At 62.0% G+C, this 95358-nt stretch carries 85 protein-coding genes and 14 pseudogenes (1 of these 99 cut by a window edge); 63 read left to right on the plus strand and 36 right to left on the minus strand.

Translation table 11 applies throughout. The features are described 5' to 3' along the window. The 20 genes from QTI04_RS16160 to QTI04_RS16250 form a co-directional block, all read left to right on the plus strand. A protein-coding gene (locus tag QTI04_RS16160) for an RraA family protein (protein ID WP_286616519.1) crosses the window boundary here: on the plus strand, positions 1-344 show its 3' portion. 322 nt of this gene lie to the left of the window's left edge; 344 of the gene's 666 nt are visible here — the last part of the coding sequence; the start codon falls outside the window, past its left edge; the stop codon is at positions 342-344. A 19-nt stretch (positions 345-363) separates the two neighbouring features. Beyond that, on the plus strand, positions 364-1023 hold the full coding sequence (locus QTI04_RS16165; protein WP_286616521.1) for an RraA family protein: 660 nt from the start codon (positions 364-366) through the stop codon (positions 1021-1023). Beyond that, complete coding sequence (locus QTI04_RS16170; RefSeq protein ID WP_286616522.1) at positions 1020-1688, plus strand: 4-carboxy-4-hydroxy-2-oxoadipate aldolase/oxaloacetate decarboxylase; 669 nt, start codon at positions 1020-1022, stop codon at positions 1686-1688. The genes QTI04_RS16165 and QTI04_RS16170 overlap by 4 nt, the downstream gene beginning before the upstream one ends. Positions 1689-1730: 42 nt before the next feature. Continuing rightward, positions 1731-2819, plus strand: a complete 1089-nt coding sequence (locus QTI04_RS16175) for an amidohydrolase family protein (protein ID WP_286616524.1) — start codon at positions 1731-1733, stop codon at positions 2817-2819. Positions 2820-3036: 217 nt separating this feature from the next. After that, a complete protein-coding gene (locus tag QTI04_RS16180) occupies positions 3037-3828 on the plus strand; it encodes a hypothetical protein (protein WP_286616525.1) in 792 nt (263 codons plus the stop codon). Positions 3829-4001: 173 nt separating this feature from the next. Further along, positions 4002-4994 carry an enoyl-CoA hydratase-related protein gene (locus QTI04_RS16185; RefSeq protein ID WP_286616526.1) on the plus strand — a complete coding sequence of 331 codons (993 nt, stop codon included), beginning with the start codon at positions 4002-4004 and terminating at the stop codon, positions 4992-4994. Continuing rightward, positions 4924-5910, plus strand: coding sequence for an NAD(P)-dependent oxidoreductase (locus tag QTI04_RS16190; protein WP_286616527.1), 987 nt, complete (start codon positions 4924-4926; stop codon positions 5908-5910). The genes QTI04_RS16185 and QTI04_RS16190 overlap by 71 nt, the downstream gene beginning before the upstream one ends. 33 nt (positions 5911-5943) lie before the next feature. Continuing rightward, entirely contained in the window at positions 5944-6795 is an 852-nt protein-coding gene (locus QTI04_RS16195; protein WP_286616528.1) for a 3-hydroxybutyryl-CoA dehydrogenase, read from the plus strand. A gap of 9 nt (positions 6796-6804) precedes the next feature. After that, on the plus strand, positions 6805-7584 hold the full coding sequence (locus QTI04_RS16200) for an enoyl-CoA hydratase (RefSeq protein ID WP_286616529.1): 780 nt from the start codon (positions 6805-6807) through the stop codon (positions 7582-7584). Positions 7585-7615: 31 nt separating this feature from the next. Continuing rightward, positions 7616-8803: an acetyl-CoA C-acyltransferase family protein gene (locus QTI04_RS16205; protein WP_286616530.1), complete on the plus strand. Its 1188-nt coding sequence runs from the start codon at positions 7616-7618 to the stop codon at positions 8801-8803. A 41-nt stretch (positions 8804-8844) separates the two neighbouring features. Next, on the plus strand, positions 8845-10005 hold the full coding sequence (locus tag QTI04_RS16210) for an acyl-CoA dehydrogenase family protein (RefSeq protein WP_286616531.1): 1161 nt from the start codon (positions 8845-8847) through the stop codon (positions 10003-10005). Continuing rightward, a complete protein-coding gene (locus QTI04_RS16215; RefSeq protein ID WP_286616532.1) occupies positions 10002-11159 on the plus strand; it encodes an enoyl-CoA hydratase/isomerase family protein in 1158 nt (385 codons plus the stop codon). The genes QTI04_RS16210 and QTI04_RS16215 overlap by 4 nt, the downstream gene beginning before the upstream one ends. Before the next feature lie 19 nt (positions 11160-11178). Next, positions 11179-12753, plus strand: coding sequence for an alpha/beta hydrolase (locus tag QTI04_RS16220; RefSeq protein WP_286616534.1), 1575 nt, complete (start codon positions 11179-11181; stop codon positions 12751-12753). 93 nt (positions 12754-12846) lie between these two features. Then, entirely contained in the window at positions 12847-13806 is a 960-nt protein-coding gene (locus QTI04_RS16225) for an alpha/beta fold hydrolase (protein WP_286616535.1), read from the plus strand. 83 nt (positions 13807-13889) lie between these two features. Next, a complete protein-coding gene (locus QTI04_RS16230) occupies positions 13890-14654 on the plus strand; it encodes a 2-keto-4-pentenoate hydratase (protein WP_286616536.1) in 765 nt (254 codons plus the stop codon). 60 nt (positions 14655-14714) lie between these two features. Continuing rightward, positions 14715-15731, plus strand: coding sequence for a phosphotransferase family protein (locus tag QTI04_RS16235; protein WP_286616537.1), 1017 nt, complete (start codon positions 14715-14717; stop codon positions 15729-15731). A gap of 35 nt (positions 15732-15766) precedes the next feature. Then, complete coding sequence (locus QTI04_RS34315; RefSeq protein ID WP_369292800.1) at positions 15767-16204, plus strand: GFA family protein; 438 nt, start codon at positions 15767-15769, stop codon at positions 16202-16204. 4 nt (positions 16205-16208) lie between these two features. Further along, positions 16209-17195, plus strand: a complete 987-nt coding sequence (locus QTI04_RS16240) for an NADPH:quinone reductase (RefSeq protein ID WP_286616538.1) — start codon at positions 16209-16211, stop codon at positions 17193-17195. A 299-nt stretch (positions 17196-17494) separates the two neighbouring features. Then, on the plus strand, positions 17495-18742 hold the full coding sequence (locus QTI04_RS16245; protein WP_286616539.1) for an acyl-CoA dehydrogenase family protein: 1248 nt from the start codon (positions 17495-17497) through the stop codon (positions 18740-18742). Positions 18743-18824: 82 nt separating this feature from the next. Continuing rightward, positions 18825-19220, plus strand: coding sequence for a hypothetical protein (locus tag QTI04_RS16250; RefSeq protein WP_286616540.1), 396 nt, complete (start codon positions 18825-18827; stop codon positions 19218-19220). Between the two features lie 69 nt (positions 19221-19289). Here QTI04_RS16250 and QTI04_RS16255 read toward each other — a convergent pair whose 3' ends face one another. Next, positions 19290-20186 (minus strand): LysR family transcriptional regulator, encoded by an 897-nt coding sequence (locus QTI04_RS16255; protein ID WP_286616541.1) that lies wholly within the window; start codon positions 20184-20186, stop codon positions 19290-19292. 123 nt (positions 20187-20309) lie between these two features. On the opposite strand from QTI04_RS16255, the gene QTI04_RS16260 reads away from it, so the two are divergent. The 9 genes and pseudogenes from QTI04_RS16260 (at position 20310) to QTI04_RS16300 (ending at position 31031) form a co-directional block, all read left to right on the plus strand. Next, positions 20310-21272 (plus strand): tripartite tricarboxylate transporter substrate binding protein, encoded by a 963-nt coding sequence (locus QTI04_RS16260; RefSeq protein WP_286616543.1) that lies wholly within the window; start codon positions 20310-20312, stop codon positions 21270-21272. Positions 21273-21275: 3 nt separating this feature from the next. Then, positions 21276-22472, plus strand: coding sequence for an FAD-dependent monooxygenase (locus tag QTI04_RS16265; protein WP_286616544.1), 1197 nt, complete (start codon positions 21276-21278; stop codon positions 22470-22472). A gap of 34 nt (positions 22473-22506) precedes the next feature. Beyond that, the gene (locus QTI04_RS16270) at positions 22507-22884 is read left to right on the plus strand and encodes a hypothetical protein (protein ID WP_286616545.1); all 378 of its coding nucleotides are present in this window, start codon (positions 22507-22509) and stop codon (positions 22882-22884) included. A 135-nt stretch (positions 22885-23019) separates the two neighbouring features. After that, positions 23020-24036, plus strand: coding sequence for an IS110 family transposase (locus QTI04_RS16275; protein WP_286616546.1), 1017 nt, complete (start codon positions 23020-23022; stop codon positions 24034-24036). Positions 24037-24695: 659 nt separating this feature from the next. Beyond that, a pseudogene (locus tag QTI04_RS16280) lies at positions 24696-25832 on the plus strand (IS3 family transposase). Positions 25833-26117: 285 nt separating this feature from the next. Continuing rightward, a complete protein-coding gene (locus QTI04_RS16285; RefSeq protein ID WP_286616547.1) occupies positions 26118-27236 on the plus strand; it encodes an alpha/beta fold hydrolase in 1119 nt (372 codons plus the stop codon). Between the two features lie 15 nt (positions 27237-27251). Next, a complete protein-coding gene (locus QTI04_RS16290) occupies positions 27252-28259 on the plus strand; it encodes an ABC transporter substrate-binding protein (RefSeq protein ID WP_286616548.1) in 1008 nt (335 codons plus the stop codon). 47 nt (positions 28260-28306) lie between these two features. Further along, complete coding sequence (locus tag QTI04_RS16295; RefSeq protein WP_286616549.1) at positions 28307-28927, plus strand: SCO family protein; 621 nt, start codon at positions 28307-28309, stop codon at positions 28925-28927. A 43-nt stretch (positions 28928-28970) separates the two neighbouring features. Continuing rightward, complete coding sequence (locus QTI04_RS16300) at positions 28971-31031, plus strand: ATP-binding protein (RefSeq protein WP_286616550.1); 2061 nt, start codon at positions 28971-28973, stop codon at positions 31029-31031. Positions 31032-31763: 732 nt separating this feature from the next. Here the strand turns inward: QTI04_RS16300 and QTI04_RS16305 are convergent. The 4 genes and pseudogenes from QTI04_RS16305 to QTI04_RS16320 form a co-directional block, all read right to left on the minus strand. Then, positions 31764-32628, minus strand: a pseudogene (locus QTI04_RS16305) (IS110 family transposase); the annotation flags it as partial. 1007 nt (positions 32629-33635) lie between these two features. Next, positions 33636-33908 (minus strand): hypothetical protein, encoded by a 273-nt coding sequence (locus QTI04_RS16310; protein WP_286616551.1) that lies wholly within the window; start codon positions 33906-33908, stop codon positions 33636-33638. Positions 33909-34404: 496 nt separating this feature from the next. Then, complete coding sequence (locus QTI04_RS16315) at positions 34405-34803, minus strand: helix-turn-helix transcriptional regulator (RefSeq protein WP_336621893.1); 399 nt, start codon at positions 34801-34803, stop codon at positions 34405-34407. Beyond that, positions 34783-35433, minus strand: a pseudogene (locus QTI04_RS16320) (cupin domain-containing protein); the annotation flags it as partial. The gene QTI04_RS16315 and the pseudogene QTI04_RS16320, both read right to left, overlap by 21 nt. 47 nt (positions 35434-35480) lie before the next feature. On the opposite strand from QTI04_RS16320, the gene QTI04_RS16325 reads away from it, so the two are divergent. Together QTI04_RS16325 and QTI04_RS34320 are read left to right on the plus strand one after the other, a co-directional pair. Next, positions 35481-36281: a class I SAM-dependent methyltransferase gene (locus QTI04_RS16325; protein ID WP_286616552.1), complete on the plus strand. Its 801-nt coding sequence runs from the start codon at positions 35481-35483 to the stop codon at positions 36279-36281. A gap of 35 nt (positions 36282-36316) precedes the next feature. Next, positions 36317-36445: pseudogene (locus tag QTI04_RS34320) on the plus strand (helix-turn-helix domain-containing protein); the annotation flags it as partial. On the opposite strand, the gene QTI04_RS34325 reads toward QTI04_RS34320, so the two are convergent. Beyond that, positions 36442-36603, minus strand: coding sequence for a hypothetical protein (locus tag QTI04_RS34325; protein WP_369292802.1), 162 nt, complete (start codon positions 36601-36603; stop codon positions 36442-36444). The pseudogene QTI04_RS34320 and the gene QTI04_RS34325 sit on opposite strands and share 4 nt — an antisense overlap. Before the next feature lie 198 nt (positions 36604-36801). Between QTI04_RS34325 and QTI04_RS16335 the strand changes: the two genes are divergently transcribed. From QTI04_RS16335 to QTI04_RS16345, 3 genes are all read left to right on the plus strand, one after another. After that, positions 36802-37470 carry a hypothetical protein gene (locus tag QTI04_RS16335; RefSeq protein ID WP_286616555.1) on the plus strand — a complete coding sequence of 223 codons (669 nt, stop codon included), beginning with the start codon at positions 36802-36804 and terminating at the stop codon, positions 37468-37470. Further along, on the plus strand, positions 37467-38114 hold the full coding sequence (locus QTI04_RS16340) for an RES family NAD+ phosphorylase (protein WP_286616556.1): 648 nt from the start codon (positions 37467-37469) through the stop codon (positions 38112-38114). Before QTI04_RS16335 ends, QTI04_RS16340 begins: the two co-directional genes overlap by 4 nt. 374 nt (positions 38115-38488) lie before the next feature. Next, complete coding sequence (locus QTI04_RS16345) at positions 38489-38632, plus strand: BBE domain-containing protein (RefSeq protein WP_286616557.1); 144 nt, start codon at positions 38489-38491, stop codon at positions 38630-38632. 61 nt (positions 38633-38693) lie between these two features. Here QTI04_RS16345 and QTI04_RS16350 read toward each other — a convergent pair whose 3' ends face one another. The 4 genes and pseudogenes from QTI04_RS16350 to QTI04_RS16365 all read right to left on the minus strand — a co-directional run bounded on the left by QTI04_RS16350 (position 38694) and on the right by QTI04_RS16365 (position 41367). Next, positions 38694-39320, minus strand: coding sequence for an NAD(P)-dependent oxidoreductase (locus QTI04_RS16350; protein ID WP_286616558.1), 627 nt, complete (start codon positions 39318-39320; stop codon positions 38694-38696). Between the two features lie 248 nt (positions 39321-39568). Next, positions 39569-39706, minus strand: a pseudogene (locus QTI04_RS16355) (tetratricopeptide repeat protein); the annotation flags it as partial. Positions 39707-39721: 15 nt separating this feature from the next. Then, the gene (locus tag QTI04_RS16360; RefSeq protein WP_286616559.1) at positions 39722-40321 is read right to left on the minus strand and encodes a tetratricopeptide repeat protein; all 600 of its coding nucleotides are present in this window, start codon (positions 40319-40321) and stop codon (positions 39722-39724) included. 105 nt (positions 40322-40426) lie between these two features. Next, positions 40427-41367: pseudogene (locus QTI04_RS16365) on the minus strand (Ku protein). Positions 41368-42433: 1066 nt separating this feature from the next. On the opposite strand from QTI04_RS16365, the pseudogene QTI04_RS16370 reads away from it, so the two are divergent. Further along, positions 42434-43053, plus strand: a pseudogene (locus QTI04_RS16370) (IS5 family transposase); the annotation flags it as partial. 154 nt (positions 43054-43207) lie between these two features. Here the strand turns inward: QTI04_RS16370 and QTI04_RS16375 are convergent. From QTI04_RS16375 to QTI04_RS16400, 6 genes are all read right to left on the minus strand, one after another. Beyond that, the gene (locus tag QTI04_RS16375; RefSeq protein ID WP_286616560.1) at positions 43208-44248 is read right to left on the minus strand and encodes an alpha/beta fold hydrolase; all 1041 of its coding nucleotides are present in this window, start codon (positions 44246-44248) and stop codon (positions 43208-43210) included. An 821-nt stretch (positions 44249-45069) separates the two neighbouring features. Further along, the gene (locus QTI04_RS16380) at positions 45070-46200 is read right to left on the minus strand and encodes a sensor histidine kinase (RefSeq protein ID WP_286616561.1); all 1131 of its coding nucleotides are present in this window, start codon (positions 46198-46200) and stop codon (positions 45070-45072) included. Positions 46201-46610: 410 nt separating this feature from the next. Further along, on the minus strand, positions 46611-47381 hold the full coding sequence (locus tag QTI04_RS16385; protein ID WP_336621892.1) for an OmpH family outer membrane protein: 771 nt from the start codon (positions 47379-47381) through the stop codon (positions 46611-46613). 127 nt (positions 47382-47508) lie between these two features. After that, positions 47509-48015, minus strand: coding sequence for a ferritin-like domain-containing protein (locus QTI04_RS16390; RefSeq protein WP_286616563.1), 507 nt, complete (start codon positions 48013-48015; stop codon positions 47509-47511). A gap of 387 nt (positions 48016-48402) precedes the next feature. After that, positions 48403-48657 carry a hypothetical protein gene (locus tag QTI04_RS16395; RefSeq protein WP_286616564.1) on the minus strand — a complete coding sequence of 85 codons (255 nt, stop codon included), beginning with the start codon at positions 48655-48657 and terminating at the stop codon, positions 48403-48405. A gap of 560 nt (positions 48658-49217) precedes the next feature. Then, positions 49218-50000, minus strand: coding sequence for a hypothetical protein (locus QTI04_RS16400; RefSeq protein WP_286616566.1), 783 nt, complete (start codon positions 49998-50000; stop codon positions 49218-49220). Positions 50001-51005: 1005 nt separating this feature from the next. Here QTI04_RS16400 and QTI04_RS16405 point away from each other — a divergent pair. Both QTI04_RS16405 and QTI04_RS16410 read left to right on the plus strand, forming a co-directional pair. Beyond that, a complete protein-coding gene (locus QTI04_RS16405) occupies positions 51006-51182 on the plus strand; it encodes a DUF3606 domain-containing protein (RefSeq protein ID WP_286616568.1) in 177 nt (58 codons plus the stop codon). Beyond that, a complete protein-coding gene (locus tag QTI04_RS16410; RefSeq protein WP_286616569.1) occupies positions 51179-51355 on the plus strand; it encodes a hypothetical protein in 177 nt (58 codons plus the stop codon). The genes QTI04_RS16405 and QTI04_RS16410 overlap by 4 nt, the downstream gene beginning before the upstream one ends. Before the next feature lie 97 nt (positions 51356-51452). Here the strand turns inward: QTI04_RS16410 and QTI04_RS16415 are convergent, their stop codons facing one another. Together QTI04_RS16415 and QTI04_RS16420 are read right to left on the minus strand one after the other, a co-directional pair. Next, a complete protein-coding gene (locus tag QTI04_RS16415; protein ID WP_286616570.1) occupies positions 51453-51659 on the minus strand; it encodes a hypothetical protein in 207 nt (68 codons plus the stop codon). 15 nt (positions 51660-51674) lie between these two features. Beyond that, the gene (locus QTI04_RS16420) at positions 51675-51950 is read right to left on the minus strand and encodes a hypothetical protein (protein WP_286616572.1); all 276 of its coding nucleotides are present in this window, start codon (positions 51948-51950) and stop codon (positions 51675-51677) included. A gap of 516 nt (positions 51951-52466) precedes the next feature. Between QTI04_RS16420 and QTI04_RS16425 the strand changes: the two genes are divergently transcribed. Then, complete coding sequence (locus tag QTI04_RS16425; RefSeq protein ID WP_286616573.1) at positions 52467-52820, plus strand: hypothetical protein; 354 nt, start codon at positions 52467-52469, stop codon at positions 52818-52820. A gap of 566 nt (positions 52821-53386) precedes the next feature. Here the strand turns inward: QTI04_RS16425 and QTI04_RS16430 are convergent. After that, positions 53387-54538 carry an ABC transporter substrate-binding protein gene (locus QTI04_RS16430; RefSeq protein WP_286616574.1) on the minus strand — a complete coding sequence of 384 codons (1152 nt, stop codon included), beginning with the start codon at positions 54536-54538 and terminating at the stop codon, positions 53387-53389. Positions 54539-55803: 1265 nt separating this feature from the next. Between QTI04_RS16430 and QTI04_RS16435 the strand changes: the two genes are divergently transcribed. From QTI04_RS16435 to QTI04_RS16460, 6 genes and pseudogenes are all read left to right on the plus strand, one after another. Further along, positions 55804-56088 (plus strand): ribbon-helix-helix protein, CopG family, encoded by a 285-nt coding sequence (locus QTI04_RS16435; protein ID WP_286605363.1) that lies wholly within the window; start codon positions 55804-55806, stop codon positions 56086-56088. A 7-nt stretch (positions 56089-56095) separates the two neighbouring features. Then, positions 56096-56389: a type II toxin-antitoxin system RelE/ParE family toxin gene (locus QTI04_RS16440; RefSeq protein WP_286605364.1), complete on the plus strand. Its 294-nt coding sequence runs from the start codon at positions 56096-56098 to the stop codon at positions 56387-56389. Positions 56390-56691: 302 nt separating this feature from the next. Continuing rightward, positions 56692-56772 (plus strand): annotated as a pseudogene (locus QTI04_RS16445) (LysR family transcriptional regulator); the annotation flags it as partial. 15 nt (positions 56773-56787) lie between these two features. Then, complete coding sequence (locus QTI04_RS16450) at positions 56788-57498, plus strand: LysR substrate-binding domain-containing protein (RefSeq protein WP_286616617.1); 711 nt, start codon at positions 56788-56790, stop codon at positions 57496-57498. A gap of 133 nt (positions 57499-57631) precedes the next feature. Beyond that, on the plus strand, positions 57632-57769 hold the full coding sequence (locus QTI04_RS16455; protein WP_286616575.1) for a hypothetical protein: 138 nt from the start codon (positions 57632-57634) through the stop codon (positions 57767-57769). After that, positions 57769-57894: a hypothetical protein gene (locus tag QTI04_RS16460; protein WP_286616576.1), complete on the plus strand. Its 126-nt coding sequence runs from the start codon at positions 57769-57771 to the stop codon at positions 57892-57894. Before QTI04_RS16455 ends, QTI04_RS16460 begins: the two co-directional genes overlap by 1 nt. Before the next feature lie 330 nt (positions 57895-58224). On the opposite strand, the gene QTI04_RS16465 is transcribed toward QTI04_RS16460, so the two are convergent. Together QTI04_RS16465 and QTI04_RS16470 are read right to left on the minus strand one after the other, a co-directional pair. Continuing rightward, on the minus strand, positions 58225-58950 hold the full coding sequence (locus QTI04_RS16465; protein WP_286616577.1) for a DUF3750 domain-containing protein: 726 nt from the start codon (positions 58948-58950) through the stop codon (positions 58225-58227). Between the two features lie 359 nt (positions 58951-59309). Then, positions 59310-60410 (minus strand): DNA-binding protein, encoded by a 1101-nt coding sequence (locus QTI04_RS16470; RefSeq protein WP_286616578.1) that lies wholly within the window; start codon positions 60408-60410, stop codon positions 59310-59312. A gap of 215 nt (positions 60411-60625) precedes the next feature. Here QTI04_RS16470 and QTI04_RS16475 point away from each other — a divergent pair, with 215 nt between their 5' ends. After that, positions 60626-61711, plus strand: coding sequence for a site-specific integrase (locus tag QTI04_RS16475; protein WP_286616618.1), 1086 nt, complete (start codon positions 60626-60628; stop codon positions 61709-61711). A 516-nt stretch (positions 61712-62227) separates the two neighbouring features. Here the strand turns inward: QTI04_RS16475 and QTI04_RS16480 are convergent. Next, the gene (locus QTI04_RS16480) at positions 62228-62473 is read right to left on the minus strand and encodes a hypothetical protein (RefSeq protein ID WP_286616579.1); all 246 of its coding nucleotides are present in this window, start codon (positions 62471-62473) and stop codon (positions 62228-62230) included. Positions 62474-62632: 159 nt separating this feature from the next. After that, positions 62633-62998 carry a hypothetical protein gene (locus QTI04_RS16485; protein WP_286616580.1) on the minus strand — a complete coding sequence of 122 codons (366 nt, stop codon included), beginning with the start codon at positions 62996-62998 and terminating at the stop codon, positions 62633-62635. Here QTI04_RS16485 and QTI04_RS16490 point away from each other — a divergent pair. The 6 genes and pseudogenes from QTI04_RS16490 to QTI04_RS16515 all read left to right on the plus strand — a co-directional run bounded on the left by QTI04_RS16490 (position 62983) and on the right by QTI04_RS16515 (position 70791). Further along, on the plus strand, positions 62983-63300 hold the full coding sequence (locus QTI04_RS16490; RefSeq protein ID WP_286616581.1) for a hypothetical protein: 318 nt from the start codon (positions 62983-62985) through the stop codon (positions 63298-63300). The genes QTI04_RS16485 and QTI04_RS16490 overlap by 16 nt on opposite strands. Positions 63301-64304: 1004 nt before the next feature. Next, positions 64305-64700, plus strand: coding sequence for a hypothetical protein (locus QTI04_RS16495; RefSeq protein ID WP_286616582.1), 396 nt, complete (start codon positions 64305-64307; stop codon positions 64698-64700). A gap of 303 nt (positions 64701-65003) precedes the next feature. Continuing rightward, positions 65004-65747 carry a toll/interleukin-1 receptor domain-containing protein gene (locus QTI04_RS16500; protein WP_286616583.1) on the plus strand — a complete coding sequence of 248 codons (744 nt, stop codon included), beginning with the start codon at positions 65004-65006 and terminating at the stop codon, positions 65745-65747. A gap of 80 nt (positions 65748-65827) precedes the next feature. Beyond that, positions 65828-66187 (plus strand): annotated as a pseudogene (locus QTI04_RS16505) (IS6 family transposase); the annotation flags it as partial. A 154-nt stretch (positions 66188-66341) separates the two neighbouring features. Then, positions 66342-69251 carry a Tn3 family transposase gene (locus QTI04_RS16510; protein ID WP_286616584.1) on the plus strand — a complete coding sequence of 970 codons (2910 nt, stop codon included), beginning with the start codon at positions 66342-66344 and terminating at the stop codon, positions 69249-69251. A gap of 334 nt (positions 69252-69585) precedes the next feature. Continuing rightward, positions 69586-70791 (plus strand): TIR domain-containing protein, encoded by a 1206-nt coding sequence (locus QTI04_RS16515; RefSeq protein WP_286616585.1) that lies wholly within the window; start codon positions 69586-69588, stop codon positions 70789-70791. Positions 70792-71693: 902 nt separating this feature from the next. Here the strand turns inward: QTI04_RS16515 and tagH are convergent. Both tagH and QTI04_RS16525 read right to left on the minus strand, forming a co-directional pair. Beyond that, on the minus strand, positions 71694-73919 hold the full coding sequence (gene tagH, locus QTI04_RS16520) for a type VI secretion system-associated FHA domain protein TagH (protein WP_286616586.1): 2226 nt from the start codon (positions 73917-73919) through the stop codon (positions 71694-71696). Positions 73920-73956: 37 nt separating this feature from the next. Next, positions 73957-74196, minus strand: coding sequence for a hypothetical protein (locus tag QTI04_RS16525; protein WP_286616587.1), 240 nt, complete (start codon positions 74194-74196; stop codon positions 73957-73959). 53 nt (positions 74197-74249) lie between these two features. Between QTI04_RS16525 and QTI04_RS16530 the strand changes: the two genes are divergently transcribed. Further along, the gene (locus tag QTI04_RS16530; RefSeq protein WP_286616588.1) at positions 74250-74966 is read left to right on the plus strand and encodes an MFS transporter; all 717 of its coding nucleotides are present in this window, start codon (positions 74250-74252) and stop codon (positions 74964-74966) included. A 464-nt stretch (positions 74967-75430) separates the two neighbouring features. On the opposite strand, the gene QTI04_RS16535 is transcribed toward QTI04_RS16530, so the two are convergent. Both QTI04_RS16535 and QTI04_RS16540 read right to left on the minus strand, forming a co-directional pair. Next, positions 75431-75658, minus strand: a complete 228-nt coding sequence (locus QTI04_RS16535; RefSeq protein ID WP_286616589.1) for a hypothetical protein — start codon at positions 75656-75658, stop codon at positions 75431-75433. Beyond that, on the minus strand, positions 75655-77328 hold the full coding sequence (locus tag QTI04_RS16540) for an IS66 family transposase (RefSeq protein ID WP_286616590.1): 1674 nt from the start codon (positions 77326-77328) through the stop codon (positions 75655-75657). The genes QTI04_RS16535 and QTI04_RS16540 overlap by 4 nt, the downstream gene beginning before the upstream one ends. Before the next feature lie 327 nt (positions 77329-77655). Between QTI04_RS16540 and QTI04_RS16545 the strand changes: the two genes are divergently transcribed. Next, positions 77656-78633, plus strand: coding sequence for a site-specific integrase (locus QTI04_RS16545; protein WP_286616591.1), 978 nt, complete (start codon positions 77656-77658; stop codon positions 78631-78633). A gap of 65 nt (positions 78634-78698) precedes the next feature. Here QTI04_RS16545 and QTI04_RS16550 read toward each other — a convergent pair whose 3' ends face one another. Further along, positions 78699-78875, minus strand: coding sequence for a DUF3563 family protein (locus tag QTI04_RS16550; RefSeq protein ID WP_286616593.1), 177 nt, complete (start codon positions 78873-78875; stop codon positions 78699-78701). A gap of 417 nt (positions 78876-79292) precedes the next feature. Here QTI04_RS16550 and QTI04_RS16555 point away from each other — a divergent pair, with 417 nt between their 5' ends. Next, entirely contained in the window at positions 79293-80264 is a 972-nt protein-coding gene (locus tag QTI04_RS16555) for a hypothetical protein (protein WP_286616594.1), read from the plus strand. A 121-nt stretch (positions 80265-80385) separates the two neighbouring features. Here the strand turns inward: QTI04_RS16555 and QTI04_RS16560 are convergent. The 6 genes and pseudogenes from QTI04_RS16560 to QTI04_RS16585 all read right to left on the minus strand — a co-directional run. Continuing rightward, positions 80386-80520, minus strand: a pseudogene (locus QTI04_RS16560) (IS256 family transposase); the annotation flags it as partial. A 55-nt stretch (positions 80521-80575) separates the two neighbouring features. Next, the gene (locus tag QTI04_RS16565; protein ID WP_286616596.1) at positions 80576-82171 is read right to left on the minus strand and encodes an IS66 family transposase; all 1596 of its coding nucleotides are present in this window, start codon (positions 82169-82171) and stop codon (positions 80576-80578) included. A 70-nt stretch (positions 82172-82241) separates the two neighbouring features. Then, positions 82242-82592, minus strand: coding sequence for an IS66 family insertion sequence element accessory protein TnpB (tnpB, locus tag QTI04_RS16570; RefSeq protein WP_286616597.1), 351 nt, complete (start codon positions 82590-82592; stop codon positions 82242-82244). Further along, entirely contained in the window at positions 82568-82987 is a 420-nt protein-coding gene (locus tag QTI04_RS16575) for a transposase (RefSeq protein ID WP_286616598.1), read from the minus strand. The genes tnpB and QTI04_RS16575 overlap by 25 nt, the downstream gene beginning before the upstream one ends. A gap of 87 nt (positions 82988-83074) precedes the next feature. Next, positions 83075-83602, minus strand: a pseudogene (locus QTI04_RS16580) (transposase); the annotation flags it as partial. Between the two features lie 7 nt (positions 83603-83609). Next, positions 83610-84605 (minus strand): hypothetical protein, encoded by a 996-nt coding sequence (locus QTI04_RS16585; protein ID WP_286616599.1) that lies wholly within the window; start codon positions 84603-84605, stop codon positions 83610-83612. A 223-nt stretch (positions 84606-84828) separates the two neighbouring features. Between QTI04_RS16585 and QTI04_RS16590 the strand changes: the two genes are divergently transcribed. Continuing rightward, the gene (locus QTI04_RS16590; protein WP_286616600.1) at positions 84829-85281 is read left to right on the plus strand and encodes a helix-turn-helix domain-containing protein; all 453 of its coding nucleotides are present in this window, start codon (positions 84829-84831) and stop codon (positions 85279-85281) included. A gap of 286 nt (positions 85282-85567) precedes the next feature. After that, a complete protein-coding gene (locus QTI04_RS16595) occupies positions 85568-87649 on the plus strand; it encodes a recombinase family protein (RefSeq protein ID WP_286616601.1) in 2082 nt (693 codons plus the stop codon). Between the two features lie 6 nt (positions 87650-87655). Here QTI04_RS16595 and istA read toward each other — a convergent pair. Further along, positions 87656-88411, minus strand: a pseudogene (istA, locus tag QTI04_RS16600) (IS21 family transposase); the annotation flags it as partial. Positions 88412-88562: 151 nt separating this feature from the next. Between istA and QTI04_RS16605 the strand changes: the two are divergent. From QTI04_RS16605 to QTI04_RS16615, 3 genes are all read left to right on the plus strand, one after another. Next, the gene (locus tag QTI04_RS16605) at positions 88563-89468 is read left to right on the plus strand and encodes a hypothetical protein (RefSeq protein WP_286616602.1); all 906 of its coding nucleotides are present in this window, start codon (positions 88563-88565) and stop codon (positions 89466-89468) included. Between the two features lie 124 nt (positions 89469-89592). Then, positions 89593-89874 carry a YlcI/YnfO family protein gene (locus tag QTI04_RS16610; protein ID WP_286616603.1) on the plus strand — a complete coding sequence of 94 codons (282 nt, stop codon included), beginning with the start codon at positions 89593-89595 and terminating at the stop codon, positions 89872-89874. After that, the gene (locus QTI04_RS16615; protein WP_286616604.1) at positions 89871-90185 is read left to right on the plus strand and encodes a type II toxin-antitoxin system RelE/ParE family toxin; all 315 of its coding nucleotides are present in this window, start codon (positions 89871-89873) and stop codon (positions 90183-90185) included. The genes QTI04_RS16610 and QTI04_RS16615 overlap by 4 nt, the downstream gene beginning before the upstream one ends. Before the next feature lie 22 nt (positions 90186-90207). Here the strand turns inward: QTI04_RS16615 and QTI04_RS16620 are convergent, their stop codons facing one another. Continuing rightward, positions 90208-90447 carry a DUF6429 family protein gene (locus tag QTI04_RS16620; RefSeq protein WP_286616605.1) on the minus strand — a complete coding sequence of 80 codons (240 nt, stop codon included), beginning with the start codon at positions 90445-90447 and terminating at the stop codon, positions 90208-90210. Positions 90448-90697: 250 nt separating this feature from the next. Between QTI04_RS16620 and QTI04_RS16625 the strand changes: the two are divergent. The 4 genes and pseudogenes from QTI04_RS16625 to QTI04_RS16635 all read left to right on the plus strand — a co-directional run. Further along, positions 90698-93295 (plus strand): annotated as a pseudogene (locus QTI04_RS16625) (Tn3 family transposase); the annotation flags it as partial. Positions 93296-93329: 34 nt separating this feature from the next. Next, entirely contained in the window at positions 93330-93536 is a 207-nt protein-coding gene (locus tag QTI04_RS34330) for a hypothetical protein (RefSeq protein ID WP_369292801.1), read from the plus strand. Positions 93537-93814: 278 nt separating this feature from the next. Next, positions 93815-94099 (plus strand): annotated as a pseudogene (locus tag QTI04_RS34335) (TIR domain-containing protein); the annotation flags it as partial. A gap of 134 nt (positions 94100-94233) precedes the next feature. Continuing rightward, positions 94234-95238 (plus strand): hypothetical protein, encoded by a 1005-nt coding sequence (locus QTI04_RS16635; RefSeq protein ID WP_286616608.1) that lies wholly within the window; start codon positions 94234-94236, stop codon positions 95236-95238. Positions 95239-95358: the final 120 nt, after the last annotated feature.

The following is a 95358-nucleotide window of genomic DNA, read 5'->3' on the forward strand; positions in this document are numbered from 1 at the left end:
TCGCTGGCGTGATCGCGGATGGCCCGGTGCGCGATGTCGATGAAGCGCGCGCATACGACTTCCCAGTGTATTGCCGTGCGCTGACCGCCAAGACCGCGCGCGGGCGCGTGGTGGAGGCGGAGGTCAATCAACGCATCACGATTGGCGACGTCACCGTGGACGCGGGTGACTACGTGATTGCTGATGCGAGCGGCGTCGCTTTCATTCCGGCCGGTGATGTCGAGCGTGTTCTCGACGCTGCTGAGACGATTGCAGGTCGAGAAGCGGCTATGGCAAAGGCGCTGCTGGCCGGTCAACCCATCGCCCAGGTGATGGGCGCCGATTACGAACACATGCTGCGCTGAGCGGCATTGGAGAAATGACATGACTGACCGCAACGTTGAGCGCGCCTCGAAGCTCGATACAGCCACCTTGAGTGACGCGCTCGACCGCCACGGCCTCAATGGCCAGTGCTACAAGATTAAGCCGCGCTCTAGCGATTTCCGCATGACGGGTCGCGCCTGGACTCTCAAGTACGGCCCCGCAGGGACGCCACCGGGCACCGTTGGCGACTACATCGACGATGTGGCGCCAGGCAGCGTGATCGTGCTGGACAACGGCGGACGTGACAACGTCACCGTGTGGGGTGACATCCTGACGGAAATTGCGCACAGCAAGGGCATCGCAGGCACTGTCATCGACGGCATCAACCGCGACGTCGCCCTTTGCCTGCAGCTTGGCTACCCGGTCTACAGCCGCGAATCTTGGATGCGCACGGGCAAGGACAGGGTTCAAGTCGAGGCCACGCAGATTCCGGTCAGCATCGGCGACGTCCGTGTCTGTCCCGGCGACTTGATGCGCGGAGACGCCGATGGCGTGGTTGTCATTCCGAAGGAACAGGAAGAACTGGTGCTCTCCTCGGCCGAGGAGATCCAAACCGCCGAGGACGCGATTCGCGAATCTGTGCGCGGTGGCCTCAACTTGCGAGAGGCGCGCGAAAAACATCGGTATCACCAGTTGCAAACACGAAAGGCCTCGAAATGAGCAGCGCGTCGACCATTCCCGCTGGGCCGACGATCCGGCCTGACATCGAGCGGCCCGCCGCAAGCGTCGTCGCTGCAGCCGGAGAGTTGCCCACCGCAACGTTGCACGAGGCGGGTGGCCGCATCGGCGTGATGCCCTCGGCGATCAAGCCTGTGGCGCCAACCTTCCGCGTCTGCGGTCCAGCCGTCACTGTGCATTCGCCAGGAGGGGACAACCTCTGGTTGCACCGCGCCCTTTACGTGGCGCAGCCGGGCGACGTGCTCGTGGTCCACGTTAGCGGCGACTACGACTTTGGCTACTGGGGCGAAATCATGTCCTGCGCTGCGAAGGCGCGCGGCCTGGCCGGACTGGTGATCGATGGCTGCGTGCGGGATGGAGGGATCCTCGCTGATTTCGGCCTGCCGGTCTTCGCTCGCGGTCTGTGCATCCGGGGCACCGGGAAGGACTATGGCGCGCGAGGGTGGGTCAACTTCCCGGTGGTGTTCGGCGATCTCACAGTGAACGCCGGCGATTTGATCGTCGGGGACACGGACGGCGTCGTTGCGATTCCGCGGGAGCGCGCCGAGGAAGTAGTTGCCGCGGCCGGTCAGCGCGAGGCCAAAGAGGCGGCAATCCTGGATCGAATTCGCGCCGGCGAACGGACCCTCGAGGTCTACAACTTCTGAGGCGTATCGGCCTCTTTTCCAACCGTTCAATTGGAGTTTCACATGATCATCGACGTCCACGGCCATCTTTGCGCCTCCCCCAAGCTCTACGCCTGGTACACGCTGCTGCTTGCGAGCCGAGCCACTTACGGCACGCCACCACCTCCCATGTCCGACGACGAACTGTTGTCGCTTCCGGAGACCAAGCGCAATCTCGAAGCCATCGACCTGGCAGGGACTGACGTGCAATTGCTGTCGCCTCGGCCTTTCACGATGTTCCACGCCGAGAAGCCTGGTCGCGTGGCGCATCGTTGGAACGAGGGAGTCAACGGCTACATCGCACAGCTCTGCCGTGTTCTGCCCGATCGCTTCGCTGGCATCTGCGGCCTGCCACAACCGGCCGGCGAGCCGATCCAGACGTCTCTGCCCGAACTCGAGCGCTGCATCAAGGAACTCGGCTTCGTCGGCTGTTTGCTGGATCCGGATCCGGGGGAAGGCGACAACAAGACCCCGCCGATGGGAGACGAATATTGGTATCCGCTCTATGAGAAGTTGTGCGAACTCGACGTACCGGCGCACGTGCATTCGACGGGCAACCAGCATGGTCGCGGCACCTATGCGACTCACTTCATCGACGAGGAGAGCCTGGCGATCCTGTCGCTAGTCAATTCCCGGGTGTTCCTGGACTTCCCGAAGCTGAAGATCATCATTTCGCATGGCGGCGGCTCGGTGCCCTACCAAGTCGGTCGCTGGCGCGCTGAGCGGCTGCACCCCGTGATGGCCAAGAACCATCCGCTGAGCGAATCCTTCGACGAGAGCCTCCGGCGCATCTACTACGACACGGTGATCCACTCCAAGGACTCGTTGGCGATGCTGATCAAACTGGTCGGCAGCGACCGCGTGGTCTTCGGCACGGAAAATCCAGGTTCCGGCACCGCCATGAACCCAGAGACCGGCCGCAGTTTCGACGACATCAAGGCCTTGGTCGAAGACATCGACGCGCTGACGCCGGAAGACCGCGCCAACATTTATGAAAACAACGCACGTCGCTTGTTCCCGCGTCTGAAGGCAAAGGGCGGGGCGCCGGCGGTCAAGGGTGATCCCAACAAGTACCTGACGGGCGAAGGCGCCCGCCAAGGCATCGGCATGTGACCCGGAGACACAGATGGCTCGCATAGTTCTTGGCATCGGTACGTCCCACAGTCCGTTGCTTGTGCTTGGTGGGGCGCAATGGGAGTTCCGTTCCGCGGACGATCGGCGCAGCAAGTCGCTGAATACCTTGGATGGCCGACTTGTTTCGTACGATGACCTGGTCGCCGAGCGAGGCGAGCCCTACCTCAAGGAGTCCGACCCCGCAGGCTTCCCTGCAATGGCAGCCAAGGCGGAAGCTGCGCTCGATACGCTGGCAGCTCAGCTGCGCGCCGCAGAGCCCGATGTCGTGCTGGTCGTGGGTGACGACCAGGGGGAGCTCTTTGGTCCAGAGAACTTCCCGGCCATGGCGATTTATCGCGGCGATGAGCTCGTGATGAAGCCTTCCGAGCATCTCCAGGGCATGCCGCCCTGGGCCGATACGAAGTTCTGGTCGGGCTATCGGATGGATTTACCGCACCGCTATCCCGGCGCGCCAGAGTTGGCACTCGACCTCGTGCATGGACTCATTCGTCAAGGCGTTGACGTGGCGTCCTCGGACCGCATTCTCGACCCCAGCGTGCGTGGCTTTGGCCACGCCTTCGGATTCGTCATCGAGCGGCTGATGAAGGACCTCAGCGTGCCCATGCTGCCGGTGATGCTCAACACCTACTTCCCCCCGAACACACCGACGGCTGCACGGTGCTACGAGGTGGGAACGAAGATTGCCGCGGCGCTTGCCTCTTCCAAGAATCCGGCACGCGTGGCTGTGGTGGCATCGGGGGGCCTCAGCCATTTCCTCTGCGAGGAGGCGTTTGACCGACGCATCGTCACCGCGCTGCAGTCCGACGATGCCGCCACTCTGACTGCCATCCCGCAGGAGGCCATGCTCTCTGGGTCCTCCGAAATTCGAAACTGGATCATGGTCTCAGGGATGGTGAGTGGGCTCAAGTCCGATTACACGGAGTACATCCCGGTCCATCGGACGCCGCTTGGCTCCGGCATTGGACTGGCGTTCATGACCTGGCGGTGACGCACCTCCAGCCGGCCTCAATTTCTTCGCAACGACACATCTCAGAAACCAGCGGCGGCGACGTCCGGCCGGTGGTGCCAAACGTCCGACCCGTAGGGGCGCCACTGCGTGCCCCGACCTTCTTGCCCTCGCCCATACGCATCGCTTGATCTGATCGCAGGAGAGAGACACAAATGAGAACCTATGAGACCTTGATGCTGGAATTGAACGACGGCGTGCTGTGGCTGACACTGAACCGCCCGGAACAGCTCACTGCGTTCACGGTGACGATGGCGAACGAGCTGATCGAGGCGTTCACCGAAATCAGCGATGACGACAGCATCCGTGCCGTCATTGTCACCGGCGCCGGCAGAGCCTTCTGTGCCGGCATGGACCTTTCTCGCGAAGGGAATGTCTTCGGCCTGGACGAGAGTCTCAAGCCCTCGATGTCGGATCTGGACGAGCGCTACGACGATCCCGTGATAGTTAATGGTGTCCGCGACACGGGCGGCCGCGTCGCGATGGCCATATTGGCATGCAAGAAGCCCGTCATCGCGGCGATCAATGGACCGGCCGTCGGCATCGGCGCAACGATGACCTTGGCGATGGACATTCGCATCGCCTCGGAAGCGGCGCGAGTCGGCTTTGTCTTCAGCCGGGTGGGCATCGTGCCAGAGGCATGCTCGACCTGGCTTTTGCCGAAGTTGGTGGGCATTTCGCAGACCCTCGAATGGCTGTATCGGGCGGATGTATTCGATGCCGAGGAAGGCCGGCGTGGGGGCCTGATCCGTAGGGTGGTTCCGCCCGGGGAGCTCCACGCTGAAGCGGAGGCACTCGCGCGCAGCCTCATCGATGGGAAGTCCGCCGTCTCGGCGGCAATGATCCGCCAGATGGTGTACCGCAACGCTGGCCAGCCCGATCCATTGCTCGCCCACAAGCTCGAGTCGCTAGGGGTCTTTATGCCAGCCAGGGTGACAGCAAAGAAGGAGTGGCTGCGTTCCTCCAACGCCGGCCCCCGCAGTTCGCCGGACGACCGTCCACCGACATGCCGCCGTTCTACCCCTGGTGGTGAACGGATCGCCGCACGTCTTAAGCAACCTCAATGGAGAAGCAACAGTGATCATCATATTTGGCGGAACCGGCATGCTCGGACAGCACACCGCAAAGGAACTGATCGACCACGGTGAAACCGTCGTCGTTACGGGCGTACGGCGCCAGACGCCCGTGCTGCTACAGGATGCCATCGAGCGCAAGCAGGCGTTCGTCGAATACGTCGACTTGACCGACCCGTACGCTGTGATGGGCGTGATGGACAAGTACAAGCCGGACACGATCGTAGACACGTCCGGCTATGCACCCAAGCAACTCGCGCCTGCCGCGGAAGTTCGCGCTCGAGTGACGGCGGAGCTGAACCTCCTGGAGGCTGCCAAGCTGAACGGTGTCAAGCGCATCGTGCTGACGAGTTCGTCCGATGCCTATTGGGGGCTGGGCCCTGAGTCCATGCCCTTGAAAGAGGACATGGCCTCACCGCTGCAGGAGACCGACGACAACTTCATCGTGCAGTCGTGGGCAAAGAAGACGCTTGAGGTCATCGCGAACCTGTATCGCCGGCAAGAGGGGCTGAACGTCGTGACGGTGCGTTGCAGCGGGATGTATGGACCCATTTATCGAACCTTCCTGAACCTGCCGAGCCGGCTGATCAAGGCAGGGCTGTCTGGTACCGCTCCTGATTTCTCCAAGGGGAGCGGAGTGCCAGTGGAGACGGACGGATACGACCAGACCTACGTCAAGGACATTGCCTACGGGATGGGACTTGTCATACGGGCACCTTCGCTGAAGCACCACATCTACAACCTCGGCAGCGGTAGGGCAGTGACATACGGAGAGATTGCACGCGCGGCTGAGAACGCCATCCCAGGATTCAAGGTTCAACTGCGAAGCGCGGCGCAAGACTCATCCGAAGCATCCGGGCCCGAAGTGAACATGGGCAATTTCTACATGGACATCTCGCGGCTGCGCGACGAACTGGGCTACGAACCACGGTACACGCCCGAGCGTGCCGTGGCCGAGTACACCGAGTGGTTGCGCACGCATGAAACGTGACTTGGCGATGACCAACCTCGAAAGAGCATTCTCATGAACATCAATCGAATTGGCATCATCGGGGCAGGCACGATGGGCAATGGCATTGCGCAGGTTTGCGCCATGGCCGGCCTTCATGTGTCGATGATCGACGTCTCCCAAGCGGCCGTTGATCGAGGAACTGCCGCGTTGACGGCAAGTCTTGAGCGTCTCGTCAAGAAAGGCAAGCTCAGTGCGACGGACATGCAAGCAGCTGCGGCGCGGGTAAGCGGAACCACCAGCTACGACGCTCTCGCGACCGCAGACCTGGTCGTTGAGGCCGCTACGGAGAACCTTGATCTCAAGCTCAGAATTCTTCAGCAGATTGGCGAGACGGTTCCTGCCAATGCGATCATTGCGTCGAACACCTCGTCCATCTCCATCACACAGCTCGCCGCTGTCGTGCCTCATCCCGAACGATTTATCGGCACGCACTTCTTCAACCCTGTGCCGCTGATGGAGCTGCTAGAGCTCATTCGCGGCCTGCAGACCTCGAATGAGACGCATGCGTTGGCGTTGGGATTTGCGAAGGCGATCGGCAAGACACCGATCACAGCAAAGAACAGCCCAGGCTTTGCGGTGAATCGAATCCTGGTCCCAATGATCAATGAGGCGATCTTCGTGTTGCAGGAGGGCTTGTCGACCGCCAAGGACATCGACCTTGGCATGAAGCTAGGCTGCAATCACCCGATCGGCCCTTTGGCACTGGCCGACCTGATCGGTCTCGACACGCTGCTGTCGGTGATGACCGTTTTCTATGAGGGTTTCAACGATCCGAAGTATCGGCCGGCGCCACTGTTGAAGGAAATGGTCGCGGCCGGACGCTTCGGTCGCAAAACCGGTAGCGGCTTCTACACCTATTCCTAGAGAGAGCTTATGACCTACGAGAACATCGAAGTGCGCGTCGAGGCCGACAAGGTGGGCATCGTCACGCTGAACCGGCCCAAGGCACTGAACGCGCTCAACGACGCGCTCATGACCGAATTAGGCCAGGCACTCAAGGCCTTCGACGCCGATCCGGCCATCGGCTGCGTCATCCTGACCGGCTCCGAGCGCGCCTTTGCGGCCGGCGCCGACATCGCGGCGATGGCCAAGTACAGCTTTCTCGACGTCTACAAGGGCGACTACATCACGCGCAACTGGGAAATCATTCGGCAGATCCGCAAGCCCGTGATCGCAGCCGTGAGCGGCTTCGCGCTCGGCGGCGGCTGCGAGCTCGCAATGATGTGCGACTTCATCATTGCCGCCGACAACGCCAAGTTCGGACAGCCCGAGATCAAGATCGGTGTCATCCCGGGTGCGGGGGGCACGCAGCGACTGCCGCGCGCGGTGGGCAAGTCGAAGGCCATGGACATGGCCCTGACCGCCCGCATGATGGACGCGACGGAGGCCGAGCGCGCCGGCCTGGTGAGCCGCATCGTGCCCTACGAGAAGCTGGCCGAGGAGGCGCTGGGTGCAGCGCTGGCCATCGCGAACTTCTCGCAGGTCGCGGTGATGGCGGCCAAGGAATCGGTCAACCGGGCTTTTGAGAGCGGACTCTCGGACGGTGTGATGTTCGAGCGCCGCTTGTTCCACGCGCTGTTTGCGACCGCCGACCAAAAGGAGGGCATGGAAGCCTTCATCTCCAAGCGGCCGCCTGCATTCACCAACAGCTGACAAGCACACGCAACATTCGGAAGGCTAAATCATGACTTCACAGCGCGAAATCTTTGTGGTCGGCACCGCCCGCACTGCCATCGGCACCTTCGGCGGATCGCTCAAGGACGTGCCCAACACCCAATTGGCAACGACGGCTGTGAAGGCAGCGATCGGACGTAGCGGGGTCGCACCGGATGCAGTGGGCCATGTCGTTCTGGGGAACGTCATTCCGACCGATGTGAAGGACGCGTACCTCAGTCGCGTCGCGGCGATCGATGCGGGCTGCCCGATCGAGACGCCCGCGTTCAATGTCAATCGCCTTTGTGGCTCCGGCCTGCAGGCCATCATCTCAGCGTCCCAGGCGATCTCGCTGGGCGACTGCGATGTCGCCATCGGCGGGGGATCCGAATCAATGAGTCGCGGGCCGTACTTTGATACGGCTGCCCGCTACGGTGCCCGCATGGGCGATGCAGTCCTGGTCGACTACATGCTCGGCATCCTGCACGATCCATGGGAGAAGATGCACATGGGCATCACTGCGGAAAACGTTGCTGCCCGCTATTCGATCACGCGCGAGCAGCAGGACGCTTTGGCGGTAGTGAGCCAGCAGCGTGCAGCCGCGGCGATCACAGCTGGCCATTTCAAGGACCAGATCGTTCCGGTCGAGGTGAAGACGCGGAAGGGCGTCGTGCGGTTCGAGACCGACGAGCACGTGCGGGGCGAGACGACCGCTGAAACGCTCTCGAAGATGAAGCCTGCGTTCAAGAAGGACGGCCTTGTCACCGCGGGCAACGCGTCAGGGATCAACGATGGCGCGTCCGCGGTAGTTCTCGTCGCTGGTTCACGTCTACAGGCGCTAGGACTAAAGCCGCTGGCGCGCCTTGTCGGTTACGCACATGCGGGCGTCGAGCCCGCCTACATGGGCATCGGCCCGGTACCGGCCACGCGCAAGGTGCTGGAGCGGACGGGCCTGAAGGTCAGCGACCTCGACGTCATCGAGTCGAACGAAGCGTTTGCCGCGCAAGCCTGCGCCGTCATCCAAGAACTCAATCTTGATCCTGCCAAGGTGAACCCCAACGGGTCCGGAATTTCCTTGGGTCATCCCGTCGGCGCGACGGGCGCGATCATCACGACGAAGGCGATCGCGGAGCTGCATCGAACCGGTGGGCGCTACGCCCTGGTGACGATGTGCATTGGCGGCGGCCAGGGCATTGCCGCAATCTTCGAGCGCGTCTGACCGCGGCGTCACCATCTCGCTCCGCAAGAGGAATCCAGGCCATGAACTTTGAACTGTCAGAAGATCAGCGCGCGTTTCAGGAGACGGCGCGCGATTTCGCGGCCAATGAGTTGGCGCCCCACGCCGCGGAGTGGGACGAAAACGCCACTTTCCCCGTCGAAGCCATCCGCAGGGCCGGCGAACTGGGATTCTGCGGGCTCTACACGGATGAGCGCTGGGGAGGCCTCTCGCTATCACGCCTCGATGCGTCCATCGTATTTGAAGAGCTTGCAGCGGCCTGCCCGTCGACCGCTGCCTTCATCACCATTCACAACATGGCGACCTGGATGCTCACTAGCAACGCAAGTGAGGAGGTCGCTAGCCACTGGGGTCCGCTTTTGACAAGTGGCGCGAAGCTCGCGTCGTATTGCCTTACGGAGCCTAGCGCAGGATCGGATGCAGCTTCCCTGAGGACCACCGCCAGGCGTGTGGATGGCATGTACGAGCTCAATGGGTCGAAAGCATTCATCTCCGGCGCAGGTAGCACGGCTGTGCTTGTGGTTATGGCGCGTACGGGCGACCCGGGTTCAGCGGGCATTTCGGCCTTCGTAGTGCCCGCCGATACGCCCGGCGTAATCTATGGCCGGAAGGAACAGAAGATGGGATGGAACAGCCAGCCCACTCGCGGCATTACGTTCGAGAACGCCCGAGTGCCTGCGTCCCATATCCTCGGTAAGGAAGGTGACGGCTTCAAGATTGCCATGAAGGGCCTAGACGGCGGGCGCATAAACATTGCCACCTGCTCTGTCGGTGCGGCGCAGGGGGCCCTGAACGCAGCGCAGCGCTACATGCATGAGCGTCAGCAGTTCGGAAAGCCGCTCGCGCATTTTCAAGCTCTCCAGTTCAAGCTCGCGGACATGGCCGTCGAGCTGGTGGCGTCACGTCAGATGGTGAGGCTCGCCGCCAGCAAGCTGGATGCGGGCGCGCCGGACGTGAATGTGTACTGCGCCATGGCGAAGCGTTTGGCCACCGACCTCTGCTTCAACGTTTGCAACGAAGCGCTTCAGATTCACGGCGGCTACGGCTACATCCGCGAGTACCCACTTGAGCGTTTCCTGCGCGACGCTCGAGTACATCAGATCCTCGAGGGCACCAACGAGATCATGCGCGTCATCATCGCCCGTCGGATGCTCGAAGACGACGCCCCGGAAAGCATCCGATGAGCAAGCTGCCCGGTGGTGAGGACCATGTTTCCTCGGGACTTGCCGAGACGCAAGCTTGCGTCCTGCTCGCGGAGGTTGACACGGCCTGCGGACGGCGGTTCGGTCGGGCCACGCTCAACTCGACCGCCACCCTCAATGCCTTGACGCTCGACATGATCAACCTGCTCGGGCCCGCGCTCGACCGTTGGGCTCGCGATCCGCGCATCGTGGGGATAGTCCTAGACGCTGTAGGTGACAAGGCATTTTGCGCAGGCGGTGATCTGCAGCGGTTGTACGCGTCGATGAACAACACCAAAAAGGGAGAGATCCCGCTCGACGCCGCCCAGTTCTTCGAACACGAGTATCGCCTCGACTATCAGATTCATACCTATCCCAAGCCTGTGCTGTGCTGGGGCCACGGGATCGTCATGGGAGGCGGGATTGGTCTGTTGGCAGGGGCTTCGCACCGGGTCGCCACGCCGCAGACCCGCCTCGCGATGCCTGAGATCTCCCTGGGGCTGTACCCCGATGTTGGCGGCAGTTGGTTCTTGCGCCGCGCTCCGGGAAAGAGTGGCCTGTTTCTCGCCTTGACGGGTGCTTCGATGAATGCGCTCGACGCCAGGTTTGTTGGACTGGTGGATTTCGTGGTAGGTCATGACCAGAAGTCGACGCTGCTGGCGAGCATTGCCGGCTCTCATTGGCTAGATGACCCGGAGGCCAACTCTGCGCAGTTGAGTCATTTCCTCGGTCAGCACGCTTCGAAAGCCGAGCTCAAGGAGTCGCAGATTCGCAAGCACTACGACCTCATCGACGAGACCATCGGGCACGACAGCCTGGCAGACATCGCGCATCGCCTTGAGGCTCTCACGCAGCACGACGATCGCTGGCTTTCCCAGGCGGCAACGACCTTCGTAAAGGGGTCACCGACCTCGGCGGCATTGTCCTTTGCGCTGTGGCGAAGGGTTCTGCATCTGTCCATGGCCGATGTGCTGCGACTTGAGTACCACGTGTCGGTGGCCTGCGCTCGATTTGGCGACTTCGCTGAAGGAATCAGGGCGCTGATCATCGACAAGGATCGTGAACCGCGCTGGCATCCGGCATCGCTCGCCGAAGTAAGCCAGGCACATATCCAGTCATTTATGCAGCCGCCTCACCCCCTGGCGGACCTCGTCTAGGCACATCTTGGAGACCCCCATGAATTCAGACAGCTTGCAGCGGCTTTTCGACAACTGGACCCGCGGATGGCCTCTCCAACCAACATCCGAGCCGGGGGCCGGTCGACTGGCCGATGACCCTCGGTTCAAAGATCCTTCGTGGTCCAAGACGCCCTATGGCCGTTCCTTGCTCAGTTGGTACGAGATGGCTGGCAATGCGTCGCAGCAAATCGTACAACTGGGTGCAGGCCTGCCGCCTCATCAAAAAAACGTCTGGGACTTCTACGTGCAGTACGCAGTCGATGCATTGTCGCCATCGAACTTTCTCCTGACCAATCCGCAGGCCCTGCAGAAGGCCGCGGAGACGAATGGCCAAAGCGTACTCACCGGCGCAGCACGCATGCTCAACGATCTTCAGAGAAACGCGCTACCTGCGTCTACCGATATGGAGGCATTCACTGTCGGCGTCAACCTGGCGACGTCGGCGGGCTCGGTGATCTACCAGAACGAGATTTTTCAGCTGATCCAGTACAAGCCGTTGACAACCAACGTTGCCGCTGTGCCGCTGTTGATGGTGCCGCCATGCGTGAACAAGTTCTACGCGTTCGACTTGAACGAGAAGAAGTCATTCGTAAAGTATCTCCTGGAGCAGGGCCACAACGTGTTCATGATGTCGTGGCGCAATCCGCGACCGGGCACCGACAGTCATGGCTGGGACGACTATGTTTTCGATGGCGTGCACAAGGCCCTCGAGGTGACTTGCGAGATCAGCGCGTCGCCAAAGGCCAACCTGCTGGCGTGGTGTATCGGCGGTGCACTTTCGGTGTCTGCGCTGGCGGTGATGGATCCCGATGAACGGAAGCGCGTTGCATCGGCCACGTTTCTGACCACGCTGGTGGACTACTCCGATCATGGCGATGTCGGCGTGTTTGTCGACGGCCCACAGATCAGCGCCTTTGAACCGCGCGTCCGCATGAAAGGCGTCATGCCTGGACAAGACCTGGCAAAGGCAATGGCGATGTTGCACGCCAAGGACTCGATCTGGAACTTCTACGTCAACAACTACCTGTTGGGTGAGAGCGTCCCGCCGTTCGATGTGCTGTATTGGAACAGTGACACGGCCAACGTGCCGGGGGAGCTCTACCAGTACTACATGGAAAACATGTACATGAAAAACCTGCTGCGTGAGCCCGGCGCGCTGACCTTGCGGGGAAGAAAGGTCGATGTGGGCAGTATCGAGGCGCCCACTTGCTTCGTGTCGGCCACGGAGGACCATATCGTGCCGTGGCAGGCGACCCTTCTGGCCCTGGAGATGTTTTCCGGGCCCACGGAATTCATCCTCACAGAAGGTGGCCACGTGTCCGGTACGGCCATCAATCACCCGGCCACCTCTCGCAAGAGCTACTGGCAAAAGGGCCCTCGGACTATAGATCCCGAAGCTTGGAAGGATGGCGCCAAGAAGCATCCAGGCAGTTGGTGGCCCGCTTGGTGCCAATGGGCCGCGCGCGCCGGCGGCAGAAAGGTGCCGGCTCCAAAGCAACTGGGAAGCAAGACCTGGCAGCCTCTGGAAGAAGCGCCCGGCTCGTATGTGCTCGAGCAGGTCCCCCAGGCCTGACGCCCGATGCTTAGCGACTCACGCGCCTCCGACAGCGGCCAGTTTCCGGATGTGGAGGCTACAGACCACCGCGTTGCCGGGGCGAAGGCGGGTGTGGAAATTCACGTTCGCAACAAAAGGCTGCGGAGCCTCGAAACGCCTGCGCAAGATAAGGTCGTTGTGTTCGTTCACGGGGCCACCTACCCGGGATCAGTTGCGTTCGACCATGCGATGTTTGGTGGCGGATCGTGGATGGACTATCTGGCGCTGCACGGATTCGACTCGTATCTGTTTGATGTTCGCGGCTACGGCCGTTCTTCGCGACCTTCGTTGGAGGCAACAGGGGACGCTGTGCGCCGACCCTATGCTCGTACGCCGGAAGCCTTGGAGGATCTGGGCGCCGTAGTCGACTTTGTCCGGCGGCGTGCAAATGTCGCCAAGGTCAACCTCATTGGGTGGTCATGGGGGACGGCGGTTGGCGGAGGCTTTACCTCGGAACACAGCAACTTCGTGCGCCATCTCGTCATGGTGGCGCCTCTATGGACGATTCACACCTGGCCGGGCGTTGAGATGTCTCGCCTCATGATGTCGTCGCTGCCATGGCCTGCGAATGGACACCCGGACTACTTTGGTCCCTATCGGAGCGTTTCGAAGGCCGAGACCCGGCAGCGGTGGGTGCGCGGACTTGAGCCGGATGTGGCCGAGGAGTTGATGCCTCAGGCCGAGTTTGAGGTTTGGTGGAAGGCGCTGCTCGCGATTCAGGAGGGCCGCGGCTCAGGGCGTGGCTCCGTGGAGGCACCGAATGGCGTGATGGCAGATCTGTTCGAACTGTGGTCTGCAGCGCGCCCCACCTATGTACCTGAACGCATTGCAGTTCCGACCCAGTTGCTCCTCGGGGAATGGGACGTCGATACCCCGTTGAACATGGCGCAGAAGCTGTTCTCGAAATTGGACAGGGCCCCCTACAAGCGGCTTGAGATCTTGGGGCGTGGGACGCACTCCATGCCACTGGAACTCAATCGTGTCGATCTTTACCGTAGAACTCGCGAGTTTCTCGAGGCCCGCTTCATTTAAGCAGGGCGGATGCCCTGTGCCCTTAACGCCCATCAACCCCAACTATTGCTGGTTCACCCTTAGGACTCGCATTGGAGACCATTTTGACGACCATTCAACCCCTCGCAACATTCATCGCCAACACGACGCGGGATGGGATTTGCCGATCAGCAGGCCTTTGGGAGCAAGCGCTGCAATGCGACGAAGATGCATACCAGGTTCAGGATCGCGTGGCTGTGGAACTCGGATGGTTCAAGCCCGGCGAGGTGCAGATCTGGATGTCTAGCGGACCGACTCGCTTCGATCCCCTTAGTCACGCACGTCTTCCTCTGCATACTGTGCGCCCAAGCGGCACCAGTCTGTCCGACCTGACGTTTCGCCGTCCTTACGTGCAGGCGGGGGTCGCGCTTCGCCTCGGCCAGAGCGTCACCTCAGAAATCGCTGCACGCATCACCGAGTCAGATGTGGAATCGCTGGTCAGTTCGATGGCGGTCGCGATTGAAGTCTCGGATTCAAGGTGGTCAGAGCAGTGGGATGCACCCCCTCTTCTCCAACTGGCCGATACGGGATCACACGGGGTCTTGGTGCTCGACGAGTGGCGGCCCTACCAACGTCGCGACTGGGCGAAGCAAACCTGCAAGGTCGAGGTTGGCAAATCCTCGGTTGTCTTCAAGGGCACCTATGGCCTGGAGGATCCAGCTTGGCTCTTGCCCATCTGGCTCCGGCATGCGACTCGGGATGGCCGGACTGTGCCGGCCGGCTCGGCGGTGTTCACTGGCTCCTGGTCGGGCGGCATCGCATGTCCTGCCCTCACGCCAGTGCGAGTCAGCTTTGCGGATCTGGGTCAGGCGAAGTTGAGTTTGGGTTAGAGCGCGAAATCCTACTCGTGGCGCGCTCTGGCACGACCGCTGTGTTCCGATTGGACTTTCATGACCACATCCCTTGATTTGGGCTTCGATCCCAACTGCCTCGATGCCTTCTTGCAGCAGGAGCTTCCGGACCTGGCGGGTCCAATGGTTCTGCAGCGCATTTCGGGCGGCCAGTCGAATCCGACGTTCTTCGTCAGTTACGACAACCGCCGATTGGTGCTGCGAAAGCGGCCAGCCGGGCCAGTGCTGCCATCTGCCCATGCGATTGACCGTGAGCACCGTGTCATGAGCGCGCTGGCTGCGACAGGCGTACCCGTCCCACCGATGGTCCTGTACCACGCGGACGAGGATGTGATCGGCACAGCCTTCTATGTGATGGAACGCGTTGAGGGGAGGGTGTTCGACGACTGCGCCTTGCCTGGCATCGCCCCGGAGGAACGGCGAAGCATGTACTTTGCCATGGCTGATACCCTTTCGGCGCTGCACAGGGTCGACTGGCGAAAGGCCGGGCTAAGTGACTTCGGGCGGCCCCTTAACTACTTCGAACGGCAGATCGATCGCTGGACCCGGCAGTGGAAGAGTTCGAAGACTCGCGACCTGCCAGACGTCGAGCGGTTGATCGAGTGGCTACCTCGACATGTTCCATCCGGAGACTCTACGGCCATCGCGCACGGTGACTTCCGCATCGGCAATCTCATGTTCCATCCAACGGAGCCTCGCGTCGTGGCGGTTCTCGATTGGGAGTTGTCAACGCTGGGCCATCCCCTGGCCGATCTGGCCTACAGCGCCTTGGCATGGCGGCTAAGGCCAGACGAGTACATGGGCATGCGTGGCCTCGATCTTGATGCGCTCGGTATTCCGCACGAACAGGACTACATCGATCGCTACGGTAGCGAATTCGGTCGCGTCGAGCCGTTCCACTTCGCGTTCGCGCTGTTTCGGTTGACCGTGATCTTCGAAGGAATCGCTACGCGTGCGAAGTCGGGAACTGCAACGTCCGAAAACGCGGGCCGAGTGGGGGAACTTAGTGAGGGATTCGCCCGGCGCGCTATTGAAACGCTTGAGATGCCTAAGTAAATCCAGCTCTTTAACATCAGCAAGATTGGAAGAAGATGATCAACAGAACTGCAAACTGTGCGTGCGGACAGCTCAGCATCCTATGCCGCGGAGACCCAACATTCGTCGCGCTGTGTCATTGTCAACACTGTCAACGACGAACCGGCAGCGTGTTCGCTGTCAACGCCGTGTTCCCAAAAAGTGAAACGACTTCGTCGGGGGTTGCGAGCGAATTCACTCGCACCGGCGACAGCGGACGCAGCGTGACCTTCCACTTCTGCCCCAAATGCGGCACGTCGGTATTCTGGGATCTCGAAGCGCGAGCCGATTCCTATGGTGTGGCTGTCGGTGCGTTTGCCGATCCGACATTTGGGCCGCCTGCCAGAGCCGTCTGGGCCGAGAATATGCATGAGTGGGCGGTACCCCAGGCGTCTATTCCAGCGTTCCAAAAAGGGGCCGCTGCTGCCGCGCCTAAGGCCGGCAAACCTGGATAAGCAAATGCGAGCTGCTTACTACGAGCGAACGGGTCGTGCCGATGAGGTGCTCTTAATCGGCGAGCTGCCTGATCCTCAACCTGAACCGGGCGAGGTGCGTGTGCGAATGCAATGGTCGGGCGTCAACCCTTCGGACGTTAAGGCCCGTGCAGGTTCTCGTGGACCGACACCGCCGTTCCCGCGAATAGTGCCGCACAGCGACGGCATGGGGCTGATCGACGCGGTTGGGGAGGGTGTTGACCCGAAGCGTATCGGGGAGCGCGTATGGACCTGGAACGCTGCGTGGGAGCGCGCCAGCGGAACCGCTGCGCAGTACATCGCACTACCCGAGCGGCAGGCAGTTCCGTTGCCGGAAAACGTTCCGGGTGAAGTTGGTGCATGCCTGGGCATACCGGCGTTGACAGCGCTCCACGCGGTGCTCAGCGATGGCGGGGTATCCGGTCAACGCGTGCTCGTTGCTGGAGGGGCAGGGGCCGTGGGCCACTACGCAATACAGTTCGCACGACTGCTTGGGGCCGCGCAAGTCCTCTCGACCGTTAGCAACGAGAGTAAGGAGGCGGTGGCGCGCAACGCGGGTGCGACCGAGGTGATCAACTATCGCAAAGCGAACGTAGCGCAGGCCGTGCTCGACGCCACCTCCGGCGAGGGCGTGGATCGTGTCATCGAGGTCGACATCGCCGCCAATGCAGCACTCGATCTTGAGATCATCCGCCACGAGGGTTTATGGGTCGTGTACGGCAGTGGCTCGCGCGAGTTTTCGCTGCCGTTCTTCCCGTTGATCTCGAAGAACGTCCTGGCGCGCTTTTTCATGGTCTACCGCCTGAGCAGTGCGGACCGTCAGCGCGCAATCTCGCTGTTAACCGACTGGCTGAGGCGTGATCTCTTGAAGCACAGCATCGGTCAGCAGTTCTCACTTGACCAGATCGCAGACGCGCATTCGGCGGTGGAAATGGGAGGAGCGATGGGCAATGTCGTGTTGGCGATTGGTTGAGCCTGTGCGACACAGGGTAAGTTAGAGGCCCTGCATCGAACGGTACCGCCGTCGGCGCGTTCGGCGACTCGAAGTTTGACCCGGCTTTGGCTGGGTCAGTTGGAGGCCTGGCGCGAAGGTGCGGGTCAGGCAGGGTCAGCGCCTGCATTCGAAGAGGGCGGGGCTGCTGTGCTCAGCATCACGACGTTCGGACAAACAAAGCGTGCCGCACTTTGTCGACGAATTGGGCCGGCGCATTCAAAAAGCGTGCGCAAGCGCGAGGGCTTCGCCTCGTGCCTGCGCTTTATCAGGACAATGCCATGGATTTCCAGTTTCCCGACGAGACGCAGCAAATGCAGCGCACGATGCGCCGCTTCGTGGACATCGAGGTACTGCCGCGTCTGTACGATTTCGAGCGCCTCGCTGCCACCGATTCCTACCCGTTGGAGGTGATCGAACCGCTGAAGCAAAAGGCGCGAAAGGCAGGCCTTTGGAACCTGTTCCTCCCGGCTTTGAAGGACGATGAGCCCGGAACGCGCCTGACCAACCTACAGTACGCGCCGCTCGCGGAGATCATTGGTCGCATCCCCTGGGCTTCGGAAGTTTTCAACTGCAGTGCACCGGACACCGGAAACATGGAGTTGCTCCACCTGTTTGCTACGCCCGAGCAGCGAACCGCCTGGCTCCAACCCTTGCGGGATGGGCGAATCCGCTCCTGCTTTGCCATGACGGAGCCGGATGTCGCCTCCTCGGACGCGACCAACATTCAAACCACGATCCGGCGCGATGGAGACTTCTACGTGATAAATGGTCGGAAGTGGTTCGCCACCGGTGCGATGCATCCCAACTGCCGAATTGCGATTGTGATGGGCATCACGAACGAAATGACAGAGGCGCCGCGGCACCAGCGGCATTCGATGGTTATCGTTCCTTTGGACACGCCAGGTCTACAGGTCGTGCGCAACGTACCCATCATGCACCACCACGCGCCTGAGGGGCACTGCGAACTTCTATTCACCGATGTACGCGTGCTGAAAAACCTGCTCGGGAGCGAGAACGAAGGCTTCGCGCTCGCGCAAGCACGGTTGGGGCCCGGGCGCGTGCATCATTGCATGCGCTCGATCGGGCAGTGCGAGTTGGCCATCGAGCTGATGTGCGAGCGAGCGCTCTCGCGTCGTGCCTTTGGCAAGCACTTATCGGAGTTCGCCAACGTGCAGGACTGGATCGCGCACTCGCGGGTGGAGATTGATCAGGCCCGTCTGCTGGTTCTTCAGGCGGCCTGGAAAATGGACACCTTCGGCAACAAGGCAGCGCACATTGACGTATCCGCGATCAAGCTGGTTGCCGCGCAGTTGCAGACCAGGGTCCTCGACCGTGCGATGCAAGTGTTTGGAGCCATGGGACTGACGCCGGACACGCCTCTGTCTTTCCTCTGGTCCTGGGGCCGCGCTATGCGCTTTTTGGACGGTCCGGATGAAGTTCATCTGCGCAGCGTGGCACGCGCGGAATTGGCACGCTCGCGAGAGACCTTGGGCAGCACCGCTCCCTACTACCGCCCGGCAGCATGATGTTGATCCGCCGGCAGGCGAAAGGAATGAAGAGCCCTGATGGAAGGGATGGTAGGGGGAATTTGTGTTGCGCGAGGTCAGAATGTCCGCACAGCTGACCGAAGAGGAGATCGATCGGGAAGCCGCCCTCTATGGCGAGTTGCCAGGGTGCCAGAGCTGTTCGCCCTTTGCATCTCTGGGATGGGAGGCCTTCCCCACAACGGCTTCAGACAAGGATCTAGAGCGACTGGGGTCCCTGCGCGATCCGAACAATGAAGACCCGACGCTTGAAGAATTGCATACCGCGGGTACGTCGCTGTGGTCGCCCCAAGCGCCGATTGCATCGCACTACCACCCTTACAACCGAGCCGAGCTGTGGGCCTGCCGCAACTGCCATAAGCCGTTCTTGCGGTACACCGAGTACGGCGGCTACTACGAGGAGCGACGAATCCGAGAACTTCATGCGGCGCTGATTACGCACGCACGCCCTGGCGGATAGGAGACGCGCCGGGACGAGGATTCTTTCAAAGCAGCCATTGTGACGGACGGGGCGATCGCTCCGTTCCTATCAAGCCGCGTGGTTGTGCACGACGATCGATTGCACGAGAGACTTGCCAAAATCGATCAAGAGATCATTACTTGGTCTTCCGGCCCTGGTGATCTCGTAAAACGTGACCGAAACCGCCGGTGCCCTTAGCGGCTGAATCGCTACTTCGTAGCGTGCCGCGGCTGCCCTCACGAAGTCTGGAAGGATGGCTGAACCCGCCCCGGCTTCAACCATTGCCAAGAGAGTGTGGAGTTGGTTGAAGCTCGTCCCAAACACTGCAGACGCATCGCTTGCGCGCACCTGGCTTTCAACCAGTTGCTGAATCGGATTGTCCGGAGGGAGTCCGAGCAACGTCAGTCCTGAGAGGTCCTTCCACCGCTTTGTCCTCGAAGGTTTTTCTTCGCTAGAGATGAGGATGAGCGAGGAGTCCAGCAGGCGTCTGCGTCTGACAGTACTCGAATTTGTGAGAAAGGCGCCGAAACCTGCGTCAAGCTCGCCGGATTGCACTCGCTCGTAGATCGCAGCCCTGTCCAAGTCTTGGACTTCCACCTGCACCGTGGGATGCAGCTTTGCGAACAGCGCGAATGTCTCAGGGAGGATTGAAGATGCAATCACGGGCGTGGCGCCTACGGCCAATCGACGCTTTTGGGTCGAAGTGATGCGTCCCAATGACAGCACAGCTTCATCAAGTTCCTTCAATACGCGTATGGCGGTCGGCAAGAACTCTTCGCCCTGGGCCGTCGGCGACACATTTCTTGTCGTTCGCTCGAAAAGGCGGCAATTCAGTTGGGCCTCCAACTCCCGGAGCATTGCACTGAGCCCCGGCTGGCTTATGTGCAACTGTTCTGCCGCTCGCGTAAAGCTCCGCGTCCGGGCCGTAGCGACAAACGCTTGCAGTTGACGAACCGAGAAGTTCATGAAACCCACATCGATTAATAAAAGATGTCTATCAGTTCATTCTACTTCGCGCTTTTACTTATCGACGGTCCTGGCGTCAAATGGCGTTTCGCACCACCACGAACAGCATTTCAGGAGACATACATGCCCTCGATCACTCGGCGAGCCTTTGCATCGCTTCTTACGGCTCTGGCCTTTCCGGTATTTGCACAGTCGACCTACCCATCTCGGCCTATCACTATCGTCGTGCCTTTCCCGGCGGGGGGGCCCACCGATGCCAGCGCACGTACGTATGCGAAGGCACTTGCCGAGCGCCTTGGACAGCCCGTAGTGATCGACAACCGTGCGGGCGCCGCCGGTACGGTCGGCAGCGCCTTCGTGGCGCGCGCCTCGGCTGACGGCTATACGTTGCTTTGGGGCGGGACGAGCACGCTCGCCGTGGCGCCTGGTCTTTACAGGAACCTTAAGTACGACGCGCAGTCCTTTGTGCCAATCGGAATGGCGCTTCGTGGTCCTTTGCTGCTAGCCGCTTCGCCCGCATCTGGGCTCGGCACGCTGGCTGAAGTCCGTCAAAAAGCGAAGCAGCAGAATGTCACAGTCGGCACGGCTGGCACGGGCTCGATCGGCCACCTTGCGACCGAGCTCTATTCGGAAGTGGCGCAGGTCAAGCTAACCCATGTTCCGTACCGAGGCGGCAGTCCGGCCATCACGGACGCTATTGGCGGACAGGTCGACCTTGTCTTTGACACTGCGGCCGCGCTTTATCCTTTCGTAAAGTCCGGCAAGCTGCGAGCGATTGCCGTGACGGGCGTCAGACCGTACGCCCCGCTTCCAGACACTCCAACGATGCAAGCGACAGTTGGATCTGGATACGAGGCCTACTCTTGGTTTGGCTTGGTGGCTCCCAGGGACACGCCTGAAGCGGTCCTGCGGAAGCTAAGAACCACGATGTATCAGGTGATCCAGTCAGCGGAGATTCGTGCCCTGCTGAATGAGCAGGGCGTCGAGCCGGGCGTCGCCGACGCCGACGCATTTGGGAAGGTGATCGCCACCGACGCCTCCAAGTGGTCGAAGATCATTCAACGAGCCAATGTGACGGCGGAGTAGAAAATGAGCAAACCCATTCTCATTGCCGGCGCAGGAATCGGCGGCTTGACAGCGGCATTGGCGTTGCTGCGCCAAGGTTTCCAGGTGCAAGTCTTTGAACAGGCCAGCCAGTTGGGGGAAGTGGGCGCAGGCCTCCAGCTGAGCGCCAACGCGACTCGGGCCCTTCATTTGCTCGGCCTTGCGGATGATCTGGCTGCCGTCGCGTCGGAGCCCACAGGCAAGGAGATCAGGTTATGGAGTACGGGGCAGACCTGGAAACTGTTTGATCTGGGCGAATCCTCCGTCGCAGAATACGGATTTCCGTACTACACCATCTACCGTCCAGATCTGCACCGTATGCTTGTCAACGCGGTGCTTGCCTTGGCGCCCGACGCCATCCGGCTCGCATCCAAGTGCGAAAGCTTTGAGCAAGACGTGGCCAGCGGGACCGTCACCGTGCGGATGACCGATGGCACTGTCCACGAGGGCGGTGCGCTCATAGGCGCGGACGGTGTGCATTCGGCGATACGAAAGCAACTCTTCGGCGACGGTGCTGCAACATATTCTGGCTGCATGGCTTGGCGAGGGGTGATACCGATCGAGAAAATCGATCCGACTATCGTGCGGCAAGTTGGCACCAATTGGGTCGGACCAGGCCGTCACGTGATTCACTATCCGCTTCGCGGCGGCAAACTCATGAACTTCGTGGGGATTGTCGAGACCGATCGCTGGGTGTCGGAATCTTGGACCCAACGCGGCACCCACGCTGAGTGTCACGCCGACTTTGAAGGGTGGCATTCTGACGTTCATGCGCTCGTTCGCAACATCGAAGTGCCGTACCGGTGGGCGTTGATGGCGCGACCGCCTCTAAGTACGTGGACCAACAGTCTGGTCGCGCTACTTGGGGATGCCAGTCATCCTACGTTGCCGTTCCTCGCGCAGGGGGCCGGCATGGCGATTGAAGACGGCTTCATTCTGGGGCGGTCGCTGACGGAGGTGGGCGACGTCGCGGATGCGTTGAAGCGTTTCGAGGCTGCGAGGATTGGCCGTACGACCAAGATCGTCGAAAAGTCCACAGAAAATGGTCGGCGCTTTCACAACCCGGAGTTGGCGAGTGCGGCCGGAGCGGCCGAGTATGTAGACAGAGAGTGGAGTCCGGAACGCGTTAAGGAACGCTACAACTGGCTTTTTGAGTACCGGGTCGATGAAGTGACCGTCTAGGCGTGAAGCTGGCTAAACGCGGCGCGCATGGCAGGTGCCGCACCTCCGCGACCGACTCGCTCAGGAGGCGGCGCTTCTGCTGCTGCGTATGCATCTCGGCTTCCATGGCAGCGATCGCTTGACGAGACGACGCAAGCGCCTCGTCGAGCGCGACGCGGGCAAGATCGTCGGCAAGACGATCGAATGGAAGATGTTCGACGGAAGCGTTGTCAACGTCGCACTCACACCGACCGGTAGGGCCACGGTTTCAGGCGTGTACGACGTCGTGGCCAACCTCAATGCTTGCCCAAGCTGTCGTTCGATTCGCGCGCACGTTCTTCTGCATCACGTGCTTGAAAAGGTGCGCTCAAGGCTGGTTACTCGTAAGATTTCCATGCAATACATAGGATGTCCAACGCAATTTGCGCGGTAGGGCACCATAATCCGCGCTTATCGAATGAAAGGGACTTCCCCGTCCCGATTAAGCCGCTGCGTATTGCGGCTGCCGGCAACAAAGTGCCACGATGGGATTGCGAAGTTCCATCAACTCACTCGGAAGGGGAAGTCCATGGCCATTTTGTATGTCGGCATCGATCTCGCCAAGACTGTTTTCGCCGTGCACGGAGTAAATGAAGGCGGTAAGCCTGAGCTTGTGCGTCCCAACGTGGCGCGAGCCAAGTTGATCGAATTGATCGTGTCGCTGCCTCCCTGCGTGATCGGCATGGAAGCGTGCTCCGGCGCGCACCACTGGGCACGCCAGTTCATGGCCCACGGTCACACGGTGCGTCTCATGGCGGCGAAGTTCGTCAGTCCGTATCGCTTGTCTGGCAAGCGTGGCAAGAATGACGCCGCCGACGCGGCGGCGATTTGCGAAGCGGTGCAGCGACCCAACATGAGATTCGTGCCGATCAAGAGCCTTGAGCAGCAATCGCAACTGAGTGTGCATCGCGTGCGCCAGGGATTCATCGAGCAGCGCACAGCGACCATTAACCGGATCCGCGGCCTGCTCAGTGAGTTCGGTGTCGTGCTGCCGCTGAAGGCGTCGACTGTGCGTCGTCAAGCTGCGGCCTGCCTGGAGGATCTGCCCGGGTGGGGCAATACTGTCATCGGTGATCTGCTCAGCGAGTTGATGCGGCTGGACGAGCGGATTGCGCTCTACGATCGGCATATCGCGCAGATCGCTCGCGAAGATGTCCGGGCCAAGCAGCTCATGCACCTGAGCGGCGTTGGCCCCACCACCGCCACCGCACTGCTGGCGATGATCGGAAACGGCCATGAGTTCAAGTGTGGTCGTCAGTTTGCAGCTTGGCTCGGCCTGGTCCCCGGCCAGTACAGCTCGGGCGGGAAAGCACGACTTGGCCACATCACAAAGGCGGGCGATCCTTACATCCGATCGCTGCTGGTCTTGGGTGCGCGAGCAGTACTCAACTCAGCCGCGAACAAAACTGATGTGGTCAGTCGATGGGCCACGGCGTTGGCCGCGCGACGCGGCTACTGGCGAGCGATCGTGGCCATCGCAGCCAAGAATGCGCGCATGGCCTGGGCCGTGCTGTCTCGAGGAGAGCAATTCACCATGCCAGCTTGAGCTGTGGGCGGCCAACTCAAACCGCTCGAAACGAGATTGCATGAACTGACTGAACCGATTCCACCGCCGCTTGACGGCTCGCAGTGATGAAGCAAGGTTGGACCTGCGTGGGGTGTGCCTGAGATTGGGGTGGAGGTGGCGCTTGCCGTCCTCGATTATCGAATGAGGCCCCCGCGTGCGTCTTTCATCAGGGTCCGCAGCCGAGCAGGTGCTGCATCGATGACCGTTTGTAGTCCAGCCAGTCCGCACCTTGTCTTCTTAAACCAAGCTGCCGTTGCCCGGCCCAGATCGGCGCATCGCGGCGTTACGCCCAATTCGCAGTGGCGATCCTTCCCCAACGAGGATCGTCAACGTGGAGCATCGCCTGCATCTTGTCAAAGGCCCAAAATTTGGCCTCGCATTTCCAGGGAAGCCCTTGTAGACCCCAATCGGAGGTTGCTCGGGCCACTTTGGTGGACGATAAAGAGTGGTTACCGATCCCGATCTAGGCATCAGGGAAGTTGGTTTTTCGCGATCCGGCGGCCTGGGTGAAAGGTCGATTCCCGCTTTCGGCCTGTCGTGTCTGTGTCTCAGAGCTGGCCCCAGAAAACTGGACAGCTCGATATGGGTGGAAACTGCTCCTGAAGGCGAGGACCTCGCCTTTGTTGATCGGAGCGAACATGAGCAGAAGACCCCGCCGCACGCACTCAGCGGCATTCAAAGCCAAGGTGGCGCTGGCAGCGGTGCGCGGCGACGAGGCGCTGGCCGAATTGGCGCAGCAGCATGACGTGCACCCTAACCAGATCACCGATTGGAAGAACCAGCTGCTCAGTCGGGCAGCCGATGTCTTCGGCGGCGAGCAGGCAACGCCAGAATCTGCCATCGACCTGGAGGCGCTGCACGCCAAGATCGGTCAATTGGCGCTGGAGAATGATTCTTTGGAAGGCGCGCTCATCAAGGCCGGCATGCTGAGCGCAAAGCGATGATTGATCGAAGCCACGATCTGCCGATCCGGCGCCAGGCCGAGTTGGTGAACATCAGCCGCGGCTCGGCGTACTACGCGCCCAAACCCGTGTGCGATGCGGACCTCAAGTTGATGCGGCGCATCGACGAGCTGCACCTGGAGTTGCCGTTCGCCGGAGCGCGCATGCTGCGCGATCTCCTGCGAGGCGAAGGCGTCGCTGTGGGCCGCAAGCACATGACCACGCTGATGCGGCGCATGGGCATCACAGCGCTCTACAGGAAGCCCAACACCAGCAAGAAGACGCCCGGGCGCACGATCTATCCCTACCTGCTGCGCACGCCTGCGATCACCCGGGCCAACCAGGTCTGGGCAATGGACATCAGCTACATCCCGATGGCCCGAGGCTTCGTCTACCTTGGCGCGGTGATCGACTGGCACAGTCGCCGGGTGTTGGCCTGGCGGGTGTCGATCTCGATGGACACCGAGTTCTGCACCGAGGCCGTCGAAGAGGCCATCACCCGATACGGCACACCCGAGATCTTCAACACTGACCAGGGCAGCCAGTTCACCAGCAGCGCGTTCACTGGCCCTGCTGCACGATCACGGCATCCGAGTCTCGATGGATGGCAAGGGCTGCTGGCGCGACAACGTGTTCATCGAGCGGCTTTGGCGCTCGATCAAATACGAGGAGGTGTACCTTCATGCGTACGAGAGCGTGAGCAAGGCCCGAAGCGGAATCGGGCGCTACGTCGACTTCTACAACACCCGACGTCCGCATTCGAGCCTCGGCGCCCGAACGCCGGACGTGGTGTACTTCCAGACGCTGCCATGGCCTTCGGCCACGGCAGCCTAACCCCGCAGGATCCACTTAAAAGAAGTCGAAATCTATTCAAACCAACGGGGCCAGCTCTCACCGCCGGCGCGGAATTGGAACTGCATCGGTGCGTTTTGGTGCCGAACGGGCCAACAGAATAAATTCATCAGGGCGTCCATTTTGCCTGCCACGCGAACGACTCCGTACATGTTTGAAATAGCTTCAGGGAATCGAGTAGCCCTCGACATGCATAGCCCGTCGCAGTATCGTCCCAAAATTGGTCTATCGATGATCCCATCCTGAACCTCACAAAGGAGGGAAGCGATGAAGGCGCTGTCGAAGCTGTGGCCCGTGGTTTTTGGGCTTGCACTCTGCGTAGCGGGCCAAAGCTATGCCCACTGGGAAGACCAGCCCCCACACCAAATGGCGCGGCTCGGAGAGCTGAAGCTGGAAGGCGGCGGCGTGATCCCGAACCTGAAGATGACCTATGTCACGCACGGGAAGCTCAATGCAGCAAAGGACAATGCCATCCTGTTCCTGCACGGATTCGGCGCCAACCATCACGGAATGGATCATCACATCGGTCCGGGACGTGCCCTGGATACCAACAAATTCTTCATCATCTGCTCCGACGCGCTCGGGGCTACGCAGTTCACCTACGAACATTCGACGAGCCCGACCAACAGTGGATTGAAGATGGCGTTCCCACAGTATGGCGGGCGTGACATGGTGAACGCTCAGTACAAGCTGGTTACCGAAGGCTTGGGCATTTCACACCTGCTCGCGGTGACGGGAATCTCATCCGGCGCGATGTACAGCACTCAGTTTGCGGTGAGCTACCCCGACTTCATCGACGGAATCATCCCGCTCGTCGGCGGCAGCTTCAACACCAGCACGGGCTCCTTCCGTTGGCCCCTCATGGTCTCGATGATGGAGTCCTGTGTCGGCTGGAACGGCGGCAACTACGACGAGAACCCAGCGGCATGCGCTACGCAAGCGCTCTCTGTTCAAACTCTCTACTTCTACAGCCCAGCGTGGTGGGATCAGCACGTCGACACGCCAGAGGCATATCAGCGCTGGCGCGTGACCCTTGGGGCCTACTACCTGGACATTCAGGATGCCCGCGACCTCTACTATATGTACAAGTCGTTTTACAACTCCTGGCTCGGCGACACGCCTGGCTTCAACGGCAATATCGAGGCTGCGCTGGCCTCAATCAAGGCAAAGGCGCTCTACATCTATTCATCGTCGGATCAAATCTTCTCACCGAAAAGCATCGAAGCCGAAGTGGCGCTGATTCCGAAAGCGCGCGCTCTAGCGATCGACTCCATCGCCGGTCACACCATTTGGTGGGACGCGGACCCCCAGGCCACGGTGACAATGAGCCGCGCGATAAAGGCCTTCCTCTCCGAGCTGACTGCGAGCAAGACCGCCGGTCGCTGATACAAGGGCAAGATCATGTCGCCAGCACAAACCCGTCGAGAGTTCCTCGAACATGCGTCCGCTCTAAGCGCTGCTGGATTGCTGGGCTCCCCCCACGGCACAGCCTTCGCTGACGCCGACTCACCTCCGGAGACTCGCACCGTGCGCTTCTGCCATGCGCCATCGATCTGCCTTGCGCCGCAGTATCTCGCCGGAGAACTGTTGCGAGACGAAGGGTTCAGCAACGTCCAGTACCTTGCCCTCGGCACGCGCGCCGGTCCAGAGGCGCTGGCTAGCGGCAAGGTGGACATCACGATGTGGTACACGACCGGCTATCTGCCAGTGATGGACGCTGGCAAGGGGATCGTGCTGCTTGCCGGAGTGCATCTCGGCTGTTGGGAGCTGTTCGGGCACGGCGACATGCGTGGACTGAGCGATTTGAAGGGCAAGACCATCGTCTGCGAGAAGTTCCTGGGCGGCGACCAAATCCTGCTGTCCAGCATGCTTTCCTATGCGGGCTTCAGCCCAACTGATGTGAAATGGCTGGCCCGCCCCGCCGGAAGCGCGATGAATGCGTTCATTGACAAGCAGGCCGACGCATTCTTGGCGTTCCCTCCGGAGCCGCAGGAGTTGCGCGCCAGGAAGGCCGGCCAGGTTCTGCTGGACACCAACGTCGATCGGCCCTGGTCGCAGTACTACTGCTGCATGATTGGCGCAAACCGGGACTACGTTCAGCGCAACCCGGTGGCCACTAAACACGTGCTTCGCGCCATCCTGAAGGCCGTCGAGCTTTGCAAGGCCTCGCCGCAACAGGCGGCCGGATACCTCCGCGACCATGGATACGAAACGCGCTACGACATCGGGGTCCAATCCCTGAAGAAACTGAACTACGACTACCGCTCGGTAAACCCCGAAGACACGCTGCGCTTTCACGCGCTGCGCCTTCGTGACGTCGGCATCATCAAGTCAACGCCACAGAAGCTCATTGCGGATTGCACGGACTGGCGGTTTCTGAACGAGCTGAAGCGGGAACTGAAGGCTTGAAGCATCGACTGGCAAAGGTTTTAGCCGCGCAGCAAGGAATCGACCGCATGAAGAATCAATCGATGCCAAATCGTCGTCACCTACTGAATGCGGCTGTCGGAGTTTCGCTGTCGACGGCGCCGCTACTTGCAAACGCGCTGACCATGAAAGCTGCGCCAGATGGCATCGAGCGCCTCCCCGTTCTCGGGCCGGCACCTCACTTTGCCTTGGACTCCACGAAGGGCACACGCGTCACGCTCGCCGATTTGCGCGGAAAGGTCTTGCTGGTTACTTTTGTATTCACGACCTGCTCCACCAGTTGCCCCATCCTGGTGGCCAAGTTGGCGGAACTTGGGCGAGCCATGGGCGATGAGTTCGGCACTCGCTACGCGTTCGTGGCCATCACCGTGGACCCACTGACCGATACGCCTGCACGCCTGCGAACATACGCAGCTTCGTTGGGCGCCGATATACCAGGCTGGTATTTTCTAACCGGAACCCCAAAGGCCATCGACGCCACGGTGCGGGGCTTTGGTTCATATGCGAAGCCGGCAGACACCGGCGGTGTAGATCATTTGTTCCTGACCTCGCTGGTCGATCGCGCCGGCAGGATGCGGGTGCAATACATGGGTACGAAATTCGACTCCCGCGAAATGCAGAGAGACCTGCAGATGCTGGCCAGCGAGTGAATCGCCGAGAGCGAGCAAGCGCAGCCCAACAAGCAGAGGTACTGTGCAAAAAATTGCACCCCTGCTTCGATGGCTGCCATTGGCCGTGGCTCGTGCGCCAGCCACCGTGCACACAAAGCTGCTGGTCGCATTTCTCACGATCGTAGGACTGTTGATTGCCGTCGGGGCGGTCAGCTTGGCCGAACTCGGGCGACTGAACCAGCGCGCCGAGGACTTCGTCAAGTTGCAGCGCAAGATCGCCGCGTACCGGCAGATTGAGCAAAACACCACCGCGCAGCTGTACAGCGTGGCAACTGCAATGCTGGCGCCCGACCCAGACGTCCTCGATGCGACGCTGCGCCAACTTCACCAGTTCGGCTACGACCTCGATCGATTGAAGTTCGTTGCGCAAGATGAAGTCGAGGTGCTGCAGCGCGTACGCCACGGGTACGACGGATTCACCACCGCGGTGAGTGAAGTGATAGATCTGGTTCGGGCCGGCAAGGTGACGGAGGGTCGGACAGCGCAGATCGAACGGGTAGGTCCCCTTGCGGAGCGGCTTGAGCGCCTGACGAACGAACTCGTGAACAGGGCCGAAGCAGAGATGCTTGCGCGAATCGACGAAAGCCACGACGGTTACGCAGCCTCGCGAAGATGGGTAGTGGCGTTTGCCTTCGGAAGCATCATTCTGGCTTTGGGGCTCGGATACGCAATCTCGCTATCTCTGATCGGCCCGCTGAGGCAGATGGGAGAACGCTTCGACCAACTCGCCGCCGGAGATTTCACAAAACAGGTTCTCGTCCCTAACCGCGACGAGATGGGCGCACTGGCAAGCGATCTGAATCACATGAGCGACGAACTGGGCCGCCTGTACCAGCGGCTAGCAGCCACCGCGGAAGTACTGCAGGTCATCAGCGGGTCGGTCGCCGACGCACAGCCGGTCTTCGACCACATCGCAGCGTCTGGAAGCCGACTGCTTCACACCGACTCATTGACGATCAACCTGGTAGGGTCGGACGGCTTGCTTCACTTGGCGGCATACAGCGGCGATCCGGTGCGGGGAAAAGCGATCGCTGCGCGGTTTCCGATGCGGCTCGATTCAACGTCTACCGCCCTGGCGATAAACGAGCGTCGTGCCGTACATTTCGACAACATCATGACCGATGAGGGCGTCCCGGAGATAACGAGACAAGTCGTCGGGCAATCGGGGCCGCGCTCCTTTGTGGCCACCCCCATGTTCTGGGAAGACAGCGGTATCGGGGCGATTGTCGCCACGCGTGACCCGGCCGACCCATTCTCCGACAAGGAGATCGCATTCCTGAAGACCTTCGCCGACCAGGCGGTTATCGCGATTCAGAATTCTCGCCAGTTTCACGAGATTCAGGACAAGAGTTGGCAACTCGAAGCGGCCAACCGGCACAAATCTGAGTTTTTGGCCGCCATGTCGCACGAGCTGCGCACACCGCTCAATGCAATCATCGGCTTCTCGGAGGTGTTGGCGGAAAAAATGGTAGGCGATGTCAACGACAAGCAACTCGAGTACCTGCGAGACATCCACGGCTCTGGGCACCACCTGCTGAGCCTGATCAACGACATACTCGACCTGTCAAAGATCGAAGCCGGACGCATGGAGCTCGATCTCGTGTGCTTCAACCTCCGGGAGGTGCTCGACAGTGCGGCTATGCTGGTGCGTGAGCGTGCCGCTCGAAATGGCTTGACGCTGTCGCTCGATGCTGCAAAGGGCCCGGAAGAATGGGTGGCCGACCAGCGCAAGATCAAGCAGGTGGTGATCAACCTACTTTCGAACGCAGTCAAGTTCACGCCCGCGGGTGGCAGCGTGACCCTCCGCGCGCGACACCTGAAAGACGCCGACCGCAGCGCTGTCGAGATCGCCGTCATTGACGACGGTGTTGGCATCGAGCCCGACCAACAGGCTCTGGTGTTCGAAGAATTCCGCCAGGCATCGGGCGATCAACTGGTGAAATCCGAAGGCACTGGGCTAGGGCTGACCCTGGCGAAACGCTTCGTCGAAATGCACGGAGGAACCATGCGCCTGGAAAGCGCACCGGGGAAGGGATCGACCTTTGCCTTCACGCTGCCAGAGCGCATCATGGAGAGCACTTGATACCTTGATACACCAGTCGACCCTGCGCCTTGGGTCTGCCGCTCGATTTGAGGACCAGGCTATGTTTGACGCCCCTCAGTCCCGCACTTCCGGCGTCAGCCATTTGTGGACAACTTCGTCGATGCGCTCCCCGTCGATCACGAAGCTTGAAGGCGAGTCGAAGGGCCAGCCACAACGAAAAGGCACTCGCTTAGCGGACGCCCCGTTGTGGTGGTCGCCCCGGACGGCGGCGCACAACGTCGAGCGTTCCCGATTGGAAAGTCGAGCATCTCCTGCCGATCCCTGCCCTCGCAGACGTAGGCGACTGGGGTTGGCAGGAAGATATTGCCAAAGAAGCCAGCCTCATGAAGCGTATAGGCGCGCCTCTCTTCTTCAGTTTCCGACGCGTCGTCAATGCCAGGGTGTTCGCCTCGAACGTTTACGCACGGACTTTCCAGACTTGTTGGTGAGGGCATAGATGCACGCAGAAACCCATCGCTGTTCAGCAACTGTGAGCGGGCGCACCACCCAATCGGGCGCAAGACCGACGCCGCCCTCGAAGGTCAGTCGTTCGTCCCGCAATGCAAGTTCGGCCTGGGTCCCTTCGAAGCGCACAGCGAATCAAGTACTTCAGGAGAGGTCGGCCCTCAGGCCCAGCGAAATAGCTACTTTCGGGGATATTTAGGTGCACGCGGCCTGGGGGAGGCTTCGGCCTTGGCCCCTCCCCGACCCGCGACACCTCACCCGCGGCGGCGCGAGCAGCACGAGCGAGCGACCACCGCGGACCAGCAACGTTCGAAGGTAGGCATTCCCACGCTTGCTGATGCCAAGCAACTGAGTCTTACCGCCGCTCGAGTTTTGGTGCGGCACCCACCCAATCCACGCTGCGAACTGCCGCGCGTTCTTGAAATTTCTTGGGTCGCCGGCGCTGGCTACCAGTGCGCTGGCGGTGATTGTTCCAATACCCGGAATCGTCTCCAGCCGGCGACTCACCTCGCTGCTGCGATGCCACTGCTCGATCTCGCGCTCAAGTTCATGTACTTGACGGTCCAACTCCTTGAGATGCTGCAGCAGACGATCGATCAGCAGCCTGAAGCGTCCCGGCAATTCGTTGTCGCCATCTTCGATCAGCTCGGGCACACGCTCGTAGACGTGGCGAATTCCTTGCGGAATGACGAGTCCGAATTCAACCAGCAGCCCGCGGATCTGGTTGGCCTGGGCGCTGCGTGCGTAGACGAAGCTCTCGCGAGCGGTGTGCAGCGAAAGCACCGACTGTTGCTCGGGCGACTTCGCAGTGACAAAGCGCATGTTGGGTCGTGTGACGGCCTCACAGATGGCCTCGGCATCGAGCGAGTCATTCTTGTTGGTCTTCACATACGGCTTGACGAACTGCGGTGCCCATCATCTCCACGCCATGTCCCAGCGTTGTGAGCTTCGCCGCCCAGTAGTGCGCCCCGCCACAAGCCTCGATGCCGATCTGGCAGGGTTCCAGGCGCGCGAAGAACGGAGCAACCTGATCACGCTTGAGCTGCTTGCGAAGTACCACGATACCCCGCTCGTCGACTCCGTGAACTTGGAACACATTCTTCGCCAAATCCAAACCGATGGTCTCAATCATGAGTTGCCTCCGTCGTGCAAGCGGGCAAGATCGCCCGCTCACACTCTGGCAGCAGGCGGACGTCCATGAAAGGGGGCGTCCATTCCAGTAAGCCTGCGCTGTAGAGAGCTCAGTCCTCATCGCCTTCGGCGGCGCGTTGACCATCCCGGCGATGCTCGCCGCCATGGACAACGCTCGACGCTTCACCGAGATCGTGGACGACTGAGACCCTTCACTCGCGTGCTTCCGTGATCGTCCACGATCACCTTGAAACACCGTCCGCGATCACGCTGAAACCAGCGTCCACGATCGCTGAAATGCGCAGTCGACGATGAACTGGAGCACAACAGGCACGGGCACCGGGAGTTCAAGAGCGCCGCCGTAGCGTGCTGCGAACCAAGCGCCCCAGTAGCGCATCGCCGTATCGTACGAGGTGCGGGTGTTGGGGGACTGGGGACTGCCCTTAACGTAGCAGGGCGCGCACGGACGATTCAGTCAAGCTCGAAAGTTCCTCAGGCGCCAGCGTCGGGATGTCCAGCGGACGGACTTCCGCCAGATCCGCAGCTTCCAATGCTGACGTGGTGGCTGCTTCTCTTGATCGATCCATGTCCACCGCGGCGGCCGGCGCCCGCAATTGAGGACGCAGCCAAGGCGTGACTGGGCGCCGAGGAGCCCGGCAGCTGGGAAGGTTCGACGCGCCGACGAAAAGCCATGACAACGCTCCAGGATCAATCCGCGATGATGGCGCGCTTCGAGTCGCGCTTCAAGGCGCTCGGGCACAGGGGAGGGCGGCTGCGGCTCGGTGGAATAGGTGGGCGATAAAGCGCCCTTATCGGGCTCGATCAATCCAGGGAGCAGGGCGCTTTGCCAGGGATCCAGAGCGCCTTTCAAGTACGCAAGTACGCCACCGTGCGTGCGCGGGCGTGTTGTCAAGGGACATGGTCGATGAAATGGTGAAGGCAGCGCGTCCGTCGCTGAAACTGCGTGCCCCGACGACTTGCATTCCTCCTTTCCGAGGACCCGTCTGACTACAGATCGGCCGGCTTCGTCTCAATGCCCCATTCAGTGCGTGTGCCCGACACTCGGCGCAAGGCGGTCTCCACGCCGGCCGGCAAGTCGTCCGCCTGATGCAATCGAATTGCAGCGAGGCCAACGGAGTTTGCCGAATCGTGAGTCGGCATCGGGCCGCGGGCGTAGTCGACCACACGCGTGCGGCAGACGACAGTCCAGTAGAAGTGCCCGGGTATCGACTCCTCGACGAACAGCGCATAGTCCTTTTTTTTCGTCACTGTCACTTCCACGAAGTAGGGAACGCGCCATTGGGCACGGGATGCCCGCTCGATGCGAAGGGGCGACCGAAATCTCGACTGAACTGGGATACGCGACGCCAGCGAACCTCGCCCCCCGCGTTCGGAAGAGTGACCGGAGCGCGCCACCGCGGGACTTCCGAAAGAAGCCCGCAGCAGTCCGGTCACTCGGAAAGCACGTCGCCGTGTGAAGAGCGCACCTCGCTTGGGGAATTGATCAAGAGTCGGCCGCCTGTAGCCTGTGACTGGATCGGCATGTCGGGCGACAAGTCCATGAGCCACTGGTTTGGTCGGACATGGGTTTCTTGGGCTTGGACCCGTCCAACGGTCTCCAGCCGTTGCTCGGGCGAGTGCAGAACCAACGCATCGACCGATGCGCATCGGCCCCTTTCGTCAGAGCACATCATGGGTGTGCTGCCCGGACCGCACATCGGGTCAGTCTAGATTCATGCCGATCAAGCAGACGTCCGTAGCGATTGGATTTCGTGGATCAGTCCGCTTCGCGAAGTCGCCATGCGGCAGGGGCAATGCCGACGCACTTCTTGAATGCGCGGCTGAAGGCCGCCTCCGACTCGTACCCGACTGCTTCGGCCACCGCGGCGACCTTCCTCGCGCCAGGCTCGGCGAGCAGGAGGGTCGCGAGTTGCATGCGCCAGTGGGTCAGGTACTGCATTGGAGGTTGCCCAACGAAATGCGCAAAGCGTTCGACAAGCACCGAACGTGAGGTGCCGGCCTGGGCCGCGAGATCCTTCAACGTCCAGCGCTTGGCTGGTGCGCCGTGCAGTACCGACAGGGTGCGCGCGACCAGCGGATCGTGCAGACCGGCTAGCCAACCGGTCTGCGCATCGTCCATAGTTTCCAAGTGATGACGAATCACCTCGACGAACATCAGTTCGGCCAGGCGCAGCAGCACCCCGTCGCAGCCGGACGATGGCTCGCGCAACACGCACAGAGCGAAGTCAACCAGGTGACGCATGCGATCATTCGACTGGGTTGCGGGCCGCAAATGGATCATTGCGGGCAACGCGTCGAGCACCGGGTTGCAAGGCCTCAGGTCTCAACCGAGGAAGCCACAGATGAACTGTGTGCCGTCGGCTCCATTGCCACCTTCGCTGACGATCGAAGGCAGTTCGCCGGAAGCCATGCTCCGGAAGAACGCCACAGCCTCCTGGGGGTCATAGGCGGCCTCAGTGCCAGGCGGATCGGCCAGGTAGTAGGCGTCGCCATGCGGAACGACCAGCACGTCGCCCGTTTCGAAGCGCTCGGGAGGCGCATCGCGTAGTCCGGCCCAGCAACCACCATGCGTGACGATGTGGTACGAGATCAAGTGCTGAGAAGCCGGTAGCACGATCCGGCGAAACACTTCGGTCTGCGGCGCCCAGGACATCCATGGGGGATGCGCGTCGACCAGAAACAGCATCGAGCCGGTCAGCCGCACGCACCGCAGCACGTCGGACATGACGTCAGAGCCGGACGCCGCAGCATGCGATCCGGACTTTTGGTCATGGTCCTCGTTCATGGCTGGCTTGATGCTATGGGTGCTGCGTTTCACGGAAGGAGCATGCCATGAGTGCGCGAATCGAAGGGGCCGTGCGGTCTCCGGCCGACGTGTACGACGACCAGTTCGTCCCTGCGCTGTTCAGGCACTGGGGCCCTGTGGTATGTGACGCCGCGAATATCACGGCGGGCCAACGCGTGCTCGACGTCGCGTGTGGCACCGGCGCCCTGACCGTCGCGGTGGCCGAGCGCGTCTCGCCGGGTGGCGCGGCGCTCGGGCTCGATTCGAACCCCGAGATGCTGGCGGTGGCTCAGCGAAAGCATCCGGACATCGAATGGCACCGGGGCTGCGCCGAATCGCTGCCCTTCGCCGACGCGGAATTCGATGCCGTCGTGAGCCAGTTCGGCTTGATGTTCTTCGACGATCGTGTTGCCGCGTTGCGCGAGATGCAGCGCGTGCTTCGGCCGGGCGGCCGCCTTGTCGTGGCGGTTTGCAATGCGCTCGAGCGCTCGCCCGCCTATGCGTCGCTCGCCGTGCTGCTCGAGCGGCTATTCGGCAAGACCGTTGCCGATGCCTTCCGTGCACCATTCGTGCTCGGCGATGCGGCTGCACTTCGCGCACTGTGCGTAGCCGCGGATATCACGGACGCGACTATCGTTCAATGCAATGGCATCGTTCGCTTCGCATCGATCGACCTGCTGGTGTCGACCGAACGCGCCTGCGTGTGGACGCTTGGCGGGCAGCTGGACGCAACCCAGTTCGAGCTTCTGCGGGACGAAGCGCAAGACGCATTGCTGCCATTCGTCGATGCCGGCGGCATGGTTTCGTTCGCAATGCCGGCCTTGTTGATCACCGCGGCGAAAAGGTGAGTTCCTCTGAAGGAGCCCTTAGCCTTTGCAACGAGGTGCTGGCCCAGCACATCGACATCGCTTCGCTCGAGACCCAACTGATGCAGACCGCCATGCAGCGCGCGAGCGGCAATCTCTCGCAGGCCGCGCGCCTGCTGGGCATCACGAGGCCGCAGCTGGCCTATCGGCTGAGAAGGAAGGCGTCTCCGCCTGAGCCAAGGATCGAATGTGCCCGTGCTCGCGGTGGCATGGCAACGTCGACGATGTCGCAGCGTTTCCAGGCGAAGCTGCGCTGCGCGACGACTGCAGCCAAGTTGCCGCCGGCACTATCTCCTGACACCACCAACGGCGCGTCGTGCCGTCCGGTGAGGCGCGTCCGCTGCTCGCTAGCACTGCATCGCCAGCCATCAGTCTTAGACCGCGGCGGGATACGGGTGTTCGGGCGCGAGCCGATAGTCCATGACCCTCACGCGCGCCCCTTTGAACCTTTTGATCCACCAGGATATAATCTCATCAAATAGATCAACTGGAGTGGTAACCCATGGGCAAAGCCGCTTCCGCCACGCTGCAGGGAGATCTGCTCTCTGTGCAGCCCTACCGCGACGATCGGGACCACGGTCCCGGTCGCACCTTCTTGTTGGAGGTGAAGGACGCCGCCCTCTCCAGCGTACTGATGTCTTCGCTTTCGATGCTCGACCGACTGCTGGTCGAAAAGATGGCAGCCGCGCGCGAACGCCACATGGAGGAGGTAGTCGACTTCATGACGGAGCGCATGCTGGTGCCCAGCACCGTCGAGATGGATATGGCCCAGCGGCTCGCCACGCGGCACGCGCGCGTCCTTAACGAGTTTGGCTACCTCACGGCCGAGCAACTGGCCGATGCCAACCGATCACAAGCGGGCTACCGCGCGGCGCTGGCCGCCAACTGGCGCAAGCGCCGACAGATTTTTGCGGTGCCGCATCCCGAGAAGGCAGCGCGCGAGCGCGACGTTTATCCGGCCTTCCAATTTGAGGAGCACAAGCCGATCAAGGCGGTGCATGACGTGCTCGAAGCCTTCGGCGCACACAAGGCGCCATGGAAGGTGGCACTGTGGTTCACGTCGAACAATGGCTGGCTGCCTGGCAGCGCGAGGCCCGTCGATCTGCTGACCACAGACTCGCAGGCTGTCATCGCAGCCGCCAAGCGCGACGCCCAAGGAAGCGCGGCTTGAGTTGCCGCGCACCGATCCCTCCGCTGGATGCCCTGTTCGATCGCTGGCCCGCAGGCGAGGGGATCCACGTCATCCACGACACTGCGTTTGCGCCAGAAAGCTTCAATCCCGGTGCAGACGCGGCGGGGCTGCTGCACAAACCGACACGCTTCGCGCCGATCCGTGACGTCAAGGGCAGGGTAGTGCCCTATCTGTACGGCGGCGCAACGCTGGACTGTGCCATTTTCGAGACCGTATTTCATGACGTACCGGTCGATGCAGCAGACAAGTTCGTGGATCTGGACTTCTTTGCGCAGCGGGGCCATGGCGAGGTCGTGCCAAGTCGCGATCTGAGGCTCGTGGATCTGACAAGCGAAGGCCCGCACAGATTGAAGGTTCCGAAGGACGAGCTCATCACCAGCCCGGCCCGCGACTATCTCGCGACCGCCAAGTGGGCTGAGGCACTACACCATCAATTCCGAGACGCGGACGGAGTGGTGTGGATGTCGCGCCAGCGCGACCGCGATCGTTCGGTCATGCTGTTCGGCGACCGCGCCAAAGGAGTTCTGACCGGGACCCGCATGGGTGGACCGCTCGCCCGCAACGACGCCCTGCGGCAGACGATCCTGGCTGCGGCCTTGCGCGCCGGCATCGACGCAGCCTGACGACGGCGCGGCGCGGATTTTCGATTCGCCGGCACCCATCCAGCCAATGTCTGGCTCGTATCGGCGCCAGCACATGGGCAGGCCGGGATTTGCGGGCCTCGCTGGGGGCAAGGGCCGCTCAGACGCGCATTCCCTCGACAACCCCCGCTTATCGCAGCCAAATGCCGCCCACAGCGCGAACCTGCACGTGGAAGGCTTCGCGTTGAGTCGAGCGTCGATCGCAAGCCGGGCCGCTCCCTTCCCCGACTCCTCATGCCGTGACTCGAGTTTGCTCGCGGGCGCCGGTCTTTGTCCCGATCCGGACATTGAGGCCCAGGTCTTTCTGGGAAGCGATGCGACCGCATGCCATGGGGTCGGGCGGCTAAGTGAACTTCATGGTGGAAGCCGACGAGGACCGCGTGCGCGCCTCCTACGGCGAAGCCAAGTACCAGCGCCTCGCACGCATCAAGGCTGAATACGACCCAGGCAACGTCTTCAATCTCAACGTCAATATCAAACCGGCGCAGCAGTCCGCCTGACCTTCGGTTGAAAATCCCTTGGTCAGCCCGGGCGTTGGTGTGGACCGGAGCTTGTTTTACCTCAATACATGACGACTGGCCTTCGCCGAAGCCAGGAGTCGTCGACAAGCTGATCCAGCATGAAGGCCGCCACATCGGCGCGGGCGATCCGCCCCATTCCTCGGATGGAGCCGTCGTCGGCGGCGCGATAGGCCCCACGCGCCGGCCCATCCGTGAGCAGGCCGACGCGCACAACGGCCCATTCGAGATCCGCCGCGGACAGTACCTGTTCCATGGCTTCCTTGTCGGCGACTTCGCTGCGCAAGACGAGGCCGAAGAGAAGTGCTCGGGCCAGCCAGCCAACGTGAGGGCGAGTATCGCCCGCTCCGAACGTCGAGATGGCGACAACGCGGCCCACGCCAAGCTTTGCCATTGATTGCGCGATGACTTGCATCGCGCTCGAACACACCTGCTCGTGACGTCGCCACGGACGTCCTCCAAGCGCACAAAGCACGGCATCATGGGCGGCAACGGCGCGCTCCACTGCAATGGCGTCCCGGGTGTCGCCGGCCACGACCGTGAGTCGCGGTCGCGCTTCGATCGCACCAGGGTGCCGAGTGAATGCCGTCACGTCATGCCGAGCTGCCAGCGCCTGGGCCACGAGTTGCCGGCCGGTACCACCGGTGGGCCCGAAGACAATGATTCTCATGGCTGCACCGCCTTTTCGATTCGGACACGATCGGGGAAGTGTGCGGCCATTGATTGCGCCCCTGCGGTCTACCGTTCAAGTTAAGGCGGACAACCGCGACGCCGGCCTGCAGGGGCGTCCTGCAAATTGGATCGGCGTCACCAGAAGAATGCTCTCCTCAAAGCGGACGCCATTGAGCGAAGTATCCCTGGATCCGCGCCCTTCGCCGTGGGCGGCACACGAGCCAGTCGACGGGAAAGTGCAGGGCGCTAGCGGGAGAGCCGCCGATAGGCGCTGTAGTGCCGGATGGCGCGCTGCGGGTGGCCAAGTTCGTCGTGAAGCCTGCCGGCGTTGAAGTGCGCATCGGCGAGGTCGGGATCCAGTTGCAATGCGAGGTCATAGCTCTCGAGCGCCTCGCCGAATCAGTTCAAGTCCTCGAGCGCCACCGCGCGATTGAAGTAGAGAAGCGGCTCATCGGGCCGCTGCGCGATGCCCCTTGTGAACAGGCGCACGGCGTCGTCGCAGTGGCCGCCCTCGCAAAGGAGCGCCCCGAGATTGAGGTGGGCGTTCGTGAAGTCCGGGGCCACGGTGATCGCTTGTCCATAGGCGCGTTGGGCGGCGGCACCGTCGATGCCTTCGAGGGCCTCGGCGTGCGCAAACAGTTCGGCCGCGGAGACGGCGGGTTCCGGCGCTGCCGGGCGCGGGGAGGTGGCCAGATGTCGAGCGGCGGCGGGGGTCCGCGGCCCAGCCTCGGCGCCCACGTCGAAGTCCATCAACAGCTGGCCGGTGTCGGCCGCCCCTTGGGCGTCCCGCGTCCGGACCACGATGTCCTCGCGCACCGCAGTGATCCGAAGCCCCGACAAGGGCGAGTCGGCCGGCAGTTCGTCCTTGAGGCGGCGCAGCGACCACAGGATCTTGGCGGTCGGGATGCTGGCCGCCCGCAACGCATGAGCGGTGCGCAGCAGCACGACATCCTGGAACGAAAACAGGTAGGCCCGGCGTGCCCCTCTCCGGAACTTCACGAAGCCCATGTCGACCAGGCGAACGATCGCGCTTCGGGAGAGGCCAAGTATCTCCTGAACGCTTCGAAGCGTGTGCGACTGCAGAGTGACCTCCCGCCGGGGCCCCTACTTTCGTGCCCGAGTGCGAGCGGGCGCAGCCGCAGGCTCCTCGGCCTTCGGCGCTCGCCGCACGCCCTTGCGCTGGGTGCCCAGCGCGGACACGTTGTCGGCAGCGACGGGCTTGGCCGCGGCCGGCGCCTTCGCGGTCGTGGAGGCGGGCTTTCGCTTCAGGCTGGCCATGAGCGCCGCGGTCAGGTCGATCACCAGTCCACCTGGTTCCTCGCCGGCGTGGGGGCCTCCACCACTTCCTTGCCTGCGATCTTGGCGTCGATGGCGGCCAGGATGCGCTTCTTTTCTTCGTCCTCGAACATCGTCGGGTCATAGGTGTCCTGCGAGATCTGGTCGATCAGTGGGAGCGCCAGCTTCAGCTCCGCTGACGTGGGCTCGGTGAGTTCTATGTCGAGGTCCGCGAGCGACCGGACCTCGTTCGCATAGAGCAACTGTTGCAGCACGAGCCCGTCTTCGGCTGCACGAACCTGAACGACGTACTGCTTGCCTTTCCACGCCCACTTGGCCAGCGCGCACCGCCCGCTCTCGCGCATCGACGCCCGCAGCAGGCTATAGGGCTTGCCGCCGCGCTTATCGGGCGCGAGGAAGTAGGCCTTGTCGTAGTAGATCGGGTTGACCTCCTTCTCGGGAATGAACGCCACGATGTCGATCACGTGGCTCGAGCCTTCTTCGAGGGCTTTGAGCCCCTCAGGCTGGAAGAGGACGTACTGGTCCTTCTCGAACTCGTAGCCCTTGATCATCTCGCCGCGGGGCACCACGGTCTTCATGTCCTGCTCGGGCACATACTGCTGTTTCACGCGGCTGCCGTCCTTTGCGAGCAGGTTGAATCGGATGGCGTCCGACGACTCGGTGGCCGAGTACAGCTTCACCGGGATAGAGACCAGCCCGAAGCTCAGCGATAGCGATGCGATGGAACGTGCAGCCCTGTTTTCCCCCATGTCGTTGCGGCGCGATCCGGCCGCTCAACGAACTTGCCATATTCGGTCGGGTAACGGAAGAGGCGTGCAGCTCTTATTGGGGGTGCGCTATCCCGTGCCGCCCGACCCAAGGCCCGGCCCGTTGTGGCCCTGCTCGAATGGTACGCATCGCCATATGGACGCGCCAATGAGAAGTAGCGTGTCGTAGTCCGCGTTTTCGAGCGTTGGGCGCAGCCTGTCTAGCAACTCAGCCAGGCACGAAATCGCGTCCCTGAATGGGAGCGCGCGACCTTCACTTGCCAGTCGGGCCATGCGCTCAACCAATTCGTGTCGAGCCATCTCAGAATGAAGCTAGTGGGGCACAGCACAGAACAGGTGTCGACGCGTCTTGGAAGCTTGTGCGCTCACGACTTCCGACCGACCCAACAGAGCGGCGGGTCGCGGCGACGATGTCGCTGACGATAGCCCGCGCTGTCGCAGACCTTCGGCCGAACCGCGTTGTACATCGGTCCGGGACAGGATTGGGCCCCTGCGGATTCGTAGCAAACGGAGCGATGCTCGCCGCTTTCGATACCCGCGCCCCGTGCGGCGATCCCACCAACTGCTGAGCTCGGGCCCGCATCAGCTGATGCCGCGGCGAAGGGCGCGCCGGCCGACGCGGCCATGATGGCAGCCGCCTTGAGGAAGGCAGAACGATCGAGTTCATTGATACTCCCGGCAAAGGACGAGAACCGCCCCTGCTCCACACAACGCGCGAGCCGGAACCGAGGCTCACGTCTGCTTTGTGAAGATGATTGCCAAACGTCTCAGCTAGGGAAATGCTGATCAATAGGTGGCGGTGGGCACGGCCCGTGCATGCGTGAAGACACTGCAATTCACGGCACCGCCGAGATGAACCAACGCAGCTTTGCCAGCGCCGAGGACCCGATGAAGATGAAGCGCACGCGGCGCGAGAAGTTCTTGGCCGACATATAGCTGGTCGTACCGTGGTCTCGTCTGACGATCGAGCCGCTGTACCCTAAGAGCGGGCTTGTCGGCCGACAGCCCATCGGCGTTCCTCGGATGCTGCGGATGTCTGTTCGAGGAGATCAACGCCCATCTTGCCGAGCAAGGGCTTCTGATGCGCGCGGGCACCATCGTGGACGCGACCATCATCGCGGCGCCGAGTTCGGACCAAGAACGAGGGCAACGCGCGCGATCAAGAGATGCACCAGACCAGGAAGGGATCAGTGGCACTTCTGGATGAAGGCGCACATTGGAGTTGATGCCGAGTCTGGCCTCGTGCACTCGGTTGTCGCGACGGTCGTCAACGCCATGGTCACGCCCGATGGCTTTGCCGAGCGTGAGGCGGCCAAGGTCGCGATCAGGGACGCACGTCAAGCCACCGCGAGTGCGGAGACCGAGGTCACGCTTGGCGCGGACAAAGGTTATGACGCCGCCGAGTTCATCGAGGAGTCGCATCGCATGAAGGTCACGCCGCACGTGGCATAGAACAAGTCGGGGCGTCGCTCGGCGGTGGCCGACGAGATCTCGCAGCGCAAGCGCAAGCTCATCGAGCTAGGCTTCGGCTGGGGCCAAGTCGGCCCCATCCGCCAGGTGATGGTGCGCGGCATCAAGAAGGTCGACCAGTCGTTCGTGCTGACGATGGCTGCCTACAACCTCGTGCGCATGCGGACCTTGGCAGAAGTCCGGCCGTTGGCCGCGTAGAGGGTCGGAGAGAGCGGAAAACGCGCTTTCGAAGCGGGAAAACGGCGACAGCAGCGAGTCTGGAGCGTCGAAATCCCGCAACCGTCCGCTTCAGGACGCCGGATGACTGTAGCGCGCTTGGTGCTTCAGTAGTCTACTAGGCCGCATGAGTTAGCTAAACAAATGCCGGCTCCGCGTCTGGCAGCTGCTTAGTGTCCGTCTGTTGCGCGAGTGAAGCGACGGGGGTGTCAACGTCCGCGCCTCCTGCCTTGACCGCTGCAACCACGCTTTCAGGGTCTGCGTAATGCACCATGTGGCCCGCGCCCGGAACTACGACTAGTTTGCTCTGCGGCACATCACGATGAAGTCGCCTTGAATGCGCATCGACATCGACGACCTTGTCGGCGGCACCGGCGATGATAGTGACTGGAAGCTCAAGCTGCTTGTACCGCGCGCTGCTGGCAGTGGCCGCAGGGATCATGAAAGCCGCGTCTTCGGCATTGGCACGGAGCTGAACCGGCCGCAGCAGCATTTCACGCGAAAGTATTGGGAAGAAACTTGCCGGCACCTTGCCAGGCGAGAACATAACCTCCACCGAGCGCGTCAATAGCGCTCGAGCTGAGAGGGCGGTCACTGTGTACCGCATCACGTCACCAAGCACCGGAATGGCCACTGGGGTCGTTAGGAGTGCATCGATTCGGACAGTCGGATAGTAGTAGCCGCCCAAAAGCACAAGGCTTCCAACGTCTGTCGGGTTGTCCAATGCCATTGCAAGCGCGATGAGCGTTCCCATCGAGTGACCAACAACGATGGGGCGCTCAACCCCAAGTGTCTTAAGAGCAGATTGAAGCACTGATGCTTGCGCGGTCGGCGTCCAAAGGCGGTCGCGCGGACGGGTGCTATAGCCGAAGCCCGGCCGGTCGATTGCGATCACGCGGTGATCCAGTGCCAGCTTCTCGATCAGACCGCTGGCTTCAAAATCCGCCAGCGAGACCGCATTGCCATGGATCAACAGGACCGGCGGTCCATGTCCGCGCTCAACGTAATGAAGCCGGGCGCCGTCCACGTCAATGATCTGCCCGGACGGCGGGTGCTTCCGTTCAGCGCGACGTGCCTGGACCTCGACCCAGGTAGCCGTCGCAGCAGCGGCGAGGGCGGCACCGCAGAGAATGCCGGCTCGAGAAGTGGTAAGGGTTTTGAACTGTGACAGACTCATGATGATCCAGTGCTGGAGGTGGAAGCGCGACGAGCGCGCTGAAGCTTTAGACCTTGGATTGCGCCACGGAGTACCCGCGTGGGGGGCAACTGTCCTTACATGTAGGTCTATGCCTTCCCTCCGCACTGCGACCACGTGTCGAGTGCACCGTCCCGTTAGGTCGTCGTCGCTCGTGCGAATGGCCGTCGACGTCCGCTACGGCCCTGCTTCGATGCGGCTGCGGGGTCACTGGCGAGTCTGGTGGAGCGACGCCACGTCGGCCGAACCACTGCGATCAGTTCGTCAGAGGTATTGTTTCCCTCGACAAGATCCGTATCCATGACGCCCAAATGCGTCCGACTGAACGTGTAACCCCGGAGAGTCGAGGCTAGGGCGGGCGGGCTCGCGGCCACGATGCTCCGATGTACGGATTGAAAGTCAGAGCTGTCAGTCGCCTTGAATGGAGGCTTTCGCCCGCTTTATCCGATCCGCCAAGCGCTGCGCGCGTGTCGGCGGCGTGCAATTGTTAAGGCGTCAAGGATCCAAAGGCCTCCGACTAGCAGAGCCAAGGCTGAGAGGATTAATGCTTCGGTGGTCATACTTCGTCCAAGGTTGCCTAGGCGAGATCTGCACACCTTCGGTGCGGCAGGACGGGCCCGCGGGTCGGCATTCGCTCACGCAAAGGGTGTGCCATGTCATTCGATGTTGGATCGGTCACACATGCACCGGACACGCCGATCACCCCGGAGAACCTCCTTCTTGTGCAGGGCTCTCAGGGATTTCACTGGTGCTGGGCTTCGCTCCGCGTCGCGCGGCGGATAAGCCGAAGCGCCTCGCGGGGCTCACCCCAAGATCGGCTGTGACCCCTTCGGTAGCCTGAGTTCGAAAACTGTCAGACCACCCTGGCTTTCACATCTAATCTCACCGCCGTGGGCACGTGCGATCTGGTCGACGATGAACAACCCTAGCCCTAGGTTCGTTCGACTGCTCGCACTGCCCGCATGCGAACCACGCTGAAGCGGTTGAAACAATCGCGCTATTTCCGCGGCCGGAATTTCTGGCCCTGCGTTCGAAACGCTCAGCAAAACGCATCCCTGGGACTCTGACAGCGCGACAGCTATAGCTTCATCTTTGGCACCGTAGGCAGTAGCGTTGGCCACCAAGTTGCCCAAGGCTTCGCGGATCCTTGAGGCGTCGAATTCCCCGTTAACGTCACCGCTACAAGAGAGGGTAACCACAGCGCGGGGAAGGGCAGCCTTCAGAAGCTCAAGTTCCGCAGCGCATTCAACCGCGAGGTCGGCCTCTTTTCGGTGAATGGGAATGCCACTCCCAAGTACCGACCTGTTGTATTCGAGGAGCGTGTCCAGAAGCGATGCCATGCGCCGCCCACTCCGAATCAGTACACCCAGCGGTGCGGAGATCTTCGGGTCGTTCGCAAGCTGCGTGATCAGTTCGGAGGTCAGGAGGATCGCGTTAAGCGGCCCCCGAAGGTCATGCCCAAGCACACCAAGGAAGATGTTCCGAAGCTGGTCCATTTCTTCCGAGAAATATTCGACAGATTCAGCTATCGCCTGATCGATAGCTTCGTTGAACCGGATGACCTCCGCAATCGACGATGTGTGCGGATGAGAGTCAGCCCAGAGCCTCAGAACGCTGGCGCGGAGAGCGCGATACTCCGCAACCAGCTGTGCGACATGCAGGCCCCCCTTCGCGCGGAGCCTCCCATGCGTCTCTGCTGCGGTGGCTGGAGTTCCAAGAGTTCCATCCTTGCCGCCACCGAGGGATTTCGCACGCGATTCGGCTTGGGACTGCTCCTGGTTCATGTCGAGAACGATGGCATCCAGAATCTTGGGAATGTGGTCTCGCAACGTCTCCTCTGTTTGTTGTGCCAAAGGGGCTAGCGAGCGCGCATAGACAACGGCCTCCGCGACGATGGCGGCGCTGTTCGCTGAGATGAATTCCGAAAGCCCCATGGCCGCTCCTCAAGAATTGATCGTTGCCGAAAGTGAGAAGCTTACCCTCAGGCGGTCGCTGCTGACACCTCTCGTGCACGGCTGTGCGCGCCCCAACGTACTCTGCATCACGCGTGGCGATGTGAGACTCCTTACCGGCCAAGTAGCTAGCCTTTCGGTTTTACAAGCTGGCCGGGATCATGCACCGCTGCAAGCCACCCAAACCGTCCAGATATTCCACCCGCGCCAAAAAGAGCTCGGGCCCCCTTCGATTAACCACGCACGCGAATAGGCAGCCCCTGTACTGAAAACTTTCTCCGAGCGACTCAACGACCGGCCCTCGTCCCTCGTCGTCGACATAGGCGCGCAAGGCGAGGCTCGGAAGCGGCTATCTGAGGTGCGAATTCTGCGCCGGGCTCGCAGTCCGAATTTCACCGGGGATCTGACGGAGTGCACGCGGCCACCTGAGATGGGAACGACTCTTCGTTCAACGCTTGGACGATTTCGATGGTCCAATCCGCGGAGGGTCGGACATACAGCGCGCTGTCCAGAATGAAGTCCGCCTGCGCTTCCTTCGCAAGCCCCTCGACGGCAACGCGAACCCTACGGAACAGTTCGTCGTAGCACTCGATTCCGCGGCGGGACCTCTCAGCATCCAGCAACTTGCGATCGATCATTAGCCGTTGCTCCGCTTCCGTTAACCGGAGCACGGCTGATTCCAACGAGGCTGGCGACAATTGCCCCTCCTCAAGGCTAGACCGCACGACAGCCAGTTCTTCAGTGCGCCGGCGAAGGGAAGCCTCGCGCTCGACGAACTGGTCGGCAAGGGCTCGCTGAGCCAGACTTCCCACCCACGATTCACTGAAGACGCGCTCTACATCCACGACGCCTGGGCCGCTCGCCTTCGAATGAGCCCCTAACAGCAGAAGTAGTACGGCCACCAAGCAACGCCGCCCACCCGACAAAATAGCCAGCCGCCCAAATAAAACCATAAAGCGGAAAAAGCGCTGACCACCGGACAACATTGGGTGAGGGCTCAAGGTTGCTGATCTCCTGTGAGTCGACTTCGACGTGATCCCTCCCGCGTCGCCGCCTTCTCCGAAGCATTTCATTGTGTTGTTCAAATTCCGAATAGTCTTACGCTCCTCTCCCGCCGGACCTGATTGACGGCAAGTTTGTGACATCAGCGGCTTGGGAGGCATGGCTAGAATGCATCGGTGCTCGCAGATCTCAAGGCCTGAAGCGCACGCCCGAGCGGGCCGTCGAAGCGCAAATGGCGCCAACTGGCACGACCGCTACGTGAGGCCTCGATTGCTAGGCTGATGACTGCTACTTCTTGTCAGCCGCCTGCACGTTGATTGCTGCTTCGGCCAACTCGCTCATCAACTCATCGCCACGGGCGATCTCGGCGACCGCGGTGTCGAGCGCTTTCTTGTCTTCCGAGCGCTTCAGGGCCCCCGCAAAGGCGGCGACTGTACCGAAGCCCGTGATGCCGTAGTGCGTCATGCGCTGATACTGCGCAATGATCGCGGCATCGAGGACCGGTCCCTTCACGGGCGCATCGTCGATCGTGTGTTTGGTCGCTTCCTCGACCAACCCTTGCATGCCTTTGCAGTGCTCTTTCTTGACCTTCTGGTCGAGGCCTTCAATCAGTCCCGTGAGCACCTCAGTGTGCTTGGCGATGCCCTCCTGAGAATTTGACAGGATCGTTTTGAGCTTCTGATGAGTGGCCTTCGGTGCAATCTTTTTGAGCACCTTTGCCATTTGGTCGTTCGCCGACCAAAGATCCTTGAGCTCGTCTGCGTACAGTTCTTCAAGGCTTGAAATATTGGACATGGCAGCTTCCTTTCGCGAACAGGGAGATCAGTCTGCGCCGTCCGCGTGCGGCCCGTGTAGGCGAAGACGAGCACGCTGGTGCAGTCCGTGTCCGGCGCTGCGATGTTCCTGCGCAGGGGCCACCGGCAGGCGGCCGACGCACCTCGGCTTATCGTTTGTCGCGCTCTGCCTCTTCTGGCCGCTCGCGATCTTGGTACGGTGAGCTTCCCTGGTTGCTCGAGGCTCCGACGCCAGCGTCGCCAGGTCGCACCGGTCGACGCGCGGGTGCGGGTTCAGGTTCGCCCCCGTCCGGGGCTACTCCGCTTTCGGCATCTGTCTTGGCGAACTGCTTCATCGCGTTCTCCGCCGGAGTTGGTTGCCGCTCGGGGGTGGGGTTAGCGGGGGCTTTCATGAGGCGTCGTCCTCCGTGTTGCGGGAAGGCGTCAGGTCTTCCGTCACGCCAAACGCGGCGGATTCGTCCTTTTTAGTGCTCGCGACGGTTCTTTTTGCCGGCATGTGCTCTGTGGGCGCTGGGCCGGATGCGGATTCGCCGGCGCCGGTCTTCGTTCCGCTGAATTTCTCGCCAGCACCGATGTTGTCGACCCCTCCGCTGGTCGTGGGGCGGGTGCCATCTCCTGTTCCTGCGATTGGTGTGTTGCTCATGGGGTCCTTCCGAAAAAGAGCATCACCCTCAGCCGTGCATTCGCAGCGCCATGTAGGATAAGCGCGCTTCCGAGAAGGCTGAATTCGGACAGGGACGGATGCCTACAACCGCCAACGCTTCTCGACAGCAACGACGCGCATGCACGCAGCTGGGTGGAGGTGCTCGAGCGCCATGGCCACGCATGCGCCTATGCCGTTCGCCCGCTGTTTGTCAAGGGCGGTACAAGGTGCTTCCGGAGCTCATCGGCATTGGACCCGGCGACCAGGCATATGCCCAGATCACCGCTGAGCGCACATCGCACTTGCTGGCGCGCTACCTGCCAGGGCTGAGCTGAGCCCAACGCCTGGGGCGCGATCCTTGCTGAAACGGATGCTTGCGAACGGGCTGGTCCTAGTCGTTGCGACCTCGGCAGGCGACGAGTTGAGCGCCTTGCTCACAAACAGGCGGGCCTTGCAGACCTGATCGAGGTCGCCGCCACTTCCGACGACGACCATGTCTGACAGACCAGCTCAGGGGCAAGGAAAAAAAGCGGACAGAGGCCGCGCTCGCTTCAGGGCCGTCAAGCCGAGTCAGAAGAAGTAGCCGGCCGAGCGAGTCGCAGCCGAACCATCAGATCTTCCGTAGTCTCATCAGCTTGCCGGAGCTGGCGCACGCGGTCATTGATGACGCTCAGCAATTCGTGCTCGCCGCAGACCAACGCGGCGCCGGAGCCTGGCCCGCCATCTGTCATTTCGCCAGGGAAGGACAAGCTCCAGTAGGGCCACCCAACAAGCATCACTTCGATGTTGTAGACGTCGGCCAAGGCAAACGCTGGGATGGCCACCGATTCGAGGAACTTGTGGTCGGGTGAGGCAATGGGCACGTGACGGTGCGCTTCGACGGTGAAGGCGAAGCGCACTGGCATGTCGAGTTCCAAGGTCCCGGCCCGAACCAGTGCCGTGAGAGTGGTCGGCGCGCTGCCGGTCCAAGCGGCTGCTTCATTGCCCAAGAATGCGAATGCGTCACCGGACTCGCAGATTACAAAAAGCCGTTCACAAGGGCCTGGAGATCGCGCATAAGCGCGGAGCAACTCGCCCATGACAGGGCGTCGCCACTGGTCGGCGTAAAGACGATGGGGTTCGTAGCCGAACCGGTGCAACGCCATATGACAAGCGTCCTCGGGTGACACCTCGGCATTGACCCCTGCGAGCCCTTTTAAGGCCTCAATGCACTGCCAAAGCATCCGACTGACCTCGGTCAGGGGCTGCCCGGTGATTGCGGCCAACGCCGCGGGGATCGGCTGCACGGCGCCGGCCCGGTCGCGAATGATGGGGCTGAGGGCGCGTGTGGACGTCGTGGTCATGCAGAATTCCTTGGTCTGAAGATCCGATTGACCGTTCTACCCGGTTGAGCGTCGCGAAGCGGCTGCCCGGTTTCGCTTCGCGCACGTAGGACTGCGCCACTCGAATGGTGTCGTCTTCGATCCACTGGGCATCGAACGCGATGATGCTGTCGATGGACCGTCCGTCCACGGCGTCGAGGCTTGGATCGAAGGGGAGGGCGAGCGTCTGCCGGGCGCGCTCCTTCGTCTTGAAAATGTCGACGTTGTACGCTCGGCCTTCGCACGCTGGGCGGCGTCGCCGAAGTGCTGAAGCCACTTGCAGGCGAGCGCACGCACCGTGACGACGCGCAGTTCCTCGACCTGACGCTCTCCCGAAGGACCGGGTCGCCGCCCGTACTTCGCATAGGCGGCGATCGGCACGCTGATCGTGACTGGACTTGACCCTGTTGCGCAGACGGCTCTCCCCATTTCTGATGATTTCTCGACGGGAGTCGGGCAAGTTCGGCTTCTTATCTGACTTCCTTGGGGACGAACTCGCCTGGCGTCAGGCGGCTTCCAAGCATTCAACTTCTCACGCGCATCGTGTGTCGAAATGAACTCCTCGACATTCAGGAACGCATCGCGCAGCCGACCGTTAACGACTCGATCAGCCGGGAGCCGCGTGGAGTCGAGCTTGGCCGTCTAGGCGGATGCGCCGCAGCGTCGCCATAGCCCAGAGGTCAGCCGGGCCACCAGCAACCATGTGACTCCCCACGCGATGACGACCGCGCCCCATCCAAGAAGCGACGGTCCGGACCAGCCTCCTGCTTCCCCGGAGGCGAAGACGGGAACTCCCAATCGCTGCAGCGGCAACAGGGGGTAGTCGCGGAGATCCATAAATGAGCACACATTCACATGTCCTATCGGCTTTTGCTGTCAGAAAAAGGAGCATAAAAGGCGATGGTCACTCGTAAGCAGTGGGTTGAACGTATCCAGTCCGTAGCGCGGGCTGAGTCCCGCCTTGATCGACTTCAACAGGAGACACGCATGAAGGACGACCCGAAGAAGACCGGCCTCGACCGCAAACTCATCTCGCTGACCGAGCCGCACGAGGTGCGTAGCTGGACCGAATCGCTCGGTGTCAGCGAGCAGCAGCTCAAGGCGGCCGTCGCTGCAGTAGGCAACTCAGCGGAGAAGGTGCGCGAGTACCTTCGGAAGAAATGACCCGCGCGCCCTCGATGGGGCCTGGCAACGGTGAGTACGACGCCGACACCGTGCGGAAATCCAAGGAAGCGGATGAGACGGGCACCAGCGAAGCGGGCAAAGGCACCGCGCGGGCAACGCGATGCCGACCGTACTGGTCGCGCGTGACGCTGTCCTTCTATGTCCGACAATGAGACCGCGCACATTCGCCGGTCCTGCCAGACCGCAGCCGGGTGACCACCCCCGCCCCCGACCAAGTCGTCGCACGACCCGCTGAACTGATTGCGCGGCCTAGGCCTCTGGTGGCTTCGGGTCGTTTCCAACCGTCAAGCCCTCGATGCGCGCATATGCGAGATTGAGGGCCGTGAGCTTAGCCCTCCAGTCGGCCACACCGACAAGCTCGCCGCGGTGCGCGCGTTCCCTGAGCTCCCTCATACCCTCCTGAGCGATCAAATATTCGTCAGATGACTCGAGGACCTCTTCCCAATCATCAGTCATGCCCATTCCGTTCTGCTAAGCCAGCTCGGCATAGGTAGCGGTCCAGAACCAGTGGCTGGAGCGCTCTGTCGGGCTCGTCATCAGTTCGTACCTGATTCGCACGCCGCCAAGGCCTGGCACCGCGATCTCGACCGAGGCGTACTTGTCCTGATCGGCGGCAGCGGGCGGTAACGTGCTACCGGCTCGGGCAATTTGATCTTCCTGGATCTGAGGCAGGATGCCGTTGTCTTCGTCGTCCATGTCGCCAGCGTGCATCAGCCGCAGCGTCGTTCCTGTCAGACGAGCGCGCAAGCGGCCCTCAGTCCCAGGGAGCACTACCATCCGAGCATGCGGCAAGAGCGAATCATTTTGTTGGGGTGGTTTTCTAGTCGGGTCTCGCCGGGGCAAAGTGGCACTTACGAACAGTGAACACTGGGGCGGCGCTCCTTGACGGCTTGTTTAGTCTGGAGCAACTCGAAACGATCGTTGCGCACATTAAGGCGCTCGCAGCGCCCGACTAGACGAGTTCCGCGAAGACCCCGGTCCAGAACCAGTGCAGGCTTTTTCCGTGTCTGCTGCTCGTCAATTCGTACCTGATCCTTACGCGACCGATCCCTGGCACCACTACCTCGGCAGTGGCGTGTTCGTCCTGATCGGCTGAAGCGGGAGGCAGCGTGTTTCCAGCTCGGGCGATGTGCTCGCCGCCAATGTGAGCAAGGATGCCGTTGTCTTTGTCGTTGGCCATGTCGTCAGAAGTATGAACGACAGTGCCGCTCCCCATTGCGTCATTTGACGTTGTGCGGCTTCTGCGGCGTGATCGGATAGTCGTTGGCCTGCGCCGCCAGCGACACGTCGCTCAGAACGATAGCAAGCGACGCATCGACCAACTATTGCGGCGTTGTCTCGCGCTATTTTTTTGCCATGCCCGTCATCGGAAGTGCTCTCGGGTTGGTCACCAAATGGCTGGTCGAGGAAATTGGGAGTTTCGTCTTTCCCAACCGCGATGCCTTGGTCGCTGCCGAACAAGTCGTTCTGAAATTGCCGGAGCTGAGGGATCCGTTGACTGGAGGCGTGTCCGAGCCGACGCGACGTGAAACGCACCATCCTGGCACTGATTCGGAAACAGGGTGCGGAGGAAACTCCTCCTATTTCGTGACGTGGTCGGTCGCGTCATCGTCGTAGGAAGGAAGGCCCCTTTGCGTGGTTCGATGAGGGCGGAATATTCGCAAGGCTCTGAGCAGCGCGCGCTGAATCTGTATCTCCAAAAAACCGGGCCGCTGGGCGACCTCCTGTCGCCTGCGGTTCGCGGGGTGCTTTTTTGGCAGACTAGACCTTCTGGCGCGCATCGCCGCGATCCTGCCGGCGCAGCTGAGCAGCGCGTCGCCATACGCACCAGCCGGGCCGCCTCTTTGGCGCGCGCGTCGTCAGGGGCGGCCGGCTGCGCTCGATGCTACAGATGGACGATAAAGAGTGGTTATCGATCCCGGTCCAGCCAGACCTCACGACAGGCACGCCGCGGTTCGATCCTGAGTCCAAAATGTATCGCCTTGGAGCTTGAAGTCGGCGATGACGAAGCGCCGATGTCCGTCACTGGATCAGGACAGGCGCAATTGGCGAATTTCATCGCAAAGAGCCGCGAACATGGGACTGCAGGTGATCTAGCCAGTCTCCACGATTGTGGCCGCTGCCCGGCCGCCCCGCTGCCGGCGAACGAAACTGCCAAGCGAGTCGATGGGTGGTCACCCCAGTCATTCGATCACCTCGTTCGCTCGCAGCAGGAGCGAACGCGGGATCTCGATCCCGAGTGCCTTCGCAGTCTTGAGGTTGATGCTCAGTTGAAACTTCGTCGGCCGTTCGATCGGCACGTCACCGGGGTGCTCCCCTTTGAGGATCTTGTCCATCTTCGTGACGGCGCGTCGACCAAGGTCATCGAGGTCGGCGCCGTAGCTCATGAGAAATCCTGCCTGGGTCATTAGCGGAAATTCGCTGATCGACAGCAGGTGGTCACGCAAGGCGAGTGTTGCGAGGCGCGAGCGGTGAGCCACGGCTGCAAGTGGAAAGAGCGCTTGGGCGTTGCGCTGCCGCGCCAGAGTGAACGCCGCGTCGAAGTCGTTCGGTCCCCGGACCTCGAGGACTTGAAGCTGCAGCCCCAGCCGCCGAGCGCCGTCATCCATCTCCTGCACGACTTCCTTGGCGTCGACCACCTCGGTTGGATCGATGAGCACGGCCACCCGGACGACGGCCGGAAACGCTTCCTTCAGAAATTCAAGGCACTTTGGAACGAGTTCGGGGAAGACGACTGTCAAACCGGTGACATTGCCACCGGGATGCGCGAAGCTCCGGGCCCAGCCTTCGCGGATCGGGTCGCTGCCTGACACCGTCACGATGGGAATGGTGCTGGTGGCCTTGCGCGCGGCCTCGCGCGCCGCCGGGCCGAAAGCGACCAGGACGTCCACATTCAGTTGAACCAGCTCTGCAGCCTGTGCCGCGAGTCGGTCGGGCTGGCCTTCCGCGTAGCGGAGCTCGATCAGAATGTTTTTCTTCTCCATGTACCCGAGTTCTCGCAGCCCTTTTCTGAATCCGGCGAACCGTGGGTCTTGGCTCGTGCCGGAAGGGGCTGCAACGTACGAAAGAATCCCGATCCGTGGCATGTGCGCTCGGCCTTGCGTGCCGGCGCCGATTGAGACTGCGAGGAGGCTCACAACGAGGTTGAGCGCGCAGCGCCGGCGACCCTTCTCCGAACCGCCTCGCAGGTTCCTTTTGCGTTGTTGCAGCAGACACGGGCTTGTCGGGCATGGCCACTTTCCCCTGAGCCGATTTGCACCACGTAGCCGAATCGACATTCGAACACTTGCGGAGCGAGTTGCCAGTTCCGGCACCGTGCTGACGGTGCCAAACAACCACGACCAGCGAGATTCTGCGCCAACCTCAACTAGAGCGCGCCCTCTAGCCTGTTGAGCGATTGCAGACCAGATCGAACGGCTGCAAATGGGTCGACAGTTCTTGTTTGCGGTCCGAGCTCGGAAGGTCGGCTTCTTCTGCACGCCTGCGGTTCGACGGGCGCAGGCGAGGGGCAGGGTAGGGCCCAGGAGCCGCACGACGGGCACTCGTGGAGGGCAGGGCAGGGCCCAACGCGGAAGTTGAATTGATCGAGGCCGAGGACCGCTTGGCAGCGTAAAGCGGTCGGGTAGAGGCGATTGGCCAGATACCTGCCCACCGCGCCAACGGGATGCCAACGCTCGCGTTTACTGGAGGAGCGATGGCAAGCCTCGACGTATGGAAGCGGCGATTCATGGGGTTGTTTAACTTCGCCGTGGCGGCCGCTATCTCCGTCACCATCTCCTATTGGAGCACCGAGGGCCACCGCGCACCGTCTCCACGGAACGAGGTTATACGGCCGGAGCGACCGTCGCCACCGGACCGGCCGTTGGGGCCGGAGCGACCTCCACCGACGCGGCCCGGGCCTGGCGCGTCGCCGGTACCGGCGCCGCCGTCGACAATCGAGCGCGTGGTCGCGATGGCAGCACCGTTGATGGCGCTTGACCGCAATAACCGCCTTGATCGGTTGGATCCTCACTAGCGTGATCTCCATAAGAAGGGATCGCCGCGAACAGCGCAGGCGATGGTGGACCTACGGCTAAAGGATCTTCACGTTCAGAAGCTGAACGCGGAGCTGGCAACCCTGCGGGCTCAGAAAAAAAAGCCACAAACGAGTGATGAGCACTCCTTTGAGGCCCGCGCTCACGCCGGACGGTCGAAGGGCAGCGGCCGCAGCAGATTGGTGCCGGGATCGTGGGCGCTGTGGGCGGCTTCGCAGCGGGCATGCCGCCAGCATTGCGGCGCGGGGCGCCTATCCCTTCGGCACCGCCCGGCGCATCTTCTCGATCTCCAACCGGGTCTTCTCCATGGACAGCGCCGCCGCCTCGCGGGCGGCAAAGCGGCCATTTGCAAAGAAGACTGACGCGGGCATTTCTGACGCTGCTGCTTCGTCGCAGAGCGCACCTGTTCAAGTTGAACCGGATCGTCACGTCTCTCGCGGTCACGTCGGAGAATCCGACTAAAGGATCGCCGCGCGCCTGCGGACACAAGAAGATCGGCGTCCATGGAACAATGTGGCACAAATGTGCTACATTAGAGTCGCTCAGAAGATCCAAGAAGGCTGCCCATGTCCACGACCACGATCCGAATGGAAGATGCCCTGAAAGCCCGCATCGCGGCGGCTGCCGAGAGGGCCGGAAAGTCTTCACATGCCTTCATTCTGGATGCACTATCCGAAACGGTGGAGCGCATGGAGACGGACGACGAGTTGCATCGGATTGCCGACGAGCGGTGGGTTGCTTTAAAGCGGACTGGCAAATCGGTGGCCTGGACGGATGCGAAGGAATACTTGCAGGCCCGCGCTACCGGAAAGAAAGTGCGGCGGCCGCTAGCGCGACAGCCAGCGCGTTGATCGAGTCATGGCTCGAATCGAGCTTGCTCCCGAAGTTGTTGACGACCTTGATCGCTTCTTGGATCACATGACGCAGTTCGATGCGGTGGACATCGCGAAGCGGATCGAGGAAATCATCGAGGCCATCCAGATTCTCGCGCATAGTCCTCAGATCGGCAGACCGGTGAAAGACGGCAAACGGGAATTGGTCATCGGCAAGGGTGCTCGAGGCTATGTCGCCTTGTATCGCTACTTGGCCGAGGTCGAGACTGTTTTCATATTGGCAATCCGCGCGCAGCGAGAGTCTGGTTTCAAGCATTGATCTTCGTGTGGGGGCGCATGACTTGGACGGGACGTCGCGAGATGATGGAGATCTGGGCGTCGCGCCGCAACCGACACCAAACGAGAAGAATTGCCGAGGCCATTCGGGCGAACAGCAACGGTCGACACGCGGAAACGGCGCGATAACGCGCCCTTACCGACCCCAATGCTTCGGCCGATTTGCCAATGGCGAGTAGGCCGGGTGTATGGCGCGGATGGGCGGGCGCCTGCGCACGGCAGACCAAGGCGAATGGCTCTTTCTGTTTAGCGAACTGACGTTCGGGGCCCAATGCCCAGCCAGCGCTGACCAGTTCCGTTCGTCGTCTCGAAGAGGTCTGCGGCGCACCGCTTTTCGAGCGGTCGGGACGTGGCATCAAGCTCACAGCCGCTGGGCACGTGATGCTGAAATGGGCGCGACGCACGCGCCTTGACGTGGACGAGGCTCGGCGCGAAATTGAGGACATCGGCAGCGGCCTGTCCGGTACCGTGCGCATCGGCATCATTCCTACAGCGGCGCAATTCCTCTTGCCGCGCGCCGTTCGCCAGCTAATCGCCGAAGCGCCCGAGATCAAGCTCCAGACCATTGTCGGCTTGAGCGACCTGCTTCATCCCAAGTTGCGTACGGGCGAGCTTGACATGACGATCGAAACCGAAAGCGAACCTGAGTCAGGAATCACGTCACAAATTCTTTCGGAGGATCCCATCGTCGTTGCGGCCAGCGCGTCGCACGAGATTTTCCTGGGTTCTCCCGTGCTGAAGGACTTGTGTGCCTATCGCTGGGTGCTGCAACCGCCCGGCGCTCCGACCCGCGATTGGCTGGATCAGACCTTCGAGCGCCGGAATTTGCCGCGCCCAGATGTTCAGATCGAAAGCTCGATGCTTCTGATGCTGCCGACGCTGATCGCCGAAACCGGCCTGCTGAGCTTCATTTCGCGACACCACCTGCGGGCCGGCCAGCTTGGCGCAGGTTTGAAGGAAGTCAACGTCAAGGGCACCACGATGCGGCGTCGCATGGTTGTGACCTACAGAGACCGCAGCTACCTATCTCCGGCGAGCCATCGCCTGATCGCGCTGCTCGCCACGGCTGCGAAGGGAACGCCCACACTGTAGACGCTACCCGGCAAGGCACACAGATGCCGGGCAAGGAGCAAGCCCATGACGGCGTGATCGCATCTTCCGTGCAGACTAATACGCCCCCAAGATCCGCAACCGCAACCGCAACCGCAACAACGACTTAAGAAATTTGCTCATCGCCGAGTCGGAAGACCACGTGCACCAGGGCTTCGACGTGCAGGCCTGCGGCCTGTATCACGGCCCGGACCACTGGGCCCGCGTCTCCCAGCACGCCCTGGCGGTTTTTCCCTCGGTATCGGTCCGCTGATGCCGTACATCTTCGGCCTGGTGCACGACAGCCAGCGGCTGGACGAGGGAACCGACCCGGAACACGGCCCGCGCGCGGCTGCGTTCTACAACGTCGACGTCGCGCAGCCGTTGCTGTGGACCTGAGCGTGGCAGCGGAGCAGCGGCGCACAACACGGAGCGGGTCGACGCCGGCGACTTCGCCTACGACCTCTACTACGCCCGCAGCGCTGTCGAGGCGATCCGGTACCAGCGAAGGCTCGTGGCCACAGCGGAGGCCTTGGCGTTCCAGGCGGCAGACAAGATGTGCTCATGCGCGCCTCGAAGCCACCAGCGTGAGTAAGAGAAGGGGCGTCCCGGAACGCCCGTTTTGATTTCTCGTGGGTTAGCAGTGGCCGGGGTCGTCCGTGGATTCCGCCGGATGTAGGCGGGCGCCGATTGCACCGGGTGCTGCGGGACAAGATGATTTTCCCGCCATCAAGGCAGCCGGCCAAAACCTGGCACCCGCAGGGCCATGTCGTCGACGTCGATGCCGAAGCCCAGCCCCAGCAGATTCAGTTCCAGGCCCTCGTCCTGTGCCACCGTCACGCCTGCCAAGCCCAACAACGACAATTGCCAGCCGGTGCCGCTAGGTGCGTGGTCGATAAAGGTGGTCGGTCCGAGGTAGTCCTTGCCGATGGCGGTGGGCGGCAGGTCCAGGCGCAGGTCGGGCACTTGGCGGGCCACCCAGGCCACGAAAGTGTTGCTGTTGGGGCCGGGCCAGAGACGGTAGGACGCGCGCCAGGGATAGGCCGCCACTGCAGATTCGATCTGGTCGATTAGGGCTTCTGCGTGGGCCCCTCGGTGGTCGGCGAGCAACTGCGGGTAGGCGCCGAACCATTGCATGTCTGGGGCGTCGACTTCGCTGGTGACCAAGGCATCGCCGCCGCGGCGGGCCCGCCAGCCGACTATGTGGTAAGTGGTGTAGCGCGCCGAGCCTGTGCGCTTGACCGCGATCCAGGGATGGATGCCGAAGGCGCCCCGCCAGCGCACGATGCGAGCGCCATAGACCTGCACCACCGCACCGCGTTCGGCCGCAGGACTGGGTGCCTGCCTGGTGCTCTCACGACTCGTCATGTGCCAGGGGGTGTCCAAGTCCAGGTTGCCGAAGGCCAGCACACCGATCGGACCGAGCATCAACAGGGCGAGAAGCCCAAGGAACATCAGCGGCCAGCGCGACCAACGCGGCAAGCGCCTCCGGACCGGAGGCGAAGAAGAGGCTTTGGCCATCGTGCAAGTATGCGCGGGGAGCTACCAGGCCAGGACAAATCGCGATGCCGTCTGCGAACGAATTGGTGATTGGCGCCTATTCGAGCGCGGCTCTCGCGCACTGGGTTCCCCGCTCACCTTGGCATAGTCCGGGGCCTTCCGAAGGCGCGGGATCTTGGCTCCTAAGCCCTGCCGACCGGATGCTGTGGATCGATCAGGCGGTATGAGAGAAGGCGATCGAGCGAATGTGGACCGATCGCCCATCTGTTAAACCTCGCTTGCCGCGCTTCGACGCGTGCTCGACGAGAGAGCTTCTATTTGGGAGATTTCATGGCGCGGCGCGGCGGTGCCTTTTCGCTTTCCCCGAGGGGTACCTTTAGTTCGCGCAACGCGGCCGTCGTCGAAGCATGGCTCTCTCGGAGCTGTGTGATCTCGCGTTCTGACTGCACCTGAAGGCGCTGAAGCTGGGAGGCCAGGTCGGTTGCCCGCTGTTCTACACCAGCGGAGCGTTCGCGCAGAGTCGCCAACTCCACCTGAGCCGCTTGGTGCTGGAGCGACCAGGCCGCTGCTGCGTCGCTGTGTGCGGTCTTCTCGTGCTGCAGCGCCAGCTGCGCAGCGCCCAGAGCGGAGCGAGCAGTCTCGGCATCAGCAGCGTGGGCCTTTTGCATCTTCGCGAGTTCGGCGCTGGCTTGGCGCGTGGCCATGCGCTCGCGATCGACCTCCGAGAGGAGGCGACGTTCCTGGGCGAGATGTCGCTCCTCGGTTTCTTCTGCGGCGCGCTGCTTGGCGCCGAGTTCCATCGCTGTCTTCTCGCGCAGGGCCTCCTTGCTGGCAACAGCCTCGTCCAGCGCCCTGCGCAAGCGTCGAACTTCCGCCTCGGAGTCGCCGAGCAAGCGAGCGGATTCTTGCTGCTGAGCGTGCATCTGGGTCTCCATGGCCGCGACCGCTTGGCGCGAAGAGACCAGGGCCTCGTCAAGCGCGACGCGGGCGTGTTCAAACGAGGCCTCGCGTTGCTGGAGGTCAGCTTCCTTCCGGGCCAGGGCGTTGCGCTGGAGGTCAAGTTCCCGCCGGGCGGCCTCGGTCTTCTGGACCTGCACCTGGTCGGCTTCACGCCGGGCGACGTCCCAGAACTGCTGGGCGGCCTGGACGATGGCCAGGGGAAGCTGCTGTGCTTCGCCGTCGACCAGTCGTGGACTTCGACCCTCCAGGCGCTTGCCTAGCGTCGCGAACCAGCGCTCCAGCATCGGGCTCACGGTGTTGGGCGAACCGCTGCCGATCCTCTGGCGCACGCGCTCGATCGTCGGGCGCAGGCCGTCCTGCAGCAGTGCGTCGGCGGCTTCCCAGACCTGAGCCTCCTGGATCCCGCGGCCGCCGCGAATTGGGTGCATGTTGTCGCTCGAACTTTTCAGATCCATGCCCTCTTCTCCCGCCGATTACTTGCGATAATAAATGATTATCGGAAATGACGTACAATTAACGTTAGACATCATACATGGCACATATCATAAAAGACACAAAGGGATCCCTCGTCGTGCTGCCTGCGTAGTCATCCACCCGTCCCAAAGCCGCTGGAGGTCGCTTGAATCAACCTGCTGAAAAAGTGCCGCCGTCGAAGGCGTCCAAGGCCTTGATGCCTTTGAAGCGCGACCACGCGCTGCTCGACCCCGGCCAGCTCTCGGGCATGGCCGAGGAAGCCGCGAGCGATCTGATGGCCGAGGGCGAATCGGACAACACGCGCCTCGCGTACCGCGCCGCCATGCGGTACTGGGCGGCCTGGTTCGGGGCGCGCTACGGGCGCCAAATGGCGCTGCCGGTGCCCGTGCCCGTGGTGGTTCAGTTCATCGTCGATCACGCCGAGCGTTCGACCAAGGCGGGGCTGGAGCACCAGCTGCCGCCCGCGATCGACGAGGCGCTGGTCGAAGCCGGTTTCAAAGGAAAACTCGGGGCGCCGGCGCTGAACACCCTGGTGCACCGGATCTCGGTGCTTTCGATGGCCCACCACTTGGCCAAGCAACCGAACCCGTGTGTGGATCCGGCTGTGAAGGCGTTGCTGAGCAAGACGAAAAAAGCCTACGCGAAGCGCAACGCCCTGCCCCACAAGCAGCGCGCGCTGACAAGGGAGCCAATGGAGGCGGTGCTGGAAACCTGCGACGACTCGCTCAAGGGAAAGCGCGATCGCGCCCTCCTCCTCTTCGCCTGGGCCTCGGGCGGGCGCCGACGCTCCGAGGTGTCAGAAGCGGTTTTTGAAAACCTGCGGCGGGTGGATGGGGGAGATTTTCTGTACACGCTGGCCAGTTCGAAGACGAACCACAACGGGAAGGTGCGGCCAGAAGACGTGAAGCCCGTGGCCGGATCCGCCGCCGAGGCCCTCGACGCCTGGCTCAAGGCCAGCGGCATCACCTCCGGTCCCCTCTTCCGGCGCATCCTCAAGAACGGCAAGCTTGGCACGGACGGGCTCACGGGGACCGCGGTTCGGGACATCGTGAGGGCGCGGTGCGTGCTGGCAGGGGTGGGAGATGATTTCTCGGCGCACTCGCTGCGGTCAGGCTTCGTGACGGAGGCCGGAAGACAAAACATGCCCTTGCAGGAGACGATGGCCATGACGGGGCATCGGAGCGTGGACACCGTGGCCGGGTACTTCCGGGCGGGTGCGGCCCAGGTGAGCGCGGTGGCCCGGATGATGGATTCATCGAAGGCCAGACGCGAAGAAGGTTGAAGCTTTCCACAGCATGAGAGTCCGGCGTTTTGGTCCACGCCCTGGGCGAGGGGCGCAAGACTGACGCGCGCGGAGTTGGCGCTCGATCGAAAATCAAACGGCCCAAGGGAAATTTTGACTGGATCCACGGCTGTGGTCCGGGTCGCGAAGCTTGGCGCCTTGGCGGGCGACAATTGTCTTGAGCGGTCGGCGACAACTATCGTGAGCGGTTGACGCACACAGTCCGAGGTGCGTTTGCGGTCGCCTTCAACAGGCGGGCTTGGCGCTTGATCGGAAGCCGTGCCCGCAGTCGAGAAGATCGGCATCGACGATTCCAGTCCGGTCAGATACTGAAATACGGCTGTCAAGCGACATCAGGAACTGACCCCGCATGTTGCCTCACGGCGCAATGTTACCGAGCACGTGAGGAGTTCCGAGCGTTCGTAGGCGGTGGTCAACGCGAAGCGTTGTCCACGGCCCGTCTTCTCTCGAATACATTTATTGATTTGTTGCCAGGCGCGCAGCGCCTGGCCCCCTTCAGAGCGCAGTAATCTCAGTAGCCGTAGACCCGTGCGCATCTGTTTCGAGGCGGCATTGATCGATCCACTGACGGATCGCGTCAGCACGCCATGCTGACAGAGCACGCTGGACCGTTCTCAAGTGCTTATCGGTGAACGTTCCTGGTGGCGCAAGTTCTCGCAGTCGTTTGAGAATCTCCACGGCCGTCATTCCCGGTTGTCGCTGCAGCCAGTTGCGCGCCTGGTCTTCGTAGGCGTCGAGCATGCGCGCCTTCCTCGGTATCGGCTTGCGGCGCGTATAGGGGCGCCGGTGGATCGCGCGCTGTTCTCCACTGTGGACTGAAGGCGTTGCAGCGGCGAGGGATTCGACAGCGTCGATGGTGTTCGCACTCGGCCCCTCCACGCCACGTTGGTCGACGCGACGTCACAGGTCTTCTTGCGCGGCCCGGATCTCGTCCAGGAGCGCGACGGGGTCGATCGTCCCCAGTACGTGCTCCAAGCCGGCCTTGACCTCGGGGCTGACCGCATCATGTGTCAGCACGCGGTTAGCCGGCGGAACGGGCGGGTGGTATCGCTTGACGACCTTGGCGCCGATGCGCGATTTGCTGCGCAGCTTGAACGACGGTTGCAATACGTTCGTGTGGATGCGAGCTGCCGCGTACAACCTAGTCAATGCGCGTACGGCCTCCAGTCCTTCGAAGCGACCATAGCCGACCAGCCTGCGCACGATGGCGCCGTTCTTCTGCTCGACCCAGGCTTGATCGTTCTTCCGGTATGCCCGCGCACACATTGGAAATTGGGCGCCGACTCGATGCTCAGGGCCTGCAGGTCAGTCCGGAAGCGCCTGAGATGGAGAGAAGGCCGAAAGTCACCACGGTCGGGTTGGATGGTGGCTACCTGCGGCTTTGCCACCCTGACGATGAGAAGTCATTCGAGGTCGTCGCCGGCCGAGCCATGCGCGCGGGCGTCGATCAGCGCAGCCTGGCATTCGTTCCCGTTGACGAGCATGCGCACGAACGAGTCCGATGCGTTCTGTCCGCTTTCCGGGATCGCGAAAGCTGGCCCGGGTTTGCCCTGGAAAAGCTACAGTAAGAGCGAGATATCCATGGTCGAAGCTTGATGCGCAGCAAGAGGAGAACGCTATGTCGGAACACGAACTCGATCACCGAGGGGCTCGGCTCATGGCGACGGATAAAGCTTATGTTGCGAGCAATATTGCTTTGGCCCGATCGGTGGCGCGCGCCCCAATCCATCGCGTGTCGTGCGAACCGGACAATGCGTCGGTCCTCGATCGCTCACCGAACGCTGACCCCGCATATGTAAAAGGCATGCTGGTGCGCCTGCAGCGCCGGCACGGAAACCGCTATGTCGGACAAGTCCTGAGTCGCTTGCAGGCAAGGTCGCATGGCGGGCGCGAGTTGCCGCAAATAAAAAATCGTGAGCAGCCTGAAGCGCTATCCCCGGATCATGACGCGGAATTGACACCGGATGCTGCAGTGGATGGCGCTTCAAGTTCTAAGAATCAGCCCAGTTCGGTACCGTCAATAGTTCAAAGACAGTCGCTGGATCCGCTAGCAGGGCAACGAGGGTCGCTGGATCCGCTAGCAGGACCACCGGTAACCTCCTTGGCGAGAGCCTTACATTGCTTCGACCTGTACACCAGCATGAGGATCCAGATATTTCCGCCAGTGATGGACTATATTTTCGCGCAGTACGGGCATCCAATCACAGGAGAACTACCGACAGTCACGCCTAGAGTCTTGCTAGCAGATCAAGGAGTGTTCGAAATCCACATTGAGGTCCGAATGGCACACGACCCCCGTCCCCGCATTCTCAAGCTCGATGTGACTTTGAGAGAGATTGATAACATGGTCATTGCTTACGCAATATTGTTTGACCGATTGGGAGCGCAGCGCGTTGAGATGAGGCGGTGGCTTTATCAGCTCTATCACGATTTTTTGGGAGGGTGTATTTTTGAGGACCGCCCTGAACCGGCTCGGTCCCCTCCAAGAGGACCCGTGCAACGAGGAGATGAACAAGTCCCCGCGTAACGAAGACCCGTGTCCTTTGCAAGCTCTTTTCGATGGTGACGTGAGATGCTTGCAGAAGACATGCGCGAGCATGCGCCCGGCGTGTCGAAGGCAATGTCGATCTCGGGAGCGGTGGCACTTCAGGGCGCCCCGCGCGACGATAGCCTGCGTACCCGGCCCGGCTATTGGCGCCGCAGTGTGCGCGAAGTCGCGCGCTTTGCAGCCTGGATCGTGGTCGACACGCGCGAAGGCAGCCCTTTCGTCGATGCTGAGATCATCTGGTTGATGCAGGGCGAGTATCTTCGCAAGGTGCTTTTCGTAATCGGCGACGACGGCGAGCAAGACGCGTTAGACAACCTTCGTGCAGCAGGCATCGATCCGATTGCTCGCGGCGCGCGTGTCGTTACGCTCACCGCCATGGACGCGGAAATCTTCGCACTTCGAGATGCGTATGCGAACTGAAGCGGGCATCCGGTAGGCGGTGGGCCATAAGGCGTTTCGCTGAGTGCTGTTCTTCTGGCTCGCGGTGGCGGCGGTGCGCGCTTGTACCTTGCTTGGTGGGCCTATGAGGAATGGCAGGGCCAACAGCCAATCCCAGATGCCGGCAAGGCTTTGCCGCCAAGTCTTGCGCTTCCTGCCGAAAACTGCGACCTTCTTGAGTGCCGGCACGAATGCACTTGAATCAGGCGGCATACCGCAAAGTAGCTTTTTCTAGCTCTCGCGACGCTCAGGCGGACAGTGCGAAAGCTTTACCTTACGCAGTATATGGAGAACGCTAAGTACGATCTTATCCTGCCACCCCCTCCCTTGTGGAACTGGAAGGCCTTCTTAGTCTGGTTTGCTCTAGGTGAGGCATTAATGGTATATGCCCACCTTTCCCAGACTCCTCCATTAACTCTTACTCCAATCATCTTCCTAAGCAACTTTGTGGTCGGACCGGTCATTGTTCCGCTTTTATATTACGGATCGTTCTACCTTTGGCGCTCGTACAAATATCTCAGGAAAGTTCGGAAGGAACTTCGCCCGCCCCCGACACTCGATGTTTTCATTAGCCACAGCAGTGAAGACGCACAGCTTGCTGAGATTCTTATTGAAGTCCTAGAAGCTGCTGTTCCGGACATTGCAATTCGATGCTCTAGCATTGACAAATATAGACTAGATGCCGGAGGAAATTATGAAGTTCAAATCCGGCAGGAAGTATTGCTTAGCAAGGTTCTTCTTTGCCTGATTACGCCTAGAAGCGTAAAGTCTGACTACGTTCTTTTTGAGTTGGGTGCCAGGTGGGGGGTTGGCTTATGGACCGTTCCTCTCCTAGCCAGCGGGGCAACGGTATCTTTGCTGCCAGGGCCGGTTTCTCACCTAAATGCCATAACTTGCTCCTCGACATATCAAATCTACCAAATGATTGACAAGGTCGTCGCCGTAACGAAGCTGCATCAGAACGCGACCGAGAGGTATGAGCCCTATGTTGCGCGCTTGCAAGCGGCGGCTGCGAACGCAAAAATCTAGTGCACGCGGAATTCCGGTTGACTTGTCGAGCGCGGCCTCAAAAAGGCATTGTCACGTTGGCGATGGCATAAGCTTGCTGGATGCATAAGAAGAAGTCGCTGTATCACGGTCATCGGTTTCCTGCGGTGGTGATCAGCCAGGCGGTGCGCTGGTACTTTCGATTCCAGCTGAGCCTGCGCGATATCGAGGAGCTGCTGTTTGAGCGCGGTGTTGTCGTCAGCTACGAAACGATCCGGCGCTGGTGCGACAAGTTCGGCGCGAGCTTTGCGCATCGCGCCAAGGGCGCACGGCGCAAGCCGGGATCGACCTGGCACCTGGACGAGATGTTCGTGATGCTGCGCGGAGAACCCTACCTGCTGTGGCGCGCCGTCGATCAGCATGGCGCTGAACTGGACGTCCTGGTGCAAAAGCGGCGCGACAAACTCGCAGCGAAACGCTTCTTGGGGTCGATTTGATTTCGGTGTCAAAAGTGACGGTTCGCAACTCCAGCAATGGCGCGGGGTCGGTTCGCTAAGTTGTTGATTTCGCGAGCATTGCTGTTCACTTCTTTGCGGCGTATCGTCTGCGCCCCCTGAACCACGAAGGAGCGCGGCGATGCAAGGCTGGCAGACGTCCTACCTGGGCCTTCGCGACATGCCCGGCGAGCTCAGCGAGTTCGAGTTGCAGACGTTCTTCAGCTTCAGCCGCACTGAGCTCGAGTTGATTGCTCGTCGGCGCAGCGACAGCCTCAAGCTTGGCTTGGCGCTGCACATCGGCTTCGCCCGCATGACCGGACGGCCGCTGAACAGTGTGCGGATCGTGCCCCCTGCCCTGCTTCGCCACCTTGGCGAGGAGCTGGATATCGCGGCGCCCGATCTGGTGTCTCTGCGCGCGCTGTATGCCCGCGGACGCACCTTGTTCGACCACCAGCACCAAGCCTGCCAATGCCTGGGATTCAAGTGGATGACCGAGCATCAGCGCCGAGCGTTGGTACGGGTCCTGCGCGACGAGGTCGCGCATTGCTCGGATCGCGAGCGCCTCCTGGTCCTTGCCAGGCAGTGGCTCTACGACCATCGCCTGCTCATCGTTCACGACCGGGTCATCCGCGCCATGGTGGCGGCCGCCCTGGTCGAACTCGAAGCATCGACCGGCCAGGCCATCATGACCACGGTGCCTGCCGAGACTCGCAAGCGCTGGATATCGGCATTGAACACGCCGCGTCCGGACGGCGAACACTGCCAGAGCTGGCTGTGGAGCGCGCCGGCAAGGCATTCCACGCGCCAGATCACCGAAGTCCTCGAAAGGATCGCATTCCTGACTGACCTCGGCATCGATCGACATCTGGGAGATCTCAACGACGTGCTGGTGCGACGCTACGCTCGGCGCATGGCCGGACGGCCCCCATCGGTCAGTGCCAGGATCAAGGAGCCGGCACGCACGCTGGAGCTCAGCTGCTTCCTGCGCTACTGCCTGCTCACGACGAGCGACCAGATCATCTTCATGTTCCAGCGCCGCGTGGCCGACCTGTGGCACCACTGTGCCGACGGTGTCGCGACCGTGGATTGGGCACGGCAGTACCAGGAGCTGCTGCTGGAGCTCTCCGAGCTCGCAGGCCATGACGCCGTGCCAGATGCCGAATTGCGCTCACGCCTTCGCGAGATCATCGCGGCCAAGTGTGCTCAGCGCCCGCCGAGTCGAGCGTCGGTCATCCGGCAACGCCTGATCGATGCGATCGCGCCGGTGCGTTCTCTGCTGGCAGGTGTGAGCCGGCTGCCTTGGCAGGCCACCGGCGAGCACCCGGCTCTCGATGCGCTGAACAAGCTTCGAGCTGGGTACGCCGCTGGCATCAAGCGACTTCCCAGCGAAGTGACGGCCCCACGACTGGGAGTTGCCTGGCGCGCAGCCATCGCCGACCCTGACCGCGACCGCGCCTTCAGGGCGCTGGAGGTTGCCACCCTGCTCGCTCTGCGCCGGGCGGTGCGCAATGGTTCGGTGTGGATAGCTCACTCACTGAGCTTCCGAGGTCGCGAGCGGCTGTTCCTGCCCGAGGAGCGTTGGCAAGCTGAAGCGCCGCGTCACTACGCCAGGTTGCAGTTGCCGGCCAGAGCCAGCGAGTTCCTCGTGCCGCTACTTGCTCGCATGCTCATTGGTATCGACGCGGTGGCGGCCGCCGCGCGCGCTGGCGATCTGCAAGTCGACGACGAACTGCATCTGGCGTCGTTGGCCGCGGACGAAGATGACCCCCGCGTAGGGACGCTGCGCAGCCAGCTCGACCAGCGCATCGGTGAAGCGCAGTTGCCCGAGGTCATCCTGGACGTGGACGCCCAGGCGCGATTCAGCTGGATCATGCTCGGGCGCGAGCCGAGAACGGCGCAGGAACTGCTGATGACCTATGCCGGCATCCTCGCACACGGCACCAGCCTCACGGCGGCCGAGTGCGCGCGCATGATCCCGCAGTTGTCGGCCACCAGCATCCGCCAGGCCATGCGCTGGGCCGGCGACGAGCGTCGCCTGGCACGGGCCTGCCAGGCGGTGCTGGAGTTCATGCAGGGCCACCCCATCGCGGCGACCTGGGGCCGAACCGACCTGGCCTCCTCGGACATGATGAGCCTGGAGACCAGTCGGCGCGTGTGGCAAGCACGCCAGGACCCGCGGCGCCAGGTGGCTTCCATCGGCGTGTACAGCCACGTGCAGGACCGATGGGGAATCTTCCACGCGCAGCCGATCGTGCTCAATGAGCGGCAAGCGGGCGCCGCCATCGAGGGTGTCATTCGACAGGAACGGATCGAGACGTCTCAGCTCGCTGTTGACACGCACGGTTTCACCGACTTCGCGTTGGCTCTGTCCCGACTTCTGGGCTTCGACCTGTGTCCAAGGCTCAGGGAACTTAAACAACGGCATCTCTTCGTCCCGCGGGGCACGAAGGTTCCGCGCGAGATAGCCGCCGTGTGTCAGGCCAGTGTGGACACCACGCTCATTGAAGCTCATTGGGACAGTCTGGTTCACTTGGCCGCCTCGGTGATGCTGGGCCATGCCAGCGCAGTGACCGCGTTGGCGAGATTCGGCTCGGCAGCCCGAGGAGACCCGATCTATGACGCCGGCGCGCAACTGGGCAAGCTGCTCAGGACGGTGTTCCTGGCCGACTACTTTGTCAACGCCGCTTTCCGGCGCGAGCTGCGACGGGTGCTCAATCGAGGCGAGTCGGTCAACGCGCTCAAGCGCGCGATCTATGTCGGCCGCGTCACGCCGGCACAGGCCCGGCGCACTGACGAAATGCAAGCCGTGGCCGACGCACTGAGCCTTTTGGCCAACATCGTGATGGCGTGGAACACGGCGCAGATGCAGGCGGTGGTCGACCGCTGGGCCAACCGGCGCCAGATCGTGCCGCCGGAATTGATGGGGCGCATCGCGCCCACGCGACTGGAAGGCATCAACCTGCGAGGCGTGTTCCGCTTCCCCGTCGAGCGCTACGCCGCGCAGCTACTACCGTCACAAAGTGCAGGCAAAACAAGGGCAAGTGGCTGAAATCGGCCGCTGAACGATGCGCTCTGGGGGGCTATTCGAGGGATAGCAGAAAGTTGTGCAGTGACAAGCACTTGCGAGCGCCAGCACCTCGGAACCCGCGCCAATGCTGGTCGGTCGATGCGTCACTTTTTGCACTCAAATCAAATCGACCCCGTCCCGCAACGCCGTTCATGTTGCCCCCGTGACAAGGACGCCCACCAACGCGCCGAAGAGAAGGATTCCGGCATGGAGCGTTTCTGCGTTGCTAAGAGGCAGAGTGAACCTCTTCGGGGGCGTTCCGGATCACATGCGCATCAAATATCATTCAGCAGGCGGGCGTTTCGAGGAGGCACTCATGTTTCAAGCCAAGCTTCATTTGCTGATGGTGAATGCCGAGATGGTTTATCAGCCGAACCCACTGCCTTGGCGGCTGATATGGCGCTTGGCGAAGGGGTCTGACGTCGGAGGTTTGCGGATCCTTTTCGCTACGGGACACCTGACCGAGGCATTGCTGCTGGACTATCTGCGCGAACGCTTGGATGCCTATCCATTGAATTGGCTCAAGCTCGATGACCCTCTCTGGACTGTTGACGTATCCGAGCTCCGCCAGCAGTTTTTGTCCGCGCCGCCTCCATGGCCATACAGCAAAGACTCTCCTCCGCCATGGCCGGAATGGCTCAAGGGTCTGATTCAGGTCAAGCCGGCCTTCGAACAAGCGGCAAAAAACAGCCTGAGTCTGCGGATCACAGAGGCCACCTACTCGGCGGCCCGAAAGAGGGAACTCGCCGAGAATGAGCAGCAGTCGATCCACAAGACCGTTGCGAAGCTCGGATCAGAACTCGAAATGGTCCGTAAGCAGCTTTACGCGCAAATGGCCGAGGCGGAGGAAGTCCCGCCGGAGCTAAATCAATCCGCAGATGCAGTCAATAAAGCGGAACGCGCAGCAAAAAATGGACAGGGCGAAAAGGCAATGCAAAGCCTCAAGAATGCAGGCAAATTGGCTCTGGAAGCAGCGACGAAGGAAGGGACGACGCTTGCCGTCGAAGCAATAAGGAAAGCGACTGGCTTTTCTCTTTCTCGTGTGAACGTCTTCATCAGCTACACCAGAAGCAAGGATCACTACAACGATGTGGGTGCATTCAGAGAGCGCATCGAAGCCGAGATTCTTGGTCGCGTCCCGGGGTCCAGGGTCTTCCAAGACAAGACGCACCTTGGTGAGGGCTCTCATTTTCCTGAAGCCCTCACAGAGGAGTTGGGAAAGGCCGATGTACTGCTTGTCCTCTTATCGCCCGCGTGGCTCTTGAGCGAATGGTGCCGCAATGAGTTCGCACTTTTCACGGCCGATGGCACCAACGCCGAGCGTCTCCATCGAATACTACCGGTGCTGTGGATCGAAACAGACAAGCTAAGTCTGAGTTCTACCGACCCCATCGCACGAACCCTGGCCGGCATCAACTATGCGGACTGGCGCACGCTGCGACACGAAGGCTGGGACAGCAAAAAGAGCAGGATTCAGGTTGACCACCTCGCCGCCCGGTTAGTTTCGTTAGCGCGCGACTAGACCGGAGCACCCACGACTTTGGCGCCCAGAGTGTCGAGTACCAGGTCCAGTGTCGCGTTGCGTAGAAGAAAGTAAATGCGGTACCGGCCACGCGCGCCGATTGCCTCTGGCGGCTGCTCTCGTAGTCACAGATTTACCGTCACAGGAAAGAAAGTAAATGAGGTACTTCGCAACCGTGCGAAGTAAATTCGATACTTCGCGAATCCAATGCGTCGAGGGCTGCGTAAGGTGTTGAATCAGTAGGAGTTTCACGCCGCGCTTATCGACGCCCTGGACACACCATGCCCACGAGGTTCAGCCCCAAACTGGGCAGGCGGGTCCGACTGTTCAATCGGTCGATACTCGATCAGGTGGCTTCGACTGGAAGCCCATCCGGCGCTGCTACGCCCCTACAAACGCCCTGTTCGCTCGCGTTCTGCTCCCAAGTCTCGGCTCGTTGATTCTGGGTCCAGCGCGACGATGGCGAACAGTTGCGACTCGTCGATGATGGTCAGGATGAACTCGCCCCCCAAAAAGGTGCGCGCGACTTGGGCGATTCCGGAACAGCGGTATCACATTTACTTTCCAAAGTGGCCAACCCCTTGCTGGATGCGGCTTCGCCGCGCACAAGGTTCTTCAGACCACGGGCAGTCACACTTTTACCGTCACGTTTGGAACGGATTCACTTTCTTCTACGGCTAGGGCTGGCCAACCTCTACCTCGCACGTCGGGTACTGTATGAACAAGTCCGCCCATAAGGGCCGCCAAGCGAGCCAATGGCTCGCCGCGCGGCCCGCGACGGGGCATCGTGCGACGCAATTCGCACTGCATTCGCGTTGTGGCGCCGAAAAGAACCTCAATTCAGGTGTCGCGAACGAGGTGACTACTGGATGGAGAAGGTCGGGGCCTTGTTCAGCATTGCCTTAAGTCAAACCGTCTCGTTTCGCCCTCGAAATCAGTTCCTCAAGTAGATAGTCTGCCGCCTTCTTGGTTAACGCGGACGGCGGATTGACATCTCCGCGCGACTCGACGCCAAGCTTCGTGGCCGACGCATGGCTTGTGTGCTTCTGGACTGTTGGCCTCGACGCGTCGCGCACAGCAAACAAAGGATCGTTCTGCGACGCCGCGCCCCACAGATCCAATGGTTCTAGCCGGTTCATCTGCTCCTCGTAGGCCTGCGTGAACGCGCTGCCGAATTGGTGGTGAAAATCCTCTTCGGCTTCGACCGCGATGGCCGCGTAGTGCGTGACAAACTGGTCCCACAACTTGGCGTTGCAGTGGGCCGCTGGCAGGCTGTCGAGCACCGATTTGGCAGCAAATTTTCTTTCGAGTTCCTCGGGCATGAAGCGAGCCAGCACATGCGCGAGCGCAGCGCGCATGCCGACCATCACGCCGAACTGGTGCGCGCGAAGGTCGTCGAATGCGTTGCGCATCGCTTTCTCGCCGTCCATGAAGCCGCGCACACCTGGGCCTAGGAGATGCGCGAGCGCGACCTCTGGCGTGGGGGAGAACTTGAGCGGATTGTTGACTTGCGCCGAGATCATAGTGACCTCCGCGGCAACGCCTCGTTTCATTGCCTCGCGGGTGTGCAGCAGTTGCAGAGTGCCCTCCGTCGCACTGCGCAGCAATGCACCGATGCGCTCCATGAGTTCAGGCGTGAGCGTCATGGGCATTTGGGGCGTGGTGTTGACTCCGCGCAGGAACGCAGCGAGCAACACGCTGTCGGAAGTGTCGTCGATCGAGAATTTGCGAGTCGCGGGGGCCGAGGCGCGGGGCGCAGTTGACCGTTCGCCCAAGTAGCCCGGAGATGGTGGTGGGCTGGGCCACGGTGGTGAAGGGGGCGTACCGTCGATGTCATTGGGGTTAGCAGCGGGCAGGTTCCTGTCACCCTTCGGAGGTATCGGCTTCGAACCAATCGGCAGGTCCGCGAAGGGATCCGCGTCATCGGACATTTCCTGTCCTTGCAAAGGATCTGCCAGCGGTGGCAAGCCAACCGGATCGGGGCCCGCTTGGCTCGCGCCGCGCGCCGCTTCGAACAAGTCGTCGATGCCGGCTGCCGGAGCCGGACCGCCGAGGCCAAGGTCGGAAGACCCCGCCGGTGCGCCGGGGGTGATTGGAGCTACGGTTTCCGCGCCCAACAGGTCGGAAAACGGATCGTGCATCGGCCCTGTCGGCGGACTCGCGGCCCTCGCGGGAATTGGATCGGGAACCAGCGGTGAATTGGGGAATGGCGACCTTGGCGTTTCGAACGGTGGAAGAGGTGCTGTAGCGCCGGGCGTTGGCTGGCCCAGGCCCGCGAGCAAGTCGGCGAAAGGATCATCACTCGCGACGGGCACACCATGGGCATGCATCTCCTGGGCGTTCTGCACCATCAACTCGAAACCGCCGATTCCTAAGCGGTCGCCCGGCGCCAGCGCGACCTCTTGGCCGGATCCGAGCGCCTGCCCGTTATGCCTCAACGGATTGCTGCCGCGATCGATGATGAAGAAGTTGCCATCGCGGCAATGGACCTGAGCGTGCACGCGCGACACGGTGCGGTTGGGGTCGTCGAGCACCAGCGTATTGGTGGGCGCCCTCCCGATGGTGCCTCCGGCAGGACCGAACTGCACCGTGATCATTCGTGCGGCCGATGCACTGCGGATTTCTGAAACCACCAGGACAATGCCAGGCAATAACTCCAGTGAAGTGTTTGACTCGGCGAGAACGGCTCGCAGCTCGTCTTTCTCGTCGAAATGAGAATCGGGCGTAGGATCGGCGGGGGCGGCTTCGTCGATTGAATCACGCGATATGGACGGATGCGTCGCCGTCGCTAGCCAAGTGAAATCTATCCACTGATGTTCAGTCAGGGTCATAGGCAAAGGAGTCTCGTCAAGTAGCACTGGCACAAGGCGTTTGCCGTGCGCGAGGGCCGCTTCGTATTCGCGCTGCACCTGAAGGGAATTCTTGGAATGCTCGCACCAAAACAAGACCACGTAAGTGGCGCTTGCGAGTGCTTCGTCAACCTTCTCGCGCCACAAATCGCCTGGGCTGATGCTCTCTAGGTCGACAAAGATCAAGCCATCTTTGTTCAGTCGCATCAACTTTACGACTGGCACTACGATTGGCTCATCGCGTCTGCTGTACGAGACGAATATTTCGAAGCCCGACATAGAGGAAGATTTTGAACTTCGGCAAGGAGCGAAGAACCTAAATCATCCGCTGACGGAGCTTGAATCGCAAGCCGCGCAATCCATCTTCAACGATTGACGAGGCGGCGCGTTCACGGCGCGAACTTGCGATTGGGTTCTCTCGGCTTTCTCTCATGGCAGGTGGCCTGCTTGCTGGCTGCGCGGTGCGGATGCCAAGGAAAGCCTTGACCTCATCGGCGAGGCCGAGCGCGCGCGCTGTCACAAGCGGTGCAGTGAAGTCACTCGTGGCGATCGACATCGCTGGCACGTCGTCGGCCGCGGTCGGCGTCCACGACTGAACCAGGGCGGAACATGAAAAGCGTCGGCTTGTTCAGAGGCTGGTACATCGTAGGCGCGGCGCACGTGCTATTGGCGCTGATCTTCGGGGCAGCGTATTCGTTCGGCGCCTTCTTCTCTCTGCCGTCGTCGCTCACCCTGTTCCTGGGCGCATTCTGCGTGCTCGTCGGACTGGGCGTGGGACTGGTCTACGTGCCGGTGCTCTCGACCATCCAGCGATGGTTCGTTCTACACCGCAGTTTGGCCTCGGGCATTGCATTGGCGGGCACCGGTGTGGGTACTCTTGTCGGCCCGATGGTGGCGGGAGCTGTCATGCGCCATCTGTCGTGGCAGTCCACCATGCAGGTGTACGCCTTGGCGATTGCACTGCTGGGCCTGATCGCCGCAGCGGGCCTGTGGGGGGGCGGCCGGAGGACCTTGGGCTGCACCCGGATGGCATCGTTCCGCGCGGGGGCCCGGGGCCTTCGGGTGGGCAGGTGTTGCATGGCCTCGGCTTGGGAGGGGCGGCCCGGCAGGCGCGCTTCTGGTGGTTGTCGTCCGCACAAAACCCATCCGGTATGGATATACAAGCGATTGCATCTCGGCAACTCCGTGCAGGAGCGCCAAGTCTTGAACGGCTGCGCCGACCGGAGCGTTCGACGGCGCAGGCAAGCGGATACGCATGCTGCAAATCCATCGGGCAGCGATCGGCACAAGCGAGCCCCTTCGAACCACAAACCGACGTGGGGGTGAAACCAGCGAATGAAACTTTGGAGACGCGAGCAGGTGACCGTGGAGGGTCGCGCACATGAGGACTCGGCGGGCCCCGACGCCGGGTGCTGCCGGAACAAGTCATCAGGCGCCGAGGAATCGTCCGCGAATGCACGTCAGGCATCGGTGCCGCGTCCAACAGCTCCCGCCGTACCGGGCCCACCATGCGCACGGACACCGCATCGGCGCTCGGAATACAGGATCGCAAGACATCAAGACCCCAAGCGAAAATCTTCCATCTGCGCTCAGCGCTCGTACGAGAGGTCAGCATCCGGGACTTGGCCGCGATGGCGACGCAGAGATCGCCCGCGAGGACGGCCATGGCGTGGTTCTTGAGGAACGTCGAGCAGCGCAGGCCCCGGTGCGGCTGCTGCGTGTGTGTCGAATCGAATGCCGCGCAAATCATTGGTGAGCGTCTGGCCGTCCCACCTTGACGGAGGCGCTGGTCACTCTGCGGGATCGTTGATCTCGTCGATGACCGTTCCGTCTTCGTAGAACTTGGCGATGGCTTTGTCCAGTCGCTTGAGCAACGCGTTGAGAGTCTCGCCTTCGCGCCTGACGAGCATGGCCAGCGCATTGTGATCATCGGCGGCAGTGGCTGCGCACTGGATCGATCCGATCGCACCGATCGTGATTTCTCCGCCATCGTCGATCAGTGCCTCGATGTTCTTCATGTGGACGCCGGCTCGCTGAGTTCGCGGACGCGCCAGCGATGCGGCAGCAACTCCTCGATCCGGCTGTTCAAGTGGGTCGGCAGCCTTGCGAGGACGTCGCGCAGGTATTGCCAAGGATCGTGCCCATTGAGCTTGGCCGACTGAACCAGGCTCATCACCACTGCAGCGCGTTGGCCGGCCAATGCGCTACCGGCGAAGAGCCAGTTCTTGCGGCCCATCTGCCAGGGCTTGATCTGCCGCTCCAGGAAGTTGTTGTCCATCGGGACTTCGCCGTCGTCGAGATGACGGGTGAGTTGTGTCCAGTGGTTGAGGCTGTAATCGATCGCCGCGGCGATGCTGCTGCCGTCAGGCACTCGGCGCCGCTCGAGTTCGAGCCACAGCTTGAACTCCGCCCACAGCGGCTTGGTCAATTCCTGCCGCCCCTTGTGTCGATGCTCCGTGGGCGTGGCCGCCGGGCTCCCCTCGAGGTGGTAGATCTGGGCCAGGCGTTTGATCGCCGCTTCGGCCACCGGACTCGTCCCGGCCTTGGCCACCTCGTCGTACTTGCGTCGGGCGTGCACGACGCAGCCTGCGGCCACGCGCTTGGGGTACACGCGGGTATCCATGGCCGTGTCGTAGCCGGCGTACTGGTCCGTCAGCAGCGTGCCGCTCCACGCACCATCCTCGCCGCCGAGGAACGCGACCGGGTACTGGCCGCCACGGCCTAGGCAGAACTCGAAGATCACGCCGCGCTGGTCATCGAGCTCGCCTCGTGCATAAGCCCAGATGTAGGCTCTGGGGGTCTTGCCCGCTCCGGGGTCAAGCAAGGCCACCGGCGTCTCGTCGGCGTGCAGTACCCGGGCGCCGAGCACGAAGCGCTTGTGCGCGTCATACAGCGGCTCCAGCGCCGCCCCGGCGTACCCTGCCCAGGCTGCCAGCGTAGAGCGCGGCGTGTGCACGCCCGAGCGTGCGTTGATCGCCTCCTGCCGGTAGTACGGCAGGTGGTCCACGAAGCGGCTGATCAGCGTGTGTGCCACCAGTCCGCTGGCGGGGATGCCGCCGTCCACGATCTCGGGGGCGGCCGGTTCCTGCTTCAGGCTCTGGCAGCAGCGGCACGCCCACTTGCCGTAGATGTGCCGGTGCACGAAGAACTCCGCCGGCACGATGTCCAGCCGTTCGCTGATGTCCTCGCCCACGCGCGCCATCGGCTGCCCGCAGCCGCAGGTCATGTCCTCGGGCTCGTGGCGGTGCTCCACACGCCGCAGGTGCTGCGGCAACGCCTCGCGACGCGGCTTGCGCGGCGGGGCCTTGGGCGTCTTTGGCGTCTCGGGCAGGCTGGCCTGCAGTGCCGCCAACTGCGCCTGCAGGCTCGCCTCGTCCTCCGCGACCGTGTCCTGGAAGAGCTGGCGCTGCTCGGCGGTCATCGCCTCGGACTTGGCGCCGAACTTCCAGCGCTTGAGCCGCGCGAGCTCGAAGTTGATCTTCTCGATCTTCGCCTGCCGAAGTGCAAGCTCGCGGTCCTTGCGCTCCAGCAAGGCTTGCTGCTGGGCGAGTTCGCGGGCGCGCTCGGCAAGCTGCTGATCTTGCTGCTCGAGTCGTTGCTGCATCTGCGCGATCAGCGCGGCAGCTTCAGGGGGCAGTTGGGCAAGGTCTATGGGGAGAGGACCTTGCGTGCCAAGCATGCGCAGCATGGTGCCAGAGCGGCGTGCCTCGCACCACTGGCACAAGCGCTGTCAACCGACGCGCGCACGCCGGAGGTCACATGCGCGTGATGACGTTCATCTCGGGCAGCCGTTCCCATGGCAGGCCGACCACCAGGGCGTCGAATTGCGCTCTCGTGAGTTCCAGCGACACTGGCGCGGCCGTCGTCGGGGTAACCGCATCTTTTGCGCAGATTGACACGGAGGCAGGAGATTTTCCCTGCGAATTCAACAAGTTGTGCGGAGCGTCGGTCGACGTCAGGACGCGGTCGGCAAGTACTTGTCGCGCTTGGGCTTTTTGAGGGCAACCGTGTCAGTTTGTCGAAAAAATACGATTACCCCTACTGGGCCGCCTGGTTCGGCGCGCGCTACGGGCGCCAGATGGCGCTCCCAGTTCCGGTGCCCGTCGTGGTCCAGTTCATCGTCGACCATGCCGAGCGCTCGACCAAGGCGGGCCTGGAGCACCAGTTGCCGCCCGAGATCGACGAGGCCCTGGTTGAGGCAGGATTCAAGGGCAAGCTGGGTGCGCCGGCCTTGAACACACTCGTGCACCGGATCTCGGTCATCTCCATGGCGCATCACTTGTCCAAGCAACCCAATCCTTGCGTGGATGCTGCGGTGAAGGCGCTGCTGAGCAAGACGAAAAAAGCCTACGCGAAGCGCAACGCCCTGCCCCGCAAGCAGCGCGCGTTGACCAAGGAGCCGATGGAGGCGGTCTTGGAAACCTGCGACGACTCGCTGAAAGGAAAGCGCGACCGCGCCCTCCTCCTCTTCGCCTGGGCCTCGGGTGGGCGCCGGCGCTCCGAGGTGTCAGGGGCGGATTATGAAAACCTGCGGCGCGTCGATGGGGGGAACTTCCGATACACGCTCGCCAGCTCCAAGACGAACCACAACGGGAAGGTGCGGCCCGAGGACGTGAAGCCGGTGGTCGGATCGGCCGCCGAGGCGCTGGAGGCCTGGCTCAAGGCGAGCGGGATCAATTCAGGCCCCCTCTTCCGGCGGATCCTCAAGAACGGCAAACTGGGTACCGACGGGCTCTCGGGGACGGCAGTTCGGGACATCGTGAAGGCGCGGTGTACGCTGGCCGGCGTGGGAGATGATTTCTCGGCGCACTCGTTGCGATCGGGGTTTGTCACGGAGGCGGGAAGACAAAACATGCCGCTGCAGGAGACGATGGCCATGACCGGGCATCGCAGCACAGACACAGTGGCGGGGTATTTCAGGGCAGGGGCTGCCCAAGTGAGCCCAGTGGCGCGAATGATGGATTTAAAGAAGCCTCGGCCCGACGAAGGTTAAGTTCAACCGCGTCTCGTCTCTCGTACGTACGTTGCCCGCAAAGGGGGCTCTGGTCGCCCCGGCGCTCAGACCGAATGCTGCAGATGAAACGGGCGCTGGGTATCCCGCCTGTCGAGCTCGCTCATACGGCGTTCGAGGTCATAGATGTCGACGGCGCCCGCGAGGTAGGCATCTTCGAGGTTGCCGTCAGTCTGAAAGGGGCGCTTGAGCGCGGCCAGCGCGCGATGGATCATGTGTTTCATGGTGAGGCAATTATAAGGGTTTACCCTTGTTTTGCCTGTGACACTTTTTCGCCGCTTGGCGATCACCTGACCGCGGACTCGACAAAAGCCGGTGGAGATCCGTTCCCCGCATCGGTACCTCTTCCCGTAGTTGACGATGGCGCCGGCATTGTTGTCGACGAGGTCGCGAATTCATCCAGCGCCCGATCTAGCTTCTTTTCGCCAGCGCGCGAAGTAAATTCGATACTTTGCGGATTGAATGTGTCGAGGGCTGCGTAAGTGTTGATGAGTTTAGCCGCGCTTCACGACGCCTCTTGACGGCGATCCGCTGAAGCTGGAATTGTCCAGAGAGTCAAATTGAAACGGTCTGCGCTTGACTGGCCGACGCGTGCAACCACCAAATCAGAAGTGGCTCATCTCACGACAGAAGGAAGCCCAATGCAAGACACCCCTGTTCATGTGCGTCAGCGAAATTTGCTTCAGATTTTTGTCAGTCACATGTGGGAAAGGGATTCTGCATATCTCGCACTGATTGAGTTGCTAAGGTTGAACTTTGGCGACCGAGTCGCGGACCTCTCTGTGCCGAGCTCCGAAGCATTGCAACTCATGTCCGTCGGGCGCAATGCGATGGAGGAGGAGTCAACCCTTCAGGAAAGCCATCTTAGGCTGTCCGCCGGCGATCGCGGGATACTGTTTCGGCAAATATTTGAAGTGTCAAACGAAATGGATGCCGCGCACGAAAGGGTGCGGGCGCAGGAACGAGGGGCTCGACTGCAGCGGCTTTTGCGCGAGGCTGAGGAACGAATAGCCTTGGGCAAAATGAGCGGCCTTGGGTCACGGCGTCTCGAGTCCGAGCTCAACTGGTTGGCTAGCCTGAGGTCGCGAGTGACTGATTCAAAGTATGAAGCAGGAATTCATGTCAAGCTCGTCGAAACGTACGTTGGCCTTGAAACAAGACTGCGTGCGTTGAAACAGCAACTAGCCGTCATCGAAGATGAGATCAGATCGCGACGAGAGCGACTGACGGAACTTGAAGGCATGCTTGACCCCGATCAATACAATCGACACCAGCACGTGAACCCTTTGATGCGCGCTATCAGAGGGAGGACGTCGGTTGCAAGAAAATGTCCAACGCTTGCCCTCGCCATCTATGAGAGGATTAGACGCGCGGATCTCGTCTTCGTGCTCGCATCTGCCAACGACCTCTATCGAGAATGGATGGAGTTCGAAGCCGAACTCGTGACGGGCATGCACAAAGTTGTCATTCTCATTCGTCCATACGACGGAGCGCCTGCCCCGCCAGAGTTCGAGTGGTACGCGCGAAGTAGGTCGCTGAATCTTGATGGGAACGACCTGATACCCATGATCTTGCGGAGTGTCACAGGATTTCTAGACGAAAGCGCACTGTAGGGGCCCCTCGTTTTCCGTGCACTCAGTGACGGTTCGCAAGGCCAGCAACGGCGCGGGAGCCGGTCGCGTCCCATTCCGTGGTGTAGCTCCACAGACCGGAGAAGGCTGAGATGCACGGTACTCAGCGTGCCACTGCGGACAGCCGAGTGGGCGCAGTATCGCTCAGGGTCTGCAAGCCCTCCAACTGCATGTAGCGCCGGTTGAGCGACCACTCGTCGTTCTGCTCGAGCATCATCGCGCCGACGAGCCGCGTAATGGGTAAGCGGTCGATCAACTACGTCCTTGCGTAGATCGCCTCGGACCCGTACAGGTCAGTCGTCCAGTTGGATGCGCCAGGGCAGCAGCGCTTCATAGTCATCGACGTTCGTTGCGCGGGGCAGCGCGACCAACAGAGCCGTGAGATAGCGGTAGCCGTCGATCCCGTTTGCGGCGCACGTCTGCAGCAGCGAGTACAGGTTGGCGCTCGCGTTGGCGCCGGCGACGGTGTCGGCAAACAGCCAGTTCCGGCGCCCGACTACGAACGGCCGGATCGCGTTTTCGCAGGGGTTGTTATCGATGGGGTAGGCGCCGTCGTCGACATAGCGCTTGAGCTTGGCCCACTGTGATGCCATGTAGTGCAGCGCCTTGCCGAGCAGGCTTCCAGGCAGCACGCCGTGCAGGTGGGTCAGCAACAGCCTTTCCAAGTCGTCGAGCACCGGTACGCTGCGTTCGCTTCGTTGGGTCTTCAGGGTCGCCGTGTCGAATCCCGCGTCGCGAGCGTCGGCCTCCACCTTGTACAGCTGTGCGATGAGTTGCAGGAACTGCGCGGGCAATTGCTCGGGCCCGCGCTTGTCCTTCGGCAGCGCCTGCAACGCGTCGTTGAGGTAACGACGGCAATGCGCCCAACAGCCCAGGTGAACCAGGCCGTGCTCCGCGGCAACAGCGTTGTAGGGCTCGTAGCCGTCGCTCATGAGCACGCCCTTGGAGCGCATCCCCGCATACAGCTGTCGCGCGGTCTGCGTACTTCGGCTGGGCGAGTACGCGAACAATCGGATCGGCGGCCCTGACCCGGCCGGCCCCGACGCTTGCGTCATCTGCGCCCATACGTAGCTCTTGGCCTGGGCCTTTCGTCCCGGCTCCTTGAGGACCTGCAGCTCGGTCTCGTCGCCGAACACCAAGGGCGCTTCCAGCAGTTGGTCGCGCATCGCGTTGATCACCGGCTGCACCGACTGGCCCACCCGAACGACGCTGGCCGCCAGCGTGTTGCGTGACATCTGCGTGCCGCCGAAGCGCCCCAGCAGCGCTGCCTGGCGGTACAGCGGCAGTCCGTCCAGGTACTTCGAGCTGATCACCCAGGCCAGCGCCGCCTCGCTCAGAAGTCCCTTGGGGATCACCTGCGGCGGCTTGGCCGCCAGGCGCATTCCGCCGTCGCAACACGGGCATGCGTACTTCACGCGCTCGTGGCGGATCACGCGTACCTGCTGCGGCACGATGTCCAGTTGCTCGCTCACCTCCACGCCGATCTCGCGCAGCTCGGCGCCGTCGTGCGGGCAGGTCCGCTCTTCTTCGGGCAACTCGTGGCGCACCACCTCGCGCGGCAGCGCGGGGTCCAGCGGCTTGCGACCACGCTTGGCGCGCTTGTGCGCGGGCACCTCGACGCGGTTGTCGTCGGCTTCTTCGCCGGCGGGTTGAGCCGCGGCGCCTTCGGCCTCCGCCTCATTGAAGAACATGTCCTTCTGGTGCGTCCCGAGCACTTCGCTCTTGGCTGCGAACAACTGGCGCTTGAACTGATTCAGCTGTTCCTTGAGAAGGTCGCGCTCGGTGCGCGTCACACGCAACTCTCCGCTCAATGCGGCGTTGCGTTGGGTCGCCTCGGCAAGGGCGCGCTGTAGTGCTGCGAACTCGTCTGGCGTCGGCATGTTGACCATCAGCGGTGCATTGTCCTTGGCGCTGCCTTCGGCGCCATCCGGATATGCAGCAATGGCGGGCCGACGCCGCTCAGCTTACCCGTTCGTATTCAAGTCGGGGATGACGACGTACGACTGCGATGTCGATGCCCTCGAGCATCCAGTGCAGCTGTTCGACTGTCAGTGTCGGCACCACTGTCTCGACCGGCCAGATGAAGCGGTCCTTCTCCAGTCGCTTGAGCAGCAGCCAGAATCCGTTGCGCTCCCAGCCCAGGATCTTCACGCGGTTGCGCCGCCGATTGCTGAACACATACACGCACGCGGCAAACGGGTCCAAGCCCAATGCTTGCTCGACCAGCAGTGCCAGGCCGTTGATGTTCAGCCGGAAATCGATGGGCTCGCGGTGAAGGTAGACCTTCAGCCCTTCGTCGAAGCGGAACATGGCAGTCTCCCGAGCGCCTCGATCAATTGGACTGCTTGCGGCAAAGCGCAGGCGCTGATGTCGATGGCCACGCCATTGGGCAAGCGCGCGTGCAAGCACAGTGGGGGCGCCGGTGTCGCCGCAGGCTGTGCCTGTATCGCCACCGGCACGAAGGCCGCCTGCGCCGGCTCGCGAGCGACGGCGATCGCGCGCTGCCGATCACCGTGCTCGCGCACCCAGCGGCTCAGCTGGTTGGCGTTCACCCCAGCCTGGCGCGCCATGCCCGACACAGACACTCCAGGCTTTGCACACTCGGCAACCAACTCGGCCTTGGCCTGTTCGTCGTAGACGGATCGGCCGTCGCGCTTGCGGCCGATCACCAGTCGACCTGCCAATTCTTCAAGACGTTCTGACATCACGTTCCCACGTTGATCTACGTGGGAACGTAGGCTGTCAGCTTAGGGCGCGGGATTCAAGGACGCGGTTAGTGGACCGCTTACCGTAATGGAGGCGTCGTTGGGAAAGATGCAGACGACGTTCGTGCGTCGCTTGATCTCGGCGTTCAGCCGCTCCAGAGGATTGGTGCTGTAGATCTGCGTCCAGTGCGGCCGCGGGAAGGTCATGAAGGCCAGCACGTCGTTCTCCGCGTCGTCCATCAGGGTGCCGAGCTTGGGGAACTTGTCTCGGAGCTGATCGGCGACCGATCTCCATTGAGCCCGCGCTGCATCGGCCGAGTCCTGTACGAACACGCTGCCAATGGCGGCTGAGACCATGCGCCGCTGCGTCTTGCCGGCGTGCGCCAGAGCGTTTCGCATGAAATGCACGCGGCAACGCTGCCAGGTGGCCTTCAGCACCTTCGCGGCGGCCGCCTTGATGCCCTCGTGACTGTCGCTGATCACGAGCTTCACGCCGCGAAGACCTCGACGGTTCAGGCTGCGCAGGAACTCGATCCAGAAGGGCTCGGCTTCCGAGGCACCGACCTTCAGGCCCAGCACTTCACGCTGACCGTCGGTGTTGAGAACGATTCAAACGGTGGGGTCAGGCCGCCAAGGACATCGTCGACGCGTTGGACGGAAACCCCGGGTACCAGCGGGCGAAGTCATCGCGGAGTTGGCTGTCGATGACGCGCACCCGCACCTGCAACAGCAAGTGCGCGCTGCGTGGATCCCAGCGCATTTGCTGCGACTTCGACATTCGCTTGTCGATCAGTTGGTTCACCGCCGACTCCACGAAGGCGCTGGAGATGCGTCGCCCCGCCTGATAGCGCCGGCCGTAGTTGGGCAACGAATCCGAGTTGTTGCGCAGGTAGCCGAGCAACTCGAGGGTGAGCTTTCGAATCTGACGCGCGGCCGGCTTGCGGCACACCGTCGACTTGCCCAAGACGTACAGCATCGTGGCCAGGCGCCGCATGGCTTCCGGCGCTCGACCATGCCAAAGTCGCCACTTCAATCCGCCGGCCAGCCTCGACAGCCAATCGTGGTCAGCGGATCTGAGCTGACTGGCCGTTGGTCGACCATGCACGACGGCGTTGAGCTTGGCCACCCTTCGTCGCAGGTGGTACCGGTCCAGAATATGCCTCGCGCGGGGCAGCGTGGATAGTTGCCACTGGCGAAGCTGGATGTCGCCGTCGGTGAACACCTCCATCGGCAAATCCTGTCTGCCGAAAGCGCCCAGGACACGTTTCACCCGCTCGTGACAGTGTTCGTCAACCGTTCGGACGAACGCCACACTGCGCTGACCGACGCCGGCGCGCATGGCGCGGCCGGCGACGACCTCGAAAGACTTCTCCTCGTCGGGGCGGCAAAGCCGCAGGTAGCCGCCGTCCAGGCTGACGTTCGCGCTACTTTCTTCCAATTCAGCCGCCTCGGACCGGATTTCCAGCCCTTGAGCATCCAGTCGCCGACCAACGCCCAAGGTGTTCCGTCGCACCGTGCTCGTGGCGTTGGCTCCGGCCACCGGCAACAACAGCTCCAGCAACTCCGACGACTTGGCATAAGGAATCGTGGCGGCCAGCCGGCTTTGGACGTACTCCAACTCCGCCGAGATCCAGCGCCGGGCCCGCCGTTCGTTGCCGTGTCAAGTAAATTGTGCCGCATGTGTAAACACGTTTATGCCGCAATTGGTTTCACCGGTAGACCGTACTTGGGATCAATTGCGTGTGTTCAGGTGTATTTCTCGGACGAGAGGCGGCGAGTTCATCTTGACACTCCACGCAGTGCGGCATATTATTCTTTACGCGACAAGCGCCACTTCGACCATGCCCAAGCCCGCCAACAAGCTCGACCGATTGCGCGAAGCAGGGATCCTCAACGCGCAGCCCCGACGAGTTCAGGCCGACTGGTTCCACGCCGGTGGTTTCTTCGACGCCAACGACCTGGTACAGGTCAAGTACGAGATGCTTCGCCACGCTCGGCAAGACGGCGTCACCAAGGCCGAGGCGGCCAGCTTGTTCGGTCTGTCGAGACCAACCTTCTACCAGGCCGAGGCGGCGTTCGAACGCAACGGGGTGGCCGGGTTGCTGCCGCAGCCGCGCGGGCCGAAGTCAGCCCACAAGCTCACTCCCGAGGTGATGGGCGTCATCGAGTCGCACCACACCGGCAGCGGGCCAATGCACGCACGCGAGATGGCCAAGCTGGTGCACACCCAATTGGGGGTCAAGGTGCATCCACGCAGTATCGAGCGAGCGATCGCTCGCAAAAAAAAACGCTGACACCTTCTTCGGGGAACACCCCGTCGAACGTCTCCAGCGACGCCGCTGCCGCCTACGAATGCGTTCGCGCCGACGTGGTGGGCCGGCCGAGCCCGACCAGATGCTCTGGGCGCAATCATCTTCCACGGCATGTGGCATGGACTGCGAGTCCTGAGCGGCACATCGGCAACCTCGACATCTTCAGTGATCGTGCCGCCGACATCGGCGGCACTCGCCAGCACGCACGACCGCCAGCTCGTGCGGCTGCTGGCCGACATGGTGCTGGCGACCCAACTGGAGGTACACCATGCCCACTGACTCCGCCCTCAAGGTCGACGTCGATCATTTGCGCCGCGATGCATTCCTGTACGTGAGGCAATCCTCATTGCGCCAGGTGTTCGAGAACACCGAGAGCACCAAGCGTCAGTACGCGTTGCGCGAGCGTGCGGTGGCATTGGGCTGGCCGCTGGAGCGTGTGCACGTCATCGATAGCGACCTGGGCTTGTCCGGCGCGCAGGCAAGCGATCGCGATGGCTTCCAGAGCCTGGTCACTGAGGTTGCGCTCGGCCATGCCGGCATCGTGCTTGGGCTGGAGGTCTCCCGCCTGGCTCGCAACAACGCTGACTGGCACCGCCTGCTCGAGTTGGCAGCTATGTCACGCACGCTCATCCTCGACGAGGACGGGATCTACGATCCGTCCCACTTCAACGACCGCCTTCTGCTGGGTCTGAAGGGCACCATGAGCGAAGCCGAATTGCACATCTTGAAGTCGCGTCTTCAAGGCGGCATCCTGAACAAGGCGCGCCGCGGCGAGTTGGAGATGCCATTGCCGATCGGGTTGGTGTATGACGGCGCGGGTCGCGTCGTTCTCGACCCCGACCGGCAGGTCCAAAGCACTGTTCGGCTGCTGTTCGAGGTGTTCAATGATGTCGGATCCGCCTGCGCCGTGGTGCGGCGTCTGCGCGACCAGGAAGTGCTGTTCCCGCGGCGCATCCGCCGGGGGATCGGCAAGGGTGATCTGCTGTGGGGGCTGATTGACGTCTCGCGGGTCTTGCAGATCCTGCACAACCCGCGCTACGCGGGTGCCTTTGTCTATGGCCGATCGCGCATCGCTTGCAATGCGCAGTTGCGTCCGGTGCAGCGAGACGTGAGCCAGCAAGACTGGAAGGTGCTGATCCGCAATGCCCATGCGGGCTACATCGACTGGTTGCAATTCGAGCGCAATGAACTCAGGCTGCGGCAGAACCTGGGCTTCGCCCCCGGAGAGAGGGGGCGAATGCCGCGCGAGGGCAACGCATTGCTGCAGGGTCGCGTGCTGTGCGGCAGATGTGGTGCACGCATGCGGGTGCACTACGAGCCGCTCGGAGGCCGGCTGCGTGCGTACTACCGGTGCTGCGACGAGGTCGTGCGCAGAGCCGGCAAGCCGTGTCAAGCGGTTCACGGACCGGCGGTCGACGCGGCGGTTGGTGCGTTGCTGTTGGAGACGGTAGCACCGGCAGCAATCGAGGTCGCGCTGGCCGTGCAGGACGAGATCGCGCAGCGCATCGAGCAGGCTGCAGCGCGGCGTCAGGCACAGCTTCAGCGTACGCGCTACGAGGCCGAGTTGGCCCGTCGCCGATACGCCAAGGTCGATCCGGATCATCGCCTGGTGGCCGATGCGCTCGAGGCCGATTGGAACCAGCGCCTGCGCGAACTCGATTCCTTGCAGCAAGCTCACGAGCGTCAGCGAAATGAAGACCAGGCCCAGCTTGATGAGCCGGCGCGCAAACGCATCGTCGACTTGGCACGCGACTTCCCGCGCCTGTGGAACGACGAGCGGACCAGCGCGCTGGAGCGCAAGCGTATGCTGGCATTGTTGATCGAGGACGTGACGCTGGTGGCCGGGCCGAGCGTCGCGGTGCATGTGCGATGGCGCGGCGGGCGTACGCAAAGCCTCTACGTCGACAAGCCGCGGCCCATCGCGCGAATCCGCAAGACCCTGCCGGAAGTCGTCAAGCTCATCGACGAATTGCTTGAGACATCGACCGACAAGCAGATCGCCGTCAAGCTCAACGCGCTCGGGCATCGCAACTGGCGCGGCGAGGCGTTTACGATGAAGAAGGTCATCCTGGTGAGATACGCCTACGCGCTCAAGAGCCGCTTCGAGCGACTACGCGAGCGCGGCATGCTCACTGGCCAAGAGGTCGCCGGGCACCTCGGCGTGTCCTCGACGACCGTTCATCAACTCGGCCGTCTTGGCATCCTCAAGCGCCACCTGTACGGCAACAACCACCGATGCTTGTACGAACCACCCGGCAACGTCACACTCATTAAAGGCGCCGGCAGCCGATACGGCGGTCGGCCTCCACGCCTTATTGCCGCTCAACTATCCGAACAAGGTGCAGTATGAAGTCCACGCCTTGTCCTGCGGATGGCGAGGCCGCGCCGGAAGCACCGAGGTGCCGTAGTGACGCGCGAAGTCCTCCACCGTTTCGTTGGCCCGAGGCTCGTAGCGGTTCGGGCTCGCGATCATCGCGCGCGGGTTGTCGGGGACGATGAGCTGTGGCACGCCGCCGATGAAGCTCAGGGCACGTGCGCATCCCTGCAGCCAGTCGACCATGGTCTCGCGTGGCGTCGCCCAGGCGAAGGTGTAGCTGGACGCGCCGAGTGCGGCCACGAAGATGTGGGCCCGATTGCCGTCGGCGAGTTCGACCGTGGGGCCGGCGTAGTCGACGAAGAGCTTCTCGCCGGCGCGGTGGATCTGGCGCATCGAGCGCTTCAGCCGCAGCGCGTAGCGCCGATACCGTTCGCAGAACTGGCTGTAGCGGTAGGTGGGCTGCCCTGGGTAGGCCGCAACGTACTCCTCCCACAGCAGCATGAGCGTCATGCCCTTGCGCCGCAACTCCTGGTGGGCGCGGCCATAGTCAGGCAGCACGTAGTGGCTCGGCCGGTCCAGACGGCCTTGCACGACCCGGCGCTCCAGCGCCGTGTCGCTCAACGTCTGAACGGTGGCCCAGTCAAGGCCCGCGACGGTCGCCAAGCTGACGTACTTGGCCACGACGCCCTTGGAGATGCTCAGGGAAGCAGCGATTCGTTCATGGGAGAGGCGAGCTTCGAGCTTGAGACGTAAGACGTCTCTGATCTTGCGCATATTGATCCTTGGTGCGGGCACGCCTGTCTCCGGCAAAGCCCGGCAGGCTACCCCGCATGGGGTGGATGAAATGCGCAACACCAACACGCTGACGTACGGCAGCGTTCCGCTGCCGTGACCTCGATTCCGGCATCGTGACCGGCGATTCCGGGCTACCCGGAAATCGGTCACGTTGACCCCGGAATCGCCGGTCACGTTCGATCGGAATGCTCGGTCACGATGGCCCGGAATGGGCGGTCACGTTGCTCCGGAATACGCAGAAGGCAGCGCGAACGTCACCACGGTGGGGCTGGACGGCGGCTACTTGCGGCTATGCCACCCCGACGAGGAGAAATCGTTCGAGGTCGTCGCCGGCCGGGCTATGCGCGCCGGCGTCGGTCAGCGCAGCCTGGCGTTCGTTCGAACAGTTGACGAGCATTCGCACGAGCGGGTGCGAGGTGTACTGGCTTCTTTTGGCGGGCAAGATTTGCCGATGGAGGTGTTCACCGACGGCGACATCCAGCTTCGCCAGTGGCAGCTGTCGACGCTGCCCCGTGCGAGGCATATCCTGGACTGGTACCACCTGCGACAACGGGTGGGCAAGCTCAACGCCGTCGTCCATGGCCGGCCGACGGCCAGTCAGCTCAGATCCGCTGACCACGATTGGCTGTCAAGTCTGGCCGGCGGATTGAAGTGGCGGCTTTGGCATGATCGAGCGCAGGAAGCCATGCGGCGCCTGGCCACGATGCTGTACGTCTTGGGCAAGTCGACGGTGTGCCGCAAGCCGGCCGCGCGTCAGATCCGAAAGCTCATCCTCGAGTTGCTCGGCTACCTGCGCAACAACTCGGATTCGCTGCCCAACTATGGCAGGCGCTACCGAGCGGGTCGACGCATCTCCAGCGCCTTCGTGGAGTCGGCGGTGAACCAACTGATCGACAAGCGAATGTCAAAGTCGCAGCAGATGCGCTGGGATCCACGCAGCGCGCACTTGCTGCTGCAGGTGAGGGTGCGCGTCATCGACGGCCAACTGCGCGATGACTTTACCCGCTGGTACCCTGGATTTCCTTCGAATGATTCAACGCTGTGGTCGGCGGCGTGACCCCATCAAATCGAACGCTCTCACCCCGGGTAGCGCCTTGCCGTCGCCAGCCAGGCACGTTGGACCGACCGATGGGTTCAGCGCACAGGCTAGCACGTGTAGCGCAAATGCAATACAATGTCGCATGAAAACAGCGACCATCCCCTCGGTTCGGGTTGAACCGGAGCTGCGCGAAGAAGTCGAGCAACTGCTCGGCGAAGGCGAGTCGTTGTCGGAGTTCGTTGAAGCGGCAGTGCGTGTCGCCGTTCGCCAACGACAAAACCAAGCCGAATTCGTCGCGCGCGGCCTTCGCTCCCTGAGTCGCGCCCGGCAGACTGGTGGCTACGTCGAGGCGGACGAAGTGCTGCGAAAACTCGATAGCAAGCTCAGGGCCACAAAGGCACGCAAGTCGGCCACGCATTCGTGACGTTTCGCGTCCAGTTCACCCAGGAAGCCACAGAAGACCTCGAGCGGCTGTTCGACTTCATCGTCGAGCGCGAGTTAGCGCACGATGGAGACCTCGATGTCGCACAACAAGCTCTGGATGCAATTCGACAGGGCATCGAAACACTGAAGTGGACTCCGTTCACCTGCAGGAAAGTCGGGGCAAGCCCGTTCCTGCGCGAGCTGGTCATCCCGTTCGGCCACGCGGGCTACATTGCATTATTCGAAATCGTGAACGACCGCACCGTTGTTGTCGCAGCAGTACGCCATCAGCGCGAAGACGACTATCACTAGCGCTTACCTTCCGCGCGCGATCTTAGGGTTGAGATCCGTCGATCGCGAAATGTCTGGCTGCCAGTTCCCTCGCCATGCGCTTTCCGTCCTCCGTCAGATTGACCGACTTCGCGAAACCGTGTGGGTCGGTGATCAACCCCTTCTCATGCAGCGCATTCATGACACCGAAATCGTAGCCTTTCCACACGCGGCCTTTGTCAAACTCGAATGCGCCCATCAGTGCGAGTACCGCCTCCTCGATCTTGGCGTCGTCGTAAAGCATGTTCGTGCCCCCATGAGGTTAAGTGCGAGATGACAGATCATCACACCCGCGAGAGCTTCCTGTCGCTCGTCATGGGGTTGTCGTACTTTTTGTGCAAATCGGTGCGCTTTTGTTTGCGAGCCCGGCATCCATGCGGGCATGGAGGTCTCCATTGGAAGGCGCAGGTGATAGACGCGTTCCGCCCTGACAGGGACCGAGGCCGTACATTGGCGCCCCCCGCGTTTTGGAGCCGGCCATGTCTTCCTTTGCCATGCGTTTCGTCGGCCAGGAGGCCCTTCCGTCCCGGCTGAGCGAGTTTGATCGTGAGCAGTTTTTCGAGCTTGGCTCGGCAGACGTCGAAGCGATCACGCAGCAGTTTCGAGTCAGCCACCGTTTGCCCGCTGCGTTGATGGTGCTGTTCATGCGCGTCACCGGTAGACCGCTCGACGGCTTCAACGTCTTGCCGCGCAACCTGCTGCGGCGTACGGCCGAGCTGTTGGGAATCTCCTCGCCATCCATTGCGACTCTGCGCTCCATCTACGGACGCAGCCAGACACTTTTCAAGCACCAGCTTTGGGCCAAGAGACACCTCGGTCTTCGAGATCTTGAACAGGCTGATGAAATCCAGCTGGCCGATGCGCTTCGCATGCACGCCCGAGAGGCTACTCACCCTGACGAACTGGTACGGTCGGCCTGCCAGTGGTTGTACGCCCGCCGGATCGTGATTCCCGGACCGCGCCGCCTCAAGGACTGGGCCCGTGACGCGTTGGCCGCCATCGAGGCAAGCGTCCTCGCCCATGTCTGGGCCGCTGTTCCGGTCGCGAGGGCGCGCGAACTGAGCGCCCTCGCCTACTGCATTCGGCCCGAGACGGATTCCACCCACCTGGAGTGGCTGAAGACGCCCCCGCGGCGACATGGACCGGCAAGCTTGGCCGAAACTCTGGAGAAGGTGCGCTTTCTCAAGGCGCTCGGAGCCGACACCTGGGACCTGAGCGGCGTGACGCTGGCCAAGCAGCAGGCATACGCAAGGCAGGTGCAGTCGCGGCGCCCGGCAAAGACGCGCGAGATCAACCCATCGCGGCAGATGATCGAGCTGGTGTGCTTTCTGCGGATCACGCTTCTTGAACTCACCGATGTCGGGCTGCTTCAATCGAGCCGACGCAGCCAGCAACTGTTTCGCGAAGCTACCGATCGCGCCCAAGCAAGCCGTGCACGCGCCACAACAGGTCTGCTCAGGCAAGCGGCGCGGGCCAACGCCGTCCTTCACGATGAGGCCATGACCTGGCAGGATCGCGTCCTGCAGGCTCGGCAGTTGCTCGCCGAGTTCGGCGGCGTGACCACCGGCAGCTTCGTTTCGCAAGTTCGCAAGGCACTCGCACAGGACGCCCAGCGGGTGCACGCCTGCCTGACATCGCTCAAGGATCTGGCGTTCGGGGGCCGCAGGGGCGACCGTGGATTCGAACAGTGGAAGGCGTGGACTGCGTTGCAGGGACGTAGTGCTGCCGAGATCCCCGAAGGCGTGCAGCTTCCGGAAGTAGGTGTTGCTTGGTACGGTCTCGTCCACGATCTTGACCCCCGTTCGAGCCTTCGGGCTTTGGAAGCCTGCACGATGATGTCGCTGCGAAAGAGCCTTCGTCGCGGCAGCGTCTGGATCGATCACTCACTGAGCTATCGCGAGCGCGACCAGATGCTGATACCTCCGGCCCATTGGGAATCGCAGCGCGAGCAGCACGTCGAACTCCTGGGGATGCCAAAATCACCCCGGGAATTCTTGGAGCCGTTGTTGGCCAACCTGGTCGCGGGCACCGCAGCGGTTTGTGATGCGCTCGACCGGGGCAAGATCGAGATCAGCGCCGACGGCATGCTGCGCCTGCCCGCCATCACAGCCCTCCCTGAGAAGAGCGAACCGGTGCGCACGCGCGAGACCGTTTACAAGCTCATCGGCAACGTCCAGTTCCCCGATCTGCTGATGCAACTGGATGCGGCAACCAACTTCAGCGATGCCTTGCTGGGGCACCGGGCGCAGACTGCGGATGAGCTCGTCGGGTTGTATGGCGCTTTGCTGGCGCACGGCACCGACATCGACGCCAAAGGGGTCGCCTCGATGATCCCGGGTCTGGAGCCAAGCCAGATCTCCGTGGCGATGCGGGCCCTTGAAGGCAGCGGCCGGCTTCGGCGCGCCAACGAACGTGTCGCGCAGTTCCAGAGCCAGATCCCGATCGCTGCTCTTTGGGGTGATGGTGACAAGGCGTCGGCCGACATGATGTCGCTCGACGCGTCACGCCACCTCTGGAACGCCCGAGTCGATCCGCGCCGGCGCACCTACGCCGCGGGCCTGTACACCCACGTGCGTGACCGATGGGGCATCGTCTATGACCAGCCCATCGTGCTCAACGAACGGCAGGCCGGGGTTGCCATCGAGGGTGTCGAGACAAACAACCGCGGTGACGACCTCATGCGGTTGTCGCTGGTGGCGGTAGATACCCATGGGTACACGAATCCGGCGATGGCCATCGCCAAGCTGCTGGGCTTTGACCTGTGTCCACGCCTGCGTGATTTGGCGGAGCGAAAGCTGCATCTGCCGCGCGTCTTCAGGGTCCCGGAAGGCCTCGAAGCAGTCACCGTGAGGAGCGTCTCGCTGAGCGCCATCGAGCATGGCTGGGATGAGCTCCTTTGCCTCGCGGCGTCCATTCGATCCGGGCGCGTGTCGGCTACTCTGGCCCTGCAGCGCTTCGGATCGGCTGCGCAAGGCGATCCGCTGCATCGGGCAGCTGAACATTTGGGACGGTTGCTGCGCACCGTCTTCCTGTGCGACTACATCGCCATCGAGGACTTCCGGCGCGAGATCCACACCTTGCTGAACCGGGGCGATTCGCGTGAGGGTCGGCGTGCACACGGGCGAGGTGAATCGACGCGGAGTTGGGGTAGTTGGCGTGGCTGTCCATGTGGGTGCTCGCATCATGGCGCTCGCGTCGCCAGGCGAGCTTCTTGTGTCCAGCGCAGTACGCGATTTGGTTGCTGGATCGCGAATCGACCTGCGGGACAGAGGAGAGCATCGCCTCAAAGGCTTGCCCGGCGAGTTCCGTCTATACGCGCTGGCGCGTGATTAACCCTACTCGCCGTCGTCGATCAGGGCTGTGGCGAAGCGTTTCGGCGCCTTGATCGTCAGCCGGGTTGCGAGTGGGTCCAGCTTCGGCCGGATCCTGGCGGAGAGGCTGGAGACTCAGAGATTGGCCGTCAGCCGCTGCCGGACAACGACTTTCTCATGCGAAGCACACCGATCTGCTGAAAAAGTACGACAACCCCCGTTTGAGGCTGCTTGAGGCGGCAAAATGTCTGTCGGACGCGCTTTTGGCGCGTACATTGCATTTCGCGATCTGCGAAGGAGATGCACTTGTCAGTGGTCTTCATTAGCTACAGACGTAGCGACGCGGGCGGCCACGCTGGGCGGCTGCACGACCGCCTTTCGCAATGGTTCGACGCCGAGGCTCTTTTCTACGACCGCGATGCAATTGTTCCCGGTCAAGTCTTCCCGCAGCGCGTGAGTGACGCCATACAGGCGGCACGAGTCGTGCTGGTGCTCATAGGGCCGGATTGGATCGTCGTGTTGAACCGGCGCGAAGCAATGGCCGAGATCGATTTCGCGCGGCAGGAGGTGGCGCTTTCGCTCCAACGCCTCACGGAAGCGGATCCGCCAACTGTTATCCCCGTTCTGCTGGGCGGAGCAACACCACCGTCGGGGAGCGACCGCGACATGCGCGTGCATCCAGAGTTGCAGCGCTCTTCGACCTCGACCTGCATGCGTTCGTGGAAGGCAAGAACGCCGATTGGAACAACCAATTCGTGCGCCTGCGCGAACTCATTGCGACCGTGCCCGGAGTGCCGGTTCCGCGCTGGCGGACACCTCATCCTATGCTACAGCCCTTTCGCACGATTGAGCATCGGCTGAGCCCGAACTTTCAAGACCCGAATGACCTGCTTGAGGAATTACACAGGGCGCTAGACGCCGGTACCCGAGCCGCTGTAATTTCGCCAGCCGCGGTGTACGGCATGGGCGGGGTCGGCAAGACACAACTCGCGTTGCGGTACAGCCATAGCTATCGTGACAGATACGTGGGCGTCTGGTGGCTACGCGCGGAGACTCCAGAGGGACTGCAACTCGATGCACAGGCCCTCTGCGTAGCAATCGGAGTATCGCTTTCGGAGCAGGTCACGCCCACTCAAGCTTTGAAGACCTGGTTGCGTGGCCAGACCGCACCTTGGCTGCTCGTCTACGATAACGCCGAGAACGTTGACGCCTTAGGCGAGCATCTTCCCGATGCCGGACCGCACCACGTCCTGGTCACCTCGCGCAACCCCGCGTGGAGCAGTCTGGCAACTCCAGTGAAGACGAGCGCGTGGAGTGACGCGCAAGGAGCGGCATTTCTGACCCAGCGGTTGGCCAGAACGTCAGCGGCCGCTGCCGCGTTGCCCCCAGACTTGGAGAAGTTGTCGCGAGCTCTGGGGGGCCTTCCGCTGGCGCTGGAGCAAGCCGCTGGCTATTTGGAGGAGACGGGAGCGACGCCGGTGGAGTATGTTGAGTTGATCCGCGAAGCTAGCCAAGGCGTTGCATTGCTGGAAACTGGCCCAGTCGGCACGGGTTATGAGCATTCGGTTATCGCCACGCTGTCGCTCGCATTCGGACGACTGAGTGCGGCAGCTGGACAACTACTTCGACTGCTAGCATTTTTTGCACCGGAGCCGGTAGCCGAGCGACTGATTCGAAAAGCAGAAAAGCAACTAGTACATCAACACGTAAATAACGGAACGTAATGCGTTCCAAGTTTTTGGTCTGCATCTTGACGAGTGAACTTCCACTGGATAGTTCGGCGGGCAGCGTTGCGAGCGCATTGCCACTTGTCGACCTCGAACTGCAGGCAATCTCTGTTGGGC

The sequence above is a fragment of the Variovorax sp. J22R115 genome, assembly GCF_030317005.1.
Taxonomy (GTDB): domain Bacteria; phylum Pseudomonadota; class Gammaproteobacteria; order Burkholderiales; family Burkholderiaceae_C; genus Variovorax.

What these genes read in the sequence shown, in the direction of transcription:
- QTI04_RS16165 (WP_286616521.1), top strand. Translation starts at nt 364, where the DNA reads ATGACTGACCGCAACGTTGAGCGCGCCTCGAAGCTCGATACAGCCACC.
- QTI04_RS16170 (WP_286616522.1), top strand. Translation starts at nt 1,020, where the DNA reads ATGAGCAGCGCGTCGACCATTCCCGCTGGGCCGACGATCCGGCCTGAC.
- QTI04_RS16175 (WP_286616524.1), top strand. Translation starts at nt 1,731, where the DNA reads ATGATCATCGACGTCCACGGCCATCTTTGCGCCTCCCCCAAGCTCTAC.
- QTI04_RS16180 (WP_286616525.1), top strand. Translation starts at nt 3,037, where the DNA reads ATGGCAGCCAAGGCGGAAGCTGCGCTCGATACGCTGGCAGCTCAGCTG.
- QTI04_RS16185 (WP_286616526.1), top strand. Translation starts at nt 4,002, where the DNA reads ATGAGAACCTATGAGACCTTGATGCTGGAATTGAACGACGGCGTGCTG.
- QTI04_RS16195 (WP_286616528.1), top strand. Translation starts at nt 5,944, where the DNA reads ATGAACATCAATCGAATTGGCATCATCGGGGCAGGCACGATGGGCAAT.
- QTI04_RS16200 (WP_286616529.1), top strand. Translation starts at nt 6,805, where the DNA reads ATGACCTACGAGAACATCGAAGTGCGCGTCGAGGCCGACAAGGTGGGC.
- QTI04_RS16205 (WP_286616530.1), top strand. Translation starts at nt 7,616, where the DNA reads ATGACTTCACAGCGCGAAATCTTTGTGGTCGGCACCGCCCGCACTGCC.
- QTI04_RS16210 (WP_286616531.1), top strand. Translation starts at nt 8,845, where the DNA reads ATGAACTTTGAACTGTCAGAAGATCAGCGCGCGTTTCAGGAGACGGCG.
- QTI04_RS16215 (WP_286616532.1), top strand. Translation starts at nt 10,002, where the DNA reads ATGAGCAAGCTGCCCGGTGGTGAGGACCATGTTTCCTCGGGACTTGCC.
- QTI04_RS16220 (WP_286616534.1), top strand. Translation starts at nt 11,179, where the DNA reads ATGAATTCAGACAGCTTGCAGCGGCTTTTCGACAACTGGACCCGCGGA.
- QTI04_RS16235 (WP_286616537.1), top strand. Translation starts at nt 14,715, where the DNA reads ATGACCACATCCCTTGATTTGGGCTTCGATCCCAACTGCCTCGATGCC.
- QTI04_RS34315 (WP_369292800.1), top strand. Translation starts at nt 15,767, where the DNA reads ATGATCAACAGAACTGCAAACTGTGCGTGCGGACAGCTCAGCATCCTA.
- QTI04_RS16240 (WP_286616538.1), top strand. Translation starts at nt 16,209, where the DNA reads ATGCGAGCTGCTTACTACGAGCGAACGGGTCGTGCCGATGAGGTGCTC.
- QTI04_RS16245 (WP_286616539.1), top strand. Translation starts at nt 17,495, where the DNA reads ATGGATTTCCAGTTTCCCGACGAGACGCAGCAAATGCAGCGCACGATG.
- QTI04_RS16250 (WP_286616540.1), top strand. Translation starts at nt 18,825, where the DNA reads ATGTCCGCACAGCTGACCGAAGAGGAGATCGATCGGGAAGCCGCCCTC.
- QTI04_RS16255 (WP_286616541.1), bottom strand. Translation starts at nt 20,186, where the DNA reads ATGAACTTCTCGGTTCGTCAACTGCAAGCGTTTGTCGCTACGGCCCGG.
- QTI04_RS16260 (WP_286616543.1), top strand. Translation starts at nt 20,310, where the DNA reads ATGCCCTCGATCACTCGGCGAGCCTTTGCATCGCTTCTTACGGCTCTG.
- QTI04_RS16265 (WP_286616544.1), top strand. Translation starts at nt 21,276, where the DNA reads ATGAGCAAACCCATTCTCATTGCCGGCGCAGGAATCGGCGGCTTGACA.
- QTI04_RS16275 (WP_286616546.1), top strand. Translation starts at nt 23,020, where the DNA reads ATGGCCATTTTGTATGTCGGCATCGATCTCGCCAAGACTGTTTTCGCC.
- QTI04_RS16285 (WP_286616547.1), top strand. Translation starts at nt 26,118, where the DNA reads ATGAAGGCGCTGTCGAAGCTGTGGCCCGTGGTTTTTGGGCTTGCACTC.
- QTI04_RS16290 (WP_286616548.1), top strand. Translation starts at nt 27,252, where the DNA reads ATGTCGCCAGCACAAACCCGTCGAGAGTTCCTCGAACATGCGTCCGCT.
- QTI04_RS16295 (WP_286616549.1), top strand. Translation starts at nt 28,307, where the DNA reads ATGAAGAATCAATCGATGCCAAATCGTCGTCACCTACTGAATGCGGCT.
- QTI04_RS16315 (WP_336621893.1), bottom strand. Translation starts at nt 34,803, where the DNA reads ATGTTCGTCGAGGTGATTCGTCATCACTTGGAAACTATGGACGATGCG.
- QTI04_RS16325 (WP_286616552.1), top strand. Translation starts at nt 35,481, where the DNA reads ATGAGTGCGCGAATCGAAGGGGCCGTGCGGTCTCCGGCCGACGTGTAC.
- QTI04_RS16335 (WP_286616555.1), top strand. Translation starts at nt 36,802, where the DNA reads ATGGGCAAAGCCGCTTCCGCCACGCTGCAGGGAGATCTGCTCTCTGTG.
- QTI04_RS16345 (WP_286616557.1), top strand. Translation starts at nt 38,489, where the DNA reads ATGGTGGAAGCCGACGAGGACCGCGTGCGCGCCTCCTACGGCGAAGCC.
- QTI04_RS16350 (WP_286616558.1), bottom strand. Translation starts at nt 39,320, where the DNA reads ATGAGAATCATTGTCTTCGGGCCCACCGGTGGTACCGGCCGGCAACTC.
- QTI04_RS16375 (WP_286616560.1), bottom strand. Translation starts at nt 44,248, where the DNA reads ATGAGTCTGTCACAGTTCAAAACCCTTACCACTTCTCGAGCCGGCATT.
- QTI04_RS16380 (WP_286616561.1), bottom strand. Translation starts at nt 46,200, where the DNA reads ATGGGGCTTTCGGAATTCATCTCAGCGAACAGCGCCGCCATCGTCGCG.
- QTI04_RS16385 (WP_336621892.1), bottom strand. Translation starts at nt 47,381, where the DNA reads ATGCCTCCCAAGCCGCTGATGTCACAAACTTGCCGTCAATCAGGTCCG.
- QTI04_RS16390 (WP_286616563.1), bottom strand. Translation starts at nt 48,015, where the DNA reads ATGTCCAATATTTCAAGCCTTGAAGAACTGTACGCAGACGAGCTCAAG.
- QTI04_RS16395 (WP_286616564.1), bottom strand. Translation starts at nt 48,657, where the DNA reads ATGAGCAACACACCAATCGCAGGAACAGGAGATGGCACCCGCCCCACG.
- QTI04_RS16400 (WP_286616566.1), bottom strand. Translation starts at nt 50,000, where the DNA reads ATGACCACGACGTCCACACGCGCCCTCAGCCCCATCATTCGCGACCGG.
- QTI04_RS16405 (WP_286616568.1), top strand. Translation starts at nt 51,006, where the DNA reads ATGAAGGACGACCCGAAGAAGACCGGCCTCGACCGCAAACTCATCTCG.
- QTI04_RS16410 (WP_286616569.1), top strand. Translation starts at nt 51,179, where the DNA reads ATGACCCGCGCGCCCTCGATGGGGCCTGGCAACGGTGAGTACGACGCC.
- QTI04_RS16415 (WP_286616570.1), bottom strand. Translation starts at nt 51,659, where the DNA reads ATGACTGATGATTGGGAAGAGGTCCTCGAGTCATCTGACGAATATTTG.
- QTI04_RS16435 (WP_286605363.1), top strand. Translation starts at nt 55,804, where the DNA reads ATGTCCACGACCACGATCCGAATGGAAGATGCCCTGAAAGCCCGCATC.
- QTI04_RS16440 (WP_286605364.1), top strand. Translation starts at nt 56,096, where the DNA reads ATGGCTCGAATCGAGCTTGCTCCCGAAGTTGTTGACGACCTTGATCGC.
- QTI04_RS16450 (WP_286616617.1), top strand. Translation starts at nt 56,788, where the DNA reads ATGCTGAAATGGGCGCGACGCACGCGCCTTGACGTGGACGAGGCTCGG.
- QTI04_RS16460 (WP_286616576.1), top strand. Translation starts at nt 57,769, where the DNA reads ATGCCGTACATCTTCGGCCTGGTGCACGACAGCCAGCGGCTGGACGAG.
- QTI04_RS16465 (WP_286616577.1), bottom strand. Translation starts at nt 58,950, where the DNA reads ATGTTCCTTGGGCTTCTCGCCCTGTTGATGCTCGGTCCGATCGGTGTG.
- QTI04_RS16470 (WP_286616578.1), bottom strand. Translation starts at nt 60,410, where the DNA reads ATGGATCTGAAAAGTTCGAGCGACAACATGCACCCAATTCGCGGCGGC.
- QTI04_RS16475 (WP_286616618.1), top strand. Translation starts at nt 60,626, where the DNA reads ATGCCTTTGAAGCGCGACCACGCGCTGCTCGACCCCGGCCAGCTCTCG.
- QTI04_RS16480 (WP_286616579.1), bottom strand. Translation starts at nt 62,473, where the DNA reads ATGCTCGACGCCTACGAAGACCAGGCGCGCAACTGGCTGCAGCGACAA.
- QTI04_RS16490 (WP_286616581.1), top strand. Translation starts at nt 62,983, where the DNA reads ATGCCCGCGCACACATTGGAAATTGGGCGCCGACTCGATGCTCAGGGC.
- QTI04_RS16485 (WP_286616580.1), bottom strand. Translation starts at nt 62,998, where the DNA reads ATGTGTGCGCGGGCATACCGGAAGAACGATCAAGCCTGGGTCGAGCAG.
- QTI04_RS16495 (WP_286616582.1), top strand. Translation starts at nt 64,305, where the DNA reads ATGCTTGCAGAAGACATGCGCGAGCATGCGCCCGGCGTGTCGAAGGCA.
- QTI04_RS16500 (WP_286616583.1), top strand. Translation starts at nt 65,004, where the DNA reads ATGGAGAACGCTAAGTACGATCTTATCCTGCCACCCCCTCCCTTGTGG.
- QTI04_RS16510 (WP_286616584.1), top strand. Translation starts at nt 66,342, where the DNA reads ATGCAAGGCTGGCAGACGTCCTACCTGGGCCTTCGCGACATGCCCGGC.
- QTI04_RS16515 (WP_286616585.1), top strand. Translation starts at nt 69,586, where the DNA reads ATGTTTCAAGCCAAGCTTCATTTGCTGATGGTGAATGCCGAGATGGTT.
- tagH (WP_286616586.1), bottom strand. Translation starts at nt 73,919, where the DNA reads ATGTCGGGCTTCGAAATATTCGTCTCGTACAGCAGACGCGATGAGCCA.
- QTI04_RS16525 (WP_286616587.1), bottom strand. Translation starts at nt 74,196, where the DNA reads ATGTCGATCGCCACGAGTGACTTCACTGCACCGCTTGTGACAGCGCGC.
- QTI04_RS16530 (WP_286616588.1), top strand. Translation starts at nt 74,250, where the DNA reads ATGAAAAGCGTCGGCTTGTTCAGAGGCTGGTACATCGTAGGCGCGGCG.
- QTI04_RS16535 (WP_286616589.1), bottom strand. Translation starts at nt 75,658, where the DNA reads ATGAAGAACATCGAGGCACTGATCGACGATGGCGGAGAAATCACGATC.
- QTI04_RS16540 (WP_286616590.1), bottom strand. Translation starts at nt 77,328, where the DNA reads ATGCTGCGCATGCTTGGCACGCAAGGTCCTCTCCCCATAGACCTTGCC.
- QTI04_RS16550 (WP_286616593.1), bottom strand. Translation starts at nt 78,875, where the DNA reads ATGAAACACATGATCCATCGCGCGCTGGCCGCGCTCAAGCGCCCCTTT.
- QTI04_RS16555 (WP_286616594.1), top strand. Translation starts at nt 79,293, where the DNA reads ATGCAAGACACCCCTGTTCATGTGCGTCAGCGAAATTTGCTTCAGATT.
- QTI04_RS16565 (WP_286616596.1), bottom strand. Translation starts at nt 82,171, where the DNA reads ATGGTCAACATGCCGACGCCAGACGAGTTCGCAGCACTACAGCGCGCC.
- tnpB (WP_286616597.1), bottom strand. Translation starts at nt 82,592, where the DNA reads ATGTTCCGCTTCGACGAAGGGCTGAAGGTCTACCTTCACCGCGAGCCC.
- QTI04_RS16575 (WP_286616598.1), bottom strand. Translation starts at nt 82,987, where the DNA reads ATGTCAGAACGTCTTGAAGAATTGGCAGGTCGACTGGTGATCGGCCGC.
- QTI04_RS16590 (WP_286616600.1), top strand. Translation starts at nt 84,829, where the DNA reads ATGCCCAAGCCCGCCAACAAGCTCGACCGATTGCGCGAAGCAGGGATC.
- QTI04_RS16595 (WP_286616601.1), top strand. Translation starts at nt 85,568, where the DNA reads ATGCCCACTGACTCCGCCCTCAAGGTCGACGTCGATCATTTGCGCCGC.
- QTI04_RS16610 (WP_286616603.1), top strand. Translation starts at nt 89,593, where the DNA reads ATGAAAACAGCGACCATCCCCTCGGTTCGGGTTGAACCGGAGCTGCGC.
- QTI04_RS16620 (WP_286616605.1), bottom strand. Translation starts at nt 90,447, where the DNA reads ATGCTTTACGACGACGCCAAGATCGAGGAGGCGGTACTCGCACTGATG.